General features: G+C 44.1%; 80 protein-coding genes and 11 pseudogenes. 56 read left to right on the plus strand and 35 right to left on the minus strand.

Annotation, left to right across the window (positions count from 1 at the left end; genetic code table 11):
• Positions 1-319 precede the first annotated feature (319 nt).
• Positions 320-517, minus strand: a pseudogene (locus AB6E51_RS14450) (hypothetical protein); the annotation flags it as partial.
• Between the two features lie 255 nt (positions 518-772).
• On the opposite strand from AB6E51_RS14450, the gene AB6E51_RS14455 reads away from it, so the two are divergent.
• The 4 genes from AB6E51_RS14455 (at position 773) to putP (ending at position 7306) form a co-directional block, all read left to right on the plus strand.
• Positions 773-1597, plus strand: coding sequence for a helix-turn-helix domain-containing protein (locus tag AB6E51_RS14455; protein WP_372058860.1), 825 nt, complete (start codon positions 773-775; stop codon positions 1595-1597).
• A 181-nt stretch (positions 1598-1778) separates the two neighbouring features.
• Positions 1779-4916, plus strand: coding sequence for a bifunctional proline dehydrogenase/L-glutamate gamma-semialdehyde dehydrogenase PutA (gene putA, locus AB6E51_RS14460; RefSeq protein ID WP_372058862.1), 3138 nt, complete (start codon positions 1779-1781; stop codon positions 4914-4916).
• An 11-nt stretch (positions 4917-4927) separates the two neighbouring features.
• Positions 4928-5632 carry a 1-pyrroline-5-carboxylate dehydrogenase gene (locus AB6E51_RS14465; protein WP_017065152.1) on the plus strand — a complete coding sequence of 235 codons (705 nt, stop codon included), beginning with the start codon at positions 4928-4930 and terminating at the stop codon, positions 5630-5632.
• A gap of 183 nt (positions 5633-5815) precedes the next feature.
• Positions 5816-7306 (plus strand): sodium/proline symporter PutP, encoded by a 1491-nt coding sequence (putP, locus tag AB6E51_RS14470; RefSeq protein WP_136974566.1) that lies wholly within the window; start codon positions 5816-5818, stop codon positions 7304-7306.
• A gap of 638 nt (positions 7307-7944) precedes the next feature.
• On the opposite strand, the gene AB6E51_RS14475 is transcribed toward putP, so the two are convergent.
• Positions 7945-8115, minus strand: a complete 171-nt coding sequence (locus tag AB6E51_RS14475; protein ID WP_372058863.1) for a hypothetical protein — start codon at positions 8113-8115, stop codon at positions 7945-7947.
• A 278-nt stretch (positions 8116-8393) separates the two neighbouring features.
• Between AB6E51_RS14475 and AB6E51_RS14480 the strand changes: the two genes are divergently transcribed.
• Positions 8394-8882 carry an Lrp/AsnC family transcriptional regulator gene (locus AB6E51_RS14480; protein ID WP_004732526.1) on the plus strand — a complete coding sequence of 163 codons (489 nt, stop codon included), beginning with the start codon at positions 8394-8396 and terminating at the stop codon, positions 8880-8882.
• Positions 8883-8990: 108 nt separating this feature from the next.
• Here the strand turns inward: AB6E51_RS14480 and AB6E51_RS14485 are convergent, their stop codons facing one another.
• The gene (locus AB6E51_RS14485; protein ID WP_017065155.1) at positions 8991-9695 is read right to left on the minus strand and encodes a hypothetical protein; all 705 of its coding nucleotides are present in this window, start codon (positions 9693-9695) and stop codon (positions 8991-8993) included.
• A 286-nt stretch (positions 9696-9981) separates the two neighbouring features.
• Positions 9982-11832, minus strand: coding sequence for an ABC transporter ATP-binding protein (locus AB6E51_RS14490; RefSeq protein ID WP_065584473.1), 1851 nt, complete (start codon positions 11830-11832; stop codon positions 9982-9984).
• 586 nt (positions 11833-12418) lie between these two features.
• Between AB6E51_RS14490 and AB6E51_RS14495 the strand changes: the two genes are divergently transcribed.
• A complete protein-coding gene (locus AB6E51_RS14495) occupies positions 12419-13393 on the plus strand; it encodes an arginine deiminase-related protein (protein ID WP_017061193.1) in 975 nt (324 codons plus the stop codon).
• 151 nt (positions 13394-13544) lie between these two features.
• Here the strand turns inward: AB6E51_RS14495 and AB6E51_RS14500 are convergent, their stop codons facing one another.
• The 6 genes and pseudogenes from AB6E51_RS14500 to AB6E51_RS14525 all read right to left on the minus strand — a co-directional run bounded on the left by AB6E51_RS14500 (position 13545) and on the right by AB6E51_RS14525 (position 18807).
• Positions 13545-14177 (minus strand): triacylglycerol lipase, encoded by a 633-nt coding sequence (locus tag AB6E51_RS14500; protein WP_050647609.1) that lies wholly within the window; start codon positions 14175-14177, stop codon positions 13545-13547.
• Between the two features lie 134 nt (positions 14178-14311).
• A pseudogene (locus AB6E51_RS14505) lies at positions 14312-14511 on the minus strand (AraC family transcriptional regulator); the annotation flags it as partial.
• 18 nt (positions 14512-14529) lie between these two features.
• Positions 14530-15105 (minus strand): mechanosensitive ion channel family protein, encoded by a 576-nt coding sequence (locus tag AB6E51_RS14510; RefSeq protein ID WP_017070158.1) that lies wholly within the window; start codon positions 15103-15105, stop codon positions 14530-14532.
• Positions 15105-16040 (minus strand): CorA family divalent cation transporter, encoded by a 936-nt coding sequence (locus AB6E51_RS14515; protein WP_017062015.1) that lies wholly within the window; start codon positions 16038-16040, stop codon positions 15105-15107. The genes AB6E51_RS14510 and AB6E51_RS14515 overlap by 1 nt, the downstream gene beginning before the upstream one ends.
• A 327-nt stretch (positions 16041-16367) precedes the next feature.
• A complete protein-coding gene (locus AB6E51_RS14520; protein WP_229647594.1) occupies positions 16368-17990 on the minus strand; it encodes a phosphoethanolamine transferase in 1623 nt (540 codons plus the stop codon).
• 232 nt (positions 17991-18222) lie between these two features.
• Positions 18223-18807, minus strand: a complete 585-nt coding sequence (locus tag AB6E51_RS14525) for a porin family protein (protein WP_065584469.1) — start codon at positions 18805-18807, stop codon at positions 18223-18225.
• 192 nt (positions 18808-18999) lie between these two features.
• Here AB6E51_RS14525 and AB6E51_RS14530 point away from each other — a divergent pair, with 192 nt between their 5' ends.
• The gene (locus AB6E51_RS14530) at positions 19000-19539 is read left to right on the plus strand and encodes a hydrolase (RefSeq protein ID WP_372058866.1); all 540 of its coding nucleotides are present in this window, start codon (positions 19000-19002) and stop codon (positions 19537-19539) included.
• Here the strand turns inward: AB6E51_RS14530 and AB6E51_RS14535 are convergent.
• On the minus strand, positions 19536-20399 hold the full coding sequence (locus AB6E51_RS14535) for a MurR/RpiR family transcriptional regulator (protein WP_017062019.1): 864 nt from the start codon (positions 20397-20399) through the stop codon (positions 19536-19538). The two genes, AB6E51_RS14530 and AB6E51_RS14535, sit on opposite strands and share 4 nt — an antisense overlap.
• 171 nt (positions 20400-20570) lie before the next feature.
• Positions 20571-21845, minus strand: coding sequence for an amino acid deaminase (locus AB6E51_RS14540; protein ID WP_372058867.1), 1275 nt, complete (start codon positions 21843-21845; stop codon positions 20571-20573).
• 176 nt (positions 21846-22021) lie between these two features.
• Here AB6E51_RS14540 and AB6E51_RS14545 point away from each other — a divergent pair, with 176 nt between their 5' ends.
• The 6 genes from AB6E51_RS14545 (at position 22022) to AB6E51_RS14570 (ending at position 29938) form a co-directional block, all read left to right on the plus strand.
• Positions 22022-23455, plus strand: a complete 1434-nt coding sequence (locus AB6E51_RS14545; protein ID WP_017065165.1) for an amidohydrolase family protein — start codon at positions 22022-22024, stop codon at positions 23453-23455.
• Positions 23456-23558: 103 nt separating this feature from the next.
• Positions 23559-23951, plus strand: a complete 393-nt coding sequence (locus tag AB6E51_RS14550; RefSeq protein ID WP_017065166.1) for a RidA family protein — start codon at positions 23559-23561, stop codon at positions 23949-23951.
• A 206-nt stretch (positions 23952-24157) separates the two neighbouring features.
• Positions 24158-25672 (plus strand): sodium:solute symporter family protein, encoded by a 1515-nt coding sequence (locus tag AB6E51_RS14555; protein ID WP_372058534.1) that lies wholly within the window; start codon positions 24158-24160, stop codon positions 25670-25672.
• 90 nt (positions 25673-25762) lie between these two features.
• Positions 25763-26710 (plus strand): sugar kinase, encoded by a 948-nt coding sequence (locus AB6E51_RS14560; RefSeq protein ID WP_017070149.1) that lies wholly within the window; start codon positions 25763-25765, stop codon positions 26708-26710.
• A 20-nt stretch (positions 26711-26730) separates the two neighbouring features.
• The gene (locus AB6E51_RS14565) at positions 26731-27360 is read left to right on the plus strand and encodes a bifunctional 4-hydroxy-2-oxoglutarate aldolase/2-dehydro-3-deoxy-phosphogluconate aldolase (protein WP_372058535.1); all 630 of its coding nucleotides are present in this window, start codon (positions 26731-26733) and stop codon (positions 27358-27360) included.
• Positions 27361-27487: 127 nt separating this feature from the next.
• Complete coding sequence (locus AB6E51_RS14570) at positions 27488-29938, plus strand: family 20 glycosylhydrolase (RefSeq protein ID WP_372058537.1); 2451 nt, start codon at positions 27488-27490, stop codon at positions 29936-29938.
• A 120-nt stretch (positions 29939-30058) separates the two neighbouring features.
• Here the strand turns inward: AB6E51_RS14570 and AB6E51_RS14575 are convergent, their stop codons facing one another.
• A complete protein-coding gene (locus tag AB6E51_RS14575) occupies positions 30059-32122 on the minus strand; it encodes an ATP-binding protein (RefSeq protein WP_017065171.1) in 2064 nt (687 codons plus the stop codon).
• Between the two features lie 230 nt (positions 32123-32352).
• Here AB6E51_RS14575 and AB6E51_RS14580 point away from each other — a divergent pair, with 230 nt between their 5' ends.
• The 4 genes and pseudogenes from AB6E51_RS14580 (at position 32353) to lhgO (ending at position 38656) form a co-directional block, all read left to right on the plus strand.
• On the plus strand, positions 32353-33693 hold the full coding sequence (locus AB6E51_RS14580) for a sigma-54 dependent transcriptional regulator (protein WP_102321268.1): 1341 nt from the start codon (positions 32353-32355) through the stop codon (positions 33691-33693).
• A gap of 317 nt (positions 33694-34010) precedes the next feature.
• On the plus strand, positions 34011-35024 hold the full coding sequence (locus AB6E51_RS14585) for a TAXI family TRAP transporter solute-binding subunit (RefSeq protein ID WP_371724761.1): 1014 nt from the start codon (positions 34011-34013) through the stop codon (positions 35022-35024).
• A gap of 213 nt (positions 35025-35237) precedes the next feature.
• Positions 35238-37415: a TRAP transporter permease gene (locus tag AB6E51_RS14590; protein WP_017067838.1), complete on the plus strand. Its 2178-nt coding sequence runs from the start codon at positions 35238-35240 to the stop codon at positions 37413-37415.
• A 26-nt stretch (positions 37416-37441) separates the two neighbouring features.
• Positions 37442-38656, plus strand: a pseudogene (lhgO, locus tag AB6E51_RS14595) (L-2-hydroxyglutarate oxidase).
• Positions 38657-38799: 143 nt separating this feature from the next.
• Here the strand turns inward: lhgO and AB6E51_RS14600 are convergent.
• The 5 genes from AB6E51_RS14600 to AB6E51_RS14620 all read right to left on the minus strand — a co-directional run bounded on the left by AB6E51_RS14600 (position 38800) and on the right by AB6E51_RS14620 (position 45878).
• Positions 38800-40356, minus strand: coding sequence for a M28 family metallopeptidase (locus AB6E51_RS14600; protein ID WP_372058538.1), 1557 nt, complete (start codon positions 40354-40356; stop codon positions 38800-38802).
• Between the two features lie 143 nt (positions 40357-40499).
• Complete coding sequence (locus AB6E51_RS14605) at positions 40500-42869, minus strand: M4 family metallopeptidase (protein WP_372058540.1); 2370 nt, start codon at positions 42867-42869, stop codon at positions 40500-40502.
• Between the two features lie 572 nt (positions 42870-43441).
• Positions 43442-43717, minus strand: a complete 276-nt coding sequence (locus AB6E51_RS14610; RefSeq protein WP_372058542.1) for a hypothetical protein — start codon at positions 43715-43717, stop codon at positions 43442-43444.
• A 100-nt stretch (positions 43718-43817) separates the two neighbouring features.
• Positions 43818-45137 (minus strand): cell wall metabolism sensor histidine kinase WalK, encoded by a 1320-nt coding sequence (locus AB6E51_RS14615; protein ID WP_102333556.1) that lies wholly within the window; start codon positions 45135-45137, stop codon positions 43818-43820.
• Between the two features lie 36 nt (positions 45138-45173).
• A complete protein-coding gene (locus AB6E51_RS14620; RefSeq protein ID WP_372058543.1) occupies positions 45174-45878 on the minus strand; it encodes a response regulator in 705 nt (234 codons plus the stop codon).
• A gap of 288 nt (positions 45879-46166) precedes the next feature.
• Here AB6E51_RS14620 and AB6E51_RS14625 point away from each other — a divergent pair, with 288 nt between their 5' ends.
• From AB6E51_RS14625 to AB6E51_RS14685, 13 genes and pseudogenes are all read left to right on the plus strand, one after another.
• On the plus strand, positions 46167-47264 hold the full coding sequence (locus tag AB6E51_RS14625) for an alpha/beta hydrolase (protein ID WP_102393797.1): 1098 nt from the start codon (positions 46167-46169) through the stop codon (positions 47262-47264).
• A gap of 430 nt (positions 47265-47694) precedes the next feature.
• Positions 47695-48297, plus strand: a complete 603-nt coding sequence (gene betI / locus AB6E51_RS14630; protein WP_372058545.1) for a transcriptional regulator BetI — start codon at positions 47695-47697, stop codon at positions 48295-48297.
• 131 nt (positions 48298-48428) lie between these two features.
• Positions 48429-49889: a betaine-aldehyde dehydrogenase gene (gene betB, locus AB6E51_RS14635; protein WP_372058546.1), complete on the plus strand. Its 1461-nt coding sequence runs from the start codon at positions 48429-48431 to the stop codon at positions 49887-49889.
• A 72-nt stretch (positions 49890-49961) separates the two neighbouring features.
• Positions 49962-51674 (plus strand): choline dehydrogenase, encoded by a 1713-nt coding sequence (gene betA / locus AB6E51_RS14640; protein WP_371725499.1) that lies wholly within the window; start codon positions 49962-49964, stop codon positions 51672-51674.
• Between the two features lie 119 nt (positions 51675-51793).
• Positions 51794-52765 carry a choline ABC transporter substrate-binding protein gene (locus tag AB6E51_RS14645; protein ID WP_137001587.1) on the plus strand — a complete coding sequence of 324 codons (972 nt, stop codon included), beginning with the start codon at positions 51794-51796 and terminating at the stop codon, positions 52763-52765.
• A gap of 95 nt (positions 52766-52860) precedes the next feature.
• On the plus strand, positions 52861-53703 hold the full coding sequence (choW, locus tag AB6E51_RS14650; RefSeq protein ID WP_009845976.1) for a choline ABC transporter permease subunit: 843 nt from the start codon (positions 52861-52863) through the stop codon (positions 53701-53703).
• 2 nt (positions 53704-53705) lie between these two features.
• Positions 53706-54920: a choline ABC transporter ATP-binding protein gene (gene choV, locus AB6E51_RS14655; protein ID WP_017078464.1), complete on the plus strand. Its 1215-nt coding sequence runs from the start codon at positions 53706-53708 to the stop codon at positions 54918-54920.
• A gap of 362 nt (positions 54921-55282) precedes the next feature.
• Complete coding sequence (locus tag AB6E51_RS14660) at positions 55283-55765, plus strand: MarR family winged helix-turn-helix transcriptional regulator (protein WP_017061075.1); 483 nt, start codon at positions 55283-55285, stop codon at positions 55763-55765.
• 276 nt (positions 55766-56041) lie between these two features.
• Positions 56042-57457 carry a coniferyl aldehyde dehydrogenase gene (locus tag AB6E51_RS14665; protein WP_372058548.1) on the plus strand — a complete coding sequence of 472 codons (1416 nt, stop codon included), beginning with the start codon at positions 56042-56044 and terminating at the stop codon, positions 57455-57457.
• A 72-nt stretch (positions 57458-57529) separates the two neighbouring features.
• Positions 57530-57871 (plus strand): annotated as a pseudogene (locus AB6E51_RS14670) (hypothetical protein); the annotation flags it as partial.
• Positions 57861-57929: pseudogene (locus tag AB6E51_RS14675) on the plus strand (sel1 repeat family protein); the annotation flags it as partial. The pseudogenes AB6E51_RS14670 and AB6E51_RS14675, both read left to right, overlap by 11 nt.
• Before the next feature lie 76 nt (positions 57930-58005).
• The gene (locus AB6E51_RS14680) at positions 58006-59751 is read left to right on the plus strand and encodes an arylsulfatase (RefSeq protein WP_372058550.1); all 1746 of its coding nucleotides are present in this window, start codon (positions 58006-58008) and stop codon (positions 59749-59751) included.
• 117 nt (positions 59752-59868) lie between these two features.
• On the plus strand, positions 59869-61116 hold the full coding sequence (locus tag AB6E51_RS14685) for an anaerobic sulfatase maturase (RefSeq protein ID WP_372058552.1): 1248 nt from the start codon (positions 59869-59871) through the stop codon (positions 61114-61116).
• Between the two features lie 98 nt (positions 61117-61214).
• Here AB6E51_RS14685 and AB6E51_RS14690 read toward each other — a convergent pair whose 3' ends face one another.
• Positions 61215-61805 (minus strand): TetR/AcrR family transcriptional regulator, encoded by a 591-nt coding sequence (locus AB6E51_RS14690; protein ID WP_108150535.1) that lies wholly within the window; start codon positions 61803-61805, stop codon positions 61215-61217.
• Positions 61806-62125: 320 nt separating this feature from the next.
• Between AB6E51_RS14690 and AB6E51_RS14695 the strand changes: the two genes are divergently transcribed.
• Positions 62126-62782, plus strand: coding sequence for a Qnr family pentapeptide repeat protein (locus tag AB6E51_RS14695; protein ID WP_102333545.1), 657 nt, complete (start codon positions 62126-62128; stop codon positions 62780-62782).
• 162 nt (positions 62783-62944) lie between these two features.
• Here the strand turns inward: AB6E51_RS14695 and AB6E51_RS14700 are convergent, their stop codons facing one another.
• On the minus strand, positions 62945-63160 hold the full coding sequence (locus AB6E51_RS14700) for a hypothetical protein (RefSeq protein ID WP_029235681.1): 216 nt from the start codon (positions 63158-63160) through the stop codon (positions 62945-62947).
• Between the two features lie 448 nt (positions 63161-63608).
• Here AB6E51_RS14700 and AB6E51_RS14705 point away from each other — a divergent pair, with 448 nt between their 5' ends.
• From AB6E51_RS14705 to AB6E51_RS14725, 5 genes are all read left to right on the plus strand, one after another.
• Positions 63609-63869: a DUF5062 family protein gene (locus AB6E51_RS14705; RefSeq protein ID WP_102333544.1), complete on the plus strand. Its 261-nt coding sequence runs from the start codon at positions 63609-63611 to the stop codon at positions 63867-63869.
• 467 nt (positions 63870-64336) lie between these two features.
• Positions 64337-64870: a diaminobutyrate acetyltransferase gene (gene ectA / locus AB6E51_RS14710; protein ID WP_010431975.1), complete on the plus strand. Its 534-nt coding sequence runs from the start codon at positions 64337-64339 to the stop codon at positions 64868-64870.
• Positions 64871-64905: 35 nt separating this feature from the next.
• Positions 64906-66171, plus strand: coding sequence for a diaminobutyrate--2-oxoglutarate transaminase (gene ectB, locus AB6E51_RS14715; RefSeq protein ID WP_010431972.1), 1266 nt, complete (start codon positions 64906-64908; stop codon positions 66169-66171).
• 13 nt (positions 66172-66184) lie between these two features.
• Positions 66185-66571, plus strand: a complete 387-nt coding sequence (locus AB6E51_RS14720) for an ectoine synthase (RefSeq protein WP_010431969.1) — start codon at positions 66185-66187, stop codon at positions 66569-66571.
• Between the two features lie 78 nt (positions 66572-66649).
• Positions 66650-68074 (plus strand): aspartate kinase, encoded by a 1425-nt coding sequence (locus AB6E51_RS14725; RefSeq protein ID WP_017065849.1) that lies wholly within the window; start codon positions 66650-66652, stop codon positions 68072-68074.
• Between the two features lie 123 nt (positions 68075-68197).
• Here the strand turns inward: AB6E51_RS14725 and AB6E51_RS14730 are convergent, their stop codons facing one another.
• Positions 68198-69538 carry a sigma-54-dependent Fis family transcriptional regulator gene (locus tag AB6E51_RS14730; RefSeq protein WP_010431963.1) on the minus strand — a complete coding sequence of 447 codons (1341 nt, stop codon included), beginning with the start codon at positions 69536-69538 and terminating at the stop codon, positions 68198-68200.
• A 335-nt stretch (positions 69539-69873) separates the two neighbouring features.
• On the opposite strand from AB6E51_RS14730, the gene AB6E51_RS14735 reads away from it, so the two are divergent.
• The 6 genes from AB6E51_RS14735 to AB6E51_RS14760 all read left to right on the plus strand — a co-directional run bounded on the left by AB6E51_RS14735 (position 69874) and on the right by AB6E51_RS14760 (position 74060).
• Positions 69874-70419, plus strand: coding sequence for a BON domain-containing protein (locus tag AB6E51_RS14735; RefSeq protein ID WP_017065851.1), 546 nt, complete (start codon positions 69874-69876; stop codon positions 70417-70419).
• A gap of 42 nt (positions 70420-70461) precedes the next feature.
• A complete protein-coding gene (locus tag AB6E51_RS14740) occupies positions 70462-70632 on the plus strand; it encodes a DUF1328 domain-containing protein (RefSeq protein WP_010431958.1) in 171 nt (56 codons plus the stop codon).
• Positions 70633-70640: 8 nt separating this feature from the next.
• Positions 70641-70838, plus strand: coding sequence for a hypothetical protein (locus tag AB6E51_RS14745; RefSeq protein WP_010431955.1), 198 nt, complete (start codon positions 70641-70643; stop codon positions 70836-70838).
• 70 nt (positions 70839-70908) lie between these two features.
• Positions 70909-71337 (plus strand): hemerythrin domain-containing protein, encoded by a 429-nt coding sequence (locus AB6E51_RS14750; RefSeq protein WP_010431952.1) that lies wholly within the window; start codon positions 70909-70911, stop codon positions 71335-71337.
• 150 nt (positions 71338-71487) lie between these two features.
• Positions 71488-73101 (plus strand): diacylglycerol kinase family protein, encoded by a 1614-nt coding sequence (locus AB6E51_RS14755; protein WP_372058553.1) that lies wholly within the window; start codon positions 71488-71490, stop codon positions 73099-73101.
• 41 nt (positions 73102-73142) lie between these two features.
• Positions 73143-74060 (plus strand): mechanosensitive ion channel family protein, encoded by a 918-nt coding sequence (locus AB6E51_RS14760; RefSeq protein ID WP_016797856.1) that lies wholly within the window; start codon positions 73143-73145, stop codon positions 74058-74060.
• Positions 74061-74248: 188 nt separating this feature from the next.
• Here AB6E51_RS14760 and AB6E51_RS14765 read toward each other — a convergent pair whose 3' ends face one another.
• Both AB6E51_RS14765 and AB6E51_RS14770 read right to left on the minus strand, forming a co-directional pair.
• Entirely contained in the window at positions 74249-74659 is a 411-nt protein-coding gene (locus AB6E51_RS14765) for a hypothetical protein (RefSeq protein WP_010431943.1), read from the minus strand.
• A 107-nt stretch (positions 74660-74766) separates the two neighbouring features.
• Positions 74767-75195: a DUF2383 domain-containing protein gene (locus tag AB6E51_RS14770; RefSeq protein ID WP_010431941.1), complete on the minus strand. Its 429-nt coding sequence runs from the start codon at positions 75193-75195 to the stop codon at positions 74767-74769.
• Positions 75196-75500: 305 nt separating this feature from the next.
• Between AB6E51_RS14770 and AB6E51_RS14775 the strand changes: the two genes are divergently transcribed.
• The 4 genes from AB6E51_RS14775 to AB6E51_RS14790 all read left to right on the plus strand — a co-directional run bounded on the left by AB6E51_RS14775 (position 75501) and on the right by AB6E51_RS14790 (position 77628).
• The gene (locus AB6E51_RS14775; protein ID WP_010431939.1) at positions 75501-75749 is read left to right on the plus strand and encodes a hypothetical protein; all 249 of its coding nucleotides are present in this window, start codon (positions 75501-75503) and stop codon (positions 75747-75749) included.
• A 35-nt stretch (positions 75750-75784) separates the two neighbouring features.
• Positions 75785-76273: a hypothetical protein gene (locus tag AB6E51_RS14780; RefSeq protein WP_010431936.1), complete on the plus strand. Its 489-nt coding sequence runs from the start codon at positions 75785-75787 to the stop codon at positions 76271-76273.
• A complete protein-coding gene (locus AB6E51_RS14785) occupies positions 76260-76472 on the plus strand; it encodes a hypothetical protein (RefSeq protein WP_016795981.1) in 213 nt (70 codons plus the stop codon). Before AB6E51_RS14780 ends, AB6E51_RS14785 begins: the two co-directional genes overlap by 14 nt.
• 100 nt (positions 76473-76572) lie before the next feature.
• Positions 76573-77628, plus strand: a complete 1056-nt coding sequence (locus AB6E51_RS14790; protein ID WP_010431932.1) for an AI-2E family transporter — start codon at positions 76573-76575, stop codon at positions 77626-77628.
• A 419-nt stretch (positions 77629-78047) separates the two neighbouring features.
• Here the strand turns inward: AB6E51_RS14790 and AB6E51_RS14795 are convergent.
• From AB6E51_RS14795 to AB6E51_RS14805, 3 genes and pseudogenes are all read right to left on the minus strand, one after another.
• Positions 78048-78677: pseudogene (locus AB6E51_RS14795) on the minus strand (bifunctional 4-hydroxy-2-oxoglutarate aldolase/2-dehydro-3-deoxy-phosphogluconate aldolase).
• Positions 78678-78694: 17 nt separating this feature from the next.
• Positions 78695-79663 (minus strand): sugar kinase, encoded by a 969-nt coding sequence (locus AB6E51_RS14800; RefSeq protein ID WP_171733173.1) that lies wholly within the window; start codon positions 79661-79663, stop codon positions 78695-78697.
• Positions 79664-79776: 113 nt separating this feature from the next.
• On the minus strand, positions 79777-81210 hold the full coding sequence (locus AB6E51_RS14805; protein WP_017068132.1) for a PTS transporter subunit EIIC: 1434 nt from the start codon (positions 81208-81210) through the stop codon (positions 79777-79779).
• 260 nt (positions 81211-81470) lie between these two features.
• Here AB6E51_RS14805 and AB6E51_RS14810 point away from each other — a divergent pair, with 260 nt between their 5' ends.
• Positions 81471-82670 (plus strand): enolase C-terminal domain-like protein, encoded by a 1200-nt coding sequence (locus AB6E51_RS14810; RefSeq protein WP_099166054.1) that lies wholly within the window; start codon positions 81471-81473, stop codon positions 82668-82670.
• Positions 82671-82873: 203 nt separating this feature from the next.
• Here AB6E51_RS14810 and AB6E51_RS14815 read toward each other — a convergent pair whose 3' ends face one another.
• Positions 82874-83581, minus strand: coding sequence for a GntR family transcriptional regulator (locus AB6E51_RS14815; protein WP_372059050.1), 708 nt, complete (start codon positions 83579-83581; stop codon positions 82874-82876).
• A gap of 277 nt (positions 83582-83858) precedes the next feature.
• Between AB6E51_RS14815 and AB6E51_RS14820 the strand changes: the two are divergent.
• Positions 83859-84478, plus strand: a pseudogene (locus AB6E51_RS14820) (HAD family hydrolase).
• 205 nt (positions 84479-84683) lie between these two features.
• Here AB6E51_RS14820 and AB6E51_RS14825 read toward each other — a convergent pair.
• Positions 84684-85259, minus strand: a complete 576-nt coding sequence (locus tag AB6E51_RS14825; protein ID WP_017061090.1) for a sugar O-acetyltransferase — start codon at positions 85257-85259, stop codon at positions 84684-84686.
• A 166-nt stretch (positions 85260-85425) separates the two neighbouring features.
• Complete coding sequence (gene add, locus AB6E51_RS14830) at positions 85426-86424, minus strand: adenosine deaminase (protein ID WP_017071685.1); 999 nt, start codon at positions 86422-86424, stop codon at positions 85426-85428.
• Between the two features lie 126 nt (positions 86425-86550).
• Here add and AB6E51_RS14835 point away from each other — a divergent pair, with 126 nt between their 5' ends.
• On the plus strand, positions 86551-87492 hold the full coding sequence (locus AB6E51_RS14835) for a LysR family transcriptional regulator (RefSeq protein WP_372059049.1): 942 nt from the start codon (positions 86551-86553) through the stop codon (positions 87490-87492).
• Between the two features lie 187 nt (positions 87493-87679).
• Positions 87680-88438, plus strand: a pseudogene (locus AB6E51_RS14840) (glutathione synthase); the annotation flags it as partial.
• Between the two features lie 84 nt (positions 88439-88522).
• On the opposite strand, the gene AB6E51_RS14845 reads toward AB6E51_RS14840, so the two are convergent.
• On the minus strand, positions 88523-89296 hold the full coding sequence (locus AB6E51_RS14845) for a helix-turn-helix domain-containing protein (RefSeq protein ID WP_017065211.1): 774 nt from the start codon (positions 89294-89296) through the stop codon (positions 88523-88525).
• Between the two features lie 97 nt (positions 89297-89393).
• On the opposite strand from AB6E51_RS14845, the gene AB6E51_RS14850 reads away from it, so the two are divergent.
• The 4 genes from AB6E51_RS14850 (at position 89394) to AB6E51_RS14865 (ending at position 93579) form a co-directional block, all read left to right on the plus strand.
• Complete coding sequence (locus AB6E51_RS14850; RefSeq protein ID WP_102398044.1) at positions 89394-90527, plus strand: multidrug effflux MFS transporter; 1134 nt, start codon at positions 89394-89396, stop codon at positions 90525-90527.
• 155 nt (positions 90528-90682) lie between these two features.
• Positions 90683-91201 carry a TetR/AcrR family transcriptional regulator gene (locus tag AB6E51_RS14855; RefSeq protein WP_065583851.1) on the plus strand — a complete coding sequence of 173 codons (519 nt, stop codon included), beginning with the start codon at positions 90683-90685 and terminating at the stop codon, positions 91199-91201.
• Complete coding sequence (locus AB6E51_RS14860; protein WP_372059047.1) at positions 91198-92253, plus strand: alcohol dehydrogenase family protein; 1056 nt, start codon at positions 91198-91200, stop codon at positions 92251-92253. The genes AB6E51_RS14855 and AB6E51_RS14860 overlap by 4 nt, the downstream gene beginning before the upstream one ends.
• A gap of 231 nt (positions 92254-92484) precedes the next feature.
• Entirely contained in the window at positions 92485-93579 is a 1095-nt protein-coding gene (locus AB6E51_RS14865; protein WP_102394448.1) for an HDOD domain-containing protein, read from the plus strand.
• Between the two features lie 96 nt (positions 93580-93675).
• Here AB6E51_RS14865 and AB6E51_RS14870 read toward each other — a convergent pair.
• From AB6E51_RS14870 to AB6E51_RS14885, 4 genes and pseudogenes are all read right to left on the minus strand, one after another.
• Positions 93676-94062 (minus strand): annotated as a pseudogene (locus AB6E51_RS14870) (peptide ABC transporter substrate-binding protein); the annotation flags it as partial.
• Positions 94059-94886 (minus strand): annotated as a pseudogene (locus AB6E51_RS14875) (Gfo/Idh/MocA family protein); the annotation flags it as partial. The pseudogenes AB6E51_RS14870 and AB6E51_RS14875, both read right to left, overlap by 4 nt.
• Positions 94887-94999: 113 nt before the next feature.
• On the minus strand, positions 95000-95899 hold the full coding sequence (locus AB6E51_RS14880; protein WP_372059045.1) for a homocysteine S-methyltransferase family protein: 900 nt from the start codon (positions 95897-95899) through the stop codon (positions 95000-95002).
• A gap of 108 nt (positions 95900-96007) precedes the next feature.
• Positions 96008-96352, minus strand: a pseudogene (locus tag AB6E51_RS14885) (tyrosine-type recombinase/integrase); the annotation flags it as partial.
• A gap of 313 nt (positions 96353-96665) precedes the next feature.
• Here AB6E51_RS14885 and AB6E51_RS14890 point away from each other — a divergent pair.
• On the plus strand, positions 96666-97220 hold the full coding sequence (locus tag AB6E51_RS14890) for a hypothetical protein (RefSeq protein WP_372059043.1): 555 nt from the start codon (positions 96666-96668) through the stop codon (positions 97218-97220).
• A 203-nt stretch (positions 97221-97423) separates the two neighbouring features.
• On the plus strand, positions 97424-98266 hold the full coding sequence (locus AB6E51_RS14895) for a hypothetical protein (RefSeq protein ID WP_372059042.1): 843 nt from the start codon (positions 97424-97426) through the stop codon (positions 98264-98266).
• Between the two features lie 22 nt (positions 98267-98288).
• Here the strand turns inward: AB6E51_RS14895 and AB6E51_RS14900 are convergent.
• Positions 98289-98924: IS110 family transposase (locus tag AB6E51_RS14900; protein ID WP_372139983.1), on the minus strand; the 636-nt coding region annotated here is incomplete at its 5' end.

A 98924-nucleotide genomic window follows, 5' to 3' on the forward strand; every position in this document is an offset into this window, starting at 1 on the left:
CGACTACTTCTTCTTGAAGATAAAAGCGGCTTTCCCCGGAAAGCCGCGATGAACCAAAAAAAAGCCAGCCTGAAGAGGGGCTGGCTAAAGACAAGATATGCCTTGTCGACATGTAGAAGATTTTCAGTCTAATTTACGAGGGTCAGGTAAATTAAACTGAGGCATCAATTTGATACCCAGAGTGACTTACTACTCTATCGACGAATCTACTCCTAGGAGTGCTTATGCATAAGGGGGGAATTCCCCTATAAATGTTGCTCAATGTGATAATTGAGAACCTAGAGTAAATATTTGGGGTTCTGAGCCTATGACTGGGAGCCTACAGCTCTCGTACTACTCGGAATCCTAGATAGTTCGCTGCCGTTGAAGGCGGTACGTACAGTTCGTTAAACACTTTTGCTTCTTCAGGAGAGAAGCTCCACGCGCCACCTTTCGCTAGGCCTTTCTGAACGGTTGTCCATTCCCATACATTACCCACCATGTCGTAGAAGCCTGTAAAATGTTTTTCGTGTTCGTGTTCGTGTTTGTGTTCGTGTTCGTGTTCGTGCTTGTGTGATTGCTTGTGAAGTCCCTAAACTCGCCGGAACGATTGGTTTTACAATGCCCGTAGTTTGTACACTCTTGATCATCTTTCCGGAGGCATGATCAAGACGATCGCGATAATGATCTTTTGCTAAAGGTGAGGAAATGACTCTCATGATCATTTACAAATTCATCTTATGCGCATTTAAGAGTATTATTCTTACTATGTTGACCCGAGTATTTTTCTGTCATGTCTAAACCTTTACCCTTTCCTAACCTAGACCTTTCTCCGCTCGGCCTTACTGGCCCTCGTCCTGCTGAGATCATCACTTTGCCATCGCATATGGATTGCCACGATCACCACTATTCTCAGGTGGTGATTGGTTTAAAAGGTCAGGCGGAATTTGAAGTGAGTGGTAAGGGGAATCTTGTTGGCCCAGGACAAGGTTGTGTGGTGACAGCGAGCTCTGATCATGCTTTCGGTGGTGTGGTCGGTCAGTCCGACATTTTGGTGCTTAACATGCCCGTGCCGAGTGACGACGACCCGCTGATGCTAGAGAAGATTAATCAGCTCGAGTCTTCGAACGTCTATTTCCAATTAGATGCGCAAATTCAAAAGCTTATTCATATGCTGGTACAAGAGATGCAGGCGAGCCCTGATGATCTGTTGTTAAGCCGAGCCTGCAATGACACGGTGATCGCCTTAATGCAAAGGCACATCTCGGCATTTGAAACGTCAGTGAAGGATTCGCGCTTCGATCTTGAAGCGCTTGATCGTTACATCGAGCAACATTTAGCAAGTAAGATTTCAGTCGCGCAACTTGCAGGTAGCGTGTTCTTAGGCGAAAGCCAATTCCATATGTTGTTTAAAGAGCAAATGGGCATTACTCCTCACCAGTATGTACTAGGTAAGCGAATCGACCGTGCTCGACGTCTTATTGAACAAGGGAATTTAAGCCTTGGTCAGGTCGCAGAACTTGCTGGATTCTCCGGTCAATCGTCTTTTACCCACACATTTTCACGCCTTCAAGGCATGTCTCCATCCCAATACAAAAAGAAAATTTCTGTTAAATAGTGAAACAAAACGGCATATTATTTTAAAGTTTCATATGTGACCTTGTGTTTGTTTTGTTAATAAAGCGAGTTTTTAGCAAAAAACTCGGAGTTTTTGACAAGTAATCCTTATATACTCTAAATACACTGCAGCCATTGTAGAGATCCCGAACTCTTTTCGGGTGTGAGATTAAGGAAAACGCATGTTTACAGCTACTGATGTGTTAAAGCCAGAATTCAACGAGCAGTCGCTTGATGATCTATGGTCGCTTATCTCACCATTATATATGGTGGATGAAACCCAATGGCTAGAGCAACTTCTGCCACTAGCTACCCCTTCTGAGTCTGAAAAGCAGCAAATCACAGACAAAACGACTTCTTTGATCGAAGCTATCCGTGCGGATAAGACTTCTATCCAGATGATCGATGCGCTGTTGCTTGAATACAGCTTAGATACTCAAGAGGGCATCTTGCTGATGTGTCTGGCGGAAGCCTTGATGCGTATTCCTGATTCAGCAACGGCTGATGCACTGATTCGCGACAAGCTAAGCGTTGCGGATTGGAAGTCTCACCTAAAGAATTCTGACTCGGTTTTTGTTAACGCTTCGACTTGGGGCTTAATGCTAACAGGCAAGGTGGTTGGACTTTCATCGAATGAGCAGAGTGCTGGACAAGCGGTTAACCGTTTAGTGAACAAGCTTTCTGAGCCTGTGATTCGTAAAGCGATGCACCAAGCGATGAAAGTGATGGGTCACCAATTTGTTCTTGGCCGCAGCATTGCTGAAGCGCAAAAGAACGGTAAGTCTATGCGTGACAAAGGCTTTACCTACTCATACGACATGCTAGGTGAAGCAGCACTGACCACAGCTGACGCAAATAAGTACTTTAAAGATTACCTAATGGCGATTGAAGCCGTAGGTCGAGACACTTATGTCTCTTCAAAATCTAGCCCAGCGCCATCTGTGTCTATCAAGCTTTCTGCACTTCATCCTCGTTACGAAGTGGCGAACGAAGACCGCGTATTGACTGAGCTATGCGACACGCTAGAGCAGTTACTGCGCCGTGCGATTGAGCTTGATGTTGCGATCACGATTGATGCGGAAGAAGCGGATCGCCTAGAGCTTTCGCTTAAGTTATTCGAAAAACTGTATCGCAGCGAGCTAGTGAAAGGCTGGGGCAAGTTTGGTCTGGTTATTCAAGCGTATTCAAAGCGTGCGTTACCGGTTCTAGTTTGGCTAAACCGCCTAGCAAAAGAGCAGGGTGACTTAATCCCACTTCGTTTGGTGAAAGGCGCGTACTGGGACAGCGAGATCAAATGGTCACAACAGGCTGGTTTCACCGATTACCCAGTTTACACACGTAAAGAAGCAACAGACGTAGCTTACCTTGCGTGTGCGCGTTACCTACTGAGCCCAAGCGTTCGTGGCAATATCTTCCCGCAGTTTGCAAGCCACAATGCTCACACGGTTTCTGCTATTGCCGTAATGACCGACCATAAAGACTTTGAATTCCAACGCTTACACGGCATGGGTGATTCACTTTACAACCATGCAATGGAAGCTTACCAACAGTCGGTACGTATTTACGCACCGGTTGGTAGCCATAAAGATCTGCTGCCATACCTAGTACGTCGCTTGCTAGAAAACGGCGCAAACAGCTCGTTTGTACACCGTCTGGTTGATGCTCGTTGCCCTGTGGCAGAGCTGACTCAACACCCAGTCGATATGCTTCTGGCATTCGATACATTGAACAACACTAAGATTCCTCTGCCGCCAGCGGTATTCCCTGAGCGTAAGAACTCATACGGTGTGAACATTGATATCGAGAGCGAAGCGCATCAGTTTGAAGAGCAAGTAAAAGGCTTTTTGAACAATCAATGGACTGCTGGACCTGTGATCAACGGCGAATCTCTTGCCGAAAGCATGATCAAGGCTGATCAGAATGTTGAACAAGTAACAGCACCTTACGATCGTCGTATTAGCGTGGGTCAGGTGGCTTTTGCAAACCTTGATCATGTTTCCGCAGCGATCACTGGTGCAGACGCCGCATTTGCTGATTGGAATGCGACATCGGTTGAAACCAAAGCCGCTGCGCTTGAGAAGCTGGCGGATCTGATGGAAGAAAACCTGGCTGAGCTGGTGGCAATTTGTCATCAAGAAGCGGGTAAGACAATTCACGACAGCATTGATGAAGTGCGTGAAGCGGTCGACTTCTGTCGTTACTACGCAAAACAAGCGAACAACCTACAAGGTTTTGAGCTAAAAGGCTTTGATGGTCTAACTCGAATCGCTTCGCGACAAGGTCGTGGTGTATTCGTTTGTATCAGCCCTTGGAACTTCCCATTGGCGATCTTCCTTGGCCAAATTACAGCTGCACTAGTGGCGGGTAACACGGTTGTGGCGAAACCTGCAGAGCAAACAAGCTTGATTGCGGCTCGCGCGGTTGAACTGATGAATGAAGCGGGCTTCCCTGCTGGCACGATTCAACTTCTACCTGGTCGTGGTGCAGAGATCGGCAGTGCGCTAACTAGCCACGATGCGATTGCAGGCGTTGCCTTCACGGGGTCAACCCCAACTGCACAACGCATTAACGTGTCACTAGCAAGCCGTAACGCTAAGCCTGTTCCGTTTATCGCGGAAACCGGTGGTCAGAATGCGATGATCGTCGACAGTACCGCACTGCCTGAACAGGTAGTCCGTGATGTTATTCGTTCGGCATTCGCTTCTGCAGGTCAACGTTGTTCTGCGCTACGTGTGCTTTACATTCAAGAAGACATTGCAGATCGCGTGATTGGACTAATTCACGGTGCGATGGATGAGCTAAGCGTTGGTATTCCACATCTTCATAAAACGGATGTGGGCCCAGTTATCGACCAAAACGCGAAGCAGAAGTTGATGACGCACCTAGAAAATATGACTAAGACCCAGAAGAAAGTGGCTCAACTTTCTCTAGGAGCGGATTGTGAACATGGTGACTTTGTTCCACCAAGTGCATTTGAAATCGATGACATCAGCTGTTTGAAAGAAGAGCAGTTTGGTCCTGTACTGCATATCGTTCGCTTCAAAGCGAGTGAGTTGACACAAGTAGTAGACCAAATTAACCAAACCGGTTTTGGTCTAACTATGGGTATCCACAGCCGTAACGAAACAACTTACCGTTGGATCGAGAAACACATTCGTGTGGGTAACTGCTACATCAACCGTGACCAAGTGGGCGCTGTTGTTGGTGTTCAACCATTCGGCGGTCAAGGTTTGTCGGGTACTGGCCCTAAAGCGGGTGGTCCTCACTACCTATACCGCTTTACTGATGTTCATTTTTCTCAATCACAAGACAAGGCATAAGGAGCAGTATCATGGTTCATCAAGTGACAGGTTTTTCTGATGCTTTGTTAGCGTGGGAACAATGGAATCTTACCGACTTTGATCATAAGAGTGCTCAGGTACTTGCATTCAAATCAGAGATCGAAAGCCAATCTACGTCTTTGGCGGCAGTGGCAACTTATCACCTAGAGCAAGCCTCTGCGCTGCTTTCTGAGCAGCACCTAATGGCTGGCCCGACTGGTGAAACAAACGAGCTGTATGCTGCAGGACGTGGTGTGGCTTTGGTGATTGTTGATGATTGCCAAGACAAAGAGCCAGCACTGCAAACAGCAACCGCGATGATTACCGCAGCACTATTAGCGGGTAACAGCGTGCAATTGTGCAGTGATGACGTGCAATTCAACACCTTGATCGCTGATGCAGCGAAACAAGCGAATTTACCGACGAACTTGGTGCAGGTTGCTTCGTACGACGCGGCTCAACAGCTGCTGTCTTGCGATGTACGTAGCGCAGGTTACGTAGGTAACTCACAAACGGCTCAAGCTATCAATTTACAACTTGCTAAGCGTGACGGTGCCATCGTCAGTTTAGTAGCTGAAACGGATCTGACAGCAATGCATGTTGCTCACGATCCACACTTATCGCTGCGTTTCATTACCGAGCGTACGCGAACTATAAATATAACAGCCGTGGGCGGTAACGCGACCTTGCTCGAACTTGGAAGCGAAGCTCACTAACCTTCAGTAACATTGGCTCTAAGCACTTTTGTTTTCTCCATTGTTGGTTTCACCATCTTTGGATTTAACTCATAGTGCCTTGGAGCCTCAATACCTAACTCAATGCACTCGCTTGCCTTTACGGTGAGTGTCTTGCATTGAATTAGGTATGGAAGGCTTTTTACAAATGAGGACTATCAAATGATAGAAAACAGTTTTGCAATAACGACGACGTTCATTGCGTATCTAATTATGATGCTGGCAATCGGTGTTATTGCTTACAAACGTACTTCTAGCTCGACAGACTACTTCCTAGGTGGTCGTTCGCTAGGCCCATGGCCTGCTGCACTTTCTGCTGGTGCATCAGACATGAGTGGTTGGCTACTACTTGGTCTACCGGGTTACGCTTATGCTGCTGGTTTTGAAGCATTCTGGCTTGCTGGTGGCCTGCTAGTTGGTACTTGGGCGAACTGGTTAATCAGTGCTAAGCGTCTGCGTACTTACAGCATTACAACAGAGTCACTGACGCTACCTGAGTTCCTATCTCGTCGTTTCAATGATAATTCTAAGCTGATCCAAACAATTTCTGCTTTCTTTATCCTTTTATTCTTCCTTTTCTACACAAGTTCTGGCTTGGTAGCAGGTGGTAAATTGTTTGAAACAGTATTCGGCCTAGATTACACAACAGCGGTAATTATCGGCACAGTATGTGTGGTTTCGTACACCCTGTTTGGTGGTTTCCTTGCGGTATCTTGGACTGACTTGGTTCAAGGTCTACTGATGTCTGCTGCGCTATTGATTGTACCAATCGCAGCAATGAACGGTGGCCTTGGCCAACTGTCTACTGACCTACACAACATTAACCCAGAGCTTCTAACGCTATGGAATGATGCGAAAGGTGAACCACTTTCTGCTATCGCGATCATCTCGCTAGCGGCATGGGGTCTAGGTTACTTCGGTCAGCCACACATCTTGGCTCGTTTCAAAGCAACGCGTAGCAACAAAGACCTAACAACCGCGCGTCGTATCGCGGTGGTATGGACTGCACTGTCTATGATTGGTGCAATGCTGGTTGGTCTTGTTGGTCTAATCTACGTGACGAACTCGGGCGCACCTAAGCTAGACGATGGCGAGAAGATCTTCATGCTTCTTGTGAACGCGATGTTCCACCCAGTAATCGCAGGTATCTTACTTGCTGCAATCCTAGCGGCAATCATGAGTACTGCGGATTCACAACTTCTTGTTTCTTCATCTGCAATGGCAGAAGATCTGTATAAGCAAGTTCTGAAGAAAGACGCTACGTCAGAAGAGATTGTTCGTGTAGGCCGTTTCGCGGTTATCCTAATCTCTCTGATTGCACTTGTACTAGCGATGACGCCAGACAGTTCAGTACTTGGCCTTGTGTCTTACGCATGGGCTGGTTTTGGTGCTGCATTCGGCCCAGCTATTGTATTGAGCCTGTACTGGTCTCGTATGAACCGTAACGGCGCTCTCGCGGGTATCGTGGTTGGTGGTGTGACTATCGTACTTTGGAAACAGTTCACGGGCGGTTGGTTCGATGTGTACGAAATCGTACCGGGAATCATCCTATCGACTCTTTCTATCGTTATCGTGAGTCTAATTACGGGCGAGCCTGAAGACGAAGTTAAGAAGCAACACGCTGAGTTCGAGAAGAACCTCGTTGAGCTAGACTAATTTACATTGTAAAAATACCAATGAATTAGCAAAAGACATGAACAATAGAGTCACTTCGGTGGCTCTATTTTTTTATGTGAGTACGACCTTTGTCTTATTTCAAATTAAGTTTATTCGAGGTTTTCTGATATTGAAATGGGGGTTTACAATGTAAATCGAAAGCGAAGGATCTTGAGCGAGAAATGAAAGGTCTGTCTTGTTGGTGGCGTTTGATGTCAAAAAATAAAATAGAAAAATGGCTATTTTTTGAACTTGGCGCTCACTTTTGTCATTAGCTCGGTGAATTGTGGAACCGAATTGGACATGATGTGTCAATTGTCAGTAACCACTAAAGACCTATAGGACAAAGGTATGCCTGATCTCTATTGCAAAGGATGTAAAAAAACAACACTACATAAGTCTATAATGAAACGTTGTGAATCAGAGCCCGAGACAGCTTCTGGCCGTATGATGCAATGGACGTCAAAACTATTTAGTGGAAACCTGTACTACGATATGGAAACTCAGCACTTCTGCCGCACGTGCAATTGTCGTTGCGAAACTGGAAGTGCTGTTCCCCAAGTTGGCCTAGCCTAACTTACAGTAAGCGCTCACTAACTTAGATCAAAAAACCTCCGTTTTAGGAGGTTTTTGCGTTTCTATGCGGCTTTGAGTGCTAGCTCGGCAACAATGGCGTCGCCATCAATCTTCACATCCCAACCATAGTTTGAGTATTCACTTGCTAGTGCCTGAGCAACATCTTTTGATACCGTTACGTGTGTCCATGAACCAATACCGTAAGGTTTATATGCGAGTTCTTGCGTTTTCATAATAGAGTCATCCTTTCTCTTTGATAATTATATTATTCACTTTGGCCTATATCCTTTCTTTCGTTTCCGGCTCAACTTATTTGTTAATCGGGTCATTTCTATAATAATTTGTTAATAACCAGAGTTTGATTTATAAGGGTTCTTATCTATTTGTATGTGTTTATATTTGGCGTGAATATCATCCGTGCATTTAGTTTTTAAATGTGTGAGCGAGGTTTTCTTCGATTGCACTTGGTATGGAATATACTGAGCGGAATTTAGAATGTTTAAGGAATGTTATGTCTCAGCATCAGCTCGATCGTATCGATAAAGAGATACTAAGAATTCTGCATATGAAAGGGCGTTTACCTGTTGTTGAACTGGCAAAACAGGTCAACCTTACGACGTCACCTTGCTCTGATAGACTCAAGCGATTGGAGAAAGAGGGCTACATCACGGGCTATCATGCTGAGCTTTGTTCAGAAAAGCTGGGACTCGATGTTCAAGTCTTTATCCATATCCGTCTCGATCAGACTAGCTTTTCGATCTTCGACAAATTTGCCCAAGCCGTGGAAATGATGCCTGAGGTGGAAGAGTGCTACTCACTGTCGGGTGACTTTGACACCATGATCAAGGTTCGAGTGAAAGACATGAAGGCGTACCAAGCGTTTATGGCCACCAAGCTGGGCACCTTGCCTGGTGTGATTCAGACACGTAGTGAAGTGGTGATTGAAGAGCATAAAAAGGGCTTCGGCGTGAACCCTGAGTTGTTGGCAACTCTAAAATAGTGGCCTAATTTCGCTTACCAACGTGATTTAGATATAAAAAATGGAAGCAATAAGCTTCCATTTTTTGTTGAGCGTCAGATAAAGAGCAACCCGATAAACTTGTTCGCCTTAAAGCGTAATGGCCGCAGAGATTAAGCCAATCACACCACCGAATACACCGCCCCAAACGACCAACCAACCAAGGTGTTTCTTGATCATGGTCTGAACCATCTCTTTAACCAGCTTAGGTGTTAGTTCATTCAAGCGCTGATCGATGATCGCCTCAATGTTTTCTTTGATTTCATCCATCATCGCAGGCGATTCTAGCTCGTCTTTGATGGCATTTTTTACAGAATCACTCTTGCTGATTTCAATCACAGATTCTTGCATCTTCTCAACAAACGGCGCTTTCATTGGCTCTAGTGCTTCTGTGCCACCAAACATTGCCAACATACCGCCAAACTGAGAGTTCTCGATAACATGCACCAGTGAGTCGAATGCAGGGTTAAAGTCGATCTTCTGAATCACAGGCTCTAGATTGAGCGACTTTCCTGTCATCTCGCTGCTTAGGAAGCGGTCGATGTTACTTTCTGTAAAGAATTGCTCCATCATCAGTTGCTTGATGGCTGCCTTGAACTCTTCAAAGCGCGCTGGAATCACTCCAGAACCGTATAGGCCGGGTACTTTCTCGAACAACATGTGAATCGCAAGCCAGTTGGTGATGGCACCAGAAAAGGCGAATAGGCCTGCATAAAGCAAGTATTGGTTTGCTGTCGCATAGCCGCCAGCAAGCAGCGCTAACGCGATAACGTTAGTTAAGACACTTTTGTTCATGGTTGATCTCTAGAAAGAATATTGCGCGCATTTTAAGAAAAAAACGCCAAGAAAAAAACAAAAGGATCGATGAAGTTTATTGGACAGGTAGCAAAGAGCGCCAAATAGCAGGCATAAAAAAGGCTAGCCTCCCCCCGAAGTCTAGCCTTATTCCAGAACGCGCAAGCGAGGCGTCTTTGGTGTTAATGTCATTATATAATTACGACATAACATTCTGCCATGTGTAATTTACCGCTAATAAACAAATTGCTGTGAATCACATCGCACTTTTAAAATAGCACAAAAATTAAGCGTTTGTAGCTTGCTCAAGGTCATCGGCAATGAAGCCACCGGTTTGGTGATTCCATAGCTGCGCATAAATACCATTCTGGTTAATCAGCTCTTGGTGCGTGCCTTCTTCTACGATATTGCCGGCATCAAGCACGATCAGGCGATCCATCGCTGCGATGGTCGACAGGCGGTGTGCAATCGCAATAACCGTTTTGCCTTCCATTAGCTCAATCAAGCTCTCTTGAATCGCTGCCTCTACCTCAGAATCGAGTGCAGAAGTTGCTTCATCGAGAACAAGTAATGGAGCATTCTTTAGAAGAACACGTGAGATAGCCACACGTTGACGCTGACCACCAGAAAGCTTAACGCCACGTTCACCCACTTGAGCATCGTAACCAACGTTGCCAAACGGGTCGGTTAGCGTTTCGATAAACTCATGCGCGTGTGCCTGTTTAGTCGCCGCGTATACCTCTTCGTCTGATGCCTCTGGTCGACCGTAAAGAATGTTGTCTTTGATCGAACGGTGCAGCAGTGAAGTATCTTGGGTCACCATACCAATGTTGCTACGCAGAGAATCTTGAGTAACGCTCGAGATCTCTTGGTCATCAATCAGGATGCGGCCACTTTCTACATCGTGGAAACGCAAAAGTAAGTTAACTAGGGTCGATTTACCTGCACCTGAACGGCCAACCAAGCCCACTTTTTCACCCGGTTTGATGTTGAGGTTTAGGTTGTTGATCACCCCCTTATTCTCACCGTAGTTAAAGCTTACATTGTCGAAGTTGATACCGCCTTGTGGAACCTCCAGAGGCTTCGCGTCTTTCTTGTCTTCAATAGCAATAGGCTTAGACAGAGTTTTAATGCCGTCAATCACGGTACCAAGGTTCTCAAACAGACCACCAATTTCCCACATGATCCATTTCGACATGCCGTTAATACGCAGCGCCAAGCTGACCGCAATCGCGATTGCACCCACGGTGATTGCGCTATCTAGCCATAGGTAGATAGAGATACCCGCAATGCTGAACACCAATAGATAGTTAGCGAATTCCACGCAGATGTTGAAGCCGGTTACCAAGCGCATTTGGCGGTGCACAGTATCTAGGAAGCCTTCCATGCCTTCTTCGGCGTATTCGGTTTCTCTTTTACTGTGTGAGAACAATTTCACCGTCGCGATGTTGGTGTAACTATCGACAATACGACCTGTCATTAACGATCGCGCATCCGCTTGCTCTGAAGACACGTCTTTTAGCTTTGGCACGAAGTGCAGTTGAATACCGATGTAAACGAATAGCCAAATCAGCATCGGAGCCATCAAGCGCCAATCTGATTCAGCAAGCATGAACAGCATCGCCGTGAAGTAAACCGTCACGTAGACAAACACATCGACCATCTTGGTCACAGTTTCGCGCACTGCAAGCGAGGTTTGCATCACTTTGGTCGCGACACGTCCGGCGAAGTCATCTTGATAGAAGGACAGGCTTTGCTTCAAAAGGTAGCGGTGTGCTAACCAACGAATCGACATTGGGTAGTTGCCCAGCAAAGTTTGGTGAAGCAATAGCGAGTAAACACTGATCAAGATTGGCATCACAACCAACAGCAGAATACCGAGCCCCATCAATGTCGATTCGTTGTCTGCTAAGAAAGTGTCTGGGTTGCTTGTTGATAGCCAGTCGACCAATTGCCCCATGTAACCGAACAGCGCGACTTCGATGATCGCGATGGTCATGCTCATCAACCCGAGCAAAATCAATGGTTTTTCGAAACCTCGAGTGTAATGGCGGCAGAATGCCAGTATGCCAGTAGGAGGTTGTATCGGCTCTCCCTTTGGAAAGGCTTCAGTAAAGCCTTCAAATTTCTTGTACATAGATTTCCCTTTATAAACTAGTGCATCTATAAGCGACTGCATCGTTGGTGCAGCTTTGTTTTTATGGTCTTGATTCGAAATTTAACTGTCTTAGTTTGAAATTATATAAGCGCCCATGGGTTCTTATCAGTATTAAGTCATTCGATGGATTTTGTTCTAGCGCCTATTTAGGCACTTGGCTTTAAAACACTAAAACTTTGTCTAAGCGATACAGGAAAGGTCCAAAGAGTGTCTTTCATGACGCTTATTTTAGATTGAATTAGACAGGAAAAGTTAAGCTTATTTCAAACGTAATTGATTGTTATGCAACGGTGATAATCCTAACGTTAAATGGATTGAATTGTAATCAAAACTCGTGATGGGCGAGAAAATGGAATCAGAATATTTATCCATAAAGTGACTTAACGAATATGCATACAGTTGGTTCTTTCTGATGTGCTGTTATCTTGCAGTAAAAATTACCGATTAATCTAAGATCTGCAGTAATTGTTTGGGATAAATATTCAAATAAATATTCTTTTCAGTGAATCTTGTCGTAACAAGTTGTTTACAATTCTGAAGTAAATAAAAGATAGGGACGGTTGAAATGTTAAACCTACACAAAAAATCACTTCATATCACTAATGTTCAAAACGCCAATTGCGTTGTTATGGTGCCACCAAAAGAGTTTAAATTTAACGAAGAAACAGCACGTGATAACGAATTTCAGCACAGAGTTAATCTGACCGAAGCTGAGGTGAAAGTAGAAACGATGGCCGAATTTAAAGCTATGGTCGCTTCGTTGCGTAAAGAAGGTGTGCAAGTTGTAGAGTTTGATTACCCAGAATTGGGCGTTGAAACTCCGGATGCTGTTTTCCCAAACAACTGGTTTAGTACCTGTAGTGATGGAAGCTTATTCACGTTCCCTATGGCGTGTGAAAACCGTCAGAATGAAGTTAAGCCAAATGCTCTTATTGAAGCGTTAGAAGCGTCGGGTCGCATTGTTAACCATAGCGAGTCTCTAGAGTCTTACATCGCGCAAGGTTCTTATCTAGAGAGCACGGGCGTGATGGTTATCGACCATATCAACAAGACCATCTACGCTGCGCTTTCTCAGCGTTGTGACCGCGAAGTGTTAGAAGATTATGCGAAGCGCATTGGTTATTCTCGCGTGGTCTCGTTCCAAACGGCATTACCGTCTGGCCAACCGATTTACCATACCAATGTGATGATGGCGATTGGCGATAACTTCTGCGTGATCTGTGATGAAGTGATTCCTGAGTTTGAACGCCGCTTTGTGGTGAAGTCGCTTGCTAAAGATAAGCAGGTTATCTCTATCTCAATTGATCAGATGAACCGTTTCTGTGGCAACATCCTGCAGCTTGAAACCGTGAATGGCGACAAGGTGATCGCGATGTCTCAATCGGCTTACGATGCGTTTTCTCCAGCCCAACTAGCTCAGCTTTCGACACATGGCAAGCTGCTACCATTTAACGTGAAAACGATTGAAGACATTGGTGGTGGTTCGGTGCGATGCATGTTGGGTGAGGTGTTCCTACCAACACGAGTTAATCGCTTGTAACAAGTATAGAAAGTATAACAAGCACTCACTTTCAGTAATGAATCTTTGAATACCACTCTTATCGCAGAGTGGTATTTTTGTTTTTGTCTTTCACATATAAGAGAACAGAGCTCGATACAGGAGTCAACGCGCAAAAGCTAATGGAAATAAGCTATGAAGCGTCCTTAAAAGCTCTGTGTTCGATGAACTGAGCCGACAGTGTTACGACTTCTTTGGAGTAGACGAGCGCCGTGTGGTTGAGTTTGAGGGCGTAAGTATCCGTTGCTCCTCTCAGGTTGGCGTCTTCGAGTGTGACTGTGCCATCGCCCGGGTTTCTTCCCAGAACAATACGTCCGACTCCGGCGTCGTAGGTACCTGTAATCACGCCAATCGGCACATCAATATCGTAGTCACCCAGGCCATCGCTTAAGATCATTTTGCTCGAACCAAATATAAAACCAAGCCCATGATTCGACAGTGTTTTGGCGATAGTTGCCCCATTGTGCGGCGTCCCTGCGGTAATAATGCAGGTGTCGGCAAAATTGGGCTGATAAAACTTAAAGTAGTGACGAATGAGTAAGCCACCGAGTGAGTGACCAAAGAAATAGACCTCATCGTATTCATTAAAGCGAGCATTCACGAAGCGATTGAGGCGTTTGGCTGCAGAAGGGAAACGCAGCGAGTTGTAGGCAAACTTGTGCGTTGTAAAGCCGCGTTTTTTGAAGTTTCTATCCAGATACTGCATGATCAACGCAGGCATATATAGACCATGAATTAAAACTATATGTTTGTTTTTATTATTCATTTTTGTCCTCCGTCTGATGATGTCCCCAGTATATTTAGTCGCAAATCTAAACTCAATAAAACTTGCTACGAATGGGGCACAAAAGACAGAGGTGTACGTTATAAACAGTGCGTTCGTCATAGAGAAAAGGTGGGTTAGTCAGATCTCACTCCACCATACACATCTATGGTTAATCCGCCTTGTTTGGCGTAAGTATTGGGTGTTAGACTTTTTACCTTATTGAAGCTTCTCTCTAATGTCCTTTATCGCCAAGTTTTGCAATCCATGTCGAACTAAGCTCTTTTAATATCTTACGAATCAGTTCGCTGTGTCTATCTGTTTGACTTGCCGATATCTAAGGCACCAGTAGATCTTATGATTCTGAATTTTCAGTTTTGGTTAGCTCAGTATCACCTGCTTCACTTTTTGCTTCCGGTTCAACCAAAACTTTGATTACGCCTTTTTGTAGGATCAGGTTATTAGGGTAGGTGATAATGTTGCCCGAACTGTGTCGAAGAATAACATGGAACATGGTGATATCGATGATCACACCGCTGATGTCTTCGTCTTTCTCCGCGACTCTTACTCTGTCGCCAATGCGATAAGGGAAGACGAAAAATATTAGTACGCTGGCTGTGAGGTTACTTAGAATCGACCATTGCGCGAATAAAGCGACACCCAGCACCGCAAATATCGAAGACAAGAACAGAGAAATATCACCAAAACCCAAGTTAAGAACAATCGTAAACACAGCGATGAAGAGTAGAAACAGAACAATATTGAAACACTTAATCACGAACTGCTTTCGCTTCAATTCGACACGTTTATTTTCCGCTAATGTTTCTATCCAGTTCTTACCTAAGCGTTTGATCACCCAATACACAGTGATAAGAAGTAAACCTAAAACTACTTGTCTAAGCCACATATTGGATTGCAAAAACTCAACCATTAAATAAACCTCAATTTTTTCAAAATAACGACCTCTGCCGCTATGACCACGAGCAGCCCAACGCAAAATAGTGGAAATGCTATCGGGTTATCTGTTCCGGGTATCCCAGCGATATTGACACCCAGTAAACCGGTGAAAAACCCAGCAGGGAGGAAAATACCTGCAATGATAGAAAATAGGTACGTATTTCTATTCATTTTTTCAGCTTGTTGCTGACTTAGGCTCGCTAAAAATACATTAATTTGTTCGATGTAAAACTCAACAGACTCGTTAATTCTCAGGATGGTATCAAGGCTGTTCTTTATATGACTGTTGTGCTTACTCAATGGCGCAGGTAGGTCACTCATTAAATCTTCAAAAACGTATTTCTGTGGCTTCAAATAACGCCTTAGTCTGAGTAGCCTTGAATGTAGAGCGTTAATGGATCTTATGTCGATATTGGATGTAGATTCTAACTCGTCAATTAATAGTTCGACGGGTGCTAGGAAGGTTGAAATACTGTGGTTGATTCCACGTATCATGCCCAGTAATACATCAGGTAATGATGTCGGGCCTTGGTTTTGTTTGAGATCAGATATCAGATTACTGACCGCTTTTGAAGGAACTTTACGTGTCGATATTAAAGTGCCTTTGTACCATAAGATGCGTAGGCTAAGCATGTCGTCAGGGTTAGCACCTTCGTTTAGATTAATACCTCGCAGAATCATCAAAAAACAGTCGTGACCAAATTGTTCAAATCGAGGACGGGTGTCATCGGTAAGTAATGAATCGATGATGGCATTTGGAACCGTATTACTGTGGAGCCATTCTCTCAAACCGTCAGCATCTCTTTGACAGTGATACCAAGTTGATTGCTCGAATGAGGCTGGGCTGGTGGTGTGTTCATGTGCCACACCCTCAGAAAATTGCCAGCTTGAAATTATGAAAGCGTCCATTCATTTGTCCTTAATGATATGACGTAAACATTGATATTATGCGCCATTCAGGTGCCGTATTGAACTGAGCTTAATCTTGGTAAGTTCAATGATCGATGTGAGTGAGATAAAGTCTAATAAGACAGGTTGGTCTTTGGAGCACGACGTACTCTTCCATTATTGTCTCTATTAAATGTAGCTCATTGTTTCATCGTTATAAATTAGCACTCTGGCTCCATGTTAGCGACGAAAAAAAAGAAAAGACCGAGGTCTTTTCTTTTTAGGAGAAGTTGAGGAGAGCTTGTTCAGGCAACTCGAGTTTTCCGATGGTTTACATAAGCAAAAGCACTACCGACACGCAGAAAAAATGTCTTGGTTCTCTCGATATTCTTTGGTTTGTACATCCATTAGGCCGAGTAAAGAGTCGAACAGATTATCTTGGGAGAAGCTCTGTTCTTTGCCTGCCTTTCTTAAGCAGGTCTGGTTTATCCCTTTCTGCTCGGCGAAACCATCAGACATCCACATTATCATAGGCACATGGGTTTGCTCTTTCGGTGCCAATGAATAAGGCATGCCGTGTAAGTAGACGCCATTTTCTCCCAATGATTCTCCGTGATCGGAAATGTACATCAGCGCAACATTGTACTTATCGGTGAGTTTCTCTAGCTTCTGAATAGCCTGTGATAGAAAGAAATCTGTGTACAAGATGGTGTTGTCGTAGGTGTTGACCACTTGCTCTTTGGTGCAGTTTTCGATATCAGAACGTGGGCAGTCTGGCACAAACTTCTTATGATCTTCTGGGTATCGCTCAAAGTAAGTTGGGCCGTGAGATCCTGAGATATGATAGAAAATGATGCTATCTTGTTTAAGATCTTGAGTATCTTGTTCGAAGTTCTCTAGCATGGCTGTGTCATAGCACACATCTTTATTACACAGCGGGTCGCTGTCTTTGGCGACGAGAGTCATCTCTTTGATTCGATGTGCGACCGCCTTGTCTCCACCATCGTGCTCTCGCCAGATAGAGTGAATGCCCGCGCGGTTCATAATGTCGACCACGTTATCTTGGTTGTAGGCTTTGTCGCGATCGTAGTTGCTTCGGTTCATGTTAGAAAACATACACGGCACAGAAACCGCAGTGGCTGTTCCGCATGACTGAACATCAGAGAAAAAAATCGGATTATAGGGTTTGGTATGAGCATTGGTTTCTTTCTCATAGCCATAATATTGGTAGTTATATACACGTGCTGTTTCACCAAGAACAAACACCAATAAGGTTGGTTTTTCAGCTTGTTTAGCTTCTGGTTTTAGCTGCGCATCTAAGCCGATTTCTTGGTAAGGAATCGGTTCTTTGATGTAAGTATTGTTGATGTATTTTGCGGTTGAAGCGACGTATTCGGTCGGAATGATCATCTTTTTAAGATGAGAGTTATTACGACCAATCGACACATAATCTTTGTAAAACAACCCGGCAATGATGGCAATGACGATCAACGAAGAGAGCAATCCAATCGCCTTCCCAATAGCAAAATCTTTCCAAGATTCTCTTTCAAGATCCGTAAATAAAAGCAGCAGTGACGGGACTCCTCCCATCAGAACAAACCATAAAATAGAATAGCTGCTTAGGTAGCTAGCAGCCTCTCCGCTGTTGGTTTCGAAGACGTTTTCTATCATTCCATAGTCTACAAAAATGCCGTAGTTGAACATGCTGTAGCTGACTAAAGAGGAAGTAAGTAGTAACAAGATAAAAAAAGCTTTGGCGAATATCGGCCAGTTGAATACTTGAAAGATAAAGTTGAATGCGGCGAGAAAGAAAAATGGGATCGAGATGATAAACCCAATGCTTTCGGCTTGTGAGGCACTAAGAATATTGAACAGTTCGCGTGAGATAGGCAAGTTAATGACAAGCAGGTAATACACTGCCAAAACGAAAGGGAGTTTGTTTATCGACATGTTTAAGCGTGGTAGATTCATAGGTCTTGTCTTCCTGTGTCACTTATCCCTTTATTTTAGTCTCGCTACCAAGAAAGCTCTAATATCAATGCATAAAGCTCAAATAGAAGGCGCTGAGCGATAAACTGGCTAAAGTGAAATGACGCTAAGGTGTGTAGATACAAAAAATTTACTTTACTGAGTGACCTTCATGACAAGGTGGAACAGCAAAGTGAATTAGTATGTTCAGCTTATTCTATGTGGTTCAATCACATTAGAAGTTGTATGAACCACCGAAGCTAATGCTTTTGAAGGCAAGCGTGTGGTCACCAGCTGATATCTGAGAGTTCTTAAATTGGACCGTGTCGTCTACGCTTACTGCATCCGCTTGCGAGATTAAGCGTAGCGTTAGGTGTTCGATTGGCGTGTATTCAACACCTACACCAAAGTGGAAACCCGTACCGCTGTCATCAGCGTAACCAGCACTCTTATTTGCGTTTAGGTCAACAGAGCTTAAACCAGCCAATACGAATGGGCGGATTGTGTTGTCGAATGTGTAACCAAGATTTGCTGACAAAGAAACAGACGTCGGAGACAGCTTTTCAGCGCTATTTTTGTAGTTTGCGTAATCTGTGTAGCCAAGTTCAACACCTACGATACGGTTGAATTGGTAGCCGCCGTATAGGTTGTAGCCCATGCCATCTGAATCTAAGCTACCGTGACCGTCTGTGTCAGAATCTTGGTAGACACTAAGTCCGCCACCAATGTACGCACCGCCGTCAGTACCTGCTGCTAAAGCTGGAAGAGAAACTGCGCTGATTAAACCCAGTGCTAATGCTGATTTTGTTATCTTGTTCATTTTTGTTACTCACTCTTAAATGTCATGCCAGTATCAATTATTTTTATTTTGCGACCTTTCGACCGTTGGTGAGTATTATTCCGTAGTCTTGTACCTATTACTGTATGGCTTTGTAAGTTGAATCGTTACATAGTAGAAAAAATGCTCATCCGGTTGCGTAGTGAGTTAGGCTGCCAAAAACAAGGAATACACATGCTAATGAAACAAAATACATGTTTGGTGGTTGTGGACGTACAAGGTAAGCTTGCACGCCTTGTTGATGAGAATGAGACACTTATTTCTAACTGTGGAAAGTTGATTAAGGGCGCACAGGTTTTGGGTCTGCCAATTATTCGTTTGGAGCAGAATCCAGAGAAGCTAGGTGCGACGGTTGATGAACTCCATGACCTTTTGAGTGATGTTAAACCAATACCTAAATTCACGTTTAACGCGTGTGATGAGCCCAAGTTTGTTGAGGCGGTTCAAGCCAAGGATGTAGAGACTTGGTTAGTGTGTGGTATTGAGGCTCATATTTGTGTTTATCAAACCGCAATGGGGTTGTTGGAACTTGGGTACAAGGTTCAGGTAGTTGGCGACTGTGTTAGCTCACGAACGGCACTCAACAAAGATCTGGCAATCCGTCGACTAATGGATGCTGGTATCCAAATCACAGGATTAGAAATGAGCTTATACGAGCTTGTGAAAGACTGCCGCGCGCGTGAATTTAAGCTCATTCTATCCTTGATTCGTTAATCACCGAGAGGCTGTCTATCGCCACCGCCTCGGTAAGAATCGAGCGCAACTTTCAAGCGACGCAGTTTGTCGCGCGAGCGGTTCTTGTGATTGACTGCGATTCCCATAGAAAGCACATCCACTAACGCCAACATAGCGTAGCGAGAAGCCGACGGCTTGTAGATGAAGTCGGTTTCCATATGCTTGATGGGTAACAAGATATCGGCAATTTTTGCTAGCGGTGTATCTTGTGGGGTAATCGCAATGATCTTAAGTCCGTACTGCTTAGCCAGCTCTGCCGTTTCTGTGATCACTGGTGTAAAGCCAGTCGCAGAGATCATCACCATTACGTCATTAGCATCTGCCGTGGCAGCAACCATACGTGACATCAAGCCATCGTTGTACGACACCACTGGGTAGCCTAAACGAAACAGTCGATGTTGCAGCTCTTGAGAAGCAATGGTTGAACCACCACCCATACCAATAGCAATGATCTGTCTGGCGTTATGCAGCCAGCTGACTGCGGTTTCAACGTCTTGCTCTTTGAACAAGGTGCGGTTGATGTCTAGGCTTTGCTTGATCGATTCGTAGATACCTTGATAACCCGTTTGGTCAACCGGTTCGAGGATAAAGCGCTGGCCAACGGTTAGCGTCTGAGCCAACTTAATCTTCATATCACGTACGTTGCTGCAACCGATCGCTTTAGCAAAACGTGTAATGGTGGCTTCACTCACTTGAGCGCTTTCAGCAAGCTCTGTGATGCTGGCATTGGCAGCAAAATCAATGTCGTCCATGATCAGCTTAGCGACTTTTTTCTCTGCATCACGAAGAGCGGGAAAACGCTCCGTTATCTGTGAAATGATATCTACTTCTAAACTCAAGAATCCTGATCCTTTGTTGATGGGGCTAATCGTTATCACCTAGTTATTAAGAACCTAGCTCGTAAGAAGTAAGCTCTTTAGCTTTTTAGCCATTTAGCCGTTTAAAACTAAGCGTTAGCCCCGTTAGTATATCTTATTGTTTCGCTGATTCTAGCTTATTGAAAAATCGAACTAGAAGCAGGTTTCCACCCAGTTTGTTACCTGATGGTCGTCATCGCTGATGGCAATGTGGCGCCACTTATCGAAGGTTAAACACGGGTGTGAGGTTGAGAATGCAATCATGTCGCCCACTTCAATTTCAGAAGAGCCGTCCGTTTCAACAAAGGTATGCTGATCCATCACGGCGGTCGCAGTCAGCCCTTTCACTGAGATCGCTTCGCCGTTGCGATAGCCGCGTTCGGCAATAGGTAAACCCGCATCAAAGGCCACATCACGCTTGCCTAACCCAACCACTAATTTGGTCGGTTCTGGGCGAGAGATTACATACGCCCATACTTCAAGTGCCGATTCCAGATCTCCACCCAATTCACACGCGTAACCTTGGTTTGCTTGGGCACGCTGCAACACTTTGCTTTGTGCGTCTAGGTAAATGCCTGTGTCGTGAATGGCATAGCAGCCCGGGCGGATGATCGCCAAGTAATCGGTTAGGTTCGCCAAACATTCTGCAACCACGTCATACCAAGCCGAACCTGCACCAGTGATGATAGGTTGCCCTGCAATTAGGCCATCTGATGCGAGGCTTTCGACCGAGGTCAGCGCTTGGTTTAAGAAGGTACGAATGTCTTGCTCGGCATTGTCGCCATGAATCACGCCCTCATACACCTCAATACCCGCTAGCGAAAGTGCAGGCGTATCTTGAATGGTTTGAGCCAGTTCTAAAACTTCTTGAGGTGAACGACAACCACAACGGCCACCCGGAACACCAAACTCGATTAGAGCTTTTAGCGTCTGCTTTTTGTTGGCGAAGTATTGGTTGAGTTGCTGCACGTTTACCGATGAATCCACACAGCAATAGAAATCAACGTCGAACTCACTAATAAGCTGTTCGATGATCGCCATGTTGGTTTTACCTACCAATTGGTTAGCCATGATGATTCTTTTTGCGCCTGCCATTGCTGCAATTTCTGCTTGTGCAGGTGTCGCAACGGTAATTCCCCAAGCGCCATTTTCTAGCTGTTGACGGAAGAAATCAGGCGTCATCGATGTTTTGCCATGTGGCGACAATTTAACCTGATGATGATCGGCGAATGATTGCATCCAATTCAGGTTATTGGTCAACGCTGATTGTTTGATAATTGCTACCGGAAGCGAAATGTCTTCATCAACCAGTCGATAAACACCGTTCTCAGATTGTGATACTGCTCTCCCTTTTTGGCCTTTTTCAGTCAAGATGAAACTATCTTTTTGATACTTTATAACATCTTTTTGTGCAGGGTTATGTTTCATTGCTGATTCCTAACATGATTTAAGTGGTTGTTATTTAATATTTAAATATGTCTATAATGTGTTTTGTGATAGAAACTATCACACAAATTAAAATATTATGTGTGTTTTGTCACTGAAAATAATCGGCTGGATTTCTAATATAGCTCCATCAACAGAGTGGATTGAGAGAGTGAAAAATGTTGTTCGATACGATAATCAAAAATGTAGAGGTGTTTGACGGCACCGGCGAACAATCGTTTTGTGCCGATGTAGCAATCCTTGATGGAAAAATCGCCGAAATTGGTCAAATCGATCACGAAGATTGTGGCCAGTTGGTTGAGGGAGCAGGCTTAGCATTGGCTCCTGGATTTATCGATGTACATACACATGACGATACCAACGTAATTCGTTATCCAGACTGCCTACCTAAGATCAGCCAAGGTGTGACAACCGTGATTGTTGGCAACTGTGGCATCAGCGCATCGCCAACGGTTTTGGCTGGCGATCCACCTGACCCAATGAATCTTTTAGGTGCGCAGGCTGATTTTAAATACCCAACTTTTGCGGCGTATGCACAAGCGGTAGAGCAAGCGCAACCAGCGGTGAACGTAGCAGCATTAGTTGGCCACACTACACTGCGTAACCAAGTGATGGACGACCTGCAACGCACCGCAAGCGAAGAAGAAATCGCGGCAATGCAAAGCAACCTTGATTTAGCGATGGAGCAGGGTGCACTGGGTTTGAGTTCAGGTTTGGCTTACGCAAGCGCGAAACAAGCCAACGCCAATGAAGTGATGCAGTTAGCGAAAGTGCTGTCTAGTCATGGCGGTATCTATACCACGCATATGCGTACTGAATTCGAAGAGATCTTAAGCGCGATGGAAGAAGCGTTTGAGACCGGGCAATACGCGAAAGTACCCGTTGTTATCTCTCACCTTAAATGTGCAGGTGCAGGCAACTGGGGCAGAACTGTTGAAGTGCTTGATTTGATGGACAAGGTTTCAGAGCACCAAGATGTGTCTTGCGACTGCTATCCATACTCAGCGAGCTCTTCGACATTAGATCTGAAACAGGTGACAGACGATTTCGACATCTTCATCACTTGGTCTAAAGCAAAGCCTGAACATGCAGGCAAAACGCTTAAGCAGATTGCTGATGAGATGAACCTACCACTGATGGACGCAGCAAAAGCGCTTCAACCAGCCGGTGCGGTTTACCACTGCATGGATGAGAACGACGTAAAGCGCGTATTGAAATACAAGCTGACCATGGTTGGTTCTGATGGTTTACCAAATGACCCGCATCCACATCCAAGATTGTGGGGCACTTTCCCGAAAGTCTTAGGCCACTACTGCCGAGATGAAAAACTGTTTGCGCTGCCAGAAGCGATTCACAAAATGACCGGAATGTCTGCGAAGCGCTACAACCTCGCGGGAAGAGGTGAGATTCGCCAAGACGCATTTGCCGATTTAGTTTTATTTGATCCAAAGAATATTAAAGACACAGCAACATTTGAAAACCCTATTTCAGTTGCTGAGGGAATCGAAAGTGTATTTGTAAATGGTGAGTTAACTTACCAAAAAGGAAAAGTAAAAAATAATCGTTCAGGCGTTTTTATTTACCGTAATTAGAATTTAATTATTTTATTAAATATACAGTAATAAGAAAACGACGAATTAATTTAAATATATTGGAACAGAACCAATATTATCTATAAAGAAGTGGAGTTAAAAAATGACTATTAAACGTTACGGTGTTGAAGGCGGTACAGGTACAGGCGGACAACATTTACCATTTGCACGCGCAACTGAAGCGGGTGGTTTCCTATACGTTTCTGGCCAGACACCGATGACAGATGGTGAAGTGGTAGAGGGTGGCATTGTTGACCAGTCTCGCCTAGCGATCCAAAACTGTGTCGATATCATGACTGAAGCGGGCTACGGCCTAGAAGACGTAATGCACGTAAAGGTTGTGCTAACGGATTCTCGTTACTTCCAATCTTTTAATAAGGTATTCAAAGAGTTCTTCGGTGCTAACCCACCGGCTCGTATCTGCATGGTCTGTGACCTAGTGGTAGACGTGAAGGTTGAAGTAGATGTGACTTGCTACCGCGCGGATCGCGTTTAGTAATAACCTAATCACAATTACCTACTTAGAGAGTATTAGGGGTTAGTCATCCCTGTTATTATCCTTTAATACTTTCACCCTACATTTATAAAAATTACTTTAATTAAAATAGATAAAATCAATAAAGTAATTATATGAAATATAAAAATGAATGAATCATAAATAAAGTTCAAGAATGAACTCAATATTTCACTGAGAGGTGTCAAATGAACAGCACACTTTTTCTTACAGGCTTCGGCGTGTACGTATGTTTTCTAATTTGGTTAGGCTGGTTTGTCTCGCGTAATCAAAAATCTGGCGAAGATTTCTTATTAGGCGGCCGTGGCCTGCCATTATTCTTAGTACTTGGTACAACGGTTGCGACTATGGTCGGCACGGGTTCAAGTATGGGCGCGGTTGGCTTCGGCTACGCAAATGGCTGGGCAGGTGCTCTGTACGGAATTGGCGGTGCTGTGGGCATCCTATTGCTTGCACTTTGGTTTGCTCCGGTTCGTAAACTGAACTTCATGACCATGAGTGAAGAGCTGGCTTATTACGTTGGCGCTAACCGAATCGTAAAAAACGTGGTTGGCCTACTTATCTTTATCGCGTCAATCGGTTGGTTAGGTGCGCACATTCTAGGTGGCGGCATGTACCTAGCGTGGATTGCAGACATCGACCTTAACCTTGCGAAAATTATTATTGCTGCAGCTTTCACTATCTACGTTGTTATCGGTGGTTACACAGCAGTTGTATGGACCGATACGATTCAAGCAATCATTCTTTTTGCTGGCTTCATCCTAATGGCGGTAATGTCTGTTGATCACATTGGTGGCATGGATAACCTTTACGCTGCGATGGACCCTGCTGCTACAAGCTTTTTAGCAATCGATAAACTGGGCATTCTGCCTGCTGTTTCTCTGGCTGTGGTTATCGGTGTGGGCGTACTTGCAACACCTTCATTCCGTCAGCGTATCTACTCTGGTAAAGATGTTTCAACTATCCGTCGCTCATTTGTCGCTTCTGGTGTGTTGTACCTTTTCTTCTCTATTATTCCAGCAATCATTGGTATGGCTGCGCACGCAATCGACCCATCATTGGATAACCCGAACTACTCGTTCCCATACGTAGCTGCAACGGTTCTTCCGGTTGGCGTTGGCATGATTGTTCTTATCGCGGGTCTTTCTGCAACGATGTCGAGCGCAAGTTCAGATGCGATAGCAGGTGTTTCTATCCTACTTCGTGATGTTTACGTGATGTTCACTGGCCGCGTACCAAACAAAGAGTCAATGGTGAACTATTCTCGCTTGGCACTGATTGTGGTGATTGGTTTTGCACTGTTGTTCGCACTAACGTCAAACGACATCATTGGCTACATCACGAAAATGATTTCAACCGTAATGTCGGGCATGTTTGTGTGCGGTATGTTGGGTAAATTCTGGAAACGCTACAACTGGCAAGGTGCGCTTGCAACACTAGCGGGTGCTTCTGTAGCTTCATTCGTAGTAATGTTAAACGCTGACTACACAGCCTTCTGGGGCAACCCAGTTATCCCATCATGTCTGTTTGCTCTAACGGCAGGTGTGGTTGTGAGCCTAGTGACTCCGGCTAACCAAGTAACACCTGAAATGGCAAAAGCGATTCTTGATGACGAGCGTGCTCTGATGGAGATGGAAATGTCTGAGACTGGCGTACTTGAAGAAGAAGCGGCACCTCAACGTCCTGCAAATCAAACAAGCTAAACCTAGTCTCCACAACTGGTTTGCTTAATTCAGGCCCTGCTTAGTGGCAGGGCCTTCTCCCACATATATCTCTCTATTTTAGGATCGGCTATGCCTGCATCTTCTCATTTCAATATTGCTTTCTTTGGCGAATGTATGGTCGAAATCAGCGGCTCTCCATTAACCAAAAAGTTTGGCGGTGACACACTTAATACCGCACTTTACCTTTCTCGCTTAACTCAACATCAAAACCTCTCTGTGCACTATGCGACAGGGCTTGGCAGTGATGAGCTGTCTCAAAATATGATTGATAGCTGGCAACTAGAAGGCATTCAAACCAATTTCGTCGAACGCATTGCGAACAAGCTTCCTGGACTCTACATGGTTGAAACCGACGAGACAGGCGAGCGACACTTTCATTACTGGCGCAACGACGCGGCAGTCAAATCTTACTTTCAAGCTAGTGATCTGAATAAGCTTGAAATCGCCCTGACCGAGAAACAAGTCGATGCGGTTTACATCAGCGGTATCAGTATCGCGATTTTAGATGACGCCTATCGTGAGCGCTTATTCAAAGCTATTAGCGTGTTCTCAAATCAAGGCGGCAAGCTGATTTTTGATAACAACTATCGCCCGCAACTTTGGACGACTGAACAAGCTCAGCATTGGTACGCCAAGTTACTACCATTGGTCGACATTGCACTGATTACCGAAGACGACGACCTGCTGGTTTGGGGCAATGGCGAGAGCGTTCAACAACGCTGCCTTCGCTTAGGCTGCCAAGAGATCGTCATCAAACGTGGCTGTGAGCCATGCAAGATTGTTCAAGTTGAACAAGGCGATGTTGTTGAGAGTTATGTATCCGCGACTCGTGTTTCTAACGTGGTCGACACCTGCGCAGCAGGTGACTCCTTCGCTGCGGGTTATCTGGCGGCGCGTCTTACAGGTGAGAGCACCAATGATGCAGCTGAACTGGGTCACCAACTGGCTTCTACCGTTATTCAATACTCAGGCGCGATCATCCCGGTAAGCGCTATGAATCACTTAATTAAAAAATAGAAAAACAAAGCGAATTTATTATGTCTCAAGAAATGATCAACACACTTAAGCAGTTCAAAGTTATCCCTGTTATTCAAATCAACAAGGTGGAACATGCGATTCCACTAGCAAAAGTGTTAGTAGAAAACGGCCTGCCAGTCGCAGAAGTGACGTTCCGTACCGAAGCGGCAGCGGATTCGATTCGTGCGATGCGTGATGCCTACCCAGAGATGTGTATCGGTGCTGGTACAGTATTAACGCCAGTGCAGATCGACCTTGCGAAAGAGGCGGGCAGCGAATTCATCGTAGCACCGGGCCTGAATCCAAACACCGTAAAACGCTGCCAAGAGATCGGCATGCCAATCGTTCCGGGCGTAAACAACCCAAGCCAAGTAGAGCAAGCGCTAGAGCTTGGTCTTAACTTCTTGAAGTTCTTCCCTGCAGAAGCGTCTGGCGGCATCAACATGGTGAAATCTTTACTCGCACCTTACGTTGATGTGTCGCTAATGCCTACTGGTGGTATTGGCAAACACAACGTTAATGACTATCTAGCTGTGGATCGCGTGGTGTGCTGTGGCGGTACTTGGATGGTATCTCCGAAGATGATCGAGAACGAACAGTGGGACGAGATCGCGGAGTTAGTCCGAGAAGCGGTCGCTCTTGTGAACTAACGAGAAGCGTTTGGAATAAAGATAAGTGTTTTAAATAAAGATAAACAACAGCAGTGGTTGATGGTTCTGTTTTGTGAATTGCCTCCGATAAACAAAACAGAACGCCCGTTATATAGGAAAACTAATAATGAAAAAAACTATATTGTCTCTATTGATTTCAAGTTCAGTAGTGTCCCCAATGGCGTTAGCAATGGCTCCGAATACCGATCTAAATTTAATGCCGTATCCACAAACAGTCGAGCTGCAAGCTGGGCAAGTTAAGGTCGACGGTAACTTCAAGGTTTACATCAAAGGCTTTAACTCTGATCGCGTTGAATACACCGCGAAACGCTTTATCGATCGCCTAGAGCGCCAAACTGGCGTGCCGATTCTAAACTGGCAGGTTGATAGCGCAGACCAAGCGAACCTGATCATTGATATCGACGCGGCGCCAAAGTCTGAAGTACAGAACATCGACTCTGTAGAGTCTTACAAAATTACGACTCAGGGTGAGCAAATCACGCTGAGCGCACCAAGCCCATATGGCGCTATTCACGGCATCGAAACCCTTTTACAGCTCGTTGAAACCACAGCAACTGGCTACCATATTCCTGCCGTAACCATTGTTGATGAGCCCCGCTTTCGTTGGCGTGGAGTCTCTTACGATACCTCGCGTCACTTCATTGAATTTGATGTGTTGATTCGTCAGCTAGATGCGATGGCTTCTGCGAAAATGAACGTGTTCCATTGGCACTTCTGGGACGATCAAGGTATCCGCATTCAAACGGAATCTTGGCCACGTTTGTGGTCTGAAACCGCTGATGGTAACTACTACACCAAAGACCAAGTCCGTTACTTAGTGGAATACGCTCGTAATCTTGGTATTCGTGTTATTCCAGAAGTTTCACTGCCGGGACACTCTTCTGCTGTGGCGCACGCTTACCCACGCTTGATGTCGGGTGGTGAAGGTCAAAGCTACGAACAAGAACGTGGCTGGGGTGTATTTGAGCCATTGATGGACCCACTTAACCCAGAGCTCTATGAAATGCTGGGCGACGTGTTTGATGAAGTGACAGAACTGTTCCCAGACGAGTACTTCCACATTGGTGGCGATGAGCCGAACTATGCGCAATGGAAAAACAGCGAAAAGCACCAAGAGTTCATCGAAGAGAACAATATCGATGGCGAGCGCGGCTTACAGTCTTACCTCAACGTAAAAGTTGAAAAGATGCTGGAAGAGCGTGGCAAGAAGATGACGGGTTGGGATGAGATTTGGCATAAAGATCTGCCAACTTCTATCGTGATTCAAAGCTGGCAAGGACACGACAGTATCGGTCGTGCGGCGAAAGAGGGCTACCCAGGTATTCTGTCTACGGGTTACTACCTAGACCAACCTCAGCCAACCAGTTACCACTATCGCAATGATCCAATGCCAAGTGGCATCACGGTTGACGATAAGCTGCACAGTGGTGAGAAGTTTGTGACTTACCAATGGCAAAAGCCTCGCTCTAAAGGCAGCCCACGTAAGGGAACACTGACTATCATTGAAGCGCAAGACGGTACTTTCCGCGCGTTCAGTGATTACAACGGTAAGTCTCGTGAAGAGATCTACATCCTTGATTATGTGCCGGGTAAAACCTTTGTCGGCCACTTCGATAACTTCATGTCGTATACCGAATTCAACCTGAACTTGAATCCAAATGGGTTTGCGGAAGGCAGCTATCAGTTAATTGGTAACGTGCGCTGGCCAACCACAGGCGAAGTGATTGCGAGCAGCGATGTAGAAGGCAGCGTGATCCCTGAGCCAAACGGAGGCTACCCCGCGGAGCTAACCGACAAAGAAAAAGAGCTGATTTTAGGCGGCGAGATCACCATGTGGCTAGAAAACAAAGACAGCCTCACGGTCGAAAACTACCTATGGCCTCGCAGTTATGCAATTGCAGAACGTTTCTGGTCGGATGCAGAACTGACAGACGAACGCAGTATGTATAAGCGCATGAAAGCAATGGATACATGGTCGGAAGTATCGGTAGGGCTACGTCATCACGCAGATGCTGATATGCTGTTGAAGCGCATTGCCAAAGGCCAAGATATTCACGACCTGCGCGTGCTAGCGAAATACACCGAGCCGGCTCAATACTATGCTCGCAACTGGGAAAAGTGGAACTCCACTGAACCTAAGGGCACCTTGTACAGCCAATACGAGCGCCTAAATCGCTTCGTGGATGCTTTGCCAGTAGAAAGCTACGCGGTGTATGAGATGCAAGACTTGGTCAATGAAGTGGCGACAGGCAATCAGCAGGCGCTAGAGCAACTTGCAGAGCATTATCAGCAAGCTAAATCGGCTGCACTAGCGGCGGAAACTGTCTTCGCTGGTAACGTGTCTTCGGTAGAGACTGTGGTGGTTGCAGAGAAAACCGTTGAAGTTGCAGATTTAGCATTAACTTTGATTGCTAAAGCGCAAGCTGGCGAGAAGGTAAGAGAAGCTGACGTGAATGCCTACCAAGCGATACTGTCTGATTCAGCGAAAATCTACGATGAATCGATCATCGCGATTGTGCGCCCAACAGAACTGTTGTTGAAGCAGTTAGCTGAGTAAGTCGTTAACGGATTAGTGAATAAGTCACACGCCAATAAGTGAATCAAAATCGCCCTCTGTGGGCGGTTTTTTAGTTCTAGCGCTTCAATAGAATGTGGAGTTCAAGGTCTGTGTAAGTAACTACTCACTATCGCTATTGTTTAGTGTTAACGTAAATGTCATGCCTTGGTCTGAATTGTTCTTCGCTATTAATGTGCCTTGCATATCGCGCACGTTGTTCGCTGTGATAGCCAACCCGAGCCCCAAGCCTTCGCCCATCTTTTTGTTGGTATGAAATGGTTCGAAAATGGTTTCGAGTTGATCTTCAGACACACCACAACCGTTATCTTGAACCTTGATGATCACGCGTTGTTGCTCGGTATGAGCGCTGATCACAATGGTTGCTGGTTTCTGATTCTGCGTGGCATCGACAGCGTTTCTAAGCAGGTTACCAAGCACTTGACGAAGTCGCGCCTCTTCTCCCATTACCATCGAAATATTGGAAGCGACACGCACGCGAATATCGACGTTTTCCAGTTCGGCTTGATGAATTCGCAGGGTTTCTTGCAGTGCGTCTGTCAGTGAAACTGGGTAAGGCTTTTCAAGTCTTTGGAAGGCGAACGACTTCAATTGGCTGGTCATGTTAGCCATTCTGTCGATCAGGCTCATGACTAAGTCCATGTTCGCTTTCAACATCTTAGTCTCGCCTCTTTCCATCAGCAACTGGTTACTCGAAAGTAGGGTTTTTAGGCCAGTAAGCGGCTGATTGAGTTCATGAGTAATCGCACTCGACATCCGCCCTAGTGCAGCCAGTTTGCTAGATTCGACAAGTTCTTGCTGCGCATCTTTTAGATCTTGAGTTCGCTCTTCGACCCGCAGTTGTAGCGTTTTATTGGCGTTTTGCACCGCAATTTCGGCTTTCTTACGTTTGCTGATATCGATTACGGTACACAGGTAGTAAGTCGTCGCATGCCAAGGAAAGGCGCTAATAGAGAATAAAACAGGGAAGTAGCTGCCATCGCTGCGTCTTGCCATGGTTTCGACGCTAGTTATCTCGGCCAGCTCTTGATGCTGCTCTAAGTTTTTGAGCAGTTGCAAGGTGGTTGAATTCGGGTTACCTGCCTCAAATAACTGCCACGCCTTGATGTTATTGATCATTGAATCAGATAGTGAAAAGTAGTTCTTCGCCATCAGGTTGATATCGTGAATGCGTCCGTGTTTATCGATCAGTATTAACCCAACATGGGTTTTATTGATCATCCCAGACAGTCGTTTCTCAGACTCTTCGATAAGCTTTTGGATTCTCAGATTGCTGAGCTTTTTCTGGCGTCTTTGGTAAAGAATAACCAACAGTAACAGAATGAAAAGACAGCCAACCGCCACACTCCAGCTGATCCAGTTCGTGGTCTGGTTGAGGCTGGTTAATGGCGTTAGGTAGGTTAAACGCCAATTCAGATCGTCTAACTTGATGGACTGAATTAGGTAATCTTTATCTTGCAATCGCCACACGCGAATATGGGTTTGGTCATACAGCTCACGTTTTGTCGCTGTGGGCTGAGAATTGAAGGTGTCATTGAACCAATCGGCACTCAACCTATTGTCACTGGAGAGAAAGAACTGATCGCGAGGGTTCTGAAACAGTATCGCCTCACCATCGGCAAACCATTGATCGGTTAACAATGACAAATCGATTTGCACCGCGACAATGCCAACCACATCAGAGGCTCGATATACGGGTGCCGCTATGAAGTAATCGGGTGTCACGCCTTTGTTTTTTGTCACCACTGAAATCGCACCACCTTGTTGGTGGATCTTCGAAACAATTGTACTGGCGTTCTTATTGCTCAGTTTGCTTCTTTCAACACTCGATACCAACAAGTCCCCTTCGCCAGAAAGCAGATACCAGCCCTTGGTGTTGGCGGCTTTATCCAATTGAATCAGCTGCTTCTTAATGCGTTTTTCTAGGCGGGCTTCACCATCAATGAAGCGCACACTGGTTTCATCATTGGTTACTAGGTAGGGCAGATAATAGAAACGCTTAAGGGTTCGCCTTGCTTCGGCAATGTAGCCAAGGAAGCGCTGTTCGGCATAGCGTTGGGCTTGTTCAAGCTTCCACTGGCTGATGCCATTCTTGGTGGTGACCTGCACCAAACCAATCAATAAACAGGTACACAGGAATAACCAATATCGATTGTTATTCATCATTTCTGATCAAATCCCTTTAAAATTAGTGGCTTGCCTCTTTGAGCTAGTGGTTTGACAAGGTTTTATGTTTGCTTTTTAAGCGAATGGAGAATGAGACAAATCGAAGCTAACAAACATTATTAAACTGTTAAAGGAGTGTTATTCAAAGTGGGAGCTAGCTCCTTTTCGTCTGAGGTTTTTTTACATACCGTGGACGATATTAATCAGATGTAGAGTGGCGGAACCAAACTATGCAGCGTATTGCTTTAATTGAAGATGACGCGATTGTGCGTCAAGCAACCAGCCAATGGTTGCAGCTGGCGGGCTTCGATGTCACCGCATTTGAAGTAGGACAAGATGCGTTAAACGCCGTAGAGCAGGGTGATTTTCAAACCATTATCACCGATGTTCGTTTACCTGATATTGATGGTGTTGATCTGCTAGGGCGTTTCAAAGGTCTTGTGCCAGATGTGCCTGTTATTTTGATTACTGGGCATGGTGATGTCGATATGGCGGTGAAAGCCTTACAGCAAGGTGCCTATGACTTCATTGAGAAGCCATTCGACCCAGAGCGTCTGTCTCAAACGGTATCGGAAGCGGTAGATAAACATCAAAGTGGCCAAGACAGAAACAGTCGTCAGAACTATCTGGATAACCTTAAGGGCATTGAACAGGTGCTGATCGGTCGCAGTAAAGTGATGTGTGAACTGCGCGAGCAAATCCAGAAAGTCGCTTCCATAGACACCAACGTGATCATCTATGGTGAAACGGGTTGTGGTAAAGAGCTGGTCGCCTCTTGCTTACATGAATTCAGCCAACGTAAAACCCATCCGTTTGTTCCGCTCAACTGTGGCGCAATCCCAGAAAATCTCTTTGAAAGCGAGCTGTTTGGACACGAAGCCGGAGCGTTTACTGGTGCGGCCAAACGACGCATTGGTAAGCTGGAATTTGCCGACAAAGGCACAGTGTTCCTTGATGAAATAGAGAGTATGCCGCTGTCGATGCAGGTAAAAGTGCTGCGCACCTTGCAAGATAATGTCGTCGAACGCGTGGGGGGGAATCAGCAACAACATGTTGATCTACGAGTGGTCTCTGCCTCGAAAAGCGATCTACTGAATCACCCCGACTTTCGCCAAGATCTATTCTATCGTTTGAATGTTGCCCAGCTGCATTTGCCTCCACTCAGTGAGCGTGAAGAAGATGCCTTACTTTTGTTTGAACACTTCACCCAAGAAGCCAATTCCGAAACACGTATAGCCAGTGAGGCTGATCGCTATGCACTGCTCTCGTATGCGTGGCCGGGCAATGTGCGTGAACTGCGTAATGTTGCGATTCGTTTTGCATTGGATGAAAGCTTGACCGTTGGGGATATTTTGGCGTGTCGTCCCAATTCTGTCACAGAGTCCACAACGGCGGGCATCCCTTTGGCGGTTCAAGTACAGAGCTTTGAAAGGAAAGTGATTCATGATGCCTTAGTTCGTTATAAAGGGCGTATCAATGACGTGATGCAAGATTTGGATTTACCTCGTCGAACATTGAACCAAAAGATGGTGCGTTATGGGTTAAATCGAAGTGACTATGTTGACCCTTAGAGAGCGGCTTCATCGCAGTGCTTGTTGATTTTTAATGAGCAATAAATGGCTCATTGCATATTTATCAATTTACATACATTGATCACACAACTGCAACATGGTGTGACTTGCTTCCCGATCTACAGGTGTTAATTCCGGTAGCCGATAAGCCAAAAATGGCTTACTTAATAACAGGGGAATAAGCAAAAAACGGCTTATTTTGAATAGGTTTTAAAATAAAAGTAAATTAAAACAAATAGTTAAAAACTGGCATTACGCTTGCTATCTATTGTTGTTAACAAAAATATAACGTGAATAACCCTACATGGAGAGTAACAATGAAATACAACAAGCTGGTTAAAACTTTAGCGCTAGCAATGGCTTCTCTTGGCCTTATCAGTAATGCGTCAGCTGAAGAAGATCGCAGCTATATTTTAGCGACGGCTTCAACGGGTGGTACCTATTATCCAGTGGGTGTGGCCTTAGCGACATTGAGTAAAGTTAAGCTTGCGCCTAAGCAGCATTTTTCTTTAGCGGCTATCAGCTCTGCGGGCTCGGGTGAGAACGTAAAGTTGTTGAACGAGAACGAAGCTCAGTTCGCTATTCTACAAGGTTTGTATGGTGCTTGGGCTTGGCAGGGTTTAGGGCCATATGAGAAATCTGGCAGACAAACTCAACTGCGTTCAGTTTCCATGTTATGGCAAAACGTAGAACACTTTATTGTGCGTTCAGATCTAGCAAAAACAGGTACGGTAAGCGATCTAGAGAACCTAAACGGTAAGAAATTCTCTATCGGTAAGAAGAACTCTGGGACTGAAAACTCAGGTCGTCAAATCATGCAAGGCTTATCCGTGGACCCAGAACAATTTAAACTCGCCTTTATGGGTTATGGTGGCAGTGCGAGCGCATTACAAAATGGCACAATTGATGGTATGAACACGCCTGCTGGTGTTCCTGTTGGTGCGGTGACGCAAGCCTTTGCAGCACTGGGTGAAGATATTCAAATCTTGTCGTTTACCGATGCACAAATCAAACAAGCGAATGGTGATTACAATATTTGGACCAAGTATGAGATCCCAGCAAACACTTATCCAGGTGTCGATAAACCAATTACTACGATTGCCCAACCTAACTTCCTAGCGGTTCGTGAAGACATTTCTGAAGAAGATGTGTATCAACTGACCAAAGCTATCTATGAAAACCTACCTTTCCTACAAGGTATCCACAAAGCAACCAAAGCAATGGCACTTGAGAAAGGGATCGCAGGCCTTCCTGTTCCGCTTCACCCAGGTGCTGCTCGTTACTATAAAGAAGTGGGTATAGAAATCCCTTCTGAGTTGATCGTCGACTAACCCTTTGTCTTCGATTAGCCATTTATCTTTAACTCGCTATTTGGCGTGAACTGAATATTCGCGTTAATTAATTGCTTGGTGCGTTTTCATATGTTTCGGTTGCTTTGTTTGATTTGACCGTCTCCGATTCGTTCGATTATTTGAAGTGAAAACGCACCACCCTACTTTATGGATTTTCTCTGCGCGTTTGGCTGTGGAGAGCAGGAGTTTTCTATGAGCGATTCGCTGCAGCAGGAACTGAAAAAATTCGAATTGCCTACCCGAACAGATTTCCCTTGGGTAGGCAAAGCAATAACGACAATGGGAGTGATACTCTCCCTCCTACATATTTGGTTTAATACCTTATCTACCTTGCCAGAGCTTTGGATTTCGGCGACGCATTTCGCTGGTTTCGCAATCATTTGCGCGCTTTGGTATCCCGCTCATATCTCACTGAAAAAGAGCAAGATAGCTCTGGCGGTCGATATCGGAATTGCCTTGGCGGCTCTGGCTTGTCTTATCTACATCCCCTTTGCAGAAGATGCGTTGTATGACCGAGGCGTAAAATTTATCGCCAGTGATTGGTTTTTCTCTATCTTGGCGATTGCCATCGTCATTGAGCTGATTAGACGCACTATGGGCTGGTTCATTCCAGTGCTTATCTTAGTGTGTTTAAGTTATGTAGTGCTTTGGGGACAATGGACCAGCGGTATTTTTCATTTTCCGGGTTTAAGCCTTGAGACGTTACTTTATCGAAGCTTTTATTCATCAGAAGGGATGTTTGGTTCGATCTCAAGAATCAGTTGGACCTTCGTGTTCATGTTCATCCTGTTTGGCGCATTCTTAGTGCGTTCGGGTGTCGGTGATTACATCATTGATGTGTCTCGCGCAGCGGCAGGCAAAGTGATTGGTGGCCCCGGCTTCATCGCCGTGATTGGCTCCGGCTTGATGGGCTCAGTCTCCGGGTCGAGCGTAGCAAACACAGTATCGACGGGCGTGATCAGTATTCCCTTGATGCAAAAGGCAGGTTTCCCTTCGCGCTTCGCGGCAGGTGTTGAAGCGGCTGCATCTACTGGCGGGCAGCTGATGCCACCTGTGATGGGTGCGGGCGCGTTCATCATGGCCTCTTACACGCAAATTCCTTATGTCGATATTATTGCGGTTTCCTTCGTTCCTGCGCTTATCTACTTTTTGTCTGTGGCATTCTTCGTGCGCATCGAAGCAAAACGCAGTGGTGTGCAAAAGGTGACTTCTGGCTGTGAGCCTCTATTGAAAGTATTGCTGTCGGGTTGGCACAACCTGATCCCATTAGCGGTGTTAGTGACTCTGTTGGTGAAGGGCTTTACGCCGACTTACGCTGCGGGCATCTCGATTCTGTCTGTCGTGGTGGCTTCATGGTTCTCTAAAAATCACAAAATGGGTCCAAAGGCGATCATCGAAGCGCTTTCTCAAGGCGCAAAAAACATGGCGACCACGGCTGTGTTGCTAGTGGGTATTGGTCTAGTTGTTAATGTCATTAGCACTACGGGAATTGGTAACACCTTCTCTTTGATGATCAACAGCTGGGCGAATGGCGAGTTACTGGTGATGATCGCCTTAATTGCACTGGCGTCTTTGATTCTGGGCATGGGCTTACCAGTAACCGCGGCTTATATCGTGTTGGGTACTCTGTCTGCACCAGCTTTGTATAAACTGATTGCTGAAAGTCAGTTGCTCGACCTGTTGGTTTCGGGACAGTTACCGGAACAGGCGAAAGCTATCTTCATGTTGGCTGCGCCAGATAAGCTTGATTTGCTGAACGCGCCAATGGCACTTGAAACAGCCAAAGAGATGATTGCGTTAGTCCCTGCTGATTTTGTGGAAACTCTGCTTGAACAGAGCCTTGGCTTAGAAGCGATCAGCCTTGCACTGCTTTCTGCCCACTTGATCATTTTCTGGCTATCGCAAGACAGCAACGTGACTCCGCCTGTTTGTTTAACTGCATTTGCGGCTGCAACCATTGCTAAAACACCCCCGATGAGAACGGGATTAATGGCATGGAAGATAGCCAAAGGCTTGTATTTAGTACCATTGTTGATTGCCTACACTAACTTGGTAAGTTGGGATGTGATCTCCGTGTTAGTCACGGGTGGCTTTGCTGTTATTGGTACTTACGCGTTTATCGCGGCGATTGAAGGTTATCTAGAGAGCGAAGTTAATATTATTACTAGAGTAGTGTTGGTTGCGGTAGGTATAGCTCTAGTATGGCCTGATGTTTCAGTCGTGATCCGTTTGGTATGTGTTGCCATTTTTGTTGGCATCTTTATCTACAGCGGTCGTAAATACGATGCTAATCAAGTGAAAATGGAATCAGAAAGTGAGGAAAAAAAGTTACCTCAAACCGGGTCTAACACTGTCGCGTCTTCCCTATAATTAAAAGGATTGAATGTAGGAATATTATGAACTCAATATACGACTATATTATCGTTGGTGGCGGCATTGTTGGCGTGTCTACGGCTTGGCAATTACAGCAAGCTCACCCTGATAAAAGTATCCTTTTAGTCTAGAAGGAACGTGGTTTCGCGCAGCACCAAACTGGCCATAATAGCGGGGTGATTCATGCTGGTGTTTACTACGCTCCGGGCAGTTTAAAGGCGGATTTTTGTAAACGCGGCGTAGAGCGCACCATCGCCTTTTGTAGCCAACACGATATCCCCGTCGAAAACTGCGGTAAGTTGTTGGTCGCGACCAATGAGCAAGAAGTGGAGCGAATGAATGCGCTCTATCAGCGTTGCCACGATAACGATATTGATGTTGATTTGTTGGATCAAGCTCAGCTCAAACTTGCCGAGCCAAATATCACGGGTTTGGGTGCGATTTATGTCAAAACCACCAGTATCGTCGACTACAAAAAAGTCACCGAAGTGATGGCCCAAGAGTTTGTTGAGGCGGGTGGTAAGCTTAGCCTTGGTACGGAAGTGATCATGGCCGATGAGCAAGAAGATGAAGTGCAGTTAACGTGCAAAGTAGATGGTCAGACTCTTCAACTGAACAGTCGATTCTTGATCACGTGTTCTGGCTTGATGGCCGATAGAATGACCAAGATGTTAGACATCGAAACCGACTTCCAAATCGTGCCTTATCGCGGTGAGTATTATCAGTTAGACGCTAAGCACAACCAAGTGGTGAATCATCTTATCTATCCGATCCCTGACCCAGAACTGCCTTTCTTGGGCGTGCATTTAACACGCATGATTGATGGCTCCGTAACAGTAGGGCCAAATGCAGTTCAAGGCTGGAAGCGAGAAGGTTATGGCAAGCTTAACTTTAGCGTCAAGGACACTTGGCAGATGCTGAGCTTTGCGGGTTTTTGGAAAGTGACTGCGAATCACTTGAAAACGGGTTTGGTCGAGTTTAAGAACTCGTGGTGGAAACCGGGATATCTAAAGCTAGTGAACAAATACTGCCCGAGTATTACGGTTGATGATTTTAAGCCTTATCCTGCTGGGATTCGTGCTCAAGCGGTACTGAAAGATGGCACCTTGGTCCATGATTTCCTGTTTGCCGAAAGCCCAAGAAGCTTACATGTATGTAACGCGCCATCACCGGCTGCGACCTCTGCAATGCCGATTGGTGAGTACATCTGTGGCAAGGTAATGAAAAAGACGGCTTGATGATAACTAAAGGTTATTAAGTTGAGATGCTCTCCGAAGACAATAAAAAATCCGCAAGCTCCAATCTATTTATGATCGTGGGCTTGCGGATTTTTAGTTTTAGCCGTGTTTGCTAGGTTTAATTGTTAGTCAATTAACCAACCTTAAAGCCAATCAGGAACGAAGTTAGCGACGATGGTGACATCACTAAAGTTACGGTAACCGCGCACCATGATGCTGAATTCACCCGCTGGCTTGTTCAATACACACTGTTCGTTGCTGCTGTTCTGGTATGGGCGGCAGTCGTAGTTCGCTTTCGATACGGTGCCGTTGTGTTTCACATATAAGTCGGCATCGCCACTTCGAGGGCCGGTTAATGTTACCGTTAACTGACCTGCACTTTGAGTCGTAAATGTGAAGAACTGCTCTTCACCATATCCTGCAGTAAGTCCTTCAACAGGCACGTCATTTTGCAGCTCTTTAGGGCCTGCAACCGGTGAGTCAAGGCTGGTTTCGACAAGGTAAGCAATCGCCAGTTTGGCGAACTTGGTCGCGTGTGTCGCCGTTGGATCGGAATTCTCAAGCGTGTCGTGCTGGGTATGAATACTTGGGTTGTAATCATTGAACATGCTCTCGAATGGCATGGCTGCTGGGTAGCCAACATTGTGCCAAGAGGCGTGATCAGAACAGGCATAACCACAATCATCAAAGCCGTAACTGATGTCACTGGCATAAGTGTCGATCAGCTCGCTTAAGTAGGCGGTGAGGTTACTGTCGGTATAGTCTGTGATGAAGGTGATATCGTGCGCCGAACCGTTGTAGTTGGTCATGTCTAATTGCAATACCGACACAACGTTGGCTTGTTCATCTCTTAAAGCGTTAGCGACATCTTGAGAACCACGTAGGCCCACTTCTTCTGCCGCATAACCATAAAACTTGATGGTCTTATCTGGTTGAATACCGCTGGCGATCATCAGGCGAAGCGACTCTGTTACCGTTGCAATGCCAGACGCATCATCATCGGCTCCCGGTGAGATGGTACCTTCGCTTGTCCAAGATCCTACCGTTGAATCAAGGTGTCCACCCACAACGACGATCTCTTCAGGGTATTTAGCGCCAAGCAGTGTCACTTCAACGGATTTTTGCGGATACTCGGCATGCGTGATCTGGCGTGCAGACGCATACGGCACATCTTTAATCTCGGTTTCCCAACGTTCTAAAAGCCAATCTGAAGCAGCGACACCAGTAGAAGTAGTATAAAAACGGTTGGTGAAGTTGGTTAGATTTTCAATGGTCGTGACCATGTTGTTCGGCTCGACCTGAGCGAGTAGATCGTTCACCGTATCTTGATGGCTGATAACTGGCTTTTCGAAGTTGCTCATGGTCAGTGGCATAGCTGCCGCTTTGAGTGCGCTTGCTTTGTCTTCGTGCACCATGTAGCCACCACAACGGTGGGTTTCTTCGTGCATGTGGCTAGATAGTTTCGCCAGCTCTTTCTGGTTGATTTTCGCGACGATGGAATGCTTGTTTCCGGTCACGCTTGGATAAACCGTTGCGCCATGCTGAGTCATTATATGCTGTGCGTCAGCATCGGTGGTGATCCAAACTTCTTCGTTCGCTGGTGGTGTGATGCCTAGGGATGCGTAAGCCGAAGTACTGTTGATTAAGGCTAAAGAACCTCCGAGTACAGCCAAAGCTAGCATGCTTTTTTGAATAGCCATTTGTAGTCCTTTTTATGGTGAGTATTGTTATGTTGATGGGGGTGATTTTTGTGTAATACGTGGATGTTTTTGTGTAGATGTTTCATTTTCTGAACAGTTAACCGCGAAAAGGGCCCCTTTCGGAGCCCTGAATTTACTATCGATTATTGTGTTTTAATGAAACGGTAATGCTTGGTTTCTGAACAGATATCGCTTGAGGTACATACTTGGTACTCAACATCTACTGTGCCGTTGTGACGGAACTTGTCGACGTATGAGTTGAAGTCTGTAGCGCCAACATTTTTGCCATTACGCTTAATCACAAAGTAGTCATTGGTGTCGTAATCCCATGCCAGCTTAACGCGCGCCTTACCGTTCGGATTTTTGTTACCAAACTTCAGTTTTAGTGGGAAGCCTTCCGCAGAGTCACCTTCAATCGTGATCGACTTGCTTGTTGATGTTGCAACGCCTGCATCGTCAGTCACGGTCAGAGTCACCACGTAGTCGCCAGCTTCAGCGTAGGTATAACGAGCCACTTCACCGGTTTGTGTGTTGCCATCGCCAAGGTTCCATTGGTAAGAAACGATTTGACCATCGCTGTCTGAACTTGTGCTGCGTAGCTCGACTTCTTTACCGACAATCGTGTGTTCGAAAGAAGAGACGGGCGGCACGTTAGCGCTGCCTGATTCGTACGACGCTTTCAGATTTGCACCTGCGTAATCTGAGTAACCTAGAACGTTAACCGTGTAACGACCTGCGGTTGGGTTTTCAATCACACACACTTCATCGGTCACGGTTTCGCTCTTACAGATATTCTCTTGAGAGCTTGGCGCATAATCTAGGCCGACATAAATATCTGGGTCACCCGTAGACACAGCAAGATCAATCGTCAGTTTCTCTTGGCCTGATGGTACTTCGATATCAAAGTAAGTTTTCGAACCTGTTTCACCAGCAACTGCGGCTTCAACACCATTTTCAAGGCGTTGATATTCCGGTTCTGGTGGCAGTGGTGGCTCTGCACATGGGGTAACACCCACAAGACCGAACGCAGAAACAACGTCATCGGCATTGTAGCCAAGGTCTGTTGCCGAGTTTTTCACGCCACAAGCACCCTGCCAGAAGTCACTGTTTTCTGACCAGTAGATTTGGTTGGATAGCACGAAAAGCTCGAACGCTTTTTTAGTATCCCAGCCTTGCGTGGTTGCAAGGTGGTAGAAGGCCTTGTTGAACACGCCCGAACTGTAGTGCACATTCAAGCCATCGTAGTACTCGGATGCATTATTGATTGAAGAACCATCTCGTGATGGATCGTCCATGTAACGTAGAGCTCCGTCGCCTTTAAAGATATTACGGCCGACCATCCAGTCGTTGGTGCCTTTCATGTAGTATTCTGCCGCTTCACCTGCCATATCAGAGAAAGCTTCGTTCATACCACCGGATTGGTTTGCGTAAACCAAACCTGAGTTTTGCTCAGTGAAACCGTGGCTCACTTCGTGTGCTGACACATCTAGGCTAACAAGTGGATAGAAGAAGCTTTCACCATCGCCAAAGGTCATTGCCTTGCCATCCCAGAATGCGTTCTCGTAGTTATTTCCGTAGTGAACACGCATCATGAGTTTGAAAGAGAGTGGCGCAGTGTCGAACCAGTTCTTATACATGTCGAATACGATGTTACCGAAGTAGTGCGCATCGTTGAGTGGTGAGAATGCTCCGTTCACTTCTTTATGTTCGTTACGAGGACATTCGTAGCTGTAAGTAGTGTCGCCGTCTGTCGCACCATTTAGGTCAACGGTAACGACATTTTCAGACTCCATCACACACTCTGTGCCATTTTCTACCACATCAAGGTAGTGGTAGTCGGTGCCGTATTCGTACATGCCTGTTTTTTCGTTGCCACCGGGGCCTGTACCGATCTGTGCGTGAGCAATACCTTCCCAGCGGTCGATGACTTCGCCTGTGTGCGCGTCTAGCATGGTGAACGGTCGAGTCGGCTGTTCACTGCCTTCTACTAGGTAAGAGACAACGTACACTAGTCGTGTTTTATCTACGCTTTGCTGTCCGATGCCTTGCTTCACAGAGCCTTGATAGATAAATAGCTGATGTTGAACGTTGTCTAGAGATTTGCTGGTTAAGCCTTGAGTCTTTAGATCTTTACTTGCGAGTTCAACCGCTTGAGCGCTGTTGATTGATGGCTTAACAAAAGATCGCTCTAAGGTCGTTGTTTTAAGGTAGCGACCTTGAACGAACTTAAGTGCGCCACCTTGGACACTTTGGGTGGCATTTAGGTAATGTCCCCATACCGGTGTTCCCCAGATGTTCTGCTGGATCTTAACTTTATAGATACCACGCTTTTTCAGGTTTACTTCTTTCACCATCTTGAAGCTAGAGGCGTTACTGACTCCTAACTGAGCGTTTAACCCAGAGAAGCTAGTAAAGTTGATCGGTTGATCGATTTGAACGGATTCACTTGCATGTACTGATAAAGACATAGCACTGGCTATAGCAACGGCAACTAAACGCTTTTTCATTTTCATTGTTATTTTCTCTTTCCATGTAAAATCCATGAAAACGTAACAAAATTATCACAACGAATTTACATCATTCGATCTGATTAATTAGTAGCATGGCAATGATCTCTTTTATTCATGAAACTTATATTTCTCGTATTTACAGATAGTTATCATTTCTGTTTATTTTTGAACGCACCTATATGTTTATTTATAAAATCGTGACACTTTTATTAAGTGTTTATTTCTCTTGGAAATTAAGATTTTCGAGTAAATTGATCTGTGCCTCAATTAACGGATTTTGGGTTGATAGAAGGATCAACGATTTGAAAGTGTCACTTTAAACAGAAGGCCATTTAGCGAATTTAGGGGCAATTTTGATAAGAAATCGAAGACTTTTCGGCTTATTTTTCGAATTGTTAGTTAAAAGAGGGAAGGGGAATCGGGCACTTGTTTGGCACAGAGCACAAAATCTGCTGGATGAAAAAAGCCAGCGACGGGTCACTGGCTTAGATTAACTTAGTTTGTGCAGGCTACTGAATATAGGTAGGCAACTGCGACACTTAATTATGGTACGTGGCTAACGTCACTATAGCGAATTACTGCTTTTTACCGCCAACTTGTACGTAGTCGATACCGATAATACGGTTGATAATACCCAGAACAGAGCTCGTATCAGAGTTTGTTGAGCGAATCGTATCAACGGTTGCACCTTCAGGTACTAATTCCATTGCGCGGTCTTGAGTATTACCTGGAACTTGGAAACCGACAATGTTGAAGCTTTCAGCGTGCGCTGTGTAAACTTCTTCGTTGTGGCTAATACCAGAACAACCCGCTAGAGAAACAATGCCTAAAGCAACTAATAACTTTTTCATACAAACACCTTAAGAAAGATTGGAATTTAGATTCAATAAGTTCATTGGGAGACAGCATCTCCCGACCGATGTTGAACATTATTCCAGAGGTGTTTTGTAGTTACTGTATGGGTTTGTCAGCGGAATCATTACATAGCTGAATGGTAATGGTGAATACCGCACCCTTTAAGGCTTGGCTCTGACCTACCTCCACGGTAGCGCCGTGTTGAGCACAGATCTTCTCGACGATAGACAGCCCTAAACCATGGCCGCTCTTGGCTTTGTTACGCGCTTTGTCGCCAACGTAAAAGGGTTCGAACAGGCGAGCTTGATGTTCTTGAGCCACACCATCACCGTCATCGTGTACCGCAATCTGTAGCTGATCTTGATGCACGGTCGCTGCAATCGACACTTGTGAGCGTGCGAATTTCATTGCGTTACGCACTAGGTTATCTAGTGCTCGGTTAAATAGCGTTTCATCCGCCATTATTGAGCTAGGTTGCTCTGGTAGCGATAGGTCGATGTTGAGCTGAGTGTCTTTGTTCCAACGCGCCATTGCGTGGTCGAGAAAGTCTCGAATCTCTAATGGCTTTTTTAAGTTTTCTAGGTCAGTGCTATCGAGTTTGGCGTAATACAATAGTTCATCGACCATCTTTTCCATCTCTTCCGTGTCTTCGACAATACTCTCAATCGTGCTTTCTTGCTCTGCGTTTAGCTGGGTGTCTTTCAACATTTCAGCTTGCCACTGAATACGGAATATTGGCGTGCGCAGTTCATGAGCGACAGCATTAGTGAGTGAGCGATTACTTTCTACCAAGCGATGAATTCTGTCGGCCATTAGGTTGAAGGATTTGTTCAGTGAACCAATCGCAATACCACTTGAAGTCTCGGCTCGTGTCGAGAGATCGCCCTCCGCAAAACGCAGAGTGGCAGCCTCAAGCTTTTTAACTCGGCGGAAGATAATAAATAGATGACATAACCCATATAAGATAAAGCTCGCTAAAAAGAACAACCAAATGAGGTCATCCTCCAACTCTATTTTTTGCCTAACGAACGCTTCACTGTTGGGGAGGTAGTGATAGGTATTGTCACTGCTTGCTAAGCGAAACCATAGGTCCCGTTCATCATCGTGAAAAACAAAGGTATTCGGATTCGTGCTGAAGAACTCTGAAACGGGGCTGGGTATTTCATCGTCTGGGCTGAATGTAACCAATTTATTTCGTGTGGTTTCTACAAACTGGTTTATCGCTTGATGAGCCGCTTCAAGGCCTTGATTTTTAGCGATGTTCTCGATCAATTGCTGGTGGGCAGCCGCTTCGTAATCTTCCAGTACGTATTCGTAGTCGGTATTGAGCTGATAGACGCTAATCTCGTAGGCGACAAGGCCGGCCATAAAGCAAACTAACAGCCCTATTAAGGACTCCAAAAAGATACGTCGCATAATCGCTCTCTTTTATTACGCTCGTATTGAGCGAGGTTAACGCCAGGCGGTCGAAACAAATAAGTAACCCTTCCCGCGAATGGTCTGAATTTTCTCTGCTGGTGTGTGGTCGTCGCCCAAAATCTTTCTTAGACGTACAACCTTGTTGTCAATCGTCCGGTCTATTCCGTCGTACTCAATCCCGCGCAATGTTTGCGTCAAGTAGTCACGAGATAACGGCGTGTCTGGGTTGTTTGCCAATAACCAAAGTAGGTCAAACTCGCTGTCAGTGAGTGATAAAACCGCACCTGAAAGTTCACACTTCTTATAAGTGTTTTTCAGAACGAGTTGATCGAACTGAAGGGTGTCTGAGTCATCGATTGAAGCGGTATTGGTGTCTTGGCGGCGTAATAGCGAACGAACTCTGGCCAGCAGAACTCTTGGTTTGATTGGCTTGGTGACATAGTCATCAGCCCCTGTCTCTAAACCAGCGACGTGGTCAAAGTCGTCATCGCTAGCAGTGAGCATCAAGATTTTACCTTTATAGTGCGTACGCGTCTGTCGGCAGATTGTAAGTCCATCAGTTACAGGAAGCATCAAATCCAGCAGTACGATGTCAGGTTGCTCCGTGAGGATGGTGTATGCGGCATCACTGCCATCGTCCAACACCGTGACATCAAAATCTTGCGCGACGAAGTAGTCCTGCAACATTTTCTGAAGTTTCAAATCGTCTTCCACGATGATCATTTTAGGTTTTGTCATTCCATTATCAGCCTTGTCGTGCGTTTCACTTATTGAGATTAGGTGAGCGAGTCTTCGTCGTGATGAACCATTACGATTATACGCTATTGCATATAAGTTCAGATGCTTCGCCAAATACCTAAAGCGAATGATTAAACACTTTATAAGTTAGTTCAATGATGAATTGGCATTTATAGGAAAATAAAAAACATCGTTCAAATAGGCTCGACATTCTCATACATTTCCACGACAGATAAATTCAGCGCTAAACAATAGAATTTTCTCATCAAACATTTTGGGAATAACGGTATGAACGACTATAGAAATGCATTACTGGCGTTACCTTTGATTCTGTTAGCGGGCTGTAATTCAAGCTCTAACTCAGGTAAAGCTGCCACCAAAGTGCAAGCAAAACCTCAAGCGGATTACGTATTTTCATCAGCGAAACTGGGTGAGTTGTATAAAGAGCGACAAGAGGTCCAAGAATCCATAAAACTTGATTACAACGGTGTGCAGTATGAAATCGTTCTGTTTGCGGAAGATATTAGTGATAAGCAAAAAGTGGTTAGGCTTGCGGATAGTTTAGGTCAAAGTGTGGATCTGTACCTCCCTGATGCAGGATTTGATAGCTGCGGTATCTACACAGAGAGCAAGGGTTTGGACGTGTTTGATTGTGGTGCGGCTCAACGCTCAATCGGCAATGACACCACGTTAATTAACACGACGACGAATACTCATAAGCCCGTCGAGCTTGAGTATCACAATGAACTGGTTCAATACGTGACTAGCCTTGGGTCTACCATTCTGAGTAACACTAAAAGTGGGAACAAGGTAACGATAACCACCTCGTTTGCTTTCAACGCTTTTTACCGTGATGTGCTCAACGAGACTGGCGCTGTTGATCGCATTACTTCCACTCTAGGCGCATCAACCTATTCTCAGCTTTTTGATATCGTGAAATTGTATCAAGGCAGTGAGATGACGTTGAAGTTTACCAACCATATTGGTGGAAGTGCCGACGATGATATCAATATGTACACCGGTCGCATGATCCACAGTAACAACATGACGACGATCGTAACGCCTACGGGGTCGGTGTTCTCTGGCGGCACGGATCTTTTCGCTGCGGGTAACCCACGAGTTTTGCAACGAGCAGATACCACTAAAGCCATTGAGCTTAATAAGCAGGTTGGTGTGCACAGTTGGGCTGAGGATGATAAAACAGCCAAAGACTTCCCATACACGAACGAAAGCCATCGCAAGCAAGCGACCTACTTTAAAAAGGTAATGGGAGACAAAGGAATCGACTTCTATATCTTCACGTTGGATTCTGCTCCGGCTTCTGGCGAACACTGGGTGACAAAGGCTGAGTCAGATAAATACGGTTTCATTACACGCATTGAGTAGCTTAGGCTTGCAATAACATTAGAAACGACTGAGAAGGTTGGTGATGACGCTGTTGTCGCCAACCTTTTTTGTTCATTTTTTGATTCGTTACCTGTGTTGATTGTGGATTTCCTTGTCTTAAATTTCAGTATGAAAATTCCTTGATACTTCCTTTCCACTCCCTCCCCAAAAAGTTTCTACAAGGACTCTCACTGATTGATTCTTGAACTTTCTAAGTAAAAACATTTGACCAATAACTATCACACCTCAAATCTTTAATTGTTTTCGTTAGTGCTCTAGATGATATTTAAGCTGTTGTTCCATAATGATTTTTGTTGTTTTGAATGCTGTATTGTTACGAGTTTGTTTTAAATAATCATTTGAACCCTAACTAAATTTCTGTCATTTTATATTTAACTGAACGTTCAATATAAAATAAAAGGACTGAGAAATGCCGAAGATTGGGATGCCTGATATACGTAAACCACAGCTTGTTCAAGCCACCATGACGGTGATTGATCGAGTGGGTTTGCATGCCGCGAGTATTGCGTTGATCAGCAAAGAAGCGGGAGTCTCCACTGGCATTATTAATCACTATTTTGGCGGGAAGCATGGGCTGCTCGAAGAGACCATGCGTGAAATCCTTCGCCAACTTTCTAATACCATCACCACGTCACTAAAAGCACTTCCTGTTGATGCTCACCAACAGAGAATCAACGCGATCATCGATGGTAACTTCGAAGGTTACCAAGCAGAAAATAAGGTCGCGAAGGCGTGGTTGGCATTTTGGTCATATTCAATGCATGACGAGCAGCTGAAAAGACTGCAGCGTGTGAATGAAAAACGTTTGATTTCACACTTACGTCTTGAGTTGAAAGGTATTTTGAATCATGAACAAGCGGATCTCGTTGCTCACGGGATTGCGTCTCTGATTGATGGTTTATGGCTGAGAGGCACACTAAACCCAGATGGTATCGATGCTCAAAAGGCGCGTGCCATTATCAATGATTATCTAGATAAACAACTTACGTTCTACTCGTGTCACAGCAAATAGATCGCAGTGGTAGCGTTAGACCTTGAGCTAGACCTTGAGCTAGACCTAGAGCAAGAGCGACCACTATTCGCACCCAATACTCACATATAGACCAGTAGAGTCTAATAACAATAATTAAGTCAGAATCTCAAATGGAAATGAACTCGTTATACATCGATGGCGCAGCGGTTAAAGCAACCTCTGGTGAAACCTTTGATAGCATTAACCCTGCCAACGGTGAACCTATCGCGACGCTAGGCCAAGCATCTTCAGCGGATGTCGACAGTGCTATTGAATCTGCGAAACGCGGATTTGCGGTATGGTCTGCAATGACCGCTGTGGAACGCAGCCGCATTCTGTTGAAGGCAGTGGAAATACTTAGAGCTCGAAATAATGACCTTGCAAACCTTGAGGTTGTTGATACGGGCAAGCCGCTGCAAGAAGCAATTGAAGTGGATGTGGCGTCTGGTGCTGATGTTATTGAATACTTTGCTGGCTTGGCTCCAACGCTACAAGGCGACCAACAGCCGCTGAGTGAATCTCAATTTTTCTACACACGCCGCGAACCGCTAGGTATCTGTGCGGGCATCGGCGCGTGGAACTACCCTATCCAAATTGCGATGTGGAAATCGGCTCCAGCACTCGCTGCGGGTAATGCGATGATTTTCAAGCCTTCAGAAGAGACGCCGCTCACAGCTCTAAAGCTTGCAGAGATCTTTACCGAAGCTGGTCTTCCTGATGGAGTGTTTAATGTAGTTCAGGGCGATTACCGTGTTGGTCAGATGCTAACGGCGCACCCAGATATCGCGAAAGTGTCGTTCACAGGTGAAACCGGTACCGGTAAAGCGGTAATGTCGGATAGCGCTAAGACACTGAAATCAGTCACCATGGAACTTGGCGGCAAGTCACCAATGATCGTGTTTGATGATGCGAAATTGGATGATGCAGTTTCGGCTTCGATGGTCGCAAACTTCTACACTCAAGGCGAAGTGTGTACTAACGGTACCCGTGTTTATGTACACAAAAATATCTACAACGCATTCATCGATCAACTTAAAACACGCACTGAGAAGCTGATCATTGGTAACCCAATGGACATGGAGACTCAGATCGGCGCGTTGATTTCTAAAGAACACCTTTCAAAAGTCCTTGAAGCAATTGAGCTAGCAAAACAGTCGGGTGCAACCCTGCTGACGGGCGGCTATCAAGTGACAGATAACGGCCTCGAAAACGGCAACTTTGTTATCCCAACCGTGTTTGTGGATTGCGAAGACAACATGCCTCACGTTCAGCAAGAGATCTTCGGCCCTGTGATGTCAGTGTTGAAGTTTTCGGACGAAGACGATGTGATTCGCCGTGCAAACGACACCAAATACGGCCTTGCGGCTGGTGTGTTCACGCAAAACCTTTCTCGTGCGCACCGTGTTATTCACCAAATGCAGGCGGGTATTTGTTGGGTTAATACGTGGGGTGACTCACCAGCAGAAATGCCAGTTGGGGGTTACAAGCTTTCGGGTATTGGCCGTGAAAATGGACCAGAAACTCTACTTCACTATACGCAGACTAAGAGCATTCTTATTGAACTTGGCGACTACGCCAGCCCTTATGCCTAACGCGTAACACTCAATTTTATGGGTTAGCTTAACAGAGCTAGCCCTACTGACTCATCTCAGGGAAATCAAAACATGGAACAACGCTACGATTATATTATCGTCGGCGCGGGTTCGGCCGGCTGTGTGTTAGCGGATAGGCTAACGGAAAGCGGTGAACATAGCGTTTTATTACTGGAAGCTGGTGGCACGGATAAGAGTATTTTTATCCAAATGCCAACCGCGCTTTCTTACCCAATGAATACTGAAAAGTACGCTTGGCAATTTGAAACAGAGAAAGAACCGGGCCTTGATGGACGTGAACTGCACTGCCCACGTGGCAAAGTGTTAGGCGGTAGCTCATCGATCAACGGCATGGTTTATGTTCGTGGCCACGCGTGTGATTTTGACCAATGGGAAGAAGAGGGTGCAGCGGGTTGGAACTATCAAGCATGCTTGCCTTACTTCCGCCGTGCTGAATCATGGAACAAAGGCGGTGATGAATACCGTGGTGACAATGGCCCTGTCGGCACTTGTAATGGTAACGATATGGAGCTTAACCCGCTTTACCAAGCATTCATCGATGCAGGTAAAGACGCTGGTTACCCAGAAACCAACGATTACAACGGCTACCAGCAAGAAGGCTTCGGCACTATGCATATGACGGTAGACAAGGGTGTTAGAGCCTCAACCTCTAACGCTTATTTACGTCGAGCATTGAAGCGTTCAAACCTGACCTTGAAGAAAGGTATCGTGGCGCGTCGTTTCTTACTTGAAGCACAAGACTTAGAAGGTCAATCAGGCTTGAAAGCGGTTGGTGTCGAGTTTGAAAAGTCAGGCAATACCCAGGTGGCTGTGGCGAACAAAGAAGTGATCTCTTCTGCGGGTTCTATTGGCTCGGTTCAACTGCTGCAGCTTTCTGGTATCGGCCCGAAAGCCGTGCTTGAAAAGGCCGGCGTTGAAGTTAAACACGAACTAAGCGGTGTCGGTGAAAACCTTCAAGATCACCTAGAAGTGTACTTCCAATATCACTGCAACGAACCCATCACGCTCAACAGCAAGCTTGGTTTAGTCAGCAAAGGCATGATTGGTGCAGAATGGATTTTGACTCGTAAAGGCCTTGGTGCCACTAACCACTTTGAATCGTGCGCGTTTATTCGTTCTCGCAAAGGATTGAAGTGGCCAAACATTCAATATCACTTCCTACCAGCAGCGATGCGTTACGACGGACAAGCGGCCTTTGATGGTCACGGTTTCCAAGTACACGTTGGGCCTAACAAGCCAGAGAGTCGCGGTACGGTTGCGATCACTTCTGCTGATCCGCATGCCAAGCCAGAGATCATTTTCAACTACATCTCGACTGAACAAGATCGCCAAGATTGGCGCGATTGTATTCGTCTAACGCGTGAGATTTTGTCTCAACCAGCAATGGATGCTTACCGAGGTGAAGAGATTCAGCCGGGTCTAAGTGTGACTTCCGATGAAGCAATCGACGAATGGGTTAAACAGAACGTGGAAAGTGCGTACCACCCTTCATGTGGCTGCAAAATGGGCGCTGATGATGATCCAATGGCAGTGCTTGATGAAGAGTGTCGCGTTCGCGGCATTGATAATCTGCGCGTTGTTGACTCATCTGTTTTCCCTGTTATTCCGAACGGAAACTTGAACGCCCCGACCATTATGGTGGCTGAGCGTGCTTCCGATTTGATTTTGGGTAAGCCAATGCTCAAAGAGCAGGACGTTCCAGTGTGGATTGCACCTGAATGGCAAGAGAAGCAAAGAATCAATAAACCAGTAAGAGAAGCGTAAGCCTCTGTTATTGATATAAAAATAATAAAAAGTAACAACCAAAATTAGTCAAAAGTCAGCAAAACTGCCCTGATTAGTATGAGTTAGGGCAGAAAAAGGAAAGATAAAAAGGAATCATTATGACGACTCAACATAAACAAACCGCTACAAAAAAGGTATTAGCAACATTAGCCATCAGTTCATTTGCATTTGGTGCTAACGCTTCTATTGAACCACAGCAATGTGAAAACGTCCGCTTCGCTGATGTAGGCTGGACTGACATTACCGCAACAACCGCCGTTACTTCTGAACTATTAAAAGGCCTTGGTTACAAAACCAAAACCGACCTACTTTCAGTACCGGTGACATACTCTTCAATGGCGAACGGCGATATTGATGTATTCCTAGGTAACTGGATGCCAACCATGGAAGGCGATATTGCTAAGTACCGTGAAGCGGGCACGGTTGAGACCGTGCGTGCCAACCTTGAAGGCGCAAAATACACGCTAGCTGTGCCAAAATACGTGTATGACTCTGGCGTAAAAAGCTTCGCAGACCTAGCAAAACATGCCGACAAATTTAAAGACCGCATCTACGGCATCGAACCGGGTAACGACGGTAACCGACTAATCCAATCAATGATTGATTCAGACGCGTTTGGCTTGAAAGATTTCAGCCTAGTGGAATCAAGTGAAGCGGGCATGGTGTCTCAAGTGTCACGCGCAGCACGTCGTAGCCAATGGATTGTTTACCTTGGTTGGGCTCCGCACCCGATGAACAGCAATGTTGAAATGGAATACCTTTCTGGCGGTGACGACTTCTTCGGCCCTAACTACGGTGGCGCGAATGTTTACACCAACGTTCGTTCAAACTACCTGTCTGAGTGCGCAAACGTCGGTCAACTTCTACAAAACCTAGAATTCACTCTAGAGATGGAAAACCAGTTGATGGAAGAGATTCTTAACCAAAAAGTGAAGCCAGAAAAAGCGGCTCAACAATGGTTGAACAAGAACCCTCAACAAGTTGAAGCTTGGTTAGACAACGTAAAAACGCATAAAGGTGAATCAGCGACTCAAGCCGTTACTGAATACCTAAAGCAAGTTAAAGCTTAGTTCTACCTATCTCAACAGCTACATAAATAATAAAGGTGGGCTTGCCAATTTATCGATTGGTTTGAAGTAGCCCACCCATAATAAAAGGCAATATTGTGAATTTTATTACGGAAAACAAAATCCCTGTCGGACAATGGATGGAAGCGGGTGTTGATTGGCTAACAATCAATGCAGCAGGATTCTTTGACGCTATTTCGATTTTTCTAGAAACCGTCATTATGTTTTTAGTCGATGTATTTAAGTGGATGCCGCCTGCACTGCCAATCGTGATGACTGCTGCGATTGCATGGTACTTACACCGTAAACCTTCGCTAGTGATCTTTGTGGTCGCAGCGCTGCTGACTATTCTTAACCTCGGCTATTGGCAAGAAATGCTGGAAACCTTTGTTCTCGTCTTTGCGGCGACAACGATTTCCGTATTAATTGGCGTACCGGTTGGCATCATGGCTGCTCACCGTCCTTGGCTCTATACAGTTTTGCGTCCAATCCTTGATTTGATGCAGACAGTCCCAACTTTCGTTTATCTGATTCCAACTCTGGTTCTATTCGGCTTGGGTATTGTTCCTGGCTTAATCTCTACCATTATTTTCGCGATAGCTGCACCGATTCGTTTAACCTACTTAGGCGTCACTAAAGTGCCTGAAGAGTTGATTGAAGCGGGTAAAGCGTTTGGTGCAAGCCGCATGAAATTGCTGATGAAGGTCGAATTACCGGCGGCTCTACCAAGCATCATGGCGGGTGTAACCCAATGTATTATGTTGTCGCTTTCGATGGTGGTTATCGCCGCTCTTGTCGGTGCTGACGGACTTGGTAAACCTGTTGTTCGTGCATTGAACACAGTGAACATCTCACAAGGTTTTGAAGCTGGATTAGCGATTGTATTAGTCGCAATCATCCTTGACCGCTTGTGCAAAACACCAAACCAGAAGGAAGCTTAATCATGTCTAACTCTCAGGAAAAAAAGACAATGGACGCGATTACCATTAAGAATCTCGATGTTGTGTTTGGTAATAAATCGAAACAAGCGCTTGAGCTACTCGACCAAGGTAAAACTCGCCAAGAGATCATTGATGAGACTGGCCAAGTGGTTGGCGTAGATAATGTGTCGCTGACCGTTGAAGAAGGCGAGATTTGTGTGCTGATGGGGTTGTCTGGTTCTGGTAAATCATCTTTGCTTCGCGCAGTTAACGGCCTGAATGAGATCAGCCGTGGCTCATTGGCGATCAAAGATGGAGACAAGCAGGTTGATTTAGGTGAACAGTGCGACGAAGCGACCTTGCGTCATCTTCGTACTCACCGTGTATCCATGGTTTTCCAAAAGTTTGCTTTGATGCCATGGCTTAATGTATTAGACAACGTAGCGTTTGGTCTAGAAATGCAAGGCGTAGCCAAAGATGTTCGTCGTGCTAAAGCGCGTGAACAACTTGAAATGGTGGGTTTGGCAGAGTGGGAAACCAAGTATCCGCATGAGCTTTCTGGCGGTATGCAGCAACGTGTTGGTCTAGCGCGTGCCTTTGCGATGGATACCGACATTCTTCTTATGGATGAACCGTTTTCAGCGCTTGATCCGCTGATTCGTGCGCAGTTGCAAGATGAGCTAATTTTATTGCAAAACAAGCTTAACAAAACGATTTTGTTCGTGAGTCATGATTTAGACGAAGCGCTGAAGATTGGTAATAACATTGCGATCATGGAGTCAGGCAAACTGATTCAACACGGTAAGCCTGAAGAGATCGTACTGACGCCAAAAACCGAATACGTAAAAGACTTCGTTGCTCACACCAATCCATTGAATGTGCTTAAAGGTCGCTCTTTAATGCAGCCTCTTGATTCACTGACGCAAGAGAATGAAAGCTGGAAGATCTGCGATTCTAAAGATCTCTGGATTGAACAGAATGAAGGGGCTTTATCGGTGAAAGGTGAATCTACCTTGGCGCTTGTTGAGTGGAGCGAGTCTGACGACCTAACCGCGATTAACGCGTCTAGTGTGGTAGTGACAAGCCCGGAGATTGGTATGCGTGATGCGATTAAGCTTAAGCAGATCAGTAATCACCCAATCCTGTTGGTTGAAAATAATCAATTGGTAGGGATTTTGGATAACAGCGAGTTTTACAACGCGCTAACGGGTAACTTTCAGATGAATACCGCTGCGTAAAATTTCGTTTTTCAGCTTAGCTAGTGAGGCTGGTTTTTTATTGGGTGGAGAGGATTAAATCTCTCTACCTCTATGATTATTAAAATATATTATTCTTTGAGTTTGTATTCTCTGGTTCATTATTTTTGTCTTCATTGAAGCTTTCATTCCCCCTTCATTAAGCAAAAGTGCCGTACCACGCAAGTTTAGTGGTATAGAAAAGATTGAGAATAGTATGAACATCAGTACAATGCGGAAAAATCAATGAAGTAATTTATCAATTTACAGTGTAATTCGAGCGCGCGTGACGTAATCACTCGAGACATTTCATCGCTTCGACGCTGTAAAACCATTCACAGTATATTAGTACAAAGGTCTGCATCTTGGACAAACATGACGAAATCCTGGTCGCTATTCGCCAAATTATTCGCGCTATCGATTTACACTCGAAGAAGCTGAGTAAAGAGTATGGTTTGACTGGCCCTCAATTAATCTTAATGAGAGCAATCCAAGAAATGGGTAATGTGACGATCAAAGAATTGTCTAATCACACCAATGTAAGCCAAGCCACCACAACCACGATCATCGATCGCTTGGAACTGAATGGCTATGTACAACGTGTTCGCAGCTCGTCAGATCGCCGCAAAGTACACGCAAACCTGACTGAAAAAGGTCAAGAGTTGCTAAACAATGCGCCACCACCGCTGCAAGATAACTTCGTTAAAAAATTCCAAAACCTAGAGCCGTGGGAGCAAAGCTTACTGCTTTCTTCAATGCAGCGAGTATCATCAATGATGAACGCAGAAGACATCGACGCCGCTCCAGTACTTCAACTTGAAGGCATTGCAAACGTAGCCAAGAGCTAACCTTATTTATAAATTGTTTATTTAGAACAACAACTTAAATAATTGTCAAATGGTCGCACTAAGCGGCCATTTTTGATCCTGCCATTTAAAATTCTCTATTTGCCTTGCGTGTTAGCTACGCCTTCTTATTTTAAATTCCCCTGACTTTTTGCCCCGTTTGTAGCCGCCTCATTGGATTGTAATCAAAACTCCATTGACGATTCTTTGACAATAAAATGCTAGACCGACCGGTCTGTTGTATATTATTGTGTGTTCATCTTAACCACGAGGTGATGTATGAAACACGAATTGACGCCAACACAAATGACCATGACGTTGAACAGCATGCAGCGAGCTTTTGCACAGAAACCGATGCCAGCGATATCGGAGAGAATTGAGCAGCTGCTCGCACTTAAATCTGCGCTAATCGATTACACAGATCGTTTGTGTGTAGCCGTGAGTGAGGACTATGGTCACCGCAGCCGACAAGACACTTTGATGGCTGACATATTACCTTGTATCGGAAATATTGATCACAGCATTGAGTGTTTACCTCATTGGTCGACTTCTTCGATTCGTCATTCCGGCCCTTTGCTTTCAACCTCTCGTGTTGAAGTGGTTTATCAACCCAAAGGTGTTGTCGGGATTATTGCTCCGTGGAACTTCCCGATCATGTTATCCGTCGGCCCGCTTATTTCGGCGTTGGCAGCGGGCAATCGCGCCATGATCAAGATGAGTGAATTTACCCCAGCGACGAACCAAGTATTAAGAGCGCTATTGGCGGAAGTCTTCCAATCCGATGAGGTGTGCTTGGTTGAAGGTGAGGTAGAGATCGCAGCCGCATTTTCGGCGTTGCCGTTTGATCATCTTCTGTTTACGGGGTCAACCCAAGTGGGTCGCCAAGTGATGAGGTCAGCGGCTGACACGCTAACTCCAGTCACGCTAGAGCTAGGCGGTAAGTCACCGGTTATCGTTGCAGAAGACATGCCAATTGATATCGCGGTTGAGCGAATCATTTATGGTAAGAGCCTCAATAACGGGCAGGTGTGTGTGGCTCCTGACTATGTATTGCTACCTGAAGGGAAAGTTGAATCTTTCATTCAAGAGTATAAAAAACAGTACCAATTGCTGTTCGATGAAGGGGTGTATTCCGAGAGTTTGACGTCCCTAATCAATCCTCGTCAATGCGACCGCATAGTTGGTTTGTTGAATGAAGAACGACAAGCTGGAACGCGAACAGTGGCCTGCCATGACGAAGCGATGGACTTAGATTGCCAACGACTGGTGACACATCTGATTGTTGAACCAAGCCTGTCATCCAAGGTGATGAACGAAGAGATTTTCGGCCCACTATTACCCTTGATTACGTATCGCAATATCGAAGAGGCGTTCCAAGTCATCAATAGCAAACCAAGGCCGTTAGCGCTTTATCTAATGAGCTTTGATTTGAGCTTACAAGCTCAGGTTAAACACCAAGTTCATTCCGGTGGAATGTGTATTAATGACTGTGTTTTCCATTTAGCGGTTGATGACGCGCCGTTTGGTGGCATTGGCGAATCAGGCCAGGGCAATTATCACGGTAAAGAAGGGTTTATCACTTTCTCTCACGCTAAAACTGTGTTGGAAACAGGTTTAGATCACCGCGTTAAGCATCTGTTTTCAAAAGAAGACAACGAATTAAAAACCGCAGTGATGGGCATGCTTGGCCAGTAAATCACTGTTGGTATGACACTGTTTATTTTTCAAAAAGTTATTTTCACGAAATTATTTTAAGAGGTTACTTTTATGTTGGAACGTTTTTTTGAACGTACGATCAAATCGTATTTGATGATTACAGGTTTCTTAACAGCGACGGCATTTTCCACTTTCCTAGCGCCAGATTGGAGTATGCAAACGCTGTTCTCGTACAACGATACGATGATGGTGAACAAAGAGTATCTTATGGGTACCTATCAACACTGGGGAGTCATGGTTGGCTGTATTGGTGTGTTGTTGATGTTCTCGGCGAAGTACAAATCGCTGCGTACTTCGACCATGATCTACAGTGCATTTGAGAAGTCGATGTTTGTGGGCATATTCTTATACAACGTGTGTATCAACGATTATGAGTGGTTCTATGGCAGCAGCTCAAGAGTATGACCCCGCGCTCGACTTATTACATTGGATGTCGCAAGCCGCGCATTAATTCAAATCTTAACTCAGGTTACTCACAGAAAGGTTAGCCTCAGAAAAAGTTATTCGCAGAAATTGGAGAACGTCTTATGCAGACATTCAAGAAATCGTTAGTCTTCACTGCAATGGCCGCGGTAAGCAGTGCTGCTCTGGCCGCAGAATCAGAAAAACCGAATATTGTTGTCATTGTTGGCGATGATGTGGGCTTTGCCGATACTCAGCCTTATGGCTCAGAAGCCAATACACCAAACCTAATGGCGCTGGCTGAAGAGGGGGTTAAGTTTACTAACTTTCACGCGTCACCAACCTCATCGGTAACGCGCTCTATGATGTTAACCGGAGCAAATAGCCACGAGGTTGGGCTAGGCACCTTCGACTATGCTGTCTATCCGGGTGCGATTGGCAAGCCGGGTTATGAAGGTTACCTCACCAAGAAAGGGGTTACGGTCGCAACGCTGCTTAAAGAGAGTGGTTATAACACTTACCTCTCTGGGAAATGGCACTTGGGGCACGACGATGGTTTCTTACCTGACGATCGAGGTTTTGAAGAGAGTTACGGTATTTTAGCGGGCGGCTCGAATCACTTTAATCGAGATATGATGTTCCCGGCCAAAAATGCCGCGACAGCGGATGCGCTGCAAAAAGGGGATATTCCCGGCGTCGAAGTTGAGCCAACTTACCGTAACGGTGAAGTGGTTGAGGACAAGTACAAAGGCGAGTACTCAGACCAAGTTTACACCAACGAGATCATCAAGATGATCGACAGCAAAAAAGACGACGGTAAGCCTTTCTTCGCTTACGTCCCATTCACCGGTATTCACCTGCCACTGCAAGCGCCTGAGTCTGCCTATCAAGATAAAGTCGATTACTACGTTGAACATGGTTGGGACTCGGTTCGAGAAGATCGTTTCCAACGCATGAAAGAGATGGGCGTGATTCCTAAAGAGGCTGATATCTCAGGACGTAATTCATTAAGCCGCCCTTGGGACTCGCTTTCTGAGAAAGAACAAAAGTGGTACGGCAAGAAAATGGCTGTCGCAATGGGCATGATGGAGATGCAGGACCAACAAGTCGGTCAGATAGTCGATTATCTGAAAGAAATCGGGGAATACGATAATACCTACATCATGTATCTAGCGGATAACGGCCCAGAAGCGGCGGATATTACCGGTGAAAACATCAGTGACCTGATCCGAACGTGGACCGCTCATCATTTCGATAATTCGACTGAAAACTTGGGTAAGGCGAACTCCAGTGTGTCACTTGGTCCTGAGTGGGCAAGCGCTTCAACCGGTGGCCTACCTTGGTACAAAGCTTACACAGCAGAGGGCGGTATCCGTGTGCCGTTTATCGTTAAGCCAGCCAAAGCGCTTTTAGAAGGTGAAGATGCGTTACAGCCGGGAACTCAAACAGATGACTTATCACAAGTGAAAGACATTGCAGCCACGATTCTTGAAATTGCAGAGGTAGAGCATCCAGGAACGGAATGTCAAGGTCGAGAAGTCGCGCCGATGAGTGGTGTGAGCTTGTTGCCTTACTTCAAAGGGGAAACGGCAGAGGTGCACAGTGCCGATAATGCGATTCCATTTGAATTGTTTGGTAGCGGGATTTTGCTAAAAGGTGATTACAAGATCATTCGAATCTCTACCGGTATGGGCGGTGACAGTGAATGGCACTTATACAACACCAAGAAAGATCCTGCAGAGCAACATGACTTGATAAATGAAATGCCAGATCTGTTCCTTGAAATGGTCGCTGAATATCAAGAATACGAAAAAGCGCAAAATATCGTCCCAGTTGACGAAACGTGGAACCCGTTTGAAAACGTGAAATAGAGGAAAAAACCACTCGGCCAACCTAATGCCATTAAGCTTGGTTGGCCGATGAACACCGTGTAAAGGAATTACGAATTGTTTTGGCTAATACAATAACTTTACATCGAGGCACTTTTCATGACGACATTATCGCTATCAAATTTGAGTTCAGTTCCGCAGTTCAATGGCAAAGCACACAGCAAGCTTCAAGCGCTAGCAAAACCGATTGGGGCGGTGTGTAATATCAGTTGCACCTACTGTTATTACTTAGAAAAACAGCAGCTGCTTGAATACCCAAAAGGCTCTCAATATACGATGGATGAAGTTCTGTTAGATCGTTATATCAAGCAGTACATAGAAGGGCAGAATACGCCTGAAATTATCTTTTCTTGGCACGGTGGAGAGCCTACCTTGTTGGGGATTGAGTACTTTCAAAAAGTCGTCGAGCTGCAGAAAAAATATTGTCCTAGCTACAGCAAGATTAGCAATGACCTTCAAACCAACGGCACGTTACTGAATGATACGTGGTGTGAGTTCTTCAAAAAGAATGACTTTATCATTGGTGTGAGCATTGACGGCCCAGAGCACTTACACAATCACTACCGGACCAACCGTGCAGGCAAAGGCACTTTTTCTCAAACAATGCGTGGCATTCGCTACTTGAAACAACATAACGTCGAGTTCGCGACTCTAAGCTGCGTGAATGATGTGACAGGTAAGTATCCATTAGAGGTCTATCGCTTTCTACGCGATGAAGTGGGTTCGAAGCAATTGCAGTTTATTCCTGTCGTCGATAAGCGCGAAGCTCACACCAACAATAAATGGTTGAGCAACCAACAAGCGATCATTCCCGTATCAGGCGAGGTTGAACCGTGGAGTGTCGGCTCTGCGCAATGGGGACAATTCCTCACTACCGTTTTTGATGAGTGGTTTGAACACGATTTTGGTCGAGTGTTAGTGCCGTACTTTGAAAATTTTGTCGGTGTATGGATGGGCAGAGAAAGCACCATGTGTACCTTGAGTGAGATCTGCGGCAAAGGGTTAGCGGTTGAGCCCAATGGCGATGTGTACTCATGTGATCATTATGTCTTTCCTGAATTTCAGTTAGGTAATATTCAGGAACAAGCACTTTCAACTTTAGCCTTTTCGCCAAAGCAGCAGAGTTTTGGGTTCGCCAAACAGAAGTCTCTGCCGAAACAATGCCAAGCCTGTGAGTTTAAATTCGCATGCCATGGCGAATGCCCTAAGAACCGAATCATTACCAGTCGTGACGGCGAAGCAGGGCTAAATTACTTGTGTGAAGGTTGGCTGAGCTTCTTCAAGCATATCGACCCTGTTATTAAGGACTTATTCAAAGCCAATAATATTGCGTCTCGTCTGGGGTAATGGAGTAGGCGTGAATGGATTCAATCAAGATTTAAGTTAGATAGAAGGCTCGCTAAATTGTGCGAGCCTCTTGGTATTTGGTATTTGGTAACGGGTATCTAGTCAGCCGATTCTTGGGCTGGGCTCATGGCGAGAAGAGTCTCTTCCATGGCATTGTTTAGAATCGAACGGTTACGCTGCATGGCGGCCATGAGCGTTGAGCCAAGCCATAAACCATAAAGCGTTCGAGATAGCGATTCTGGCTCTGCGATAGTGAAATCACCATCGGCATTACCTTCTTCAAACAGCTTTGCCATACGCAGGATGATCTTTTCTGCACCTTCTGCCATGGTCGATTGCAACGGGTTAGCAGACCCAGATACTTCTCCCGCCAGTTTTACGACAAGACATTGGATATTGAAGTCTTCAGTCAGTTTCGATGCACACCAAAACTCGAAATAGGCTTTAACGCGATCACGGCGAGAAAGCGACTCATCACTTAAAAAGTCGTCCAGCTTAGCGAGATGCTCATCAAAGTAGTTAGTAAGCAGGATCTCACCAAAGTGTTCTTTGGATTTAAAGTAGTGGTAAAAAGAACCCTTCGTGCCTTCCGCTTGGTTGATGATTTTCATCAGGCCAACACCAGCAAACCCGTGTTCATTAATAAGGCTAAACCCTGCATCGAGCATAGCTTGTCGCATGTCTTTCATTGTTCTTACTCTTTATGCTGAGAATGAGGAATAGTGTAACGAGCAACATACCAACCGTCCAGTCTAGCGCGTTAGGACGCGGTCAATAATTGACTCGTTTCGTCAAAGTAACTCTTTCTCTTATTGGTACTTCTAAGCGACAAAACTTTTTTCAAGATAAGCACATCCTATAAATCGAAAATAACAACCTTAAAGGGCTTATTTGGTGCCTTAAAATGGCTAAATTGGGGTGTTTTAAGTTGCTGTTTTTATTGGTTTTTAATTTAGTGTTTTCTTGAGATCGCAATGGTAGTCTTAGCTTAATTTCTTTAGGGGGCTAAATGGACACCAATAACAGCACTTATCATCACCACAGTTTTGCTCAGCAAGACTTATCAGAGCTTACATTTACAGCCTGCACGTTTATCCGTTGTGATTTCAGACGTTCGAACTTACGTGATGCAACGTTTATTAACTGTAAGTTTATCGAACAAGGCGATATTGAGGGATGCCACTTTGATATTGCCGACTTACGAGACGCAAGCTTCCAGAATTGCCAGTTGGCGATGGCGAATTTTAGTAACGCGAATTGCTATGGTATTGAGCTACGTGAATGCGACTTGAAAGGGGCGAACTTTACTCGTGCGAACTTTGCCAATCAGGTGAGCAATCGCATGTATTTTTGCTCGGCATACATCACGGGTTGCAACCTGTCTTACGCTAATTTTGAACAAGCTTGTTTAGAGAAGTGTGAGTTATTTGAAAACCGCTGGATAGGTACTTACCTTGGCGGAGCGTCACTAAAAGAGTCTGATCTTAGCCGAGGCGTGTTCTCGGAAGATGTATGGGGGCAATTCAGTATGCAAGGTGCTAATTTATGCCATGCTGAATTAGAAGGGTTGGACCCTCGTAAAGTAGATACAACAGGAATCAAAATTGTCGCGTGGCAGCAAGAGCAACTGCTTGAAAGCATGGGTATTGTGGTGATGCCTGATTGATAGCTGTAATTTCTAACTACAGGCTATTTGGAATATGTAAGAATTCGCTATAGAAGAAAAGCCCAAAGCTAATAACTTTGGGCTTTTCCGTATTTGGTAACCAGCATTTTATAATGAATTTTTAAAAAGAGAATGCTTGGTGATAGAGAACTGATTGGTTGATTAATGCATGCCTGAGCGCATTTTGTCGGCGAGCGCAAAGAAGACAAAAACGACGAAACAGACTAGAGCAGCACACAGTGAAGTTAAGATGGTTGTGGCGTCTTTTGAAATCAATGGAATGGTGATAGAAGCTAGCGCTATCAACATAACAAGGATATGAACAATTCGACCCGGAATTGGATTTTTATGACAGAATGAAGCCCAGAGGTAACGCATTTTCAACACCAGTATAAAATTAGTGGTTTTATTCTATTTTCTTAGTGAGTATTTTGTAAATAACAATTGGTTACAATTGGTTGTAAATATGATCTAAGTCGAATTAGTATTAAACCAGTTAAATAACAGCAGTTTATTGATCTTTTATTGAATTTTAACTTTAAAAATGAACATCATAATATTCCGTATTCTTTGGAATGCTAAGTCAAATATTATTCGAATTTTTGTTTTTTGACTTAAGATCTCATTTATTGAGTGTTCTGTTAAGAGACCGTTTGCGTACAGGTATTGGTGGCGTAACTATCAAGCGAATTAGAGTCATCCTAGAGCCTGTTATTCGTTTTATGTTATTTATCAAAGTGACTCCTCAAATTGAGAGCGAAGTAATCTTGTGAATTTTTCGGTTTGATATACTCAATATTCATTCGATAAAGATGATGGAGATGATATGTCGAAAACCGCGAAGATCATTAATGAAGATAAGCTGGTAAAAAAAGCAGTTGAAGTCGGTTTTAAGATGGCTAAGCTACAAGGTTTTGATTTGCCAAATTCATCCCAACCGATAAAGGTTAAAGCGGTGTACTTGTTCCTTGTTGAAGTCAATCAGATCACACCGTTACCAGAAAGTAAGCTTGATGGGGCAAACATTAAAAAGCGTCTGGCGCTATGGATACATAAAGCATTGCCTGACAATGATCCCTTGAAGTAAACCTTTTCCAAGCTGATATTTCTGGACTCGTTTCCTCTGAGTTCATTATTCATCGATATGTTAGATAAGAAACCTAGCGAGCTCTCGCTAGGTTTTTTTGTTTTTGAGGCCGATATTTTAATAGTGGATAGCGAGTCACTGCCATTCGAAGCGTTGTTATCTACTCGATAGAATGTTCAACACTGAGAGTGTTGGTGATTTATGCCGCTTGATTGGCAATCTGAGCACATAATTTACTAATGACTCTAACCTTCTTTTGACGCTTATTCGGTTAAAGACATTTTCTTAAGATCTCTACCGATCAAATACATTAGAACTCAAAGTATTATTTAATTCATGCTGACCGCTATTAAATGTGACGCAGATCACTAATTTTTGTTTTTTAAGGTTAAGATGTTGATCTTAGTAGGGAGTAAATGCTCATAATAAAAAGGAATTTAATTAGAGTTCAAAGGGAATTTATCGGTATGATTACATCAGCGCCTTGGGTGTTGTGTCCAGAAGTGATAGAAAAAACGAGTGAAGAATGGAGTTTTCGCGAGCCCAAAGCTTCAGATGGCAACGACATTTATCGACTGATTTCAGAATGTCCGCCACTAGACACCAACTCGTCATATTGCAATTTTTTGCAATCCACTCACTTTAGTAAAACTTGTATTTTGGTTGAGAACAAAGGTGAGCTTGCGGGCTTTATCTCGAGTTATCAAAAACCGAGTGAGCCTAATGTTCTCTTTATTTGGCAAGTTGCAGTTGCCCCTCGATTTAGAGGTCACTCTTTAGCTTACAAGATGTTGAACAGCTTACTTCGTCGAGAGTGGCTGAAGAGTATAGAAGCTATTGAAACAACCATTACTAAGTCAAATCAAGCGTCTTGGGCACTCTTTAAAAAGCTAGACGCAAAAAATAGTAGCACTGGAAAAGTGACCACTTTCTTAGATGAAAATGTTCATTTTAAAGGGCTGCACGATACTGAGTATTTGTATCGAATACCCCTTAAATAATCATTAACTTATAGGAATCAAATAACGGCCTTATCATGGATATTTTTAAAAAGCAGGAATCTAACGTACGTTCATACTCGAATAGTTTTCCAGTCACTTTTGCTAAATCAAAAGGCTGCTGGCTTGAAACAAAACAAGGTGATCGTTACCTCGATTTTCTTGCTGGAGCAGGATCTCTCAATTACGGTCATAACAATCCAATACTTAAGCAAGCTTTACTTGAGTATATTGAAATGGATGGAATTACACATGGCTTGGATATGCATTCAGAAGCCAAAGCTGAATTCCTAGAAGCTCTTAGTCGCTTTATTTTGGAACCTCGAGCATTAGATTACAAAGTTCAATTTACCGGCCCGACAGGAACAAATGCGGTTGAGGCAGCGATTAAGTTGGCGAAAAAAGTAAAAAGTCGAAGCAGTATTGTTGCATTTACCAATGGTTTTCATGGTTGTACGGCGGGTGCATTGGCTGCTACAGGCAACCAACACCACAGGCAAGGTGCGGGCTCAAATCTCAACAACGTTACGCGTTTGCCATTTGAAGGTTACGCTGGAATCGATGGTTTAAAATTATTTGAAACGATGTTAACCGATAATTCCGCTGGTATGGATAAGCCTGCTGCCGTTTTATTGGAAACGGTTCAGGGTGAAGGTGGGTTAAATGTCGCTTCAAATGAGTGGCTACAGAAGTTAAGCAAAATCTGTAAAGCCCACGATATCCTACTTATTGTGGATGATATTCAAGCCGGTTGTGGTCGAACAGGAACGTTTTTTAGCTTTGAACCTTCAGGTATAAAACCAGATATCGTTACGCTATCTAAGTCGATAAGTGGTTATGGCTTACCGATGGCTGTGGTTTTATTAAAGCCTGAACTAGACAAGTGGGAGCCGGGAGAACACAACGGCACCTTCCGTGGTAACAACCATGCGTTCATTACTGCTGCTAAAGCGTTAGAAATGTATTGGTCAAATGATGATTTTGAAAATCATATTCAACGTAGCTCAAGCATGGTCGATGATGTCATTCAACGCAATCTCAAGCGTTTCCCTGAGCTATTTGTTCAACGCAAGGGACGCGGAATGATGATTGGCATTGAATGTAAAGATGGGAACACAGCTGATGAGATTGCAAAAGTGTGTTTTGACAAGGGCATGGTAATTGAGACCGCAGGTCCAAACGATGAAATCTTGAAGTTCTTTTGTCCATTAACCATTTCAGAATCGGAATTGATGCAAGGTTTAACTATTTTCGAAGACTCAGTTGAAGTGGTAGCAACCAAGCATTTCAAGAAAGCATCGTAATAGGGAGAGTAAAATGATTGTTAGAACACTTGATGAATGTCGTAATAGTGAAAGACGTATTGTATCGGATAACTGGGAAAGCACTCGCATGTTATTGAAAGATGACAATATGGGATTTTCTTTTCATATCACAACAATTTACGAAGCGACAGAAACACATATCCATTACCAAAACCACTTGGAGTCTGTGTTTTGTATGAGTGGTGAAGGGGAGATTGAAGTCGTTGGTGGTAAAACTTACCCAATCAAACCCGGTACGTTGTACATCCTAGATAAGAATGATGAGCATTATTTACGCGCATATAAAAACAAAGAAATGACAATGGCTTGTGTGTTTAACCCACCAATTACTGGCGCTGAAGTACACGATGAAAACGGCGTTTATCCACTCGTTGATTAACCCATATCTTCAGGGGTGATATCTCACCCCGCTCCCTATTATTTCGTCTTTAATCTCTTCAAGAACAAAAGGTCTTTTATGACATTTACCGTAGAAAAAATCGGCGGTACATCAATGACAGCATTTGATGCTGTGCTCGACAATATTATTCTCCGCCCTCAAAATCCGTATAACCGAATCTTTGTTGTGTCCGCATACAGCGGTATGACGGATGCATTGTTGGAATGTAAAAAAACAGGTAAGCCTGGTATCTATCAATTGATAGCGATGCGTGACGATTCGTGGAAGGATGCTCTATCTTATATTGAACGCCGCATGCTATTGACCAATGAGCATATTTTTGCGGATCCAATGAATCGTATGAGAGCTGATAAGTTCATCCGGTCTCGTATTTCAGAAGCTAAAAACTGTATCACTAACATTCTTGAAACGTGTCAATACGGACAGTTTTCACTGAGACATTATTTACCACAGATTAGAGAGTTTCTTTCTTCAATTGGAGAGTCACATAGTGCATACAACACGGCTCTTAAATTAAAAAACATTGGTATAAATTCGACCTTTGTTGACCTTTCTGGTTGGGACAACAAAACCCCTCAAAGTTTGGACGATACGATTAGAGAGGCTTTCTCTGACATTGATGTTACTGAGGAGCTTCCCATAGTAACTGGTTATGCGTATTGCAAAGAAGGTTTGATGCATACTTATGATCGTGGTTACAGTGAGATGACGTTTAGTCGTATCGCTACTATTACTGAGGCATCATTGGCGATCATCCATAAGGAGTATCACTTTAGTTCGGCTGACCCAAAAGTCGTTGGTGTAGGTTCGGTTAAACCGATTGGGGCAACTAATTATGATGTTGCCGATCAACTGGCTAACCTTGGTATGGAAGCTATTCACTCTAATGCGGCTGCTGGGTTACGAGAAAGTGGCATAGAACTGCAAATCAAAAACACCTTCGAGCCAGAACATGAGGGAACACTGATTTCTTCTGATTACCGACCAGACACGAATCACATTGAGATCATTGCCGGAAAACAGAAGGTATATGCGTTACATGTTTTTGACCAGGGAATGGTCGGTAAGGCGGACAATGTTAGTTATGAGTTAATGGAGATTATCGCAGATGCTAGAGTGAACCTTATTGGTAAAGAGATGAACGCCAATTCTATTACCTATTATCTAGGTGGTAGCACCGAGAGTTTAAACAAGGTGTCTTATAAGGCTGAGAAACGTTACCCTCAGGCATCTATTTCAGGTCGAATGGTCGCTATAATCTCAGCGATCGGTTCTCAAATTGATACCAATAAAACGCTCGCTAATGGTGTATTGGCTTTGATGAACCATAGTGTTACGCCTATTGCATTACATTCGTCTATGAGAAACGTAAATGTGCAATTTGTTGTGAGTGATGACAAGTATCAACAAGCGATTTGCGCGTTGCATGAAGAATTCTTTGACCAAGATAAAAGAACCGAGACATCGGTGAATGCAGCATAAAATTTAACAGTGGAGGGCTCACCCTCCACTGTTAAATTTTCATGGAAAAGCAAAACATCAACTGCAAATTAACGATCGCCTGTATCTATTTTGATCACACAGCAACATCAGATATGAGTATTACTACTCTTGATACTTATCGAGCTTGTTATAAAGCGTTTTGATGCTGATTCCCAAGTCTTGTGCTGTTTCCTTTTTGTTGCCTTCATTTTCTTCGAGCGTATTGATAATCGCCGCTTTCTCAATCTTCTCAAGAGAAACACCCGCCGGAACCATATCCTCAACGGTAGTCCCTGTTTCTAAAGGAGGAGTATCAAAAATTAGGTGTTCATCTTTAATCGTCTCATCTGCCAATATAAAAGCTCTTTCAATACAGTGTTTTAATTCCCTGACATTCCCTGGCCATGCATGGGCTGATATTTTTTGAAGCGCTGATGTGAAAATGGTCTTCGCAGTGGTTTCATTTGCGTTGCGATGAGCAATAAAATGTTTTGCTAAGCCGACGATGTCGTCGCCTCTTTCACGCAATGGAGGGACATGTATGGGGAAGTGAGCCAACCTGAAATAGAGATCCTCTCTCAAAAACTGTTCTTCAATAGCGACTTGTGGATCTCGGTTTGTCGCTGCAATGACTCGAGTATTAGCGATACTCGTTGCATTACTGCCTACAGGGCGATATTCACCTGTTTCTAAAACTCGTAGTAATTTGACCTGGTGTTCAAGTGGCATTTCGGTGATTTCGTCGAGAAACAATGTGCCACCTTCTGCTTGCCTAAACACCCCTTGGTGTGTGCGATTCGCCCCTGTAAAAGCGCCTTTTTCATGACCAAATAATTCACTATCAACTAACTCAGGGCTGATAGCACCGCAGTTGATCGCAATAAAAGGTTGGTTTTTACGATCACTGGCAAGGTGAATCGTTTGTGCGACTAATTCTTTACCTGCCCCACTTTCGCCGACAATCAAAACATTGGTGTCAGTCTTCGCGACTCTTCTTAAAGTTCGATACAGCTTATGCATGGGCTTAGAAGAACCGACTAACATACCGAACTGGTCTAAATCGCTGGTGGACACTTTACGCCCTTCTTCCTGCTTCTGGAGGAAGTATTGACTGAAGTCTGCAAGGGTATCTTCCAATATTTGCATGTCGACGGGCTTTCTATAATGGAAGATTGCGCCATGGTTCATCATCATGTCTAAATTTTTGTTTGGCGTACCTGTACTGATAATAATCAAGTCCATTTCGTCCAACCCTGTTGCACTCGATAAGGACTTAAAATCATCGTTAGTAAATCGAGAGACTTCAACAATAGCAGTATCTGGTTGCAGTTGTTGTAGCTTGTCAATCCAATGAACATCCATAGTACTTTGAATTATTTCAAAGCTTGATAATTCATCTAGAGAGTTTATTTTAGACCGCAATAATTCATCTTTTAACTCTATAAAAAGTGTCGGTAATGACATGATTTAACTCTCTTTTTGTACGACAGAAAACGACCTTGATAATAACATAATGTCCTTCAAATACGAATCTATCATTTACTATACGCCACCTTTTAAATGTAGTTACAATATTACTGATAGTAGAAGTGGCTAATTAACAGTATTGATATTAATTATTCTAGGATCTCCATTGATGATAATTTTTACAAAATACTCGTGTAATTAATACACCTCCGATTATTTTACCAATGGTAAATTTTCAAAATTAAAGTGTAAATCCTTTATTTTCAGTCAGTTAAAAAGTTGGCATGCTGGTTGCAATTGTACAAGTGTCAGTTAACTAGAGGAGATAATTAATGAGAAATACTGCAAGTAAAATATTATTAGCTACTTTGATTGCAACTTCTTCATCAACTGTTTTTGCTAATAGCATGTGGGAAAAAGAAACTTTCGATGCGTGGATTGATGGAAAAGCAGAAACGACTTTATTACTGAATACTAATTTAAACTCATTTGACATCAACACCTACGTTAAAAATCGAGTGGTTACTTTAACTGGCTCGGTTAAAAATGAAACAGAGAAAGATTTGGCAGAAGAGTTAGTGCTAAGCCTAGATGACGTTAAGTCTGTAAAAAACGAACTTACAGTGATTGATGAAGACAAAGAAAAAACACCCGCAGCCGTACAAGCTTTGACTGATGCTCACATAAAGACACTGGTAATCACTCGTTTATTAATGAATACCAATGTTAGTGGTAGCGATATTCAAGTTGAAACCGAAAACAGTGTGGTTATCTTGAAAGGTTCAGTTTCATCAAGCAGTGAACACGACTTAGCTTTATCTATAGCAAATAATACCCCGAATGTAGAGAGAGTGGTGGATAAATTAAATATTATTTAACCTCTCTACAATTGGTAATTTATTAAAAATTGGGAAATAACGATGATTCGCTGGTCGCTAATATTTTTTATTGTCGCAATTATTGCCGCCCTATTGGGATTTAGTGGTATCGCTGGGGCTGCTGCGACAGTAGCAAAGATCATATTTTATATATTTGCAATATCACTACTGGTTTCAGTGGTAATTATGTTGCTGAATAAAAACAAACATTAGGAGTTTATATGAACATCAAATCGAACGCTTACCGTTTTTTAACTATTGTGGGTATTACATTTGCACTTGCGGCATGTAGTGATGAAGGTCCGATGGAACAAGCCGGGGAAAATGTAGATGAGGCTGTAGAGGATACTCAAAACGCAATAGAAGATAGCTGTGAAAATATTAAAGAGCATTTAGATGCGAAAGATGAAGATTGCTAGAACTGTCATCTAGAGTGCAATGAGATGCCAAAATCCTCATAAAAATAAACCAATGAAGTAGGAATTAGACATGAAAAATATATTTGATGTGCTCAAAGACAGTCATGAAAAGCAACGACTTTTGATGGATGCGTTACTCCAAACTTCGGGAGACACACAAGCTAGGCAAGAACTCTATGTTAACCTTAAGGATGAGTTAACCAAGCATGCGATTGCAGAAGAGCGCCATTTTTATGCACCTTTGATCGAGAGTGATCAATCCATTGACATGACTAGACATGGAATCGCTGAACATCATGGAATCGACAAAATACTCGCTCAACTCGATGATACAGAGATGTCTTCACCAGCTTGGCTTGTTTTAATGAAAACATTAAAAGATAAGGTTGAACATCATTTAGAAGAAGAAGAGCAGCGTTTTTTTCAAACCGCAGGTCGAGTCTTAGATACTGAACAAAAAGAAACATTAGCTCGTAAATATGAAAAAGAGGTTGCTTGAATCACGAAGTAATCAAATTCTTTAAATAAGTATAAAACTGCTTTGTTATCAAGCTAAGGGCTCATTCTTGAGCCCTTCTTTTATTTAATTTAGAGATAGATAAATTTACGGATAAATATATTTAAATTCACGGATAAATTAAGGCGTAACATGTTTATTATTAAATATTATATGCTTCTTGCTATAGCTTGTTTTTTTGCTGCTGCTCTTATACCACAGCTAATAATCCGTGGTGTTTTTGCCTGGTGTAGTTTGTCGATGTTCATCGTTAGTGTTGCCTACATCTTCGATATGCCGTCAATATTTAGGAAGACTAGCGATGGGAAAATAGTGTGGTGGATTAGATGGATCTTCATTCCATTCTTCTTAGGTGTTCGACTGTACAATGCATGGGCAATTAAAAGAGATAAAGTTGAACCAATACAGAAGGTTGGAAAAGGTTTATATGTATCTCGTCGTTTGTTCCCTTCAGATTTATCGTTCTTAGAATCTCAAAACATCCATTGTATTGTAGATGTTACAGCTGAGTTTTCTGGTTTAGAAAGTGCAATGACCGGTGATCAATTTCGCTATTTAAACACCCCGGTTCTTGATCATAAAGTCCCTAAAACGCATAAGCTTAAACATGCTATAAATTGGATCGATACCCAAATCAATCAATCTAGATCGGTTGTTGTGCATTGTGCTCTCGGTCGAGGACGTTCTGTCTTTGTCGTAGCTGCCTACCTTTTAGCAAAAAATCCGTCACTTACTGTAGAGCAGGTCTTGAAAAGTATTAACGACGTGCGAAGTACAGCCCAATTGAACCATCTACAACTAAAAACACTTCAAGCAATCAGTGATAAAGGTTTGCTCACTCTTGGCCATAAAGCTTGCCTTATTGCCAACCCTGTTGCAGGTGGTGGTAAATGGTTGGCGAATGAACAACAGGTTATTCGTGAACTTACGAGAAAGTACAGTTTAGATATTTTTCTTACTAGCCAAGAAGTATCAGCAGAAATATTAGCTAAGCAGGCCAAAGACCGGAATACTGCGCATATTATCGTTGCAGGTGGCGATGGGACGGTTAGTGAAGTCGCAAGGCAAGTTAGGAAGACTGATACACAACTCGGGATTATACCTTTGGGTACCGCGAACGCTCTATGTCATATGCTTTATGGATTGACCTCGAAAATATCGCCTGTTGAAAAAGCGTGTGAGGCTATTTTATCTGGCAACTCAAAAAGAATCGATCTGGCGTTCTGTAATCAACAACCAATATTACTGCTTCTTGGTATTGGGTTTGAAGAACAGATGATCGATTACGCACATCGAGAACAAAAAAATGAAAAAGGGCAATTCGCGTATTTGACTGGGTTCTTCAATGCAGTAATCACCGACGATAATCAACACTTTCAAATTTCAATCGATGACCAACCATCACAAAGTATGAAATTACAAAGTTTGGTCGTGGCGAACTCTTCCCCTTTTAGTACTGTGCTTGCTCAAGGGGGGCAGCCCCCTAAGCCGGATGATGGGAAGCTGCATATTACCTATTTGGAAAACACAAATTCACTTAGTAAACGAGCTATCGCTCTATCTGATCTGTTGTTATCGAGTCTCGGAGCGAAAGAACAAGCTAGTTACTTTACTTATGCGTCGGCACAGCTCGTTAAAATTGATTCTGACCGACCTATTTCATACGTGATTGATGGAGAGACGTATTTGGCTGATTCACTGGAGATAAGTATTGATAAGCAAGCCTTAACGGTTTGTATTCCATGAATGTATTGAATAATCCGCATATTGAATAAGAAGGAGACACCATGGAAATGAATCTCTCTTTTAACTTAGAGAAGTTTCAGCATCTGATAGAGGGTAAGTTAGAGCATTGGTTAGTTGAAGCAATTAAACTTATCCCTAACCTGATTGTTGCTTTTGTTACGTTTCTTATTTTTATCTTTGTTGCCAACATAAGCGGCAAGTTGTTTAAAAGATTGAGCAATAGAGTTGTCGACTCTCAAGAAGTCATTAACTTACTGGCTTCTATTGTTAAGGTTACCATTGTTACTATTGGATTTTTTGTCGCGTTAGATTTTGTTGGGCTCCAAGGTACGGTTACATCGTTGCTTGCCGGTGCCGGTATTCTAGGTTTAGCTATCGGTTTTGCTTTTCAAGATATGACTGAGAACCTCATTTCAGGTATTACAATGAGTATTCGTAAACCTTTTAAAATTGGCGATGTTGTTGGTTCCAACGATGTCATGGGTACCATAGTCAAAATAAACTTACGAAATACACTGGTTGAAACGTTCTCTGGTCAACACGTCATGATTCCCAATAAGATGGTTTTCCGAAATATTTTGACGAACTACAGTCGAAAAGGACGAAGAAGGGTCGAGATCCCTGTGGGGATTTCCTACGCAGACTGTCCCAAAAGAGCCGCTGAGGTGATAACCAAAGCGATAAACCAAAAGTCTTATGTTAGTCGGAAAGAAGATACGACGGTTTACGCTTCAAGCTTTTCTGATAGTAGCGTTAACTTATTGGTTTGGTTTTGGATTGAGTACCCAGGAGGTTTTGGTTATATGGACGCAAAGCACGACGGTATTATAGCGGTTAAAGAGTCATTATCAGAGGCTGGAATGACAATACCGTTTCCGATTAGAACACTTGATTTTGATCCCAAAGGCGGTAAAAGTCTGTCTAGAATGATGACTGGGGCTGTCGATGACGCTTCCTAGAATAACATAGCGGTCCCTCTCGTAAAAAAGCGTCAAGGCAATATGCCTCGACGCTTTTTATTTTGAGTGATGTCAGAATTAGATCAGAATTAAACCTAGATTATTCCCACTGTTTAATGATTGTGTTGTAGGCTTTGATTCTCTTCTCAAGTTAATTAATCGTATCTATTTTAGATGGGTTATATCTGTTACAAATGCTTTGCTATCTCATCATTTTCAACTTGCAACGCCGCAACCCAATAGGAGAAAAAAGCAGACATATGTTGATTGTTAAACTTTCTAATAGTGTTTTTGAGGTAAGAAATTAGGCTTAAATTACTCTGGTACATATCGTTATAACTAACAATTAACGCAGGGGGCTGACTCAATATGTCATTGTCATTAACTTCATTGTTAATGCAGAACTTGGTGTTTACTTCGTTTATTAATGAACGTTCAACTTTTATAAATCGATTTGCAGCTCTTGCAATGTTCCCATGTGCTTTCTGTTCAATTAGGTCAACACATGAGAAGTAGTGATCTTTCAATGTACATAGTATTTTTTCTATGCCTTTATAGTGAATTACCTCAAGGGGATCATTGTCCTTTTTAAACAACATATCATTACTCCTTTTTATCTCAGTAGTATTTATAATTTCAGTTGATTTATAATAATTAAAATAAGTCTTTTCTTTGATTCTGATTTCCAACCATCATTCGCTAATAACTAATTCTGACGCATGTTGTGTATTTGGTCTCGACATGATTCCATTTCATTTTTTACCACTTTTAATCTTCTTCTCCCTTCTAAATCAGGGTTAGTTTCTAGCAGTGATTCAATGTCGGAAATGATCTTTGTCTCGACACCTTCTAGGTGCTTTAAATAGAGCTCTTGATTGTTTTTACCTTTTGTATCTTCCGCTTCAATACAGCGCTCTCTGGCATTTATCGTATAACTAGCGGGTATCTGTTCTTGATGTATTTTTGAGTAGTAAGTTAAAGATTGTAACTTTAACTCTGCACATTTCTTTACCGTGTAGATATCAAAAAGATTTTTTGCCATCTTTTCACTTCTTATGTTGGATATCGCTTTTTCGTAAATAATATTTCCACTTTTTATCAGGTTAACAATAGATAATATACTTTGGTTTCTCATGAATCCTCATTTGGTTCTAAGCTGTATTTGGTTTATTGCATTTTTTATGCCAATTAATAACCCTATATTCAGCTTGTTTCGTCTAAGGTTTTACTTTGTTTTTGTAAAAAATACATTAATAGATGTTTTCTAGTGAAATTATTACATTGATTAATGCCATTTATTAATGATATGGGAGCTTATCTTCAATTATTCTGGTACTTGTGAAAGTTGGCACGATGCTAGCATTGATTATTAAAGTAGCTAGAGATTAATAGTATTAATATTATTCTCTGGCTTATGATAATCAAATAAGGAGAAAACTTATGCCAAAGTCAAACGCTAAAAATTCAGAAGCCAAACAACAAATTGAAGAAACTTATGAAAAAGCTGAAGAGGCCGCAGTAGAAGTTATCGAAAATGTGAAAGAGGCGGTCCATGAAACTCTCGAGGCCAGCTCTGAAAGTGTGAAGAACACGTCTGAGAAAGCGGAAAACATCATTAAAGAGCGTCCATTATTGAGTGTTGGCTGTGCGTTTCTCGCTGGTTGGGCTGTCTCGAAGTTAATCAAATAGCCATATATCAACATCGCAATTGAGAGAGCACCGTTATGCAGGTAAATAGTCAAAATGATCCAGTAAACTCTGCCAATGATAAATCGAGCGATCGTAAGGTGGATGATCTTAAACGTTCTGCTTCTGAGTTAAATGGATTGTGGAAAGACTTAGCTATATTACAGACACATACCCAGCAATGGTCTCAATCGACCTTAGAGCTTTTCTTATTGGAGTTTCGCAATAGTGTTGATGCATTTAAAAAGCGTCTTGTGTTTCAGCTCCTCTTTGTTGCGTTGTTACCGCTGTTTCTTTTTAGTATCGCCGTCGGTGCTGGAGTAGTGATCTACTACTTCACTTTGAATCTGTTAGCGGGTTACGGCGCGTTTATATTCACACTCGGTTTGATTCTAATATGCTTGGTACTTCGTTCTAGTTACTTAAAGCAATTTATAGGTTTTGAATGTACGAAAGAGCAATTGAAGGAGGGGTTACATGTCAGCACTCAAGAATCGACAAAGACAGATTCAAATGAAAAGACTTGAGGGGAGAAGTAGAGCTCGTCAAGTTGCACTTTGTATGGGACTTATTCGTCACAAAGGAAAAGAGTTTGTTCACAAGTACCCCTTGTATGCTCTTGGCATCACAGGCCTTGGTGTTGTAATTTTGAATCGAACTCATCGTTTTAAATCGTCTGTTTTTGGTTATAAACAGCTATCGCTAATACTTAATTTACTTAAGTAACCATCATTTTTAATTCAAGTTAGTGTTGGCTGACGGTATCGAGTGCCTGATTCAAATTGACGAAGCCTCAAAAACAAAACCTCCTACTCATAGGAATAAAATGACATCAAAAAAATACAGTATTCTTAGACAACGAAGTGTGTTGCAAACTAGTTTTATGCTCCTTGCTGTTCTCATGATGTCTATTTTTACATTACATATCGCCAAGCCATTTTTGTTGCCAATCATCTTTGGTGCTTTTATTTCTTTGCTATGTAGCCCTCTAGTTAACTACCTTACTCGCTTCGGTATCCCTCGAGTCATTAACGTAATGGCTGTACTTATTGGTTTTATTGGCTTTGTTGTGATTAGTTTGAATATGTTGAGTGAGCCCGCTCAGCAATGGTGGTCAAAATTACCAATGTTGGTTGAGAATGTATCTAATGAAGTGAGTGAGGTTACTCAAAACAGTCGCTTAACTGACGCCACCGGGTTCTCCATGAGTAGTACTGTTACCAATGATGGGCTTACCAATAACACGGCTTTTTCCATTATAGAATCAGTGCTTACGACAACACCAACCATTGTTACTCAGTTGTTGGTTGCGTTTCTTATGGCGTATTTCATGATGAATTACGGTCGAAAAATTTATTCTCAAAGCTTATCTCTTTTTGAATGCTTTTCAGATAAGCGTAGGGCTGTTGAATTGGTTAAAGTTGTTCAAAAGGATTTGTCTCGTTACATAGGCGCCATCACCATCATTAATGTTTGCTTAGGACTCACTGTTGGCTTTGCTTTTTATATGATGGGATTGCAAGACCCTTTCCTTTGGGGCGCTTTTGCAGGCTTAATGAATTTTATCCCCTATCTTGGCCCGATGGTTTCAGTTACGTGCTTTGCTTTAGTCTCTTTTATACAGTTTGAGTCGTTTAGCTACGCATTGACGGTCGCTGCGATCTTCCTGGCGATTAATTTGATAGAAAGCCAATTGGTTACTCCTACATTACTGGGGAAAAGGTTTAGTCTCAATCCGCTGATTTTATTTGTATGGCTTGTATTTTGGGGTTGGCTATGGGGCTCTATGGGAATGCTAGTAGGGGTCCCATTACTTGTCTGTGTGAATGTATTTTTTGAACAGTTAAGACATCCAAGGTTGAATGCTCATAAAGGTCAGTAGAGCAGAAGTAAGCCTTGATAACCACTCAGCGTCACTTCTTTCTGTGAGTGTTAGTTCTGTTGCTTTATGACTCCTTTTTGGACAGCTGGCTGAGGTTAAACTCTGTGTGAGATCAAACTAGTATCGCTATAGGCTTCAAAAGCAATAGTTGCTGGTTCTATTTCACTTAGAAAGGTTAAGAGTCGGTTGCGACGAAGCGCCTCCACCTCACAACGGTTATGTGCGATAGCATAGAAGCAATGTTTACCTAGGTCGATACCTAAAGTATGGATAGAAGATATTTGGTTCACCTCACTCTGAGAGCCGACTCTAAGCTTAAGGGCTTGAGAGTGAGGCGGATCATATAATTAAGCCTCACCAAAGTGCTGTGGCTTTATTGTTAGAAATTAAATAGGCTCTGTTTACCTGAATGACATAGACTAGTGATTCACCTGCTCAACAATCTCGCGTGTTAGGCGTGCGATCTCGTCCCACTCCCCGTTTATAACCAGCTTCTTGTCCACCATCCATGTACCACCGCAAGCTAATACTTAAGGCACTGCTAAGTAGTTATCGATGTTTGATGGCGTGATACCGCCAGTTGGCATGAGTCGAATATCGCCGTATGGGCCAACGAGCGATTTAACCATGCTGATCCCACCAGATGCTTCTGCTGGGAAGAACTTCAAGGTTGTTAAACCCATCTCTAATGCCGCTTCAACGGTGCTTGGATTGTTCACACCTGGAATGATATCGATGCCGGTCTCTTGGCATGCTTTAACTGTGTTCGGGTTAAAGCCCGGTGATACCACAAACGTTGCGCCTGCTTCTTTCGCGGCCAGTGCTTGCTCACGGTTCAAGATGGTGCCCGCGCCGATCAGCATTTGTGGTTGTGCTTGGCGAAGCAGTCGGATAGCTTCAACAGCGGCGTCTGAACGGAACGTAATTTCAGCGGCGGGAAGCCCATTCTCAGCCAATACTTTGCCTAGAGGGATAATATCCTCTGCGTTATCAATGGCGATAACAGGGATAACTTTAAGTGCTTTTAGCTGTTCGTTAATTGTAGACATGGGTTTACTTCTTAATATCAGTTTGAAAGAGTGTCGGTGATGGGTTTTGGGATGATTGCGCCGTGATGTTGAATGACCAGTCTCGCCAGTGCATTGCCTTTGCGGCAGGCTTGCTGAACAGAGCCGCCAGATAGATAGCAAGACAAGAATCCGCCATTGAATGAATCGCCTGCTGAAGTGCTATCAACCACGGTTTCTACTGGCGTGGTTTCAATTAGGCTTGGTGTTTGGGCTGGAGTTTCACTGACCAAACAGCCTTCAGCACCGAGTTTTACAATGATGGTCTGCACGCCAAGCCTGTGTAGTCGGTCGATGGTGTCTTGAGGTGTTTGGTCGCCCCATAGTTGCTGTTCATCATCAAAGGTAACCAAGGCGATATCAGTGGTTTGATAACCCAGTCGATAGCACTCTTTGGTCGCGCTTTCTGATTCCCATAGTTTTGGTCGGTAGTTACTATCAAAGGCGATGGTAACGCCACGTTCACGCAGGCCTTCAATGATAGTGAGCAACTTTAGCTGATCGCTGTGTGGCAGTATCGCGAGGGAAATGCCACTCAGAAACACCATATCAACATCGTGAAGTTGGTTGGCTATCTTATCGAAATCGGGGTGCTGTACCATGTAGCGAGCCGCCGAATCGTTGCGCCAGTATAGGAAGGTGCGCTCACCAACATCGTCGAGTTGAATGAGATAGAGCCCGGGTGAACGCTGCTCGTCAATAAGCACGAATTCGGTTGATAGTCCTTCATCTTGCCATCGGTTAAGCATCTCTTGGCTGATAGCGTCAGAGCCAAGCGCCGAGACATAGCTAGTTCGCATCGCTGGATTCGCAGTGTTATTGCAGTTCATGGGGTTGCTAACCGCAGCGCTGCGGTTCAAGTAGATTGCCGCGTTTAATGTGTCTCCACCATAGCTTTGATGCATGTCGCCAAATGGAGCCCCATTCAGTTCAATCATGCACTCACCGATGATTGCGATGTGGGTCATAATATAGCCTTAGAAAGGAAAGGTTGGGTTTGTTCGTATTGAGGAAAGCATGACCATAATGAGATATGGTCATGCTTTTTCGATTCTAATCTTACGGGAGTGAGACTAGCCGATTACTTGTTGTCTAGTTTTACGAACAACATCGTTAGGACGAAAGACAGTGCAAATACACCCACCACGCCCATCAGTGCTTGAATGAAGTTTTGCGTACCGCCTGCAAGGTAAGCTGGCAAGCTGAATACAGAAGAAAGAATGTAGCTTGTTAAGTGCGTATCGATTGTTACCGAGATAGCACCGAACACGCCTGCAGCCAAGCTCGCGGTCATCATCGCTTTGGTGTATTTCGTGAGTACACCAAATAGAGCCGGTTCCGTGATGCCTAAGATAGCGGTAACACTTGAGCCCATCGTAATTGAAGATTGCTCTTTAGAAACCGTTTTACGTTGCTTGTGCCAGATAGCCATTGTCGCGCCAGCAATTGCCATGTTACCCAAACACATGATTGGCATAAGTAGATCCTTACCATACAGTGCAAAGTTGTTCAGGCTGATTGGCGTCATGCTGTGGTGGATACCAAATACGATGGTGATCGGGCGAGTTAGACCAAACACAAAGCCTGTTAACGTCGGAGAGATTTCCAGTAGTGAGCTCATCACCCAACCTGCGCCATTACTTAGCCAGATACCAGCAGGGCCAACAAATGATAGCGTGATGGTCGAAGTTACCGTAAAGGCAAGCAGTGGTGTAAATACAGGCTTCGCAGAAGAAGGGACTAGGCGGTCAACTAACGGAGTCACTTTAGACAATAACCAGATTGCTAGAATCGCAGGAACAATCGCGCCGCCGTAGTTGAGCAGCTCAATAGGAACCACGCCAAGAACGGTCAGCTCCGGAGCAGCGCCTGCGTCTTTTAGCATTGTTGCTTTATCAACAAGCAGAGGCGCTAGCATTGCTGAAGAGACAGCAAGCGCAATGTATTCGTTTACTTTGAATACCTTAGCGGCAGAGAAAGAAACCAGCATAGGTAAGAAGAAGAACACAGCAACAGAGATCGAGCGGAAGAAATAAACTGTGTCTGAGGTTTCAGAGATAACATTGGTTGCAATAAGACCAGACAACAGGCCCATCAACATACCCGCGCCAGCGATTGCGGGTACAACCGGACCAAAGATGCCTGCGACAATACGCATCACGCCTTGGAACAGCTTGCCTTTCTCTAGTTCATCAGCCGGATTAGCGTCAGCTTGTTGAGTGTTTGATAGCGCGTTGAACCACTTCTCGACCTCAACACCGATGATGACTTGAGTTTGGCCTTGTTGAAGTACCACACCTTTCACATCTGCGATCTGCTTGATTGCTTCTTCGTCTACCAGCGACTCGTCTGCTAATTTGAATCTCAGCCTTGTCATACAGTGCGTGATACTCACGATATTGTCTTCACCACCAAGTGCAGTGATTAATAACTGTATATTTTCTTTGAAATTTTTCTTCTTCGATGATGACTTCGAGTTATTAATAACGGCATCACTTTTTTCTACCATTTGCATACTACACCTGTTATTGGAATATATTTAACTCGAGCAATCATAACGACAACCAATTTAAATCCAACGGAGTAAAAAGAGATCTCAATCACACTTAAAATCCGAAAACTTATTTTTTCACCGTTTTTGGCCAATTGGTATGTTTTGGTTATCAAAAAAAATCACTTAACGTACCAATTATTTTTACGCAAAATTAGCGCTTGAAATGTGGTTTTTAAAGCGGTTAGATAATAGGAGTTGACTTAAGTGTAGGTTATTTAATTGTGAAAGAAACTATTATATCTGATATCCATTGTATTATTACTAAACCAGACAGACACAACCTCATTACCGTGGTAGTTGAAACGAATGAAGGCGTGACAGGGTTTGGTTGTGCGACATTCCAACAAAGACCGCTTGCTGTAAAAACAATGGTCGATGAATATTTAAAACCTATTCTTATTGGTAAAAACGCCAATAATATTGAAGACTTATGGCAAATGATGATGGTCAACGCTTATTGGCGAAATGGCCCTGTTATCAATAATGCAATTTCCGGTGTTGATATGGCACTGTGGGATATTAAAGCCAAATTGGCGGGTATGCCGTTACACCAGTTATTTGGTGGTAAGTCTCGTGATGCTATTCCTGTATACACACACGCGACGAGCGACACGATGGAAGGGATTTATGATCTGGTGGAATCTTTCCTAGACAAAGGCTACAAGCACATTCGTTGTCAGCTTGGTTTCTATGGCGGCGTTCCAACGGATTTGCATACCACTCAAAACCCGACTGAAGGTTCGTACTACGACCAAGATCAGTACATGGACAATACTCTAACGATGTTTAAGTCGCTGAGAGAGAAATATGGTAACCAATTCCATATTCTTCATGATGTTCATGAGCGCCTATTCCCGAACCAAGCGATACAATTTGCGAAGGAAGTCGAGCAATATAAGCCGTATTTCATTGAAGATATTCTGCCGCCAAATCAAACGGAATGGTTGGATAATATTCGCAGCCAGAGCTCAGTTTCATTAGGTTTAGGGGAGTTATTTAATAACCCTGAAGAGTGGAAATCATTGATTGCTAACCGCCGCATTGATTTCATTCGTTGCCATGTTTCACAGATTGGTGGTATTACCCCAGCTCTGAAACTCGGCCATCTATGTCAGAACTTCGGTGTTCGTATTGCATGGCATTGCCCGCCAGATATGACGCCAATTGGCGCAGCGGTAAACACGCATTTGAATGTGCATTTACACAATGCTGCCATTCAAGAACATGTCGAGTACAACGAGAATACACACAAGGTATTCCCGAACGCTGCAGAGCCAATTAATGGCTACTTATACGCTTCTGAAATCGCAGGTATTGGTGTTGAAATCGACCGAGAGGTTGCAGCCGAGTTCCCTGTTATGTATCGCCCCCACGAGTGGACTCAAAGTCGCCTTCCTGATGGCGCGATTCATACCCCTTAACTCGTATTTTTAATATCAAATGGTCGCTATAAGCGGCCATTTTCTTATTTAATATACTTACCAGATATTACGTATTATCTGGTAAGTATATTTCTAGTATCATTAAATTAATAATATTAGATGTGAAATAATATTAGTGGCTAATCTATAGAGTAATTAACTTATATCTATAAAAATTAACCATATTAAATCGAATTAAAAGGTTACTTCTTATCTCGGAAGCTCATGCTCTCACTGTTAAAAGGCGTGTGGTAGGTGCATTGGTAATTGATATCGATAATATCGCTGACGATGAACAGTTCACCCGATGCCAAGAAACCTCGGTTGGTGATATTCATCGCTGCTGCATTTTTTTTGCAGCCAAGTAGCTCTGCATCTTCTTTAGAAACATTGATCGCTTGGTAGGTCGTTAAGTAGCTATCGATCTGAAGGCCTTTCGCTAGCGCATGTTTCTGGATTGAGCTTTCAATGATCTCGGCATTCATCTCTGGGAAGACACTGACAGGGATCTTGGCTTCTTCAATCTGGACTACTTTATTGTTAATCAATCGAAGACGTCTAATTTTCCAAATGTAGTCATTGTCGTCTAAAGAAAAAATCTGCTGTTCGTGGTTATCGGGTAGCGCTTTATTTAGCTGGAGCTTTTTATAAGAGATCTCTTCAAAACTGTTTTCAGTAATGGAGTTGTACACCAGTGCTGTACCAATGAGAGAAGTGTTGACGAAGTAACCAGAACCCACCTTAGATTTCACCATGCCAATAGCCTCTAGCTTGGCTAGTGCTTTACGAATCGTGAAACGAGATAATCCATATATTTCAGACAGTTCTCTTTCTGCAGGAAGCTTATGGCTGATACTGTTTTGGCAAATTTTGCTCACAATATCTTGGACAACTAACTCGTACTTTTTCATAGATCAATAACTTTAAAGTGTATTCACTGTGACTAAAGAATAGTGAACTAAATCAGGGATTCAGTACGCTCTGAATGACTCATAATTGTAACATAGAAGGTTAAGTGGGTGATGATAAATAGGGTTAGTTAGGGGTACTAGTGACCACCTTTTGCGCTGACTTGATTACATCTTGTGATTCTAGTCCTCATTTTGTAAAACAAGATTATGAACTTTAACGTGCGGCATTTAATGTCTGTGTTGTTGCTATTTTAAGTGACTAATTCAGGAGTAGGGTATGAGTTCGAATCAAATCAAAATGTCGTATTTGATGTGGGTAATGTGATTGTGCGTTGGTCGCCGCTGGAAATTACTCAACTAACGTTTGGTAACATTGCCGACCCTGAAGCCCGAGCGCTTTCGATTTTCCAAAGTGCGATTTGGTCGGATTTGAACAAAGGGTTCTTAACCGAAAATGAAGCCAAACTTCGCTACCAACAAGAGCTCGATTTATCTTCATTAGAGTGCGACCGCCTGTTTTATTACGTTAAGAAAACGCAGATCTTATTGCATGGTTCTGTCGACCTTATCGAGCGCGTAAAGCGTGCTGGGTATGGTGTGTATGCACTTACCGACAACGTGGTCGAGATTGTTGAACACCTAAAAGCCACCTACGAATTTTGGCCTTTGTTTGATGGCGCAGCCGTATCCGCTGAACTTGGCATGCTTAAACCGCAGCCTGAGATTTACCAAGCGTTGCTTTCAAATAATGGACTGGAGGCTTCAGAAACGGTGTTCATTGATGATATGCCTTACAACGTAGAAGGAGCAAAAGCCGTAGGTATGGCGGGTATTCAGTTTATCGATTCTGCGCAATGTGAGAACGAACTTCGTGCTCTTGGCGTCGAATTTACGTGATCATGTAGCGAAATTCTCAAGCTATCTATTTCAGTCAGGTTTCTCTATGTAGATAATCTAGGTAGGCAAGATAAGTAGAAAAACGACGGATAGAAAAGACTGATAAAAGCTAAAACGAATCGATTAAAAAGAGGCGCTGTTTCATCATGAACATCGCCTCTTTTTCTATTTGTTCTTTTAATGAGCTTTATTTTTCTATTTAACTTTATTGCTCAGTATCCAAGTGTCGAATTAACTTCGCCGGCGTGCCACCGTATAGACAATCTGGCGGTACATCGCTGTTGACCACAGAGTTCGCCGCGATAACCGAGCGAGCCCCAATCTTCACGCCTTGGTTGATGACCGAGTTTCCACCAACCCACACATCATCTTCGATTGTTATCGGTAAACAGAAGGTTTCCCATTTACGACGGCTACGATAATCAAGGGAGTGTGATGGCGTATAGAATTGGACGCTTGGTCCAATTAAAACATTGTTTCCGACTTTGATTCTCGCACCATCTAGCATTACGACGTTCATATTGATGAAGGTGTCGTCACCAATCTCGATGGTTTTTCCAAACTCACAATGAAAAGGGGGCTGGATTAAGCTGCTACTCCCGACTTTACCGAATAGCTGCTCTTGCAATGTGTGTTGTTGATCTGGATTTTGATGGTTGTTGAAGGCCATTAACGCCTTTTTGGCATTGGTACGTATGGTATCAATTTCTTGGTCTGCACCATCATATACTTGCCCAGATAACATTTTATCGAGTTCAGTTTGATCGTTTGTATTACTCATGCTGCCCACTTTCCGAGAGTCTCGGTCTAAATGACGAATACTGCAAGATTAGCGATTTTTGGACATAAAAAAAGAGAAAAGCCTCAGCCTTTCTCTTCCTATTTTGTACCTTTAAGCATTAATGCTAAGTGAGCCCAGCTATTCAGCAAAAGGCGCGCTTTACCAATTAGATTTGCTCAACGAAACCCATTAGGTGCTTCTTCACTTCGTCTGAAGCAAAAGCACTCTCTACAGAGTACTTGTAGATCTCTGCGTAGTCTTCTTGTGTTAGACCGAACGTTTCACATACACGTTTCACTTCGTTAGTCATGGTTGTGTTCGACACAGTGCGGTTGTCTGTGTTGATCGTTACAACGATGCCGTCTTTCTTGAATTCAGCAATTGGGTGGTCGCTGAATTTGTGAATACATTTAGTTTGCACGTTACTTGTTGGGCAAGTTTCAAGCGCAACCTGCTTCTCTTTAACGATGTTGTACGCGTCTTCGTTACCTTGGATGTGGACACCGTGGCCGATACGCTCAGCGTCAAGCAGTGTGACTGCATCGTAAACGTTCTGACCATGCCATTGCTCACCTGCGTGAACCGTCACACGGTAGCCTTGTTCAATAGCGTATTGCGTGTACTCAGGGAATTCAGCGCAGAAGCCCGGCTTTTCACCGCCTGCAATATCAAACGCAACCACGCCTTTACCAAGGTATGGTTTACCAGCGTCGATTACATCTTTGATTGAGTCTTTCGGGAACATACGAAGTACAGACATGATGTAGTTGCCCTTAATGTCGTATTTCTCTTCTGCACGCTTCATGCCTTTAACCGCACTTGCGATGATTGCATCAAGAGACAAGCCCTTGTTTACGTGAAGAATCGGTGCAAAACGAACTTCTAGGTACTTAACGTTTTCTAGTGCTGCGTCTTCGTAAAGCTCAAAAGAGATACGCTCAATCGCTTCTTCCGTTTGCATCACTTGCAGTGGCAGGCTAAAGCAAGCTAGGTACTCATCAAGGTTTTTGCAATCTTCAGGCACTGTTAGAGACTTTACTACCGCTTCACGGTCTTCTGGAAGTTCGATTCCGTACTGTTTCGCCAGATCAATAATGGTGTCTGGACGAACACTTCCGTCTAGGTGGCAGTGCAGATCAATCTTAGGGAGTGCTAGAAAGTTCATGAGTATTCCTTAGGTCTATTATTTTTTGAGTTATTAACTCATAGGTTACATGGGCTTAAATTAACAAGTTTGTGATATGATTTAAAGTGACATAAAGTCATCATTAATCTGAATCTAAGGAATATCATGGTAGATGTTAAAAGCTTACTCAAATGTGATATGAATTTACTGCTGTGTTTACACGTGTTGCTTGAAGAGCGCAGCGTGAGCAAAACGGCAGAGCGATTGTTCCTTAGTCAGTCTGCGGTGAGTAAACAACTCACTAAGCTGCGTTCTTTGTTTGACGACCCTTTGTTTGAACGTGAGTCAAAAGGCCTGTTTCCAACACCGAAAGCCACCTCTTTAGCGCCTAAAATTCATCAAATCCTTCTGCAAGTTGAACAGCTAACCGTGCCGGACATTTTTGAGCCGAAAGACAGCGAACGTACTTTTAATATCGATCTTGTTGAAACCGCTTATACCGCGATTTACCCTAAATTTATGCCTAACGCGCTAGCAGATGCGCCGAACATTACGGTAAACAGCACTACTTGGAGCAGCGAAACCTTTAAGCGCTTACTAAAGCGTGAGGTCGATTTCGGGATTGGAATTTTTGAGCTCGATGAAAGGGCTAGCACCCACATTCAAAATATCCCTACCGAGCTAAACCACGTCGAGTTGCTGCAAGATTACTCTGTGTGCTTGATGCGAAATGATCACCCAGTACTTCAAGAAGAGTGGAATCTGCAAGCCTTCCTTAAATACCGTCATATTCAGTTGGTGACCGGTGGCGTTGGCGACTGGTTGCTTCTGGAGATCTTGCAAGCCAAACAGCTTCAAATTAACAAAGCCGCCAACGTGTCGGACATCACCAGCGCAGTAAAGCTGTGCAAGCAAAGCGATTTGTTAATGTGTTATCCGTACAACTCGGTTTGTGACTATATTGAGAGTGGCGAACTGGTGATGAAACCGATTCCCATTGAGTTGGTTCCCGGTGGTTTGTTTTTGCTTTGGCATCGTTATTTTGACTCTGAACCAAGCCACAAATGGCTTCGCGACCTTATAGTCAATAAGACCCAAGAACCCTAGCTGTAAACCGCGAGCTACGATGATCAAAACGGCGAAATAAGTTTTTTAAATTTATTTCGTCTTTTTCGAATGAGCATTGTCTTATTACGGGTGCCAAATGCCCGCCAAGAATGAGATATCTAAATGAATCCAATGCCATCGATTCCGCAACAAGTCATTGAAGATGCTTGTGAGTGGGCAATTATGCACGGTTCGTCGCACCTTTGAACAACTGAGTTGTCAGCTTTCATCGGGTGATAACCAACGTTTGTTATTGCAAGATGTCGGCGCGGTTGATGTGGTGTACCTAAGAGCGGGCTACCAGTATTCAGATTATTGGGCTCCAGAGCTAAATGAATCGGTGTGTTGCCATACGTTAAGTCAGACTCGCTTGTTTATGGAGCAACACCATGTCGCAATGAACGCGACCATCAGCCAGCAACTAGCGACCAGTAAAACCATGCAAATGCTGCTGACCATGATGCCAGCAACAGAATACGCCCGCTGGGGCTTAACGCTAGAAGAAACCGAACTGGTCAAGAGTGTCTTGGCCGATATGAAGCCAATAACTAGTGAGTCGATTGGATGGTTTAACACGCAAGCCAACAAGCAAGAATGGGTGCTAAAAAACCAAGGCGAGGGCGGAGGCCATTGTGTCTTTGGTGACGACATCAGCGAACAACTGAGCCTGCTTAAACCAGAAGAGTACGACGCGTGGGCATTGATGCAGCGCTTGTACCCGCATGAACGTGACGTGCCGACCATTGCAGTACGTGACACTCACCAAACGCTCGTGACAGACTTAGTCAGCGAAGTGGGTTTGTTCACCGTTTACTTCAAAGGTGAACCAGTAACAGAGCTAGACTGCTACGCGGGTTACTTGATCCGCAGTAAACCTGCCAGCGAAAATGAAGGTGGAATCCACAGTGGCAAAGGGATTCTCGATTCGTTGGTGTTGATTGATTAGTTGAATCGGCATTAAAAACCAGAACTCATGTTCTGGTTTTTTGTATCTGAGCTCAGTAAAACTTCAGAGTTTGGATAACAACAATCACGCCCCTAACTTGGTAAAGGCCAACGGGGTTTGTCCAGTTTGCTGTTTGAAAAAAGCGATAAACGCACTGTTGGATGAGAACTCTAGCAGATGAGCCACATCAACGACTTGTCGGTTTTCTGAGAGCAGTTCAATCGCTTTAAACAAGCGCCATTGCTGTCGCCACTCTTGGTAAGTCATGCCTGTTTCGGCTTTGAATAATCGAGTAATCGTTTTGGTGCTTGCGCCAACCGAGTTCGCTAATGTCGAGAGGGCTGGGGCAAGAAAGGAAGCGGTTCGGACTTGTTTGCAAAAGCTTTTAAAGCGGCGATCTGTCGGTAGTGGCAAGATAAACGAGTGTTGGTTAGCACTGTAAAACTCTTCCCAGAATAGGTTGGCGGTATTGGTGGTTTGCTCGCGGGCAACATCCCAATCCCAGAAAGCCATCTTATTGATCAGGGCTTTTAAAAGCTCATTCACTTCCACAATTTCAATCGCTTCTGGGCAGGTGTAAATACTGCTATCAAAATAGAGCGACCGATAAGCGACCACATTGGTCATCTGCGCGCGATGTTTGGTATAAGGCGGGATCCACACGGCTTTAGTCGGCGGCAAAATGCAAATGGCGTTTTCTAAGGTCAAGGTGATGCAACCCTGCGGAGCATACAGCAACTGTCCTTTTACGTGGTGATGTATTCCTGAATCATGCTGACCTAGCTCTGCCGCAATCCCTATTACGGGCGCAGGTAAGCTGTCTGCATCAAACTCAATCGTTTCGCTGATTAATGCCATTTGTCCTAATCTTGTTGTTTTTGGTTTTAATGTTGTTAACGAGCCAAGGTTAGTTTCCCCTAGACTCCTCGTCAAGTTCACTGGTCTTGGAAAAATGATGAAAACAAAACCTTCTTTATGGCAAATGGTGCTATTGCTGATGTTCCCTCAAATCGCAGAAACCATCTATAGCCCGACTCTGGATTCAATATCGAAATCCTTTGATGTGAGTTACGCACAAGCGGCGCAAACCCTCTCGATCTACTTCTCAGCGTTTGCGCTCGGTGTTGTGGTATGGGGCATATTGGCAGACAAATGGGGGCGCCGACCAACCATGTTACTGGGCATGGGGTTATTCGCCTGTTCAGCACTTATTGCTATGCAAACCAATAGCTTTGTTTGGTTGATGATAGCCCGAGCCATGGGCGCTTTCGGGCTTGCGGTTGGCTCGGTTGTGACACAAACCATGTTGCGAGATGCCTTTAGCGGCGCTGAACTGGCCAAGGTGTTTGGTTACATGGGGATGGGGCTGTCGATTAGCCCAATCATCGGGCTGCTTCTTGGCGGTCAATTAAGCCAAGCGGGCGGGCATCAATATGTGTTTATTGCCCTGTTTATTATGGTGTTAGTGCTGTTGGCACATAGCCTATGGTCATTGCCTGAAACGCAACAATCTAAGCAGCCATTGCAGTTAAAGTCACTCAGTATTCACATGGTCAAAGATAGCGATATATGGATGTCTGCGTTGCTGGTCGCGTCGTTCAATATTGCACTGTTTTCCTATTATCAATTGGGTTCATTTGCCTTCATTCAACTTGGATTTAGCGTTGAGCAGTTTGGCTACAGCGGCATTGTGCTTGGGTTCGGGACTCTGTTGGGAAGCTTGGTGAACAAGACATTGTTGAAGAGACAAGTGTCTTCAATGTCTCTGATTGGTATCGCAGCAGGGCTTCAAACATTAGGTGCGGTGGGTGTGTATTTTTCACAACACACGATCTGGTTTTTGCTTCCAATGATGTTGGTGGTTATGGCGTTTGGCATTGCGATTCCCAATGTATTGAGCCGAGCGTTGGTACGTTACCAATCTCAAGCAGGAAGTGCAGGCGCACTGTTTGGTTTGATGTATTACACCTTGATCGGCTCAGGGCTTGCTTTAGCGGGAATGCTCCAAGATCTAGGTGTAGTGTTGGTACTTTGTGGCGCGTTATCTGTTCTGGTGACGATACGCAGTCGACTCCAGCTTAAACGCTAAGTCTCTCATCTGTATTGATAAATTCCGTGTCCTGTTTGGCGCGGAATTTATCATTTCTTGGTTTGTAAATTTGGATATTGACAGGGGTAGAGTGATCGTTCTACCTTGTAGGTAGAACAATCATTCTACCCTTTGTCGGGTATTAAGAGAGCACTATGTTGAGAGAACAGATTGCAGCAAGCTTAGAGGTGGCATTTAGCCAGCAAGGTTTTGCTGAGCCGAGCGTTGCACAGCTGAAAACGGCGTGCGATGTAAGCCTAAGAACCTTGTATAAACATTTCCCTTCAAAAGAAGCGATGATCGTTGGTGCCTTGGAATATCGACACCAACGCTACTTAGATTTCTTGTTGGAAACGTCGCCTGAAAAGGGGCTCGCATCGGTTACTCATATCTTCAACAAGCTCCAACAATGGTTAGAAGAGTATGCGCCACATGGGTGCATGTCGATGAATGCGATGGCCGCGTTTCCCGATAATGAGCTTATCAGCCAAGCGGTTACACAGCATAAAGAACAAGTCCGTTTGCTAATAGGCAAGCAGAGCCTGCGAGAGGATCTCGCGACACCACTGTTTTTACTTCATGAAGGCGTATCAAGCGCGTGGCCAGTATTAGGCGAAGAAGCGGTGGCATCAGCACAGAATATGGTGACAAAATTACTCGAGGAAACACGATGAAATTCGAACTACCGAAAACAATGAAAGGCGTAGAGATGTTAGGGCACGGCGGGGCAGAAATGCTTGGCTACCGCGGAGATATCGCGGTTCCTCAAATCGAACCTAATGAAGTGCTGATCAAAGTCATGGCAGCAGGCGTGAACAACACCGACATCAACACACGAATCGGTTGGTATGCGAAAAGTGATGATTCAGACGATGCCAGTTGGTCGGGTGAAGCGTTGAAATTCCCTCGCATCCAAGGTGCTGACGTGTGTGGTTTTATCGTGGAAGTCGGCAATGAAGTCTCAGTTGACCGTATTGGTGAGCGTGTTCTGATTGAACCTTGTTTAACCGAAGTGTACGGGCGAGATCTACCACAGCCATGGTATTTCGGATCTGAATGCGATGGTGGTTTCGCTGAATACACCAAAGTAGCAGCTAAGCATGCTTACGCGGTGAACAGTTCTATGTCGGATGTTGAGCTAGCGTCTTTCCCATGTTCTTACTCAACAGCAGAGAACATGCTAACTCGTGCCAATGTGGCTGAAGGTGATCGCGTGCTTATCTCAGGTGCATCGGGCGGTGTGGGCTCTGCGGCTATTCAGCTAGCAAAAGCTCGCGGCGCGTATGTTATTGCCATCACTAGCCCAAGCAAGAACCAACAGTTACTTGAACTTGGCGCTGATGAAGTGATTGCCCGTGATGCAGATTTGGTTAAAGCGCTAGGCGAAAGCAGCGTGAATGTGGTGATTGATTTAGTTGCTGGTGACAAGTGGCCAGAGTTTCTTGAAGTCCTAAAACCACATGGCCGTTATGCTGTGTCTGGTGCGATTGGTGGTGCAATGGTTGAGCTTGATGTGCGAACTTTGTATCTCAAAGACCTCAGCTTTTTTGGTTGCACGGTTTTAGAACCGCAAGTATTCCAAAACTTGGTTAATCGTATCGAGATACAGCAGATTGGCGCCATCGTTGCAGAGTCTTATCCGCTAGCCGATATCCATAAAGCGCAAGATGAGTTCTTAAAGAAAAAGCATGTTGGTAAGATCGTGTTGGAAGTGGCAGAACGCTAGTTTTAGTCAGCTTCACGGTTTAGATTGATGGAAGAGTGAGCAAGCTTTATTTGCTCGCTCTTTTTGTTCCTGGTGAATACCGAGGAGCTGAGCAAATTGTTGGGTAACAGATCCTATACAGCTGAAAGGTTAATGATTCATTTATCACTGTATGGTTTATGAGTTGCCTGTGCGATAATCACCGCCGTTATATATCCCGAACTGTTTGATAATCATCTAGGAGCCGTATTGATGTTTAAAAGGGTATTGCAGGCACTATTCTCACCTTTTGTTTATTCAAAAAACAAACCCTCTGCAGAGCCTGCCCAACAAGAGCAACAACAAACCGTTGCTACTGATTCTGTTCAGTCTTCAATCTTTGTTCCGCCGTCGTCCGCTCAGCCATCATCATTAATCGTCGATAAGACGCTTAGCCTTCACGATGGTGAGTTCCTTGATTATTTGTTTGGAGAGTCTCGCCTTCGAACGGAGTCAGACCCATTTAGTGATTTTGTCGCTTGCCAAATCGAACGCTTGATTCGCTCTCCAAAAGCCTTGCTTAATGAACTTCCAGTGATGCCAGCCTCTGTGACCACGTTAATGGGCGAATTACAGAGCGATGAGTTTGATGTCGATACTCTGTTAAGAGTGATTGAGCGCGAGCCGAGTATGGCTGCCGATGTGATTAAACTGGCAAATAGCGCCTTTTACAAACGCAATGAAAAACAGGTTACCGACCTAAAAACAGCATTCTTAAATATGGGTTCTCAAGGGCTCGTTGAAGGGGTGGTGAATAGCTACATGAAGAACTTCACGCCGGGGAACAATATTTACTGGCGTCACTTCGGTGAGAAAATTTGGAATCACAGTGTTCAAACCGCGTCGTTTTCTAAGGAGTTGATGAAAGACTCTTCATCTCAAGAAGAGCAAGCAGCGGCGTATTTTGTTGGGTTAATTCGCAACTTAGGCAAGATGATCATTTTCCAGATGATGGTAGAAGCCTTCAAGCATGTTGATCCTTCTGTTCCACCTAACTCGTTAGCATTGAAGCGCCTGATGAACAGCTACTCCATTCGCCTGACTTACACCATTGCTAAGTTCTGGGAACTGCCAGAATCAGTGTTGACCGCGATTGGCTACCAAGAGTCGAGCCGATACGAATGCACACCACTTGGTCAAGCTGTGTTTGAAGCTAACTACTTGAGTGAGCTGTGCTATTTACTGGAAGAACAAACGATTGAAGTCGAGCAATTTAAGCGCAGATGCAAAGAGACACTGATGTCTCCGGCTGCATACAAAGTGGCTAACCGTATCTATAAAGAGTCTGAATTATCGCTAGTGAGCTAACCCTTAGCCTATTCGACCTACGCTGTGACTGAACATAATGATTGGTTGCAGCTTGGTTGGGCTAGGTTGTGAAATACATTCAGCTACGAAATACGCTTACAAATGGCTAATCCACAGCTTGTCGAGTTCGCACCAACCGAAACCATTTACTTGCGCGCCGTGTATCTTTTCAGAAACCTCTAAGTTGAACGCCTCTTGCTTGAGCTCAACCACAACCCCAGAGTCATTCAACCAATGCCGGAGCGACAACAGTGCATTCATCGCTAACTCAAAGTCTGGTTGGTTTGTTATTGAAGCTAAGCCTTGTTCGATTGTCTCTAGTATCTCAGCAGGTAAAGTTAAGTCCTCAAACGGGAAGCGAGTGAAAAAGCTTAACCACGAAGTGAAGGTGTTGTTCTCATCAATAATACTGCACAGCGCGACGTCTTTGGTAGTTAGGTAGTGAGTTAGGTAGTGCCCATATTCCACGCTGGTTTTGTGGTCGACTTTTTGCCTTGATGTTCAATCTCAATAAAGGCCGGATTCCACCATTTTTCGTGAATGGCGATTTTGGTTTCAGGTCCACTCAAGTGTGCTGTTCGGGGAAGGTTTTGCACTGTTGATGCCGATATCTTACCGTTCATATCACCAGAGAATGTAAAGCATGCATTGGTATCAACATTCGCTCCCTCATAAAGACACGACATCTCTACCTGAGGTTTTGAAGGGTTTACACCCAGCGTTCGGCACAGATCGTAAAAGAACCAAAGCCCATAGACCCCAACATCGAGTGTTGCTCCGCCTGACAAATCCGGATTGAAGATAAACAAATCGGGCTCATAGTCATGATGGTTACCAAAGCTGGCTTCGATTGAATCTATTTGAATGTGGTTATCGACCAAGAATGATTGGAGCTCACGATACGCGGGGAACACCACAGTTTTCATCGCTTCTAACAGCATCACGCCATTTTGTTTCGCGAGGGCTTTCATCTCAAGCCAGTCAGCAAGGTTGGTAAAAGCCGGCTTCTCGACCAATACATGTTTTTTATTCTTTAGAAACAACTCAGTGAGTGGCTGGTGGTATGGGTGAACCGTAGCGATGTAAACCGCTTCAACACTTGGGTCATTCGCCATCTCTTCATAAGAACCATAAGCCTTGTCGCAAGCAAACTTGTTGGCGAACGTGGCTGCGCGTGAGTGATCTCTGGCGGCAACCGCATCAAGCTCACCATGCAGAGAGTGCTCTGTGACTGCGGTTGCGAATCGATTGGCGATATTGCCTAGCCCTGCGATGCCCCATTTTATTTTGCGTTGCGTGTCGCTCATCTGTTGCTCCAAATCGTTGTTTTGTATAAGTGTACTCAGAGACGTCACATACAAATAGAGAACAGATTTCTCAACCTGTTCTCTATTTATTTTATTCTAGTTGAAGCTCAGGATTAGCTCTGTATTGAGTGTTTCCAATCGGCTAGGGCTTTAATGTGTTTTGGCCCGATGCCACAACAGCCACCGATAATATTCGCGCCCAGTGCATGCCAGCGTTTAGCGTAAGTTAAGTAACCTTGGCCATCCAGCTCACGCATCTCCTGAAACATATCATTCGCTTCATGTTCGTTGCTGATAGGCGCAAAATTGTTGGCATAGACACCAACTTCTAAATCACTGCCTAGCTCATCGATCACTTTCTTGGCATCGATAATGGCTTGATCCATCACTTCAGGCACTGAACAGTTAAACATAATGCCTGTCGCGTTTGATTGGCAGGCAAGTTTGATGGCGTCTGTTACGCTCTCGCCAGAACGAATGTTGGCAAAATCGCCCTTGGTATCTTCTAAACTGAATGCGTAGTAACACGGCTTATCTGACTGCTTAAGTACCGCATGAATGGATTCGAATTCTTGCAGGCTACAGATGGTTTCCGCGATCCAAAGATCGATGTTTGGATCCTGGGCATCGTAAAGCGTTTGAATGATTGGCGCCGCCTCTTCTACCTTAAATAAGTCTGGTCGGTAGCTGCCAAATGGCGGTGGAATCGCGCCCGCCACTTTTACGGTGTGAGAAGCATTGTTAGCAACTGCTTTAGCCAGCTCACCAGACAGTGCGGCTAGTTCAAAACCTCGTTGTTCGAACAGCTCTGCACCCAAGTGAAAAGGCACACACGCGTAGCTATTGGTGATTAGGATTTCAGCACCTGCATCGACAAAGTTTTGATGCGCTTGGCTAACAAATTCGGGTGCTTCAATCAGCGCTTGAGCACTCCAAAGCGGTTGAGAAAATGGCGCGCCAATTTCTTTGAGTTCTCGGCCCATGCCGCCATCAAGTATGGTTAGTGTTTTCATATTCAATACTATCTAAACAATTGCTGAAGTTCTGCCGCCACCATAGCAGACAACCTTGTCAGACAGAAGCCATCAAGCCAAGGTTCAACTATCGATGAGGGAGTTTCGTTATAGGTGGTCTAGCGGGCTAGTCGTGCCACTAAAGTGTTGCCCAATAACGTGAGTGTAAATCTGAGTTGTCTTAACATCACTGTGCCCCAGTAGCTCTTGAACCGTTCTGATATCGGAGCCTGACTTTAGAAGTTGCGTAGCAAAACTGTGCCTGAAAGTATGACAACTAATTCGCTTGTGGCGCAATTTATTAGAGTTAGTCGCCTTCTTCAGCGTTTTTCGGAGTACCGAATCATGTAGGTGGTGTCGGCATACGATCCCCGACTCAGAGTGTTGAGTGACGGATTTTGATGGGAATAGGTACATCCAAGCAAGTTGTCGATAGGCACTAGGGTATTTTTTGGTTCATCGCGGCTTTCCCCGGAAAGCCGCGATGAACCTTAAAAAAGAGTGGTTTTTAACTCTGATTGAGCACGAATTTAACGAGAGGCTTATTTTAAATTATTGATTATACTGCAGATTTATGGGTGGTTAAGAATGAGGCCGAGCGTTACATAGTCGGCAATATGTGCTTGCACGTTTTCACACTTATTGTTTAGACCCACTTTTATATTAAATGCATAGCATTCAGTTGGTTATGAGTGACCTTTTTGATATGTTAAGCGGATGGATTCGTGCTTGCACAATATTAAAATGTTAACTGGCTAGGATAAATATGGAACATATTGTAGAAATTATAAAAGCATTGGCGTGGCCAGTTTCCGTCGTGTGGCTAGGTTACCTATTTCGTGCTGAAGTAAGGGGGCTATTAGCTCGTCTTACAGCTTTAAAACATGGTGAAACTGAAATTAGCTTTAGCCACGATTTACAACAAGCTGAGCAAAAGGCATCTGAGCTAGAGCAATCTAAAGAGGTTGTCGGTGAGTCAACTCCTGAAGATTTGAGCCAAAAAGAAAGGCTTTATCGTTTAGCTGAAATTTCGCCACGAGCAGCTATTGTTGAGGCTTGGACGTTAATCGAAATAGCTGCGGTAAAAAATGACTTAACCACGGGTACTACTGTAAAGCGTACCAACCCAAAACTAATACTCGATCACCTTGCAAGTACTGGGAATTTCAGCCCGAATAGTATTGAAGTAATAAACAGCTTGAGGCAACTTCGCAATAGAGCAAGTCATTTACCAGATTTCGCTATTTCTCAAGACGAAGCTGAGCGCTACCTTGATTTGGCATTGAATAGTGCTCATGCAATTGAGAGTATCGCCAGTTAACAAGTTGCTTAAGAGTGACGGCTAACCTTTGGCATTTTTGGTATGGTTGAGTTCAGGGATTACGTGGCTTTGCTTGAGTTTAGTGGTGTTAGCCGCACCTTAGCAAGGCGTTATGTGCCTGAGTTCCCCCACGTTAGTAGAATTTTGGTATGACATTCTATATAATACAGGTATTTAGTCCTTCAGTTACAAAAGTGGAAACGATGAGATCTTTAGCAGTATTATTATTGAGTGCATTTTCAATGACCTCGATTGCGGGTGAGTTATATTATTCAAAGAGTTTTACTGCTTCTCAAGAAGCTCAAGTAAAAAAATGTTTTGAGCTTGACAGTGCATTTCCCAATAAAGTTAAAGAGTTAACATCTAATGGTGATATAGCCTTGACTGGAATGATCATGCAAGCTAGTGGCCCTTTGTTTTTCACAAAAACAAATGCTTATGGAAGTTGGATGGAGTTCAAACCCTTACAATGTGATTTTAGAACTCAACTACAGAAAGAAGCTGACGCTGAATTGAAGCACCAAAGAAACCTCGAAGCAGCAAAAGCTAAAGTCGAGTTAGACCTAGAAAGGTTTGAACAAGATGAACTGGCGAAAAAGAGGGCTGCTGAACTTGAACAAATTGAAATGGAAGCGGCGGCAGAGTTAAAACTTAAAAAGGAAGCAAAGTTAAAGCAGCAACAGTTAGCTTCTGAAAAGAGAAAGGCTGAAGCTCAAGTATTAGCTAAGCGTCACCATGCTGACGCAATTGACTGTGTTTCCAATGATTCCGCTAGGGTCAAAAAGCAACTATTAGCTCGTTTGCACGACATACATAGACCAGACGCTTTGCATGTGGAAGACCAAAAAATTTCAAAAGTGAAATTTTTAAAAGACGCCACAATAATGGAAGTTAGTTATACGTTTAAGTTGTTTAGCCAAACTAAATATAAGAGTGGCTGGGGAAGTAAGTCAGAACCTAACACACTAAAAAGCACTGGCGATATCAAAGTGAAACCATATTCAAGGTCTTCTGCCAAAGCTACATGTGCATTACCTAGCACATAACAAACGACTATGGCGTCAATGATTAATTTTTGGCAGTGTTTTCATCCCACATGGCGCCATCTCTCAGCATAGAGTTAAGAGTCACAACCATCTTTCGAACACACGCGATTATTGCGACTTTCTTAGGCTTTCCGGCAGCTACAAGTCGAGCATAAGTTGCTTTGAATACGGGGTTACATTGCATGGCTGACATCATTGCCATATATAACACTGTGCGTACTTGCGCTCGACCGCCTTGGATCACGCGCTTACCTTTGTAGCGCCCACTTTCGCGTGTTATTGGAGCGACACCAATTAGTGATGCCGCTTGTTTATTTGTGATGTAGCCAAGTTCTGGTACGTTGCTAATTATTGATGCAGCGGCAATGTTTCCTATTCCAGGGACGCTCTGCAATATTGTGTTTTTAGCCTGATATTCAGGGCTATCTTCAATGAGTTTAACGAGCTTTTCTTCTAACTTGGTGATTTGATTTTTTATCGTGGTTAGCATTGGTTTGATAGTCGGATGGAGAGAGGCGGGAAGTATCTGGATTCGGTTCTTTTCCATGGTTTGCATGGATAACAACTGGTTTCGGCGAATGACTAAGTCACTCATTAGGCGTATGTTTTTTGGCTTTATGACAGTAAGAGCTGGTTTGATTGCTTCTCCATAGTGAGC

This window comes from Vibrio sp. 10N.247.311.47 (assembly GCF_041467535.1).
In the GTDB taxonomy this organism is placed as follows: Bacteria; Pseudomonadota; Gammaproteobacteria; order Enterobacterales; family Vibrionaceae; genus Vibrio; species Vibrio crassostreae_C.

Bases quoted from the DNA above. Each gene is read 5' to 3' on its own strand.
- AB6E51_RS14890 (WP_372059043.1), top strand. From the start codon at position 96,666: ATGGAACATATTGTAGAAATTATAAAAGCATTGGCGTGGCCAGTTTCC.
- AB6E51_RS14790 (WP_010431932.1), top strand. From the start codon at position 76,573: ATGACATCAAAAAAATACAGTATTCTTAGACAACGAAGTGTGTTGCAA.
- AB6E51_RS14855 (WP_065583851.1), top strand. From the start codon at position 90,683: ATGTTGAGAGAACAGATTGCAGCAAGCTTAGAGGTGGCATTTAGCCAG.
- putA (WP_372058862.1), top strand. From the start codon at position 1,779: ATGTTTACAGCTACTGATGTGTTAAAGCCAGAATTCAACGAGCAGTCG.
- AB6E51_RS14455 (WP_372058860.1), top strand. From the start codon at position 773: ATGTCTAAACCTTTACCCTTTCCTAACCTAGACCTTTCTCCGCTCGGC.
- betA (WP_371725499.1), top strand. From the start codon at position 49,962: ATGGAACAACGCTACGATTATATTATCGTCGGCGCGGGTTCGGCCGGC.
- AB6E51_RS14480 (WP_004732526.1), top strand. From the start codon at position 8,394: ATGTCTCAGCATCAGCTCGATCGTATCGATAAAGAGATACTAAGAATT.
- AB6E51_RS14705 (WP_102333544.1), top strand. From the start codon at position 63,609: ATGTCGAAAACCGCGAAGATCATTAATGAAGATAAGCTGGTAAAAAAA.
- AB6E51_RS14605 (WP_372058540.1), bottom strand. From the start codon at position 42,869: ATGAAAATGAAAAAGCGTTTAGTTGCCGTTGCTATAGCCAGTGCTATG.
- AB6E51_RS14490 (WP_065584473.1), bottom strand. From the start codon at position 11,832: ATGTACAAGAAATTTGAAGGCTTTACTGAAGCCTTTCCAAAGGGAGAG.
- AB6E51_RS14525 (WP_065584469.1), bottom strand. From the start codon at position 18,807: ATGAACAAGATAACAAAATCAGCATTAGCACTGGGTTTAATCAGCGCA.
- AB6E51_RS14775 (WP_010431939.1), top strand. From the start codon at position 75,501: ATGCCAAAGTCAAACGCTAAAAATTCAGAAGCCAAACAACAAATTGAA.
- AB6E51_RS14515 (WP_017062015.1), bottom strand. From the start codon at position 16,040: ATGGACGCTTTCATAATTTCAAGCTGGCAATTTTCTGAGGGTGTGGCA.
- AB6E51_RS14500 (WP_050647609.1), bottom strand. From the start codon at position 14,177: ATGAATAATAAAAACAAACATATAGTTTTAATTCATGGTCTATATATG.
- AB6E51_RS14540 (WP_372058867.1), bottom strand. From the start codon at position 21,845: ATGAAACATAACCCTGCACAAAAAGATGTTATAAAGTATCAAAAAGAT.
- AB6E51_RS14815 (WP_372059050.1), bottom strand. From the start codon at position 83,581: ATGAAAAAGTACGAGTTAGTTGTCCAAGATATTGTGAGCAAAATTTGC.
- AB6E51_RS14600 (WP_372058538.1), bottom strand. From the start codon at position 40,356: ATGGCTATTCAAAAAAGCATGCTAGCTTTGGCTGTACTCGGAGGTTCT.
- AB6E51_RS14465 (WP_017065152.1), top strand. From the start codon at position 4,928: ATGGTTCATCAAGTGACAGGTTTTTCTGATGCTTTGTTAGCGTGGGAA.
- add (WP_017071685.1), bottom strand. From the start codon at position 86,424: ATGAACTTTCTAGCACTCCCTAAGATTGATCTGCACTGCCACCTAGAC.
- AB6E51_RS14485 (WP_017065155.1), bottom strand. From the start codon at position 9,695: ATGAACAAAAGTGTCTTAACTAACGTTATCGCGTTAGCGCTGCTTGCT.
- AB6E51_RS14805 (WP_017068132.1), bottom strand. From the start codon at position 81,210: ATGCAAATGGTAGAAAAAAGTGATGCCGTTATTAATAACTCGAAGTCA.
- AB6E51_RS14765 (WP_010431943.1), bottom strand. From the start codon at position 74,659: ATGTTGTTTAAAAAGGACAATGATCCCCTTGAGGTAATTCACTATAAA.
- AB6E51_RS14680 (WP_372058550.1), top strand. From the start codon at position 58,006: ATGCAGACATTCAAGAAATCGTTAGTCTTCACTGCAATGGCCGCGGTA.
- AB6E51_RS14545 (WP_017065165.1), top strand. From the start codon at position 22,022: ATGTTGTTCGATACGATAATCAAAAATGTAGAGGTGTTTGACGGCACC.
- AB6E51_RS14745 (WP_010431955.1), top strand. From the start codon at position 70,641: ATGAACATCAAATCGAACGCTTACCGTTTTTTAACTATTGTGGGTATT.
- AB6E51_RS14770 (WP_010431941.1), bottom strand. From the start codon at position 75,195: ATGAGAAACCAAAGTATATTATCTATTGTTAACCTGATAAAAAGTGGA.
- AB6E51_RS14755 (WP_372058553.1), top strand. From the start codon at position 71,488: ATGTTTATTATTAAATATTATATGCTTCTTGCTATAGCTTGTTTTTTT.
- AB6E51_RS14825 (WP_017061090.1), bottom strand. From the start codon at position 85,259: ATGAGTAATACAAACGATCAAACTGAACTCGATAAAATGTTATCTGGG.
- AB6E51_RS14495 (WP_017061193.1), top strand. From the start codon at position 12,419: ATGTTAAACCTACACAAAAAATCACTTCATATCACTAATGTTCAAAAC.
- AB6E51_RS14580 (WP_102321268.1), top strand. From the start codon at position 32,353: ATGCAGCGTATTGCTTTAATTGAAGATGACGCGATTGTGCGTCAAGCA.
- AB6E51_RS14740 (WP_010431958.1), top strand. From the start codon at position 70,462: ATGATTCGCTGGTCGCTAATATTTTTTATTGTCGCAATTATTGCCGCC.
- AB6E51_RS14575 (WP_017065171.1), bottom strand. From the start codon at position 32,122: ATGATGAATAACAATCGATATTGGTTATTCCTGTGTACCTGTTTATTG.
- AB6E51_RS14785 (WP_016795981.1), top strand. From the start codon at position 76,260: ATGAAAAGACTTGAGGGGAGAAGTAGAGCTCGTCAAGTTGCACTTTGT.
- AB6E51_RS14555 (WP_372058534.1), top strand. From the start codon at position 24,158: ATGAACAGCACACTTTTTCTTACAGGCTTCGGCGTGTACGTATGTTTT.
- AB6E51_RS14475 (WP_372058863.1), bottom strand. From the start codon at position 8,115: ATGAAAACGCAAGAACTCGCATATAAACCTTACGGTATTGGTTCATGG.
- AB6E51_RS14645 (WP_137001587.1), top strand. From the start codon at position 51,794: ATGACGACTCAACATAAACAAACCGCTACAAAAAAGGTATTAGCAACA.
- AB6E51_RS14685 (WP_372058552.1), top strand. From the start codon at position 59,869: ATGACGACATTATCGCTATCAAATTTGAGTTCAGTTCCGCAGTTCAAT.
- AB6E51_RS14565 (WP_372058535.1), top strand. From the start codon at position 26,731: ATGTCTCAAGAAATGATCAACACACTTAAGCAGTTCAAAGTTATCCCT.
- AB6E51_RS14850 (WP_102398044.1), top strand. From the start codon at position 89,394: ATGAAAACAAAACCTTCTTTATGGCAAATGGTGCTATTGCTGATGTTC.
- AB6E51_RS14725 (WP_017065849.1), top strand. From the start codon at position 66,650: ATGACATTTACCGTAGAAAAAATCGGCGGTACATCAATGACAGCATTT.
- AB6E51_RS14835 (WP_372059049.1), top strand. From the start codon at position 86,551: ATGGTAGATGTTAAAAGCTTACTCAAATGTGATATGAATTTACTGCTG.
- AB6E51_RS14845 (WP_017065211.1), bottom strand. From the start codon at position 89,296: ATGGCATTAATCAGCGAAACGATTGAGTTTGATGCAGACAGCTTACCT.
- AB6E51_RS14865 (WP_102394448.1), top strand. From the start codon at position 92,485: ATGTTTAAAAGGGTATTGCAGGCACTATTCTCACCTTTTGTTTATTCA.
- choV (WP_017078464.1), top strand. From the start codon at position 53,706: ATGTCTAACTCTCAGGAAAAAAAGACAATGGACGCGATTACCATTAAG.
- AB6E51_RS14530 (WP_372058866.1), top strand. From the start codon at position 19,000: ATGCTAATGAAACAAAATACATGTTTGGTGGTTGTGGACGTACAAGGT.
- AB6E51_RS14780 (WP_010431936.1), top strand. From the start codon at position 75,785: ATGCAGGTAAATAGTCAAAATGATCCAGTAAACTCTGCCAATGATAAA.
- AB6E51_RS14665 (WP_372058548.1), top strand. From the start codon at position 56,042: ATGAAACACGAATTGACGCCAACACAAATGACCATGACGTTGAACAGC.
- betB (WP_372058546.1), top strand. From the start codon at position 48,429: ATGGAAATGAACTCGTTATACATCGATGGCGCAGCGGTTAAAGCAACC.
- AB6E51_RS14800 (WP_171733173.1), bottom strand. From the start codon at position 79,663: ATGACCCACATCGCAATCATCGGTGAGTGCATGATTGAACTGAATGGG.
- AB6E51_RS14895 (WP_372059042.1), top strand. From the start codon at position 97,424: ATGAGATCTTTAGCAGTATTATTATTGAGTGCATTTTCAATGACCTCG.
- AB6E51_RS14690 (WP_108150535.1), bottom strand. From the start codon at position 61,805: ATGAAAGACATGCGACAAGCTATGCTCGATGCAGGGTTTAGCCTTATT.
- AB6E51_RS14860 (WP_372059047.1), top strand. From the start codon at position 91,198: ATGAAATTCGAACTACCGAAAACAATGAAAGGCGTAGAGATGTTAGGG.
- betI (WP_372058545.1), top strand. From the start codon at position 47,695: ATGCCGAAGATTGGGATGCCTGATATACGTAAACCACAGCTTGTTCAA.
- AB6E51_RS14695 (WP_102333545.1), top strand. From the start codon at position 62,126: ATGGACACCAATAACAGCACTTATCATCACCACAGTTTTGCTCAGCAA.
- AB6E51_RS14750 (WP_010431952.1), top strand. From the start codon at position 70,909: ATGAAAAATATATTTGATGTGCTCAAAGACAGTCATGAAAAGCAACGA.
- AB6E51_RS14610 (WP_372058542.1), bottom strand. From the start codon at position 43,717: ATGAAAAAGTTATTAGTTGCTTTAGGCATTGTTTCTCTAGCGGGTTGT.
- AB6E51_RS14735 (WP_017065851.1), top strand. From the start codon at position 69,874: ATGAGAAATACTGCAAGTAAAATATTATTAGCTACTTTGATTGCAACT.
- AB6E51_RS14520 (WP_229647594.1), bottom strand. From the start codon at position 17,990: ATGAATCTACCACGCTTAAACATGTCGATAAACAAACTCCCTTTCGTT.
- AB6E51_RS14560 (WP_017070149.1), top strand. From the start codon at position 25,763: ATGCCTGCATCTTCTCATTTCAATATTGCTTTCTTTGGCGAATGTATG.
- AB6E51_RS14730 (WP_010431963.1), bottom strand. From the start codon at position 69,538: ATGTCATTACCGACACTTTTTATAGAGTTAAAAGATGAATTATTGCGG.
- AB6E51_RS14550 (WP_017065166.1), top strand. From the start codon at position 23,559: ATGACTATTAAACGTTACGGTGTTGAAGGCGGTACAGGTACAGGCGGA.
- AB6E51_RS14590 (WP_017067838.1), top strand. From the start codon at position 35,238: ATGAGCGATTCGCTGCAGCAGGAACTGAAAAAATTCGAATTGCCTACC.
- AB6E51_RS14620 (WP_372058543.1), bottom strand. From the start codon at position 45,878: ATGACAAAACCTAAAATGATCATCGTGGAAGACGATTTGAAACTTCAG.
- AB6E51_RS14700 (WP_029235681.1), bottom strand. From the start codon at position 63,160: ATGCGTTACCTCTGGGCTTCATTCTGTCATAAAAATCCAATTCCGGGT.
- AB6E51_RS14720 (WP_010431969.1), top strand. From the start codon at position 66,185: ATGATTGTTAGAACACTTGATGAATGTCGTAATAGTGAAAGACGTATT.
- ectB (WP_010431972.1), top strand. From the start codon at position 64,906: ATGGATATTTTTAAAAAGCAGGAATCTAACGTACGTTCATACTCGAAT.
- ectA (WP_010431975.1), top strand. From the start codon at position 64,337: ATGATTACATCAGCGCCTTGGGTGTTGTGTCCAGAAGTGATAGAAAAA.
- AB6E51_RS14615 (WP_102333556.1), bottom strand. From the start codon at position 45,137: ATGCGACGTATCTTTTTGGAGTCCTTAATAGGGCTGTTAGTTTGCTTT.
- AB6E51_RS14880 (WP_372059045.1), bottom strand. From the start codon at position 95,899: ATGAAAACACTAACCATACTTGATGGCGGCATGGGCCGAGAACTCAAA.
- AB6E51_RS14510 (WP_017070158.1), bottom strand. From the start codon at position 15,105: ATGGTTGAGTTTTTGCAATCCAATATGTGGCTTAGACAAGTAGTTTTA.
- AB6E51_RS14585 (WP_371724761.1), top strand. From the start codon at position 34,011: ATGAAATACAACAAGCTGGTTAAAACTTTAGCGCTAGCAATGGCTTCT.
- AB6E51_RS14625 (WP_102393797.1), top strand. From the start codon at position 46,167: ATGAACGACTATAGAAATGCATTACTGGCGTTACCTTTGATTCTGTTA.
- AB6E51_RS14760 (WP_016797856.1), top strand. From the start codon at position 73,143: ATGGAAATGAATCTCTCTTTTAACTTAGAGAAGTTTCAGCATCTGATA.
- AB6E51_RS14570 (WP_372058537.1), top strand. From the start codon at position 27,488: ATGAAAAAAACTATATTGTCTCTATTGATTTCAAGTTCAGTAGTGTCC.